Here is a 115,343-nt window from a genome sequence, read left to right as displayed (position 1 = left end):
GCCAGGGCACCTGCCCGAAGCAACAATGCCAGGTCTCTGGCCTCTTCCGTGGTATCGAGCCCAGTGGTCTGAAAACGTCTGCCGAAGGGTTCCCTGATGGTGGCGATGGAGATCACCTCCTCGACCCGTTTCTTCACCTTCACCGGTTCACCATCCACTATCCGGGTGGTTGTGCGGTTCTCGATGAAAACCACTGCCATCGGTTTGCCCACGTTCTCATTGGTCATGCGCCGCATGCGCTTGGCGCCCACACCGTCCAGGCTGACGAAGACCGCGGGTTGGCCCGTCTGTTGATCCAGACCCGATGAAGCATCGACAATCTGGTTACCGGTGACGATCACCCGTTTTTTCAACAATACCGGTTGACCATCCCGCTCGTGATAAAGGTTGGAACCCGGTGGGATACGTCCATTCACCGCATCCTCCACACTATGCTCGGTGTCAGCCAATCGATATTCAAGGGTCGCGGTAGCTCCCAGGATCTCTTTCAGCTTTGCCGGATCCTGCGCACCGGGCAGTTGGACCACAATCCGCCGGATTCCCTGTTGCTGTATCAAAGGTTCAGCGATACCCAGCGCATTGACTCGATTACGCAATGTGGTGATGTTTTGCTGCAGGGCGAACTTCTGCACCTCCTGCCTCTCCACCGGAGAGAGTGAGACAAGAACCAGAAATGCATCCCCCTCATCAACACTTTCGAGATTCAGGGATCGAAACTCATTACCGATCAGGTCCGATGCCTGATCGCGTTTCTCCGGATTATTGAATTTAACGACAACCTGTTCATTCTCACGGCTGATACGGATATATCGCAGCTTGTTCTCCCGCAGCAAGGTTCTTATATCGCTGCTGTAGCGTTCCGCCGCCTGCTCGATCGCTGCCTCCATATCCACATCGATAAGGACATGGATGCCGCCTCTGAGGTCGAGTCCGAGATACATCGGCTCAGCCCCCAAGCCGACCAACCAGTCGGGCAGATCAGGAGAGAGTGTTAAAGCCGGGGTATAGTTCTCGCCAAGTTCAGCGGCTATCTGGTCCATCGCCTTGAGTTGATCTTCAGAGCTCAAGAATCGTACCAGCAGCTTGCCGTTTTTCTGCGCCATGCCCTTGGCCGTGATACCCACTTTGTCCAGCGCCTGCTGCACCCGTGATTCGGTCGTCTGATCAATAACGGCATCACGCTGTGCGGAGATTTCCATTGAAGGGTCCTGGTCGAACAGGTTCGGCAAGGCGAACAATCCGCCCAGCAGGACCACGAGCAAAACCATTAGGTTTTTCCAAAGTGGGTATTGGTTCATCGTACTTTCAAAATGTTAAAACTAAGTGAGAAGCGGTTTGACTCAGTATCGACTAGAGTTCTTTCAGGGAACCTTTCGGTAACACCGAGTCAACGGCCTGTCGGCGGATTTTCACCGCGGTTCCATCAGATACCTCCAGCAAGAGAAAGTTCTCGCCAAGATCGGTAATCTTCCCCGCCATGCCACCGGTAGTGACGATTTCATCCCCCTTGGCCAGGGCCTCAACCATTTTCTTATGCTCCTTCTGGCGCTTCACTTGGGGACGAATCATCAGAAAGTAGAGTACCGCGCCAAAAATAACCAGGGGCAGCAGCCCGGTAATTGCACTTGCCTGTTCGGTAGCGGCCGGCGCCTCCGCCAAGGCATCAGATATAAAAAAATTCATTTCAACTAACCTCTCATTCGGGCCAAACAGTATCCGTCAGGCAGATCATGCCCGCTGATAAAATCAGCGGCCGATTATGACACAGAAGGCGAAAATAAGCAGGCTTAAGTGATGTATTGGAATAATTCCATCTTATCAACTGCGTACTGGTGCAGCAAAGCTGCTGCCAGGCATTGCAAGTCACCTGGTTAGCAAACAAAATCAGCGCTTTATGGTGGGGTAGGGTTCCAACTGTCACGGCTGGATTGCATGGCCGGTATTCAAACTTGTCTTCTCCTCACGTTCCTGTGTGGAACCCAGGCGAAATCCACGGCAATGAATGAATACTCACACAGGAGCACGGGATTCAACGGCAAATAAACGGTCAATACCAGACCGAGAGATAGGCCTTGATCACATTGGCTGTAAATGAGTAGAGGGGCTCCTCACCGGCGACACCGCCGCGGGTGATATCGCGAAAATCGTCATACTCGAACCGAATCAGGTCGAGGGAGAAATTGAGGCTGCCATTGTCTATAAACTGCCACCTCTCAGGATGAAAATCATAACTCACGGTAAAGCCGATCGTGTGGCTCTGAAACGTGCTCAACTCCTTGTCCCGTGCCAGAAAATTCTGCTCGTTCACACGTGAGAAGAGATCGCTGTAGAAATCGGCCGCGTTCTGAGTGTAGTAGCGATAACGGACATCGACCACCCAGTCTTTCTCCAGGGGGTGGGTATAGGCGAATTCCACGTTGTTGGCACTGATACCCCAGGTGTCGTTGAAGTAGCGGTATTCACCGCTCAAGGCGGCACGGTAGGGAAGATAATATTTCAGACGCAAGGCCAGGGCGTTACTGGTGCGTGTATTCGGATACCTCTCGGGTTGAAAGCCATATCCGTTCTCACTGAGTGGATCGAGAAATCGATAGGAGCGATAGGGGTTGTTCAGGTAGCCCTCGTCGGTGATCGTCTCCCAATCGATGTCGAGAATGCTCTCTTTGGTCAAAATCTGGCTGACACCGATACGGTAATTCTGCCGCTTCAGGGACTCTCCGAAATCCCTGTCTCCATTGCGGCTGATATCGTCATTGCCCACCGCATACCCGAGTGAGACGGTTGTGAGGTCGCCGAACATGTCGTGACTGATGGAGAAGCTGCCGGTCTCGGCTTGATAGTCGCTCTCATCACTGCTGGTCAGCGCCAGGCTCATCAAGGTCTTGTTGTGCAGATAATCCAGCGCCAGGCTGGTTTCCGTACGTTCCTCGGTATAGGGCGACGCCATGCTGACCACATCCACCGAGGCGCTTGAGATGGAATCGATATAGTAGTTGGCATTCAGCGACACATTGCCGGAAAAGGATTTGCGCACCAGGATCGATGGCCCATCCACTTCGACACCACCGCCATCGTAACGGTGATACATGATATCCGCCCTGTCTTCCGGAAGAACAGTAGCCTGCAATCCCGTACTGCACGTTAACAGCAGCACTATTTGCAGACAGAAAAGGCCTTGCTTGGATATCGGCCATGAAACAATCGAAATAGCGCCTCGCATGGTCGTGGGATTAGTTACAGCCACATCCCCCTCCGCCACCGCCCTCGGCGCCACGTGCCGCCTCTCGGGTCTGATAGACATGGTCTCGGTAGGCGCTCGCAACAGGGTCGCGCTCAAAGCTCATGATCGGGTCGGCCAGATGGGCACGCTCATAGGGTTGTACCCAGGGCTCGATACTGCACCCTGCACTGGCGAGAATGGATAGAGAGAGCAAAAACCGGCAGATTCTGTATAGCATCGTTTTCACTTCAATCAATGGTTACTCACGCAACAGCTGACGAATCTGTTGCTGGTACTCTTCCTCATATCCGGGTTTATATCCCTTATGGAGATAACGTATCCGTCCATCCCTGTCGACCATGAAGGTGCTTGGCATCGCTTTGACCTGATACTGTTTACTCACTTTGCTACGGTCGTCATAGAGAATGGGAAAACTCACCGGGAGGTCACTCAGCATCTTATCAGCTGCGGCCCTGTCTTCATCCACATTCACGCCCAGCAGTGAAAAACCCAGGGATTGGTAGCGATCGAACAACTGCTGCAACAGTGGCATCTCCTGGCGACAGGGACCGCACCAGGAGGCCCAGAAATTGACCATCACTACCTGTCCTCGCAGTTCACTCAGCTTTATATTCACACCCTCTCGACTCTTGAGCGTGAAATCAGGCGCCATGGATGGTTGATTGGCTGCAACGGTATATCCGCAAGCCAATAGCAATACACCGGCTACGATAAACTGATGCAATCGGAATTGAATTAGGCGTTCACTCAACATCGCTATTCCCTCAAAAGAAGTATGTCAGGCCACCGTGTAGCTCGAAGTTGTGAATTGTCTTCGTCTCCCCCAGCAGGTCTGACTCGAACATGTGATCCCTGACATCAAGATGCAGGGTCAGCCAGTCATTGATCAAAAGTCGATACCCCGCACCGACATTGACCGTAAACTCGTCGTCTCCGGCAAAGCGGGTGCTGCCGATTCCGGCGATCAGATAGAACTGGCTGTTATAGGCATACTTACCGCCCAGAAACACCTCTCCGGGAAGCAGATTGTATCCGGCGGAGAGGTTGTAATAGGTGAAGTCACGGTCATCGTCGGCGAGCAGCTGAACATCGCCGCCCAGCTGTTCGAAACTCGTCTCCTTGGCCTCGGTCGTGCCGATCGCCGCCTCAACGAAAATCGATTCCGTAAGGTGATAGGCGAAACGGGCGCCGAAGACGCCGCTGGTCCCGAAATCCTCTATGTTCATCAAACCGGCATAGATCCCAATCTCGAAATCCTCTGTATCGATCTCGGGTTCCACAATCTCCCTGCGTGCAATCTCAGGCTCAATTAGCAGATCCTCACGCAGCCCCTCTCCGATAGGCTCAGCGGCTATACACGGCGGCATTATCAGGGCCGTCAGAAGTGACGCGATGCTCAGAAAAAGAAACCGAGTCCGATTTTCCACTGGTCAAATTCCTCATTGTCTTCACGACTGGTGAATGCGGTGTAGTGGCGAAACTCTCCGCGCAGAAAAAAACGCCGCGTCAGATAGACACGCAGACCGGCGCCGACATGGGCCGTAGTGTCGGTACGATCCTCAGCCTGAACCAATGTCGACTTGGGCTCGGTGCGAATCACACCCCCTCCCAATGTGAAAAACGGACTATAGGTCCATTCGGGAAAGGGCTGAGACAGCAGGTTGACATCAAACAGGTATTCGCTTGAGAAATCACCCAAGGCTTGAGACAGACTGAGCTCAGCGGAGAGATTTTCATTGAACGAGTAACCACCATATAAACCAAGCAGTGTGGCGCCCTCCATGTCGCCGCCATAAAAACCGAATTCCCATTCCCGGTTCCTGAAATCATCCTGTGTATAGCCGACCAGCTTAAGCCGCTCACCATCCGCGGTTTGAGTCTGGCGCATCTGCTCCAGGCTGACCCATCCAGAACGACCGCGACGCGTGTAAACCTGAAACCAATCCGTACGACGCTTTCGAACCTCGACCCACTCCATCCTTTCCACGACATATACGATGGGATAGGAACGCCCCGGCCCGGTGTGCATTTCAATATAGGGGGCTGTCACCTGAACCCGTTGATACTCCTCTTCTCCCGCACTGGTTGCAGGTATCAGCCAGATCAACAGCCAGCTCGTCCACAGATACCGCTTTAACCTAAGAAGTCTCAAACTCACTCATCCAGTGGTGCCATGAAAGGGTCATTGTAATATTGTGCGCCTATATCGAGCCATTCAGCTATCAGTCTTTTCTCCGCGTCACTCAGATAACCCGCATGCACGCCACCGGGATCAAACAGCCCAAGGAAGCGGCCATTATTCGCCGAGCCCGCCTCCATCGAGGCTCCTCCCGGCACCGGCACCGGTGCATCAGGCAGTGGAACAGGATTGCCCGATCCATCCAGGACCAGCTCACCGTTGTCATCGGTTTCATACAGCGGTTGGCCGTTTTCATCCGTTTGCGGCACCAGAATATCAACCAGAATACCGTCCACGACCTGCTGCAGATTATCCGGTACAAGCAACTCCCGATAGGCTGCGAAGTGGTCCGGCTCATCTTCGGATGGACCATCACTCAGATCCAGCTGGGCATCCGGTAACACGGTCACCCCATTGTCATCCGTGTCATGGCAGAGCGTACAGGTATGATCGTCGACCTGGGTATTGGAGGCATCGAATACCGGTCGTGGCAGCGACCATAACGGATGGATATGCTGTTCGTAATGTATGATGGAACGACAGAACACATTCCAGCTGCCGCTACAGGCAGCGTCACTCAGGGGCGACTCCGTCTCCAGGTCCGCATACCGATAGCTGAATTCCGTATCAGGCTCTCTCATGGCCGGATCCGTCCAGACATCGGTGAACAGCAGGTCCAAGGTTGGATCACAAGCGCCGGCTCTGCATTGCAGACGGTTGCGTGTCTGCGCCATGGTCTCTCCGAAATCGCTCCACAGCTCCGGATTGGCATTCGGGAATGGCAGACCGCTACCTGTACTGCCGTTATAGACACTGGGTGGCGCGGCACTCAGTCTGCCATGGGGAAGCGGGTTGTCAGCAGCATGGCAGCCACCGCAACTCACGACCTCTCCCGGTCTGAACTGGAGCCAGAAGCCATGAGGTTGATCGATGCGTCGTCCATTCGCATCGAGTATGGCGAAACTGACGGGAACATTCGCCGGCACCTTCACCTGCACGGAACCATCGGGTTCGATCGGTGCATAGCCGATCACCTCACGCATACCGAACTGCGCGGTCGCGCCAAACGCGCTGTTTGAAAACTCGAGCACATCATCATCGGGGATTGTCACCTGCTTGATGAGGCGCAGAAACCTTGCCGGACGTTGATCCGACCGGGTCTGGGCGGGATCGGCCAGGGTTGGTATATCGGGATCGGCCGCATCCACGCCGTCCAGATCGTAGACACTGCGTATATGCAGCAGGCCGGCCTTGTCCGACACCAGGGTTGGGTCAAGATCGATACCCGCTGTTTTGTCATGTCGGATCGTCGGAACGGCACGCGCCACAGCGATCACCGCATCGGTGTAGATGACACCCTCTTGCGGTTTGACGATCGGTTGTTGGGTCTGCGTATCGCCATCATAGATATAAAGGCTGTAGAGCGGCGGCGCTGCTTCGGTATCGGGATTGGCAAGACGCTCCTCGGTGCAGGGTACGATAATATCATCCTCCAGCGCACGGCACTGGCTCCAGCTGATCACCATCCGATCCGTTCCGTCAAACAGCGGGTAGGCGCTGCGCAACTGTCCACCGCTCGACAGACTGCCATCGGTGGTGACCTGAAGTATGGTCGCCTGGGTCTGTGCCGGGCCTGTCAGGCCCGTGTTTTCCCATGTGGGCTGATCATTGTCCACATAGTTGACGCTGTCTATGTAGACTAGGTCGCCACCCTCATCGGTACCGTCGAAGGGTAACAGCAACGCCAGAATACGACCATCCGGCATCTCGATCGGGCGCAAGAACTGCACCGTGCCGCCCCCGGTTCCCGAATCATGGCTGTTCAATCCATACAACAGCTCCAACTCGGTGCCATCCGGATTCATGCGATAGAGATGGATGGCATCGTTGCCGTCCGCATTGTTCCAACGGCTGAACACAATCTGACCATCGGCAAGGACGCTGGGAGAGAAGTCATGGCTACGATTGAACGAGATCTGGGTAATATCGGTACCATCACTGTTCATGACGTGGAGAACCATGGCCGGCTCATCAACCGATCCCTCCATGGCAAGATACTGGGGTTTGCCCTCGTCCAGCAGCCGCGCCTTGGCAAGCCGTTGCCTGGTGGAAGAGAAAACGATACGTCCATCAGGCAGATATTGCGGGAAGCGGTCGTGACCATCTTCGGCAGTGATATCCGAGACAATGACACGTCTCAATGATTGACTTGGAATGTCGTACTCCCAGATATTCCATGTCGGCTGATCCTCAGGCTCAGCATCCTCGATAAGGGGCAGCCTGAGAGAGAACAGCAGCTTGCTACCATCGAATGAGGCGCTGACATCACGCACATCACCTTCACCCTCGGTTACCGATCCTGTCAGGTTGACCTCCTCGGCTCCCCCTGCGGCGTAATCCTTCAGATAGAGGTCTCCGCCCGCCTCGCTGACCTGACTGACACGGATGTCCGTATTGGTTGTCTCAGTAATCGGCCGCTTCACATAGGCGACAGGGTAATCAACGACAACCGGATCCTGCTCCTGGCTGCTGCCACTGCCGCATCCCTGCAAACCGAGGATGAACAAGGCAGCGCATAGGCCTGGCAACGTCTTCATGGCGGCAACCCGTTTCATCTGTAGCTAGCTTCCTCCGGGAAATCTGATCGAACCGTGCCTGATAACCCATCTGTGGTTAACCATCGATATGTCATCGAACACCATTCAAAACAAGCATTGACTCGTGCTATCGACTAATAAAATCATGGACTTGAGAGTCTACCTCATCGAAGTCACCAATCAGTGCGCAAGTTCACACACTGTAAAAACAGAAGTCACGTATTCGCCACTTTGGATTGACAAAAACAGGGAAAGATATAGAAGGAAAGAGACGGCAAACAAAGACTCGAAGGACACTTCGGGATTAGTCTAAAGGTGGATTTAGGGGCACGTTCATCATGTCATTTCAGGGCCAATGCAGAGATAGTATTTCGATTCCTAAAAAGCCACGGCCGTTTCTTATTCTGATTCTGCTATCTCTCTTCACTGTCACCGCATCGGCCGGACCGCGTGAACAGGCCAAACGCATGCACGACCGGATAGCCGGGGTACCACCAGGTACTCAAATCCTGGCACAAATGGTCACTGAAATCGAAACCAACGGTGATCCATTGGCAGCTGCCATGATCGCCACAGAGCATCCCGATTTCTACAATGTCACACTGAAGAACTGGGCCACTCCCTGGACCAACGAGGAGATGACACCCTTTGCTCCGCTGAATGACTACAGCGCCACTGTGATCGGAATGGTAAGGGATGATGTTCCTTTCAACCAGTTGCTCTCTGCAGACATCCTCTATATCGGCAGTAACGCACCGGCCTACTCCAACAGTAATAACGACCACTATGAGGCGATGGAGACCCTGGGCCTGAACCTCAAGAATGAGCTGCAGCAAACCACCCAGTCGAGTGTGACCGGACTTCCGCCGGAGGGAACCGCAGGTGTCATCACCACCCGCGCGGCCGCAAGGGCGTTCTTTATCGATGGTACGAATCGAGCCATGTTCCGTTTCACCATGCTCAATCATCTATGCAAGGATCTTGAATTGATCAAGGACCCGACACGGGCCTCCGACCGGATCCGCCAGGACGCCACTCGCAGCCCCGGAGGGGACAGCCGTGTATGGTTCAACAACTGTCTGGGATGTCATGCCGGCATGGCCCCCCTGGCACAGGCCTATGCCTATTACAACTACGAATATACCGATGATCCGGAAACCGGCCTCCTCTCCTACACACGCGATAGCGTGCAACCCAAGTACCTGATCAACAGCAGCGTCTTCAAGGACGGCTATGTCACGACGAATGACGATTGGGATAACTACTGGCGGGAAGGCCCCAATTCGGTGCTGGGCTGGGACCCGAATCTGCCAGGCTCCGGTGCAGGCGCCAAATCGATGGGCGAGGAACTTGCCAACTCCCATGCCTTTGCGGAATGCCAGGTCAGCAAGGCCTTCCAGGCAGTCTGTCTGCGTCCCCCTGTGGACAGCGCTGACCGAACCCGCATCGCGGAGATCACCAGCAGTTTCAAAACCGATTACAACATGAAACGCGTATTCGCTGAAGCCGCGGTCTATTGCGCAGGGGATTGATTCAGTGAGCAAGCAGAAAAACGCACTACATCTCACTCTCTCCATATTTACCGTCATCGGACTGCAAGGCTGTCAGGATGGAGTCAGCACCGAGACTCTGCAACCCACCACGGTCACCACCAGCACCTATACAGGGCCGGCCGCACGCACCTCCGACATCCAGGGTTTTCGGATCAGTGTGTGGGAACCCCTGCGTGGGGAAAACCGATGCGGCTCCTGTCACAACACGGGAGGTCAGGCACCTCAGTTCGTGCGCGAGGACGATGTCAATCAAGCCTATGAAGCAGCCAATCCCCATGTCAACAGAGAGGAGCCGGATCAATCATCGCTGGTCACCAAGGTTGCGAATGGACATAACTGTTGGGAGGCCAGTGACACCGCTTGCGCCACTATCATCACCAGCTATATCGAATCCTGGGTTGGCGATGGATCCGGTGGTGGACGACAAATCGAACTCGAGGCGCCGCCGGACAAGGTGGTCGGCGAAAGCAAATCCTTTCCCGATGATTCGAGCCTTTTTGCAACCTACGTGCACCCGTTGCTGACGGATTACTGCGCCGAGTGTCATGTGGAGGATGCGGCCGCCCCCCAGTCCCCCTACTTTGCCACCGCCGACAGCGGAATTGCCTATGCCGCAGTAAAGACCTCGATCGACCTGGATACGCCTGTCAATTCACGCCTGGTGCAGCGTCTCATCGAACTCCACAACTGCTGGGATGATTGCAGTGACAATGCTCAGGAGATGGAGAGCGCCATCGATCAAATGGCCGGCAACATATCGCCAACCCCCATCGATCCGGACCTGGTCATTAGCCGGGCCCTGAGCCTGCCTGAAGGAACGGTCGCCAGCGGAGGCAGCCGGCAGGAGAACGATGTCGTCGCCCTGTATGAGTTCAAGACAGGTAACGGCAACATCGCCTACGATACCAGTGGCGTCGATCCCGCGATCAACCTGAGCATCAGCGGCAATGTCACCTGGGTTGAGGGTTGGGGCTTGGACTTCAGCGACGGTAAGGCCCAAGGCAGTACCGGCGACAGCAGTAAAATAGCCCAGTTGGTTCAGGCCACAGGAGAGTACACCATCGAGGCATGGGTAGTCCCCGCGAATGTAACTCAGGAGGGGCCCGCTCGGATCATCAGCTACTCCGCCGGTACCGACGTGCGCAACTTCACCCTCGGCCAGACCCTCTACAACTACAACTATCTGCACCGCTCCAGCACTACCGACGGCAATGGCGAACCGGCCCACTCCAGTGCTGACGATGATGAAGATCTACAGGCAACGGAACAACACGTGGTGGCCACATTCGATCCCGAAAATGGGCGACGCCTCTATGTGGATGGGGTGTTTACCGATGATCTGGACGAAACCGAACCCGGCAATCTGAATGACTGGGATAACAGCTACGCCCTGGTACTGGGAAATGAGGCCTCCAGTGACCGTCCCTGGGCAGGCAAGATACGGCTATTGGCGATCCACAACCGAGCGCTGACGGCGCAGCAGATCAAACAGAATTTTGACGCTGGCGTGGGTGAGAAATACTTCCTGCTGTTCAATGTCACCGATCTGGTCAATCTGCCGCAGAGTTATGTGATGTTCGAGGTCAGTCAGTACGACAATTACAGTTATCTGTTCCGTCAGCCTAAATTCATCAGCCTCGATGAAGGCGTACTGCCAGGCTCCGTTCCCCTCGAGGGCATGCGTATCGGCATCAATGGCAAGGAGGCGGCCGTCGGTCAAGCCTATTCACGCTTGGCAATCACCATTAATGACAGCGAATACACCGCCAATGGTCAACGGCTGTCGAATATGGCGACCACCATACCCTCAGAAAAGGGCGCCGAAAACGATCAGTTTTTCCTGACATTCGAACGATTGGGGACACATACCAATGTCTATTCCGAACCGGCGGTGCTGCCACCGGCCGAGCCGGCGGATGGCGAACCCCTGCCGCTGATCGGTTTACGTACCTTTGATGAGATCAATGCCACCATGTCTTCCCTGACCGGTGTCGACCCCACCCTGGAGGCGGTGCAGACCACCTATACCACGATCAGGCAACAGCTTCCCTCGTCGGAAGAAATCAGTGGTTTTCTCTCATCCCATCAGGTGGCGGTATCGCAACTGGCGATTGAGTATTGCAGTGCCCTGGTCGACGATGCAGCTCTACGGGCCGGGCTGTTTCCCGGTTTCGATTTCAACGCGAACGCCAACGACATCCAGAGCTCCACCTGGCAGAACCAGGTAGTTGCTCCATTGATGAGCCGCTTCATGGGTGAGCAGCTGACAACCCAACCCTCACCATCGCTTGTCGAGGGTGAACTGATGAATCTATTGACAGGCAGTGTGGGTCTGGCCCGGTGCAGTGGCGGCTGTGATGCGGACCGTACCGAAAAAGCGACCAAGGCAGCCTGTGCCTCACTGCTCGGCAGCGCTGTCGTGTTGCTCCAGTAGGATAAAGATTAATGGATCAGGAATACGCCCCAAACAAACAGCCTGTGTGACTAACGGTAAAGAAATCATGCGCAGAAAAGTGAAGAACCTCTCTCCTGATGCTCCATTGCTATATCCGGATCATCCGCGCCCGGTGACACGTCGGGATTTTATCCGCCAGGGTCTGATGGCGGGATTGGGCGCCGTCACCACCCCTTCACTGTTCGGCCTGTTCGCCAATCCCGGCGAGGCCAGGGCCGCCCTCTCATCCGATCTCGAGGCCCTGAAGAATATCTGCGGCATAGATACCCTTGGCGGTGGCAAGATCCCCTTTATCTGTTTCGATCTCGCGGGCGGGGCCAATATCGCCGGCTCCAATGTGCTGGTGGGCGGCGAGGGAGGTCAGTTCGATTTTCTCACCACGGCCGGTTACAACCGTCTCGGCCTGCCCGGAGACATGGTGCCGCCCATTACCAATCCGGATACCGGCCTGAGCGACTTCATCAATACTGAACTGGGTCTTGCCTTCCATTCGGACAGTGCCTTCCTGCGCGGCATCCTGGAAAAGGTCTCGGCAGGCAATCGAGTCAATATCAATGGCGCCATGATCCCGGCCCGATCGGAAAACGATACCGGCATCAATCCGCACAATCCCATGTACGCCATCAACCGCTGTGGCGCCGACGGTGAATTGTTGACCCTGATTGGATCACGCAGCTCGGATTCCGGCGGCAATTCAGTGGCGCCCGCGGATCAAATCGACCCGACCGTCCGTCCCACCAAGGTCGATCGGCCCAGCGACACGACCGGCCTGGTTGATACCGGCAAGCTGGTAGGCCTGCTCGATCAGTCCGATGCCGTTGCCGTGATGGAGGCGATACAACGTATCTCCGACATGAAACTGAATAGTGTAAGCACCGGTATCAGCACCGACGACGTGGTCAAGGAACTGATACGCTGCGGATACGTCAAGAGTGCCGACCTGGTCGACCGTTATGGCGATCCGGCCGCCCTCGATGTCACTGCCGACCCCGATATCATCGGTCCGATTTTCACTCAGGCGGAGTTCGATAATGACGGTGAATTCCGCAAGACCGCATCGGTCATGAAACTGGTCATCAACGGCTATGCCGGTGCCGGCACAATTACCATGGGCGGCTACGACTACCACACCGGCGACCGTGCCGTAGGCGAGGTCCGCGATCTGCGCGCCGGACGCTGTATGGGGGCCTGCCTGGAGTATGCCGCGCGCCTCGGCATGCCCTTGATGCTGTATGTCTTCAGTGACGGCTCAGTCTCGAGTAACGGCACCCTCGATAACTCCGCGGATGGGCGTGGCAAGGGAGTCTGGACCGGTGACAACCAATCCACCGCCGCTTCTTTCTTCCTGGTCTACAACCCGGGGGGGCAACCCTTGCTTGCAGGAGCTTCAGCCGACGATCAGTTGCGTCATCAGCAAATCGGCCACTTCTCCGCCGATGGGGCGGTGGACAACGGTTCCAGCCCGGCCGCCAACAATGTCAATCAATTGGTGCTGACTGTGGCGCTGAACTATCTGGCGCTGCACGGCGAACAGGGGCAGTTCAACACTCTGTTCGGTACCAGTCTCGGCAATACCGCCATGCTGGACAGCTTGACCGCGTTCAATCCAATCGCATAACTGAACACGGGTCTGCTAAAAGGCCGCAGGGTTATGCCGGCTTCCTGCATGGCTGCCATTCATCGGCCGAATTGATTAGAATCGCCGATCTGTAACTTCACCACCACCCACGAGGCGTATTGAGCAGGATGGAGCGACTGGCTCATGATTACATCGTCTGGAATGCTGACCCGACACTTCTCTCATTTGCCGGGCTCGATATCCGATGGTATGGCGTACTGTTCGCCACCGCCTATCTCTTGGGATACCAGCTCATCCATTGGATCTACCAGCGTGAGGGACGCGACAGCCAATCCCTTGAGCGACTTTCACTCTATTTGGTGATCGGTACCATCGTCGGCGCTCGGTTGGGACACTGTCTGCTCTATGATCCCACTTACTATCTAACTCACCCATTGAAGATACTCGCCATCTGGGAGGGAGGCTTGGCGAGCCATGGCGGCGGACTGGGCATCATGTTGGCCCTCTATCTGCATAAGCGTCAGACAGCGGAATCCTACCTCTGGTTACTGGACAGGTTCGCTATCCCCACCGCCCTGGCCGGGGCCTTCATTCGCCTGGGCAATCTGTTCAACTCAGAGATCTATGGCACGGAAACCTCGCTGCCCTGGGCGATTGTATTCGAGCGTATCGATAAGCTACCGAGACACCCGGCCCAGCTCTATGAGGCCATCGCCTACGCACTCGTTTTCCTTCTCTTATTGACCCTTTATCGACGCAGCGATAGCACCGCAAAACCGGGATTCCTATTTGCCGCTTTTCTGCTTACGGTATTCAGTGCACGGTTCGCTATCGAGTTTGTGAAAGAGAAACAGGCATCCTATGCCATCGACCATTGGATAAATACAGGCCAATTGTTGAGCCTTCCCTTTATCCTGGCGGGATGCGTGTTGCTGATTATTGCCCTGAGACCCCCAAGGCATCAAAGCGTCGCACATAGGCCAGATTGATCATGAAATCAGGCACTGAATCGGTGGTGAGGTTCTCGCCGATTGAGATATCGATACGATGGGAATCCGCATCCAGGTGAATCGACCCCCCAACCGTCAACATCAATGCAGTACCCCCGAGCTGATCCAGCTTGCTGTCGTAATGTGAAGAGTGGGTATCGACCTGCGCTTTGAGATCCAACCAGTTCATTGGCCGCCAACCCACTCCCAGGGCGCCAAAAAACACAACATCCCGCTGCAGATCCTGCAACAGGTCAGCCTTACCTTTCAGCAGGAGACCCGCTTGGCCATAGATATGCAGAGGCCATTGCCACAACATTCGTCGCTCCGAACCGCTTGCCCACAAAGCCAGGTCAGCTGCTCCACTACCCAACAACGCATCAGCGTCTCCGCTGGGCAGTTTGAGGCTTGCGTGGAGCGCCAATCGCCTGTCACTCTCAGCAGCTACATCCAACGCATGGGAGAGCGTGAGCACTAGATCCCCTACTCCACTCTTATTCCGGTCGACCAGTATCCGCTCGCCCTCGTCATTTTCATAGCGAAAAACCAAACGATTTCTGGACCAGTCATTGCGATCGGAATTGGACAACCCAAATATGTCGTGCCAATTTTCGATCAGGCCATCCATCAAACCTTCACGATGAGTCAGGAAAGGCAGTTCGATACCGATCTGCCAATTCTCTGCAATCCCCCGCTTCCATATCAGCGCCAATCTGTATGTTTCCCCATCCAGCCTGATTCGTTCACCATCCGAGTCACTCTGTATGGAGTTGTTGGCGATATCCGCAGTCAACTGCAGATAAGATTCGTTGTGCGCCAACAGATGGGATGAGGCCATAGCCGGTAAACCGTAGATTAGGGTGAAGGGGTTCATATTGCGCACATGGAATGGATCGATATTTCCGCTGTCCGCATGTGACGGGAGAGCGAGCAACCCAAACAGGGCGAGGTTACATATATTCCGCAAAATGGCTATCAAGATCGATCCTCGACATCTAACGACAGGCATCCAACACCAAGACAGCCTGCACATTTAATTCAATAAATAAAAAACTATTTGTAATTCAGCTACATAACCACCGAAATTGATCGCTAGTCTTTAGCTGATCCGGGCACTATCATTACAGTGCCTGCTGTGTGGCGAATACAATTCACATAACCTATCATGATGTTTGGGCATAAAATACCAACTTTACATTTCAACCTGTGACTATGATCGCAAACGCAACGCATTAATTCATATAGATTTATTGTTTCATGACGCTGCTTAAAATGATCTGGGAATCAATATCTTGAAGACATTAATCCGAAATGCACTTCTGCTGCTATGCTGCCTCGGTTTTTCTCTCTCTGCCGAGCCCTTGAGTGATAAGGGTAAGGGCCTTGACACACAGGTCGAGGATCTGAAAAAGGCTGTGATCGAGCTCAATCGAGAACTCTTCATCCTGGAGGAGGAGCTGCTGTTCCCAGGCAATACCCAGGTATCGATCTTTCTCTCCCTGGATATCGGCAACTATTTTAAACTTGACTCTGTGCAATTGCATATAGACAACAAGGAACTCACCAACCACCTCTATACCGAGCGGGAGGTGAAGGCACTGCAACGGGGTGGTGTACAACGCCTCTACCTGGGGAACATCAAGTCGGGTGAACATGAACTGGTTGCCTTCTTCACAGGGGTAGGTCCGAAGGGAAGAGATTACAAACGGGGTGCGACTGTCAGCTTTAGCAAAGGGATCGGCCCGAAATACCTGGAACTGAAAATCGTCGACAGTGTCGCCCTGCAACAGCCGGACTTTGAAATCCGGGAGTGGGAGTAATACGGGTGCTATCCGGCCTGACCTCCCGCATTCTTCTCACGCTCTCACTCGCCACACCTCTCTGCACAACTGCGGATATAACTACCGGCGAGCCTGAGGAACTGCGTGATCTGCACTATGGCGACGCCCTGTTTCAGCTCTATCAGCAGAACTATTTTCCCGCTATCGTTCGCCTTCTTGCCGCCAGAAAACAGGGATTGATGCAGGCCTATGCGGATGAACCGGAGTTGCTACTCGGCGGACTCTATCTGGCCTATGGCATGCCGAATACGGCAGAAGGACTGTTCAACAGAATTCTGCAAAACAGCAAATCTCCGGAAGTGTTGAACCGCGCCTGGTTACAGCTGGGCAAATCCCGCCATCGCCGGGGTAACATGAAGGCTGCAAAAAGCGCTTTAAACCAGATCGATGAAAATCTGAAGCCTGAAGCCAATGACGAAAAGCACCATTTAAGCGGACTTATCGGCCTACTGCAGAAAAACGAATCTGATGCGCTCGCTGACCTCAACAAGATTTCACAGCAAAGCGAATGGACATTGTATGGCCGTTACAATCAGGCCATCGCTTACCTGCGCAACGATCAACCAGAGAAGGTATTGGCCTTGCTGCAGGAGATCGGTAGCGGGATTGATGAAAATGATGACAATGAAGCAAAGTCCATCAGGGACAGAGCAAATCTTGCCTTGGGTTACCTTTTCTTGGAGCTGCAGCAACCGGCAAATGCACAACAGGCGCTACAACGTGTCCGTCTCAAAAGCCCGGCCAGCAGCCAGGCGCTGTTGGGTTTGGGTTGGGCTTCACTCCAATTGGATCAGCAGGAGCAGGCGCTGCCCCCGTGGCAACTCCTCGCTGAACGCAATGCCAGTGATCCGGCTGTGCTGGAGGCAAAGCTCGCTATTCCCTATGTACTCTCTCAGCTGGCGGCCGAACAGCAGTCGTTGCAGGGTTATCGCGATGCCATCGCAACCTATGACGCCTCGCTCACTCAACTGGATCAGCTGCTCAGCCAAGTAAGAGATGATACGTTCCCTGACAATCTGCTAGTCGATAACGACACGGGAATCGATTCACCAAAGCGCTCGCTGTTGTCCTATCTTCTCTCCGGCAATGCCTTTCAGGAACGACTGCAGGACTACCGCGACTTGGGCCACATGGAGAAAAATCTTCAGCAGTGGCGGGAAAAAATCAGTTCATATCGCACAATGCTCAGTAACCAGTTGGTGGCATATAACCAGAAACTGCCTCGTGTTGACGAACACCTGAAAGGAGAGAATCTGAATCAGGTCGTTGACAGAAAAGAGCAGTTAAAGAGACTCTACGAACAGGTTGCAACAACAGAAGAACCGCCATTCGCCCTTGCCAACCAGCAGGAGAAAGCCTGGATTGAGCGAATCAATAAAATCAAACGGATCATTAAACAACACGACACTGGCGGACGACTGGCTCCTCAAAGAGAGATGGCGCGTTTGATGGAAGGTATTCTCACCTGGCGGATAGCCACTGAACATCCCGCCAGAGTCTGGTCATTGAAGAAACAGATGATTGAGTTGGAACAAAACATTGAGACGGCACATCAAAAGGAGAGCGAATTAGCCAAGGCCCGCGCCGAGGCCGAGGGGCGATTCGATGCGTTCTCCAGCCGTATCGAACAACTCGAGAAGGCTCTGCCGGGGCTTCATCGGCAGGTCAAGGCATTACGGCAAGACGAAACCGAGCTGTTGCGGGAGATGGCACTTGAAAGACTCGAACAACGGCGCAGCCTGATCAACAACTATCTTGTCCAGGCCAGATTCGGCGTCGCCAACCTGCTGGATATCAGCAGTGCAAGAGCAGGGGAGGAGAAATGAGGCTGTCACTCTCGATTTCTCTACTCGGCATCGCTCTCTATGGGTGTGCAAACCTGCCGATGGCAGGCAAATCGAAATCCGATGAACCCACCCTTGCGGATATTCAAAAGCAACCGATAAAAGTTGAAAAACAGGTGCTCACCCCCACAGACCGTAACGAAGTTATAGAAAATTATCGCGCCATCCTGGAGTTGAATCCCGATCAACGACTCAACAGCGAAGCGACCCGTCGTCTGGCGGACCTCGAACTGGAGCGCAGTGAAACCAAACTGTTGCAATCATCGGACGAGCCTGTCCCCAGCGATGCCGAGTTATCCAAGTCGATCAAATTGTATGAATCCTTGTTGCGTAAGGATCCGAACTATGCGTCACGGGACCTGGTACTGTATCAACTGGCCAGGGCATATGAGCTGAAAGGTGACATAAACACCATGATGCTGACCCTGCGTGCCCTGGTCACACAACACCCCGACAGCCCCTATTGGCAGGAAGCACAGTTCCGACGTGGTGAACATTTTTTTGTCGTACAGCAGTTCAACCGCGCCGAATCGGCATACAAAGCCATTCTTCAGCAAAGCAAAGAGACACCCTACTACGATCGGGCGCTTTTCAAACATGGCTGGTCACTGTTTAAACAGCGAAATATCGAACAGGGACTCGATTCATTCACACAGTTACTTGATCGAAACCTGAAAGAGAAGCAGCAGATTGATGTCGGCAAACTCTCTCCTGCAGATCAGAAGCTGCTGAAAGAGACCATCAGAGTCATCAGCCTGACCTTCTCTGAACTCGGTGGCGCAAAGCGTATCAGCCGATATTTCGACAGTAAGGGTCACCGCAATTATGAGTACATGATCTATCAGGGACTGGGTGACCTCTACCTTAAGCAGGAACGCATCCAGGATGCGGCAGACGCCTATCTGGCCTTTGTGGACCTCTCCCCGGACCATCCCCAGTCACCGCGCCTGTCAGTAAAAGTCGTCGACATCTATACCGAGAATGGCTTCCCGAGACGCGCCATCGAAAGTAAAAAATCATTTGTCCAACACTACGCCGTAGGGAGCGATGCCTGGAACAAACAGGATGGAAAGAATCAGGCCTGGTTGAATCAGCAATTGAGGAACTACCTGAAGGAGCTTGCTGAATACCACCATGCATTGGCCCAGGAATACAAAAAAAGCAAGGATAGGAAGATCGCTGCGCAACAGACGAAACAAGGCGCCGAAGCTGCCCGCTGGTATCGGTTGTACCTGGATACATTTTCCGATGATCCGACTGCGGGCAGCATCAGTTTCCTGCTCGGTGAATTGCTGTTCGAATTAAAAAAATATCCTGAAGCCGTCATTGCCTATGAAGACAGCGCATACCGTCTGCCGACCCATGACAAACAGGCTGAAGCGGGCTATGCCGCCCTCCTCGCCTACGCCGCTCAGAGTAAACAGCTGGCGGAAGACAAACGGGAGGCTTGGCGCCGGCAGGGTGTCGAGAGTGCCCTGAAATATTGCGATATCTTCCCCAAGGATCCGCGCAGAGCCGCGGTTTTGACTGAGGCGGCTGATCAGCTGCTGCAGCTCAAGGATGCTGGACGAGCCCGGGGTGCCGCGTTGCAGGTTGCCAATCAAACCCCACCTGCCGAGAAAAAACTGCGACGCACTGCCTGGACAATAGCCGCACATGCCGCGTTCGAGCAAAAGGACTACCCGGCTGCCGAAACCGCCTATCAACAGGCTCTGAAGCTGCTACCCGGCAAAGCCAAGGAGAAAAAACTCCTTGAGGAGAGGCTGGCTGCGAGCATCTACCAACAGGGTTCGGCATTACGCTCCCAGGGCAAGCACAAAGGGGCGGCTCAAGCCTTTATGCGTATTGGGAAACAGGCACCGAAAGCAGAGATATTGTCCACTGCAGAATATGATGCCGCCGCCAGCCTGATCGCTGCAGGAGACTGGGCTGGCTCGGTTAAAATCCTGGAATCCTATAAGGCCAAATACCCGAAAAGCGAGTTAATACCGGAGGTCAACAGTAAACTGGCTGTCGCCTACATGGAGACCAAGCAACCACTCAAGGCGGCAGCGGAACTGGCGACTCTGTCCACCCAGGCATCCTCCCCCGAAATACGCCGCGAGGCCGGCTGGCGCTCTGCGGAGCTGTATGAAAAAGCGGGCAAAGAGAAACAGGCGATTGCCGCTTACAAAAGCTATATCAAGGCCTTTCCGGCTCCGGTTGAACAAGCGATGGAGGGCGGACAAAAACTGGTTGAGCTTTACCATAAGAGAGGTGAAAAGGGTAAGCGGGACTGGTGGCTGAAAGAATTGATCAAGATCGATGCAGGTGCTGGAAAGCAACGTAGTGACCGCACACGCTACCTGGCGGCTCAAGCGTCTTTGCAACTTGCTGAGGCAAACATGAAGCGTTTCCAGGGTATTAAGCTGAAGGCGCCACTGGAGAAAAATCTGAAGCGTAAAAAACAACAGATGCAGACTGCCATCAGCGCCTATAAAAAGGCTATCAAGTATGGTGTGGCCGAGGTCACGACCAGTGCCACCTACCAAATCGGTGAAATGTACCGGCAGTTCGGGACAGCCTTGATGGAGTCCGAGAGACCGAAGGGATTGAATACGGATGAATTGGAGCAATACGAGATCCTGCTGGAAGAGCAAGCCTTTCCGTTTGAAGAGAAGGCGATCTCGCTCTACGAATCAAATATCGAAAGAGTATCCAGCGGAATCTATGACGAGTGGGTAAGAAAGAGCTTCAATGCACTGGCAAAACTGTTACCCGGGCGCTATGCAAAACAGGAGAAGCGGGAGGCGTGGATCGATGCAATCAATTAGTATCCATCCACGCAACTGGACAGGCGTCAGTCTTGTCTCAGGTATGATCTCAATTTTCCTGCTTCTTTCGGGTTGCAGCACCACGACCACTGCAACTAAAGATGAGGCCAGGCCTGCAATCAGTGAGGTTGGGGCTGACCAGTCGAGCAGCGCCGACCCGCAACTGCAAAAAAGATTCGATGCGGCTGTTGCGTTGATGCGTCAGGATAAAATCGACAAGGCGAAACTGAACCTGCAGGCATTGATCGATCAAAATCCCCGATTGCCCGGTCCCCACATCAACCTGGGAATCATACAGCTGAATGAAGGCGAACCGGCCAAGGCCGCAGAGTCATTTACCACAGCCCTTGAGTTGAAGCCGGACAGCCTGCCCGCCCATAACCAACTGGGTGTCGCACTCAGGATGCAGGGAAAGTTTCAGCAGGCGGAGCAGACCTATCGCACGGCCCTGAAAATCGAACCCGATTACCTGCTCGCTCACCGTAATCTGGGAATCCTTTACGATCTTTATCTGAGCAGACCCGAACTGGCGCTGCAGCACTATAAGCGGTGCCAGGCATTGGGCGACACGAACGATAAGGAGATTGGCGGCTGGATTCTGGATCTCGAACGACGCATCAAGTCATCAAAATAGCGGAAAGCGGATATGATGAATAAGCAACTTAAAAGCGTGTTGATGATAGCGATGACTGTGTTGTTGCTGTCGTCACATAATCTGCATGCGGAACAGCGTCTCGACCTGGAAGGCACGGCCATCTTCGGCAACAAAGAGTCGCCCAATATACTCTATGTAGTGCCCTGGCGTTCGGCCAAGCGCCTCACCAATATGATGCCCCCTGAAACAGGTCGCAGAGATGAGCTGTTTGCTCCGCTGGACCGTGATGTATTTCGCAGACAGATCGATTGGTACCAGACATTCAGTGAAAAACCGTAAAGAATCTATTGCTCGGTGCCGCATGACTGAAACAACCCGATTTCTTGCATCAGATGTGTGTTTTTATCCACCACTGGATGCATATATTTACAGCAAACCGATATTCAGGCGTTAAACAACGGAGAATCCTATGGAGCTCATCGACCCCATCATCCGATTTTTTCAGGAAGGCGGACTCTTTATGTACCCTATCCTGCTGATCTTTGCAGGGGGCGTGGCGATAGCCATCGAACGCTGGGTCTTTCTGACCATACAGACCGGCAGCAACAAGCGCACCTGGAGAAAGGTCCTGCCCCATCTCAATGACGGCGACTTCAAGTCCGCCATGGAGACCGCCAACAAATCCAAGACCGCCATCGGCACCATGTTGACTTACGGCCTGGCACGGGCACGTACCGCCAGGCGCCGGGACGATGTCGAGGTGGCCATGGAGGAGGGATTGATGGAGGCGATCCCACGGATGGAAAAACGCACCCACTATCTCAGCACGCTAGCCAACATCGCTACCCTGCTCGGCCTGTTGGGCACCATCATAGGTCTGATTCAGGCCTTTACCGCCGTCTCCAACGCCGATCCCGCGGAGAAGGCGGACCTGCTGTCAGCCAGTATCTCGGTAGCCATGAACACCACCGCCTTCGGGCTGATGGCGGCCATCCCCCTGTTGCTGGTGTATGCCGTGCTGCAGAGTAAGACCACCGCCATCGTCGACAGCCTGGAGATGGCCTCGGTGAAATTTCTCAACATCTTCAGCGAACAGGCATTCAGCACACGGAGCAAGGCATGAGAGAACGGCTGAGGCGCCATCGACAGGGGGAAGAGCTGAACATTACAGCCTTCCTCAACCTGATGGTGATCCTGATTCCCTTTTTGTTGATCACCGCCGCGTTTTCCAGGTTCTCCATTATCGAGCTCTATCTGCCCCCTGCCAGTGAAGGCACCCTGAAGGCGATCAAAGAGCTTCAGTTGGAAGTGATCATCCGCCCCGACAGCCTCGAAGTTGCGGATCGGGAAGGCGGCCTGATCAGACGCCTGAAGAACACCCCGGATGGTTACGACGTGAAAGGTTTGAACGAGCTGCTGGTGCAGATCAAGGTCCGCTTTCAGGATAAACGCAATATCTTCATCCTGTCGGAACCGAATACCAGATACGAAACCATGGTGCAGGTGATGGATGCCGTGCGCATGACAGAGAACATGGAAGCCGGCACCCTCGTTCAGTATGAATTGTTCCCCGATATTGCGTTGGGCGATGCCCCACCGGTAGCCGCACAGAAACAGGATGAAGGTAACGCATCATGAAGATGTCACGCCGGGCAAAACGCATGGATCGTCATCATCGGCGAAACAAAGGCCATGCCATACTCAACCTGGTCTCCCTGATGGATATCTTTACCATCCTGGTCTTCTTCCTGTTGGTCAATTCCGGTGAGGTTCAAGTGCTGCCCAACGCAAAGGCATTGAGCCTGCCCGAGTCGGTGGCAAGCTTGAAACCACGCGAGACCCTGGTGGTGATGGTCAATCACAATGAGATCCTGGTACAGGGACACCGGGTCATGGACCTTGCGCAACCCTTGCCCAGCGGGACCACGCTGCCCGCCTTGAAGAGTGAACTGCAGCGTCACGCGGAGAGATCCAAAACGAGCAGCCTGGAACCCTTCAGGGGCAAGATCACCATCATGGGTGAGAAGACGATCCCCTACACCCTGCTGAAGCGCGTCATGGCAACCTGTGCCGAATCTGAATACCCCAATGTCTCCCTGGCGGTATTGAGAAAGAGTGAAAAGCCCAATGGAGGACAGCCGTTGTGAGCGCCTCCTATCGACACTCCACCTATCTACCCTGGTACACGGCATCCGCCGACGAGCGGCGATTTCAGATCATTGCCCTGGTGGTACTGATCATCGCGCTGCTGTCAGGCACCCTCGTGCCGATGATCGAGCTGCCGGAAAAAGAGCGTTTCAAGAAACAGACCCTGCCGCCCCGGCTGGCGAGACTGATCCTTGAGCAGAAGAAAGAGCCGCCGAAACCGAAAAAGATCGTCAAGAAGAAGCTGCCGGAACCCGAGAAGAAAAAACCGGAGAAGAAGAAGCCGGAAGAGAAGAAGAAACCCGAACCGCAAAAGCCGCCGGAAAAACAGGTGGCGAAGAAAAAGCCGACTAAAGAGGACGCGCGCAAGAAAGCGGCAAGCGCGGGCCTGCTGGCCTTCGCCGATCAATTGGCCGATCTGCGCGAAGAACAGATCGAATCGAGTGTCAAGGGTGTACAGAAACTATCGACTACCGGTAAGAAGACATACCGCAGCCAACGTTCGATCATCTCGTCCGGTGTCGCCAGTGGCAGTGGCGGGATCAATACCGCCGCCCTGAGCAGTGAGACGGGAGGCGCCGGACTCTCAGGACGCCGAACGACCGAGGTGCAGAGTAGCGCCATCAGCGAGGAGACGAAAGCGGCGGCCCGCGGAAAGGGCAAAGGCAAGAATTTCAAAGGGAACCGTACCCGTGAAGAGATACAGGTGGTCTTCGATCAGAACAAAGGGGCTGTCTACGCACTCTACAATCGCGCCTTGCGGAAAGATCCCACACTGCGTGGCAAGGTAGTGTTGGAGTTGACGATAACACCTGCCGGAAAGGTGACCAGGTGCGTCATACTTTCATCCGAGCTGAACGATAAGAAACTGGAACGCAAATTGGTGTCACGTATCAAGTTGTTTAAGTTTCCCGCCAAGGATGTTGATACCGCGGTGGTCTCCTATCCCATCGATTTTCTGCCCTCTTGATGCATCGATTGTCCACCTGTGACAGCGTTTCGCTTTGCAGGCGGTTGATGATCTCCGGTTTACTCAACAGCCCCTAGTCGAATGGCTGATGCGCTGTGAAAGAGCAAGCCGCAAATGGACGCCAATCACCGTCAATGAGCACATATATTTCGGCGATGAAATTCGGAAGAATGATGTGGAGTATTCATAATCACCTCCTGCTGTTGATAGCGGTTACCTGCTGCGCTCTGTTTCAGCCGCTGCACGCTGCATGGATCAGTGGAGAAGAGGCGATCATGGGCACCAAAGTCAGTGTCCAGTTATGGCACCAGGACAAAAGCCAAGGCGAGGCGGCGGTTCAAGCCGTCATGGAGGAGTTTAGGCGCCTGGACAAAAAACTGAGCCCTTATATCGAGCACAGTGAGCTCGCCCTCGTCAACCGCATGGCCGCAAGCGAACCTGTGGTTATCTCGGAGGAGTTTTACCGCCTGCTCGAAACCTCCCACGTATACTCCGAGCTGACCAAAGGCGCCTTCGATATCACCTTCGCCTCCATTGGGCACCGTTACGACTATCGCAAGGGAGTAAAGCCAAGCGATTCGACGATCGACACTGCCCTGCCCCTGATCGACTATCGCAATATTCGACTGGCCGCGGCTAACCGCACGGTCTCGTTCGAAAAGCCAGGCGTGCGCATCGACCTCGGCGGCATCGCCAAAGGCTACGCCGTCGACCGGGGCATCGAACTGCTGCAACAGAGAGGCATCGGGCATGCGCTGATCAGCGCCGGTGGAGACAGCCGCCTGCTGGGCGACCATCGCGGCCGGCCCTGGCACATCGGCATCCAGGCACCGAGGGACAAGGAACGCATGGCCGCCATGCTACCCCTTGTCGACAACGCCATCTCCACCTCAGGTGATTACGAACGCTTCTTCGAACGTGACGGCGTACGCTACCACCACATCATCAGCCCCAAAACCGGGCGCTCCGCCGGCACCCTGCAGAGCGTCACCATCATCGGCCCCAACGCAACCCGCACCGATGCCCTATCCACCAGCGTCTTCGTGCTTGGCGCGGAAAAAGGTATGGCGCTGGTCAATCGTCTGGAGGATATCGATGCCGTGATCATCGACGAAGATGGGGAAATGATTACTTCGGATGGCTTTACAGATGCGGGCTCACAATAAACCTTGCACCAGATTTATTGAATGAATTTCGTGAATCATAAACATCATGGATAAAAGCATAGTTACAGATTACTTATCACGACGTATTGCCTGAATAAAATCTCAATTAACGGTAAGTGAAATTCTGGAATCGGCTAAAACTAGACCTTTAGCAATTGCTGATATAGGCTGCCAGATAGTTTTTACTCTGATCCCAAACTTGTTGTTCGTATCTATGGACCAATCGGCAGCGCCTCCACGGTTGACTTGACGGGGGAAGAGGCGATGGATAGGGTCTTAGCCAGAGTGATTACAAGCATCAAGCAAGCGTATGAAAACTGAGTTCACCGGCATTCACCATACCGCCTTTGCCACCCACGACATCGAACTGACGGTCAAGTTCTGGCGAGATCTGCTGGGGATGCGCCTTGTCTATGCCTACGGCTCACCCGGCTACCGTCAGTACTTCTTCCTCGTCTCCGGCAATAACCGCATCTCGTTTTTTGAGTGGCATGATGTGGAACCCGTTCGACCACGTCGACACGGTGATCCGGTGAAAGGATCGTTCATCTTCGACCACATTGCCATCGGCGTGGCCGACAAGAATGCCCTCGGGGAGATAATGTCCCGCCTGGATGCGGCAGGATTCCACTGCTCGGATATTATCGATCACGGCTGTTTCTTGTCGATCTACTCCTACGACCCTAACGGCATTCCCATCGAATTCAGCTGTGAAGTCCCAGGTCATGATCTCTTCTGGAACCCGGTCATGAAGGACCTGGCTGCGACCTCTGGCTTTCTGACTGAGCCGAACCCGGTACCAGGTCAATGGCCAAAACCGGAGCCCGTGAGCGAAGAGGAGCGTATCATCGTCCCCGGGGAGGGCAAGGACTTCTTTCCGGAAATCCCCGATAGGACTCCCCAATCAACTCAGACCTCGGCGGCGGAGGGCGCCATGCAGGTGCATGATGTCATGCACCGCGGTGTCTATACCACTACAGAGAATGACACCATTCGATCGGTAGCGGAAACCATCGCAAGCGAGAAGATCAGTGGACTGCCGGTGGTTGATGATAATAACCGGCTTGTGGGCGTCATCTCGGAGAAGGATATCCTCAAGGCCCTCCTGCCCGGCTATACCCAGTTTCTAGATGATCCTGCCCAGGCCCTGGACTTCCAGGCGATGGAATCCTCATATGGTGGCGTGCTGCAGAAGAGTGTTGGTGAGTTGATGTCTCCCTCAGTCATCTCCATCGAGATTGACGCCCCCGTCATGAAGGCGGCGGCACAGATGGACCTGCACGGTTTTCGTCGCATCCCCGTGGTAGACCAGGATCGCCGGCTGGCCGGGATCATTAGCCTCAGTGATATCCATCAGGCGATTTTCGTGCGTGAACTGGAAGACGCCCCTGACCGCTGAGTTACCCTAACCAGCAACGGGAAGACAGCTTCTAGAAACGATGCCCTGCCGCAACAGGGGCGGAGTCACTGCCCAGGACTTTTAGCGTCAGAGTAACAACTCGGTTTGGTCCGTTCAGGTCGCAAAATAGACATTTGCTCCCGAAAATCATTTGTCTATTAAGCAATGCGTAGATGATGCATGGTCTAAGAACACTTCCCCCACTTGATCCCCCGCTTTTCATAAAACAGCTGAGTATACTCCTGTAGTGTCCCACTCTCGATCGCACTCCGTAGGTCGCACATCAACTTCTGGTAATAATAGAGGTTGTGAATGGTATTCAACCGCGCCCCGAGGATCTCGTTGCATTTGTCCAGGTGGCGCAGATAGGCGCGGCTGTAGTTTTTGCAGGTATAGCAATCACACTCCGGATCCAGTGGGCTCTCATCGTATTGATGGGCCGCATGGCGGATACGCACTACTCCCTGATGGGTGAACAGGTGGCCGTTTCGCGCATTACGGGTCGGCATCACGCAGTCGAACATGTCGATGCCCCGATGCACCGATTCGACGATGTCTTCCGGTGTGCCTACTCCCATCAGGTAGCGTGGCTTGTCCAGCGGCAGCCGCGGGCCTAGAAAATCCAGGATGCGCCAGCGATCCGCTTCGGGTTCGCCCACCGAGAGGCCGCCGACCGCATAGCCATCGAAGCCGATCCCGATCAAACCCTGCAGGGATCGATCGCGCAACTCATCGAACATCCCGCCCTGGACGATACCGAACAGGGCCGACGAATTGTCGCCGTGTGCGTCGCGACTGCGCGCCGCCCAGCGCAGCGAGAGTTCCATCGACACCCTCGCCTCCTCTTCCGTTGCCGGGTAGGGGGTACACTCGTCGAAGATCATGACGATATCCGAGCCAAGCTCCCGTTGCACCTGCATCGACTCTTCAGGGCCCATGAAGACTTTGCTGCCGTCGATGGGCGAACGGAAGGTGACCCCTTGCTCGGAGATCTTGCGCATCTCCCCCAGGCTGTAGACCTGAAATCCCCCCGAGTCGGTGAGAATCGGTTTCTCCCAGTGGGCAAAACCATGCAGGTCGCCATGCTTACTGATCACCTCGGTTCCGGGTCTGAGCATCAGGTGGAAGGTATTGCCGAGTATGATTTCGGCACCCAAATCAACCAGCTCCTCTGGGGTCATTGCCTTGACTGTCCCGTAGGTGCCAACGGGCATGAACGCAGGGGTTTCGACGGTTCCTCTGTCGAACTGCAAGCGACCACGCCGTGATTGCCCATCTGTTTGAAATAGCTCGAATTTCATAGGATTTCTTATAAAGCTTCCAACACACCCCGGCTCATTGGAAAACCTGGCTACGGTGCATTGTAAAATTCTGTGATGACATTCGGGTTTTCCCTAATTAATCTTGACAGAACCATAATTATATTAGAAAATGTTTATGTGCTGATCATTTATCAGCACTTTTCACTCCTCCATCCTCCTTTGGTGGATATATTCAGCGCGGCACCCCTGCCGCGCTTTTTTTTATCTTTTCAATTCCCCGTCAGGCGTCAGGAACATCGCATCGCCATAGCTGAAAAAACGGTAGCGCTTTTCAATCGCATGCTGATAGGCCTTCATGATGCGATCATATCCGGCAAAAGCCGCCACTAGCATCAACAGTGTTGATTGGGGCAGATGAAAGTTTGTGATCATTGCATCGACACTGCGAAACCGGTAACCCGGTTTGATGAAGAGTCGGGTATCATCCTGATAGGGCTCAATCGTTCCGTTACCCGAGGCCGCCTCCAGACTCCGCACGCATGTCGTGCCGACAGCAACCACACGTCCACCCCTTTCGCGTGTGTCAACAACCTTATTGCAGACTGCTTCGTCAACCTCGATATACTCCCTGTGCATGACATGCTCATCCAGGTTGCTCACCCTCACCGGTTGAAAGGTTCCGGCGCCCACATGCAGGGTCACAGTCGCAAGATCGACCCCCATATCCTTGAGCCTATCCAACATTTCATGGTCGAAATGCAAGCCCGCGGTGGGTGCGGCCACCGCACCGGGCTTCTGTGCGAAAACAGTTTGGTAACGCTCTACATCGACAGGTCTGTCGCTACGATCAATGTAAGGAGGTAATGGCATATGACCATGCTTATCCATCACATGGTAGAAGTCGTCGGTCATGGTTCGAAGCAAATACAGACCGCCTTCTCGTGCCGTGACCTCTACTGTGTGATCAGTGTCGACCAGTTTTATTTGAGAACCGGTCCTGGGTGATTTGCTGGCGCGAATATGCGCCATCGCCAACCCCGGCTCCAGGATACGTTCAATCAATATTTCGACCTTGCCACCGCTCAACTTATGTCCATAGAGCCGTGCGCGCATCACCCGCGTATCATTCAGCACCAACAGATCCCCTGGTTGTAGTAGCGAAGGAAGATCAGTGAACATCAGATCCTTCGGCCCCGTCTCCCCCTGTAACAATCCAAGCATGCGACTTCCGCTACGTTGCGCATGCGGAAACTGAGCGATAAGCCCCTCGGGTAAGTGGTAATCAAAGTCGGATAGCTGCATAGCGCGCGGATAGTAGCACGTCACGTGAATGCGGTGAATCATTCACTTTTCCGCAATCTGGCATTATTATCAACCGTTGGCCTTATTCTGAGTAAGGATTAGGGAGACATTCAGAACCTCGGTCACAAACTTTGGCAATTGAAAACACCATCGAAATTGCCGAGGTACATAGTATAGGGGGATTAGGATGATCATATGCAGGTTTCAGGCTCCATGCCGTACATTTCAATGGTTGGCTGTCCTGGTCTTTCCTCTTCTATCCGGTATAGCCCATAGCGAAATTATCCACCTGCAAACGGACAGCGGACTGACGATCAATGCGGAATACCTTGATACGACAAGCAGTGCCTCCCCTATACTCATACTGCATGGTTTTCTCCAGACAAGGGATTTCTTTACGGTACGCCGAATCGGCAATGCCCTGCATGAAGCCGGTTACAAGGTACTGCTGCCGAATCTATCCTTGGGCATCAATAATCGACGACAAAGCCTTGCTTGTGAAGCCGTTCATAACCACTCCATGCAGCAGGACACGAATGAGATCGCCCTTTGGGTGGATTGGCTCTACGATCAGACAGATCGTCCTGTTACCCTCATCGGTCATAGCGCCGGCAGTTTGAACCTGGTTTCCTATCTCGATGCCTATCCCGACTCTCCCATTGAGAAGAGCCTGCTGATTAGCCTGATCGCATTCCTTCAAGGTCCTGTTGCAAAGGAGAATGCGGCAGAGCGATTGCGTGCCGAGGCCGATCTGAATCGGAATGGAGTCAGAATAGAAAGATATCGGTTGGCATATTGTGATTACTACGCCACAACAGCAAAAAATTATCTTTCCTATCTTGCCTGGGACCCGCATCGAACACTCAAGGCGATTTCCGGTATGAAGATAAAACCCACTATAATATTCGGTGGCGGTGACGACCGTCTGGGTCCGGACTGGAAACCGCAGTTGCAGACACATCAGGCTGACATTGTAGAAATTGATGGGGCTAACCATTTTTTTGATCATGCATATGAATTTGATCTGCTTGATGGCATTGAAAAATCATTATGAGGGATTATAAACAGAGCAACTGTCCATGACGTTCAGACCAAAACCGCTATCCCTCAGTCTCTTCACGATACTCTTCGTGATGCTTTTTCTAATCCTGCTATTTACTCTCGGTAACCTCACTTATAGAGAGTTTGAGCAATTGGATAATAAATTTCGTATCGCCAATGAGCATAGCGCAGCGGCTGAAATCGAATCGGCATTATCCGAAGCCATCAGCCAGACCAGAGAAAAAACCCGCCAGCTGGCGGCTTGGGAGGAAGTTGGGCAACAGCTCAACAACCCAACCTTTTACAGTTATTGGTACCAATACAGGGCAAAAAACATCGAATATGTATCGGTCTACACGCTCGATGTTGCGATCTATGACCTCCATGGCAATATGCTCGCCCCCATGGACACCTCAATACTGCCCCGGAAGATAGATACCGATGGTATCGGTCACTACATTCAGGTTAATAATTTTGAACCGCTAATCGTGGTTATCATTCCGATGAAGGAATCGAACAGCGGAAAAAAACTGGGATATCTGGCCACTTTAAGCAACCTATTCCCAGTTCTTAAAGGCTTCAGCCACTTCAACCATATCAACCGAAACAGTATCAGGGTTACCATCGATGAGATCGATATGATATCGAGCCAATCTCTGTTGGAGTACATCGATTACAGGCTTACCAGCGACCCCTATGCACAAGCCATCAAGCCGGTCGTCAAGCAATCCTTGCTGCAGCTGGCCGGTACCGCGCTGATACTGACACTGTTGATCTTTCCATTGGCTGCCTGGCTTGTGAATCGTCCGATACTACAAATATCGCAACAGATCGATCAGTTGCAAAGCTCACCTCGAACAGCCGTTAAGCAACAAACAGTAAAACCACTGTTCATTAAGGAGCTGGATAAGATACAGACATCACTGTACGCCTACCACAACAGATTGAATCAGGCGAATTCGTACCTGGATCAGAAGACTCAAGAGTTGGATGATATCGTGCAGCATGATCCATTGACTGGCGTGATGAACCGTCGCGCCTTCGATAGTTACTGGAGGGAAGTGACCGATGTGTTCAAGCACAGTGCTGACGAGATCTGTCTGATACTGTTCGATATCAACCACTTCAAGGCACTTAACGACACTTATGGTCATCATACTGGTGATGAAGTATTAATCGCCGTCGCACAAACACTGAAGCATATATTGCACAGTCGGGATCAGCTGTTCAGACTCAGTGGCGATGAGTTTGCGACCATTCTCATGGGTATCCCGTCCCGCAAGGCCATGCAGATTGCCAAACAGTGTCATCTAGCCGTCATCAACTATCCCTTTGACAAGCTCGGCATCAATGAGCCTGTGCGGATAAGTATTGGCGTGGCGGACATAAAAGCGGAGAAAGGTGAAAACATCAATGCCCTGCATTGGCAGGCGGATATTGCGATACATTTTGCCAAACGCCCTGGCTATTCGAGTATTATCCGTTTCAAACCGGAGTTAGCGGAAAACGCTCGCGGCCTCTTTTCCAATCGTACCCACACTGCGGTCTACGAGGCTGTCACCCGTGGTACCGGACTTGTCATGCACTACCAACCGATTGTAGATCTGGAAAACGGCAAGCCCCAGTATTACGAAGCCCTGGTGCGAATAGTTCATGACGGGCAACTGATCATGCCCTCTCACATATTCCCGCTAGTCGAAGCACGAAGTCTCGATCTGGACCTTGATTTCCATGTTATTGAAAAGGCGATCAGCGACCTCCGGGAGGGGAGAATCCCAGTCAATACGGGGGTTTCAATCAATATCTCCGCTCCCGCCATCGTAGAGCATGAGCTGCTGCAACAGTTAGCGGCATTCAAGCCATTCATGGCCGATTATAAATTGCTGATAGAGATCACTGAAACCGCTCTCATCACCCAGCTCCAAACAGCCAGAAAGAACTTGGAAATCCTGCGTAACATGGGCTTTAGTATCGCCCTGGATGACTTCGGCAGCGGATACTCATCGCTGCGTTATCTGGGTGCCATGCCGGTCGATGTGGTCAAGTTTGATATCACCCTCACGCGGCTGGTCGACGATAGGGCGGACAACCTTATCCTAAACCACCTGGCGAAGATGATATCCGAATCCGGGCACTTACTGGTGGCGGAGGGTATTGAATCAGCCCAGATCGCGGAACAGCTCGCCAAGCTGGGGTTCCGCTATGGTCAGGGCTACTATTTCGGTCGGCCCGCACGGGCGATAGAGAAGACCGGCTCCTCCAAAGATTCCATCAATTATTCTGCATAGCCTCAAAAAATTAGGTATACTTTGCCGCTTCACGAAGCCGGGGTGGCGGAATTGGTAGACGCAGTGGATTCAAAATCCACCGGTAGCAATACCATGCGGGTTCAAGTCCCGCCCCCGGTACCATCTAAGAAAGAACTTTAACTTTCCATGTAAATTCTTGACCCCTAGTGGTGAAATGGCGCAGTCCCGATAACTGCTCTTGCAGATTGTAAATAACTGTACACACCATTTGCTCTCAGATAGTTCAATGCCTATAAATTGTAGAGGTATTGTGTATTTATCTGAACATCGATTTAGGAAATAATTTCCTTTTGAGAGAAGACAGGATCTTATTACTGTGCGGGGATGTGTATTCCAGGGACCGGGGTAAAGCCTCTGCCGCAATATCTTGAAAACCATCATCACAGCATGAAATCTAATATAGATAAAAGAATAGGCATGGGACCGATTCCCTCCGAACCCAAGTACTATCTCAAAAAAGAGCAGGTCAATGGACTCGCTGTCCTAAGGAAATTCGGCTGGCGAATCGTCTGTATCAGACGTCCATCCGTATTTGATACCACTACAATTCTATTGAACAAACACACCAACAAGTTGGGAGTTCTCGGCAGTGACGGCATACTCCGATTGACGAACAATATTAAGATTCGAGATAACAGCAAAAAAAAGAGAACGACTGATCGTAAACAAACGCAACCCTTGCAGTTCCGCAAAACCCTTAGATAGATAAAGACAGCATACCGAATAACGTCACTGCCGCTTGGTGGTTCCAAAACCATGGAATCGACAGAACAGGCCCTGGCAGAGGCGCTTTGCCCCCTTTCGTAGACCATATCCGCTCCAACAATCATTAATGATAATCATTTTTATTTATGCAGGCAATTGTGAGCGGATGTCGTCAAACCATTATGAGATCAGATCTCGATGACACCGGATTCATGTCTGGCATTGGCACTCGAAGCAACTTTGTAGGGCAAGCCCATTTATCGGCTTTTCCACCTATCGCATATATATAGATTTTAGGTGTCTGTTCTGTTCAAATGTTAAGGCTGTAGTTCATGAGTGGTTGAATGGATGGCGACGGCATCCAGGCCAGCCTAAAATTCAGATAATAAGAGAGTATGACAAGTCCGGATTCCAAATTACCCGATGAGTATACACAGGACGCGGAGAGACTGACGCGCTCCGACAAACTGCGTGTGGCATTAGAGATAGCCATTGCCGCGCTGATACTCGCTGCTATCTACTACTTCTTTGCACCGGAAGAAGAGATCGATCTGGCGCCTCCTCTGGAGGAGAGTCAGATCGACCCCATTATTAGGGCTCAGATCGACTCAGCCAAGGAGCAGACTGCCCCGGTTGAAGATGAGGCCGATACCGCTGAAGAAACTGAAATCGCGGATCACCCTTCACCCTCGGAAAACACTGCAATTGAAGCAGAATCCGCTGCCATTGAGTTCGCCGAAGGGGGATCGGCCCGCGCATTAATATCTAGCTTACGCTCTGGTGAAACCGCCTTAAATCCAAAACAAATCCTTAGCCAGGCGACTGCATACCAGAATGAAGGGAAGTTGACAGACGCATATCTATTGCTTTTTTATGCTGCACGCGAAGGAGATGCTACAGCAGCCTTTACACTGGCTAGCATGCACGACCCGAACCATTTTGCCGAAGGCAACTCTTTACTAGAAATTCCTGATGCATATCAGGCACATAAATGGTATTCGGCAGCAGCTGACAAGGGCTTGGTCAAGGCGAATGAACGGCTCAACAGGTTGAGAAAGACCACCGAAGAGCAAGCTAAAAAAGGGGATCTTGCAGCAAAGCGACTTTTATTGAACTGGCAGTAGCTCGCATTCAAGGATAAAACGATGGCCACCCTGAAATCGATCCTCACTCTATTGATCTGTATTCTCTTCCCTTCCTTACTCCAGGGAGCTGCGCAACAACACCCCCTGCTCATGGAGGGGAAGCAGGCCCTCTACCAGCGAGTCCTGAGTAAGCCAGGCGCTCATTTTTATAAGGAAATACAACAGACTAAGGGTGATCCTGCCACACCATTCAGCGTCTTCTATGTGTATAAGCGAAAGATCGAGAATGGCTCTACTACCTGGTTACAACTCGGCCATAATCGGCACGGTGAAATAGCCGGTTGGATGCCGGAAACCAACACCATTCCCTGGAATCAAGGTTTGACTGTCGCGTTTCGCGACCCTTTGGGGAACGATCGTGTCCTTCTTTTCAATGAGAAAGCGAAACTGAAGGCGCTGATAAGCAGTGATGATAAAGAAAAATATCAGCAACTGTATCAGGCTGCCGAGTCGGGCGAACTTGATACAAACTCACCGGTGATTGCAATCCAGCCAAGGACCCATGTCGATATTTTGAAGGATTTCTACCTGGTGCCCATCCGGGACCATGAGGATATCTATATCGGAAACGAACAGGCACGTATGCTGCAAGTTTCCAGCGTACCGCTCCTGCCGCCCCCCGCTGTTCAAGAAAAGGCACCCCGCGCAGAGAAACACGAGATAGAGAGTGACAAAATCATTAAACCTTTCCGCTCCGCCGTGGTGTTCGTCATTGACTCCACTCTCTCAATGGATCCCTATATCGACCGTACGCGCGAAGCGGTGCGTAAAATCTATGACACGATAACCAAAGAGGATCTGACTGGAGATGTGAGCTTCGGCTTAATCGCGTTTCGCGACAATCCGCAGGCCGTTCCGGGGTTGGGATATTTGACACAGACCTATGTCGATCTCCGGCAGGGACAGGATGCAGACGGATTTTTCAACCAGGTCTCATCACTCAAAGCCGCTACCGTATCCAGCCGCGATTTCAATGAAGACAGCTATGCCGGTGTCAACGAGGCTATCGCAGGTATCGATTGGCAGGAACAGGATGCCCGCTATGTTGTTCTGATCACAGATGCAGGCCCCCGAGAGGCGGGTGATCCACTCTCCGGCACCGGCATGTCGAGCGCATCGCTTCGCCAGCTGGCCCAGGACAAAGGTATAGCACTCTCGGTCTTGCACCTTTTAACGCCAAGCATCATGGCGGATCACACAAAGGCAGAAGAGACCTATCGTGATCTCTCATATTATCCTGGCATCGGCAGTTTCTACTTCGGTGTCGAAACAGGTGATGTTGAACGATTCGGCAGAGTTCTGGATGCCCTGGCCAAGCAGATCACCGAGCAGGTCAAACTGGCCGCCCTGGCGGCGGCCGGGAAGAGTATGGCTATGGAACGCCAGGCCAGGGAAAACCAGACAACACAAGATGAAGAAACCGATCAGTTGGCCCAATTCCAGGCAAAGGTTGCCAAACTGGGCTATGCCCTGCGTATGCGTTATCTTCAACAAAAAGACAAGCGGCAGATCCCCAACGTGTTCAATGCCTGGTTGGTCGATCGGGATATCAACGAGCCACAGAGACAAACCCTCGATGTACGCGTACTCCTGACTCGCGACCAGCTCAGTGATCTGCACAGCATCATGCACCAGGTTCTCATTACAGCCGAAGAGGGCCTGCTATCTCCACGCACCTTCCTCAACGATCTGAAGAGTCTTGCCGCCACGATCGCCCGGGACCCGGAACAACTTGGAACGACAACGCGAGTGACCGGCGCGCGCGAAGGCAATCTGGCGGACATGGGTTTTATGCGGGAATATATAGAGGACCTACCGTACACCGGTGAAGTGATGAATCTATCCTTGGAGAATTGGCAGGACTGGCCGGCCCGGGATCAGATCAGATTCATCAATCGCTTGGAAGAGAAGATAAACTACTACCAGGTATTGCATGATCATACAGACCTTTGGGTTTCACTGGACGGAGGACCGATTTCCGGTGACTCCGTCTTCCCAATCGCCTTGGAAATGTTGCCCTAGTTCTCCTTCATCGTGGAACTGGAGGAGTACCCGATTTGACGACCACTGTTATCCACCCGGGCGCAACGCTGACCGGTGAAAAGGTACTCATCTATCATTTGCGTGATGTAGTAAAGACTCGAGAAGCCGAAGGCAGTGCATTCCGTCTACGCGTACCGAGCCTGCAGATCGCGCTGGGAGAGAAAATAGCGCTCATTGGTGAAAGTGGCTGTGGCAAGAGCACCCTGCTGGATATGCTCTCGATGACACTGAAACCGAGCAATATCGGGTCATTTCGTTTCAGACCGGAGCGGGGCGCAGAGCCGGTCGATATTTCAGCGCTATGGCAGAAGAATCAACTCAACAAACTGGGTGATCTTCGTCGTTTGCGGATCGGTTATGTCATGCAGACAGGCGGGCTGCTGCCCTATCTGACGGTTCGGGAAAATATCAATCTCTCCCGTCGCCTGCTCGATATGCAGGATGATGGATTGGTCGACGAGCTGGCGAATGACCTGGGTATACACAGACATCTGAACAAGCTGCCACATATGCTCTCTGTCGGTGAACGTCAACGGGTTGCCATTGGTCGCGCCCTGGCTCATCGGCCGGCCATCGTAATTGCCGACGAACCCACTGCATCGCTCGATCCCATTGCAGCCGAACGCATAATGTCACTGTTCATCGAACTTGTGGATGAACTTCATATCACAGTCATTCTGGCCAGTCATGCATGGCGTCACATCAACCGGTTGGGACTCCGTCACCTGGAACACCACACTCATAGAGAGGCAGATGGATCGATGACTGAAACTGTTGTGAGTGGCTGATGCGTCATCGATTTAAGGATATCATCTGGCTGGCCGGTCGTGATTACCGCAACGAATGGCAAATGTCGAGCTTCTTCATCATCGCCCTGGCGGCAGTGCTTGGGCCGATGATGATCCTCTATGGTCTAAAATTCGGCATCGTTGGCAGCATGCTCAACAACCTTATAGAGGACCCACGCAACAGGGAGGTACGACCTATCGGCAGTGGCCGCTATGACAGCGCCTGGATCGAACAACTGCAAGCAAGGGAGGAGATCGACTTTATTGTGCCGCGCACCCGCGCCATCGCCGCCACCATCGACCTGAAGAGCCAAGCAGCCAAGCGCATCGTCTCAGTTGAAATGATCCCGACAGGTCCAGGCGATCCACTTCTGAAAGCACGAACCATTCCAGAGAACCTGCGACAGATTGTGCTCTCGGAAAAAGCCGCACAAAGACTTAAGGTAAAGACGGGCGATGAGATCAATGGCAGCCTGTCACGCCGATACAAGGGGCGTAGTGAAAGGGTGCACGTCACACTCCAGGTAGTCGATGTAGCGCGACACGCCAGCTTTACCCGTGACGGCGCCTTCACCAACCTGAGTCTGCTGGAGGCTGCAGAGGACTTCCGCGATGGTCGCGCGGTCCCGGTTTTCGGTTGGAGCGGCACAAATACTGCAAACAAGGAGCGTACCTATCCCAGCTTCCGCCTCTATACACGCTCCATCTATGACGTCGCACCAATCAGTGATGCACTGCAAAAATTGGGGATTGAAGTGAATACCCGGGCTGCTGACATCGATATCGTGCGTAGTATGGATCAGAATCTGAGCCTGGTTTTTTGGTTGATCGCACTCATCGGACTTATTGGTTTCTCCTTCTCTTTGGGCGCCAGTCTGTGGGCAAATGTCGACCGAAAGCGAAAAGAGTTGAGCGTCCTTCGGCTGGTCGGTTTTCGTACTGGGGAGATAATCTGGTTTCCGGTTTTACAATCGGCATTCACCGCTTTCTTCGGGTGGCTGACAGCATCACTGATCTATCTGGCTGTCAGTTTCACTATCAACGGATTATTCATGTCACAGACCGAGGATGGTGAGACAATCTGCAGATTGCTACCTGACCACTTTCTTGTCGCCCTACTTCTGACGCTGGGGTCATCGATTATTGCCGCATCACTTGCAGGTTACCGTGCAGCAAGCGTGGAACCATCGGAAGGGTTGAGAGAGATTTAGAGGTCCACCTCAAACTTGTAGTGATCCTATACCCACTACCACGTAAAGCAACGCAATAGGGAAGGACGAACTCAGGCCCGTGAAGATCTCTCACCACGGGCCTGTTGAATAGTTTTTAGTGCATTATGGAGCGTTAGATTTTCCGCCTTGCACTGAAAGCGATGAACCCAAGCAAAGCAGAACCGAACAACCAAGCCGCAGCAGGAAGCGGTACGGCCGATATTGTAAGATCGTAGTCGGAGTAAATTTTGCTATCGAGCGCATTCAAGGCGAAACCTGAGAGTGTAAATACGTAACTGCCCTTAGCCAAGCTCAAACTTTCCGAAAACACCGGTCCAAGATGAAAATTCGCACCATCATTCGTGTTTGTCAGCAACATTTCATCTGCCGCCATCCCGGTATGAGATCCAGAAAAGATAAGTGATAGCCCGGAAGTAGCAATATCAAAGTGAATAACATCCGTAAAAATTCCAGAATATGGCGACGGATTGTAAGTGTCTCCATTCTCTGTAAAAGTACCGGCATCCATGACTGTTCCGCCAAACACACTCGTTGAAACAATGCCGGCCATCAATGCCAATGTGCAGAATAACCTTTTCATGATCCTCGTCCTTTAAGCCCGTGAAATAAACTCCCAAATCTCATCATAGATTGTAATAGCAGGTTTGCGACTGAAACAACATAAAAATCCTAACAACTGCACAAAAAGGCCACATTTAACAATTATTTTACAACTGCAATTTAGATCACACATTAATCTTCTAGTGTTTAATTAATTGTTCGAGAATTAAACTGACAATGGAACCGGATATGGCAGGTTATGCCGCAGATCTACATCCGACCGGCCTGCGCCACCATTCACATTTAAAATGTCATAGTTAGGGATGAAGAAATAAACATTGATCAATAAATAACATTTTAAGTGAAGTTAAACCAATAGTTTAAAATCAAATACTATCGAGAGAATTTCATCCTGTTGCAAGCCAAAAAATGAAGAGTATTAGCGACACAAAACTTACTACAATAAATGCATGGAATACCATTCGTTTCGTACTTTTCATGTCTTCGCCGCCTCTTCGATCATTTATCCATTGAGGCACAGGTTCATTGAACATATCCGGGCAATCCTCAATCGTTATAGAAGGCAGTTCATCGGCAGCATCTGAAGAGATTCGAATCTTACGTTTATCATTAACTGACATCCACCAGACACCACCCCACTGATGTTCACTATTGGAATCGCGCGATTCTCGCCTCTTCTGCCTTGAATTTTGTTCGAACTCAGCTGTTAATATTTCACCTGATGAATGAGTGGCTTGATTCATTGCTCCATTGGACACGGATGATGGGCCAGGACTGCCCCACTCCATCCATTCCGTATCCGGCATATCCAAATCTTCCAGTGAGAGGTCGAATTCATCGAACTCTTGCTCCGCTTCGTGAACAAAAATTGCAGCATCATGTATTGCCGTAGAATCGTCAATGGCTGATTGTTTAATGGATGACCCGACCATTTCACCGGAGCATAGCTCAACTGCCGGTGTATTACCGTGTTCGCAAGGGAGTATTGAGACATCTTGTAACGGTTTTATGGGTATATACTTTTCTTTTAAAGAATCTATTGTTTCATTTGAATGTAGTTTCAATCGACCCTCATCGATCAACAACTCTGCAACCGACAAAACATCACCAATACTTATCTGATGCCTGTTTTCTAATGCGGTGACCAACAACAACCGACTCATTAAATGATTGATGAGCCGTGGTAGTCCCTGAGTGACATCATAGATGATTGAATAAACTAATCTCTCAATGACGGGATCACGCCTCCATCCCACCCGGTGAAGCCTGTGTTTTATATAACCTTCAGTCTGCTCAGCAGTCATGTTTTTCATTTCGCACACTGCAGAGACCCTTTGCTGTATGTGTTCGATACCTGCTCCTTCAATCGACTCCCATAACTCGGGATTGCCTATCAGGACCAGCTGAAGAACCGAGTGCCACTCCTGTTGCAGATCGGACAATAGCTCCAACTCTGCCGGTGTATTCTGTGTAAGAATGTGGGCCTCATCAAGAAACAATATCAATCGCTTGTCTGTATAGTGCAGGTCTTTCAGACGCTGATGAATGGAAGACAGCAATGTCGCTCTATTGTATTCCTCTGCCGGCATACCCGATTCAAGCGCTATCTTCCTAAGTAACTCTTCCGCTGACAACTGCCCCATCATTAGATTAATGGCACTAAACTTATTTGGATCAAGCTTTGAGATGATATCTCTGCATAAGATTGTTTTACCGGTTCCGGGAGGCCCGGTTAACAAGAGAATACCTTCACCCTGCTTCAGTGCATATGTTATGCAATCAGCGGTTCGCTCATAATTGCTGTGGGCATAGCAGAATTGTTCGTCAGCACATAAACGGAAGGGTGTCTCATTAAATCCATATAATGATTCGTACATCTTTGTCACTCAACTTCATGATTGCCCGCTGTCACAACCAAGTGTTTCAATCTCAGCAAGAGAAGCGATAACGTCGGATACTGGCCGGAAAATCAATGTTGACGGACAAGGGCTAGTAGTCACGACTGTAATCAATAAGTAAATAACAGCGTTTTTTATTAGGGTTCGATGATGTCAGACCGAATGGATAGCGCTGAGTCGCCTGACGAGTTCATGACTCAGGCAACATAATGTCAGAAAAAAATCCATTTTACACTCATAAACCACCAAGTTACTGGGAGCATTTTGCAGGTCACTCGATACGGTCTCTTGCTCAACATCAATGCAGCCGGCAACTATTCCCAGACAAGCAGAATATAACACCAACAGTTAAATAAAAAAAACCTGCTGCAGGTCAATCATGCAGCAGGTTTTACTGGAAAGTAATTTGTGTCGCAGCAAATTGCGACGATCTATTTCTTGATCAATTCACAGCAGTCTTCATTACGATATTGGAATAACTACTCATGTTATTCTGCTGATCGTATACGGATACCGCCACATAGTAATCTCCAAGATCCAGGTTATCCAACACGTAGGTAGTCCTATCACCTTCATTGATGTCGGCAACCATCTGTAGATTATTTCTCGTGGTACCAACATAGACACAAAATCCTTGAATCTCTGACAGGTTGAGGGCCGAACCATCAGTACGGGTTGTCGGTGCGACCCACCTCAGCGAAATTGAACCGGTCACCGGCGCTGTGGCATCCGGGTTCACGGTAACTGCAAATGCATTCAAGCTGTCCTCATCGGTGCCATCTGAAACAGTAATGACAATATTGTTGTAGTCACCTACATCATCAGCTGTTGGTGAACCGCTTAAGGTACCTGTCTGGTTGTTGAATTGGGCCCAGGCAGGCAGATTAGTGACGGAGAAAGTCAGGTTGTCATTGTCGCTGTCCGTTGCGCTTGGCGTAAAGGAGTAGGACTCACCTGCATTCACACTGTTTGTCGGATTGCCGGTGATTACAGGTGCCTGGTTGTCGCTGTCTGACTGCTGCGCATCTGTACAACGGCTGTTGGACGTAAAAAATTGTACCGGGCTGGCCTGAGTATATCGTGCTTGAACCGTGAAGCAGTGCTGAACGCTGAGGTCCAGGCCCTGAACGGTTGCCGTAGTGCCTGTTGTACTGCTCAGGTCTTTTGAATTTACACCATTGATGAATATATTGTATCCGCCTTGCGGAACGTCATTGGCCTGACTCCAACTAAGGATGACATCGTCACCGGACACCGCAGCGGTTGTTAAAGACGCGGCACCGAACACCTCGGCAGGCTCAGGGGTATTGGTCGTCGGTGCAGGCCTTACTGGAGTTGATGTAACAGGTGTCGACGTTGCAGGTGGCTTTGTGGTAGTGGTCGGCTCTTCAATCGATGTAGCGCCGTTTTTCGGAGGCGGTATGACGATTGTTTCGCTACCATTGGAGACAGCTGTTTCCTGATCAGGTATGTTGGCTACCTGATCAGACTCAGTCACAGCACTTCCACCACCACATGCACTGAGAATGATACTCAATGTTATTGCTGAAAAAGCCGCCTGGTGTAATCTCATTTCGATGCCTCAGTATTGTAATTCCTGGAATAGATTACGGCAGACCCATGGATGACCTGAGGAACTGGATCACAGATCAACATGACCTTATTCACAATACCGGACAGCTAATTACAACCAATTGATTTAATTAAAAAAATATATTTAGTTTAATCCCAAATCCGGGTGGCTGGATTGCTCGAAAAATAGCTGAATGATTCTCTTTCCGAGTTTGATATTACCAAGCAAAATAATCAGGATAGTCCCAATAAAAAAACTGGGCTCATTTGACAAGTCAGCATCCTGCCAAAACAGCGATCAACAATCCGAATTTAGCCGCCGCAACCTGTGCAGGGATCAATTACCGCAACCTCGCCAGGGGGGTATCACTTGATGCCGAATGGATTCGACACTTATACTCAGCAGCGTTTTTTAATTCGATAACAATAGGCAACGCAGTATGACGACTCCAAGTTTCAACCCACCCGTCCGTACGCTCATGGGCCCCGGCCCTTCCGATGTACACCCCCGCATACTCGAGGCACTGTCACGCCCGACCATCGGCCATCTGGATCCGGTATTTGTCGAGATGATGGAGCAGACCAAGGGATTGCTTCAGTATGCGTTCCAGACCGAAAACCAGCTGACAATGCCGGTTTCGGCACCAGGATCGGCAGGCATGGAGACCTGTTTTGTCAACCTGGTCGAACCTGGCGACAAGGTCATCGTGTGCCAAAATGGTGTCTTCGGCGGCCGCATGAAAGAGAATGTGGAACGTTGCGGCGGGACTCCGATCATGGTCGAGGATGAGTGGGGCAAAGCTGTCGATCTGGCAAAGGTCGAAGCGGCTCTCGAACAAAACAGCGATGCTGCGATTCTTGCCTTTGTCCACGCCGAGACCTCAACCGGCGCCCGTTCAGATACTAAGGAACTGGTGGAACTTGCTCATCGCCATGACTGCCTTACGATCGTGGACAGTGTCACTTCCCTCGGTGGTTGTGAACTAAAAGTCGATGAATGGGGAATCGATTCAATCTATTCGGGAACTCAGAAATGCCTCTCCTGTACACCGGGCATTGCACCCGTCAGCTTCAACAAACGTGCTTTGGAAAAGGTACGCAACCGCAGCAGCAAGGTACAGAGCTGGTTTCTCGACCTGAATCTGGTGATGGGATACTGGGGTAGTGGTCAAAAGCGAGCCTATCACCATACCGCACCGGTAAATGCACTGTATGGCTTACATGAAGCACTCTGCATACTCCAGGATGAGGGATTGGAAAACGCCTGGATGCGACATAACAAGATGCACAATGCTTTGAAGGCTGGCCTCGAAGCCATGGGTCTTACTTTTATCGTGGACGAGGCGCATCGTCTGCCCCAGCTGAATGCGGTTTCCATTCCCGAAGGCGTCGACGATGCAATTGTGAGAAGCCGGTTACTCAGTGAGTACAACCTGGAGATCGGCGCCGGCCTGGGTGCCTTGGCTGGCAAGGTTTGGCGTATCGGTTTGATGGGGCATAGTGCCCGAGCGGAAAATATTCTGTTGTGCGTGGGTGCTTTGGAGGCCGTACTGAGCGATATGAACGCACCGATAAATACAGGTGCTGCCCTGGGCCGCGTCCAGCAAGCGCTCTAGTACTTAGTGCCTGTTAAAGCTAAGTGATAGTCGAAGAAATCCCACTGCTGCTCGAGCCCGAGCAGCTGCAAAACCTGCTCGGAATGGAGGGCTTGGTGGTCATCGATTTATGCAAAGAGACCACCTATGCCCAACTCCATATTCCAGGGGCGATACATCTGGCCTACAGCCGGATAGTGGCCAGCGATCATCCCGCGCATGGCTTGCTGCCTGATGCCGATACACTGGCACGGACACTCTCTGACCTCGGCATCGGTAATGACAGTCATGTCGTAGCTTATGATGATGAAGGTGGCGGCAATGCCTCGCGCTTGTTGTGGACGCTGGAGGCGATGGGACACGGGCACTATTCGCTGTTGAACGGAGGACTGCACGCCTGGGCCAATGAGGGTCATGCCTGCAGTCGCGAATTATCACCGCCCGCAACTGCCGATTTCACCGCAGTACCCGGTACGGATACAGTCGCCACCGTCGACTATATAATCAAACGTCTCGGTGAGCCTGACTTCGCCCTCTGGGACGCGCGCAGCTGGAACGAGTATTCCGGTATCTCACGCTTCTCCAGGCATCCGGGGCATATTCCGGGAGCGGTCAACCTCGACTGGTTGGAGGTCATGGATCGCGATCGAAACCTGCGCTTAAAGGCGGACGAAGCGCTGCGGACACGGCTCAACCAATTGGGACTGGAGCAAGATAAAGAGATCGTCGTTTACTGCCAGACTCACCATCGCTCATCTCTCGCCTGGTTCGTTCTGCGCCATCTGGGTTACCAGCACTGCAGGGGCTACCCGGGTTCATGGTCAGAATGGGGTAACAGTGACGATACACCTAAAGCCATGCCATGAGACGGCCATCCAGTAAACAGCGCCGGGCAGTCATATTGATTCTGGCGCTGATCACATTTTCAGTCGCCTATTATGCTGGCCATACACAAAAGCAACACACCAGGACATTACCCCAAATCGACGGTGTTTTGATCAATCCCCCACTCCCGGTACCGCCAGTCGATCTCAACAATCAGCAGGGTGAACCCTTTTCCCTCAGCGATCTGCAAGGTCATTGGAGCCTGTTGATGCTTGATCCCGGTCCAGGAAAAATCTCCTCGATCGCACTCACCAGACTGATTCAGGTACATAATCGCCTGGCGGCGGATCCTGATCTGCAACAGCAGATTCACTATTTCTACCTGCCCGGAAACAAGATCGAAGAAAAGGCGATATCATTCGCATCGCTGTCAGACAACTTCCAGGCCTTGCATGGAGACAAGCAAGAGGTGGACATCGTCTTTACCGCCTTCGGCGACGCCGACAACGAAACGGAATATACACTCTACCTGATTGGGCCGGACGCGAAACTGCATGCCCTGTTTACCCGGAACAACAATACCGCTACTATCGCTGAGGATCTCAATAACCTGATCGATGCAGCGCAGTAACGCTATGAATCAATCCGATACAGCTAAGGACACCGGCAAAAAGATTGCGCAATCCTTGTTCGTGGCTCTGCAATATCTGTTACCACACCATCTGCTCTCCTCCTTGATGCACAGCATTGCCCGTATCGAGCTGAAACCGGTGAAAGATCTTCTCATCCGTCAGGTGATCAAATGGTACAAGGTTGATATGCAGGAGGCGTTGGAGAGTGATCCTGCCCAATACAGGAGTTTCAACGATTTCTTCACCCGCGCATTGCATCCCGATGCACGGCCGGTCACCCAATCGGACAATCAGGTCGCCTCGCCTGCTGACGGTACACTCAGTCAGTCGGGCGATATCGAGGCGGGATTCCTATTTCAGGCAAAGGAACACGACTACTCGCTACTCGAGCTGCTGGGCGGCGATGCGGAGATGAACCGCCTGTTCGAAGACGGCAACTTCGCCACAATCTACCTTTCTCCGCGCGACTATCACCGTCTGCACATGCCTGCCAGCGGAAAATTGAAGCGTATGCTCCACGTCCCCGGACGTCTGTTCAGCGTCAATGCGACCACCTGCGAGAAGGTACCCAGACTGTTTGCCAGGAATGAACGGGTGATCTCTCTTTTCGAGACCGATTTCGGCCCCATGGCGATAATCCTTGTCGGTGCTATTTTTGTCTCCAGCATCGAGACTGTCTGGGCCGGCACCATCACCCCCCTCCAACAACGGGTAAACAGTTGGGACTACGAACCCTCCGCCACACCTGTCAGTGTCGAACTGGAGAAAGGCGATGAGATGGGGCGCTTCAACATGGGCTCCACGGTGATACTGCTGTTCGCCAAGGATGCCATCGAGTGGCATGACGATTTCATTGCGGACAGCCCCGTTAGAATGGGCGAGGCGATCGCCACTGCTACCGGTGGGGAGTCATAGCCCCATTATCACCTGTTACGGTTTCACGGCCTGGTCGCCTCGATCGTTGCCGAAACCACATACTCCTCGATCCCGCGTCCCGGTGCCCAATCACGGATAAATTCTCGGGATTCGTCCTTGGGTTCGATCTTGATATCTGTAAACCCTGCCGCGTCCATAAAATCCTCCAACTCCTCGATCAACGACGCATTACCCATGCATCCGGAGACCAGTTGAGGATCGTTTCTCATCTCTTGCGGTATTTCGACGGTGGCAACCACGTCGGAGATGGCCAGGCGCCCCCCTGGTTTGAGTATCCTGAAGGCCTCCCGGAATACCCTGCCCTTATCCGGTGAAAGATTAATGACGCAATTGGAGATGATCACATCCGCACTGCTATCTGCAATCGGCAGGGCCTCGATTTCACCCAACCTGAACTCGACATTCTTATATTTGCCGCGTAAGGCGTTATTACGTGCCTTGGACAACATATCGGGCGTCATATCCACACCGATCACATGACCCGCATCACCCACTTCGGAGGCCGCCAGGAAGCAGTCAAATCCGCCGCCGGAACCCAGATCGACCACCACTTCGCCCGTTTGCAAAGCGGCGATCGCCTTCGGATTGCCACATCCCAAGCCCATATCGGCACCACTCGGCACTTTGGCAAGATCGTCCCGGCTGTAGCCCAGACGGGTTGAGATCAGGGTGTTGATCGCCGTATCGTCCGAGACGCCGCAACAACTCGATTCGACACCGCAGCAGCCATTCGAATTGCTGGCCAACGCCACTTCCGCGTAGGCCTTGCGCACTTCCTGACGATGGCTGTCCTGGAGATCGGTCAATGATACTTCAGGTGCACTGTTGTTTGTTAAATCTGGCATCACGCTCTCCACTATTCTCTGATTCTGTTTGCGGAATGAAAAATTCCGACAGTTTGTCCAATACCCCTGGATCGATCCAGCAATTGACACGCTTACCCTGCCGCTCCATCTCAATCAAACCCGCATAGTGGAGTGCTTTCAAATGATGCGACAGGGTAGAAGGCGCAATCTGCATACCCTCGCCCAGCTGCCCGACGCTGAAGCTGATCGCCTGCTCCAGATCGCAGCGGGTGCCAGGCTGACAGCAGCGACTCAATCGCTGAAAAAGAAGCAAACGGTGGGGGTTACCCAATGCTTTAAACATCTCCGCAAGCTGCTTGTCATTAGATCTAATATTCGACATATTTCGAAATATAAAACAATATCCGCTAAATTTCAAATCACGGCTTGGAACAAACCATTATCCGTCTCAGCGCAAAACGGCAAACGGCGATCTAGTTACAGGCTTCTGAATTGATTCGAATGAATACCGGCAGACTCATGACCATGAACGGAAAGGCCCGGTGTCGAGATGGATGAAATTGGATTTTGGATAGTAACCGACACCACCCGCCTTCATGGCGACGGCACGATCCCGCAGTGTCTTAAGATCGCAGCCACAGAGCCGGATATCGATTGCCTTACCCTGCATATGCAGACTCCGCTTCGCCACTCCTCCGCTCTTGTTGCGCAGCATCTTGTTTGTTTTAGGCGAGCGGTAGGCGGAGATGATTTCGAATTCACCCTGAGTGCCGACAGCCTGCTGCAGCTGGTAGAGCATGTCCAGAAGCACCCTATCCATACGGGTTGACTCCCCAGTGCGATGATCCCTGAGCAGACGGTCGAGAATCTGCAGACGATCGACCTGGTATTCTCCATCTCGCCAATAGGTCACCGTTTCCCTCTCCCCCGTATGGGTATGACGAAACGCCAGCGTGCGGTTCTCACCCGCGGCGAGCACCAACAAGGGCGACGACATCAACAGGCCTGTCATTGATGCGCAGTTACGCAGAAAGCGACGTCTGCTGAAACTGGGATTGTCGTTGGGAGTCATCAGTGTTGGCGGCATGGATGCGGCTATCCTTGGATGGGAAAAGTAACACTATTGTCGGCAGAGACCGAACAAAATCCACGCGCAGGTTAACAAATTCAGGCGGGGTAAAGCCAACCCTGTGACTCGAATCACATGAATGCAAGGCAGAATGCCTTAACTGTCGGGTATAGGGCCAGGGCTGATCGGATCAGTGTTTGCAGGCCCTAGAGCGAGGGATTCTCCGCCCTGCTCTCATAATGAGCGGTTACATGCTCAATCCCTTCACCCATCACCAGCATTAAAGCGGTATCTCTTTGATAGATGTCGGGCCGAAAATGGATATCTCCCGCAGCGTCCACCCAACTGGTGAAGTAGGTAAGGTAGACCGGCATCGGTTTGGCGAGCGGAGCCATCTGGGTTTCACCGCTGCGCAGGGCTTGCTGCAACCAAACATTCTGTGGCTGCTCTGCGTACTCTACCAGCAGTTGAGCCAACTGATCAGCTGCCTCAACCCTGACACACCCAGAGCTGTAGGCCCGATTCGGCCGCTCGAACAGGCCGCGGGCAGGGGTGTCATGGAGATAGATCTGGTGCGCATTGGGCATATGAAATTTAATCCGCCCAAGACTGTTGCTGTTGCCTGCATCCTGTCTCAAGACAAAGGGAAAATTGTTTTCATGATAGTTTGCCCAATCGATTCCGACCGGATCGATCTCGCCCCATTCTCCCTCTGAACGCTCATAGACGCGAATCTGTTTACGCGCCAGATACTCATTGTCCTGCTGCAGCTGCGGCAGTATATCCTGCACCGCGATGCTACGGGGCACAGTCCACAATGGATTCATAACCAGATGTGTCACTTTGCTGCTGAACGAGGGCGTTTGTCGCTCCTGCCTGCCGTTCACTGTGCGCTTGTGAAACAAGACCTGGTCCCGATTCATGAGAGAAATCTCAAATCCCGCTGTATTGACCATCAGGTGCTGCGGCTCCAGTTCATGAGGCAGCCAGCGCCAGCGTTCAAGATTCGCCCGTATTTGTGCGATGCGTGTCTCCACCGGATCATTTAGGGCTCGTAGGGTGGCAGACCCCACGATGCCATCCGGCACCAACCCAAGACGCCGCTGAAATCGTTTAACCGCCTTCGCCAGAGTGGTATCGAAATAGTTTGGATCGGGTATCATTTCTCCTGTCCGGCTCGATTCCCCTTGTAACCGCTGCCTGAGGAGTGCAACTGCAGGATCCGAATCACCCAGCCTTAAACTGTCATCGAGGTGGAGGGTCAACCAGCCCCCTTTGGCTTGGATGTCGCGATACTTTGCAAGCGCATCCTTCAGCTGCAGATAGGCGCTGTTGTTTGGTCGAAGGGCGTTGAGTAACTGTTCCAGTGCACCGGCGGAGAGTGCAGACGACAAGGCATCGACCGGATCGAAACTCTCGTTTGGAAACATCCAGAAAGGATCGAGCGACTGTGCATCATATCGTCCCAATCGCAGGTCTCTGGCCAGCCTGAGATAGCCGTCGCTGAGCAGCAGCTCTCGATTGACCATGACTTCCGGTGACGGGTCGAAGACCAACCCACGCAGATGATCCAGATGGTAATCATCGGCATTCAATCCATCCAGCTCCGCGTTTGCCAGCCAACGAAAGAGTTGTCTACCCTGCTCAGTCAGTTCGCCTTCATGATGCCAAATGAATCGATGTCGCTGCTTGTCATAAAGACGCTCTATCTGTGGCCAATCGATTGCCAGCCCACCCTCCAGCGCCGTTTCAATCGGTACCACAAGCAACTCAGCCGCTGGTCTGATAGCGACAACGCCGGCCGCTTCGCCTCGGCCGATAAACAGGCAGAGAAGAATGTTAATCCAGTATCTGCTTTTACCTTTCAACATACTCCTAAACATTCGAAGCCATTGTTGGTATGGGCAGTAGCGGGGTCGATATGATAAAGATCACGCCATGCCCTGAAGTATCTGCAGCCGAAGACTCAAACCATCGACTGCCTCTATAGCTTAAGCTTAGGTCCGGTATCGGAGATAAGACAGGTTTACCCCCTACTATTCATGGTTAGAGTCTAATCAGGAGAAATCAGATAATGAGTAAAAAATAGTTAAATCTGCAGTAAAGAGAGCAATATGGGAAACAACTTCCCACGCATTGAATAGCGATCGATGCCAAGCACCCGTCCACCCAGTGAGCGGGTCGATTATCGTGATAATTTCAAGCCCGGCCGATATCGAATGTAACCACCTGGCGTATGTCGTGTGTGCCGGTCAAAACCATTAACAGGCGATCCAGACCCAAGGCAACGCCCGAACACTCCGGCATCCCTGCCACCAGCGCATCAAGCAGGGCTTCATCCATTGGCACTTCCGCTTGCCGGGAAGATCCACGTCGGCGATTGTCCTCGTTGAATCGCTTTCGCTGCAGACCGGCATTGGTCAGTTCCTGAAACCCGTTGGCAATCTCCATTCCGCCTATATAGAGTTCGAAGCGTTCCGCTACCGGATATCTATCCTCCCGCACCTGTGCCAAGGCTGCCTGACTCGCGGGATAGTCATACAGGAAAGTCATTCCGTGCTGACCCAGCTGGGGTTCGATCAAATGACTCAGCAGCAGGTCGAGCCAGCCGTCACGACCCTCGATAGCAAGCTGCTCCGCACCAGAAATACCCTGATCTACGGCACATTGCCGCAAATGATCGAGATCGGCCGCATGGGGATTCATTCCGAGCCAACGCTCGAATGCCTGGGCATAGGTCAGTTTTTCGGTCTGCAGCGGCCGCGCTGTCAATCTGTTGATCAGATTGGCCACCTCATCCATCAGCTGATGATAATCGAGACCCGGTCGATACCATTCCAGAAGTGAAAATTCCGGATTGTGGCGCCGGCCAAGCTCACCGTTACGGAACACCTTACAGATCTGATAGATCGGACCGCTGCCTGCCGCCAACAACCGCTTCATGGGGAATTCTGGGGAGGTATGCAGATAAAGATCGAGACCCTGAACCGCCTCGGGGCCGGTATAACGGGTATTGAAACTCTCTATTGCAGGGTCCGTTGCGGCGAAGCGCGAACAGACCGGTGTCTCCACCTCGATCACACCGATCTGATCAAAGAATCGACGGATATGGCTCAGCATCTCCGCCCTGGCCCGAATCATCTCAACGGAGGCGGAAGGTCGCCAATCGTCCGTTTGGGCCATTAAACCGGTCAGTCTTCCTTGGCACGTGAGACATACTCACCGCTGCGGGTATCCACCTTGATTGCCTCGCCGATCTGGACGAACAGCGGCACACGCACCACGGCCCCGGTCTCTAAGGTGGCCGGCTTGCCGCCACTCCCTGAGGTGTCCCCTTTAAGTCCCGGGTCGGTGTCGGTGATGTTCAGGATCACGAATTTAGGCGGTTCGACAATAATCGGGGCACCATTCCACAGGGTCACCAGACAGACATCCTGCTCCTTCAACCATTTGGCACTCTCCGCAACTGCAGCCTGATCGGCGCTCACCTGTTCGTAACTATCCGGATCCATGAAGTGCCAGAATTCGCCATCATTGTAGAGATACTGCATTTCAGTCTCATGCACATCGGCCCCTTCAACCGATTCACCCGATTTGAAGGTCTTTTCCAACACCCGGCCAGTCTTCAGGTTGCGTATCTTGACCCGATTGAAGGCCTGACCTTTGCCAGGCTTTACGAATTCGTTTTCAATAATGGAGCAGGGATCCCCATCCAGCATGATTTTCAGGCCACCCTTAAACTCATTGGTGCTATAACTAGCCATGACATCCTCACGAAACATATCAATTGCGGCGCACATCATACCTGAGACTGAGTCCTGTGTGCAGGCACCAGGGTGGCGAAAGGCCCTCGCCGACGGTTTCACCGACGTACCCAGTCTGCTCGAATATCTACAGATCGAACCGTCGGCAGTCTCCGATCACATCCGGGCCAGTAGGCAATTCTCACTGCGGGTGCCCAAAGTTTTCGCCACACTGATGCGTAAGGGCGATCCTGATGACCCACTACTGCTGCAAGTTCTCCCAAGTGCCGGCGAGATGGATCTGGCCGACGGATTCAGCACCGACCCGGTGGGGGATCACATGGCCGGGCAAAGCCCCGGGCTGTTACAGAAGTATCATGGCCGTATCCTGATCATCACCACCGGGGCATGCGCAGTCCATTGCCGCTACTGCTTTCGCCGGCACTACCCCTATACCGGCGCTACGGCTATCAACAGTCAATGGCGCCACATCATCGACTATCTTGAGGCCAATCCTGCGATTGAGGAGGTCATCCTGAGCGGCGGAGACCCATTGATGATCAGTGACGACAAACTCGAGCGATGGTTGGCGCAGCTTGAAGCGCTACCACAGATCAAACGCTTGCGCATTCACACCCGCTTACCGGTGGTCCTGCCCCAACGTATCACAACTGAGTTGCTTAGCGTTTTGAAGCGTTGCCCCATCAACAAGGTGATGGTAATCCATGCCAATCACCCCAATGAGCTGTCGCCCGCTGTCGCAGAGGGAATGAAAAGGGTGGCGGCGTCGGACGTCACCCTATTGAATCAGTCGGTCTTACTGAAAGGCGTGAACGATCACTGCGATACCCTGGTCAGGCTCAGCAATCGCCTTTTTGAGATTGGTGTTCTGCCCTATTACCTGCACCTGCTCGACCGGGTTGAGGGCGCCGCCCATTTTGAGCTGGAGAAGACGGCCATCCTGAGACTGCAGCAACAGTTGATGACCGAACTGCCAGGCTATCTGATGCCGAGAATGGTGCGTGAGATAGCCGGTGTGCTGTATAAGACACCCATACAGATTTGCCCGCTTTAGGGTCTCACCCCTCACCACCCAGCGACTCCATGGGCCAGCGGGAGCGGACCGAAAACCTAAGCGCCTCGGATTCCCCGGCCAATAGGCGCCGGCAGCCGGCATAAGCGATCATGGCGCCGTTATCGGTACAAAACTTGGGACGGGGATAGTAGGCAGCCCCCTCTTCACCCGCCATCATCACATCGATCCGCTGACGCAATCGTCGATTGGCGCTGACCCCACCGGCCAGCACCAGCGTCTTGATGCCACATTGCCTGACAGCCCTGCGACACTTGAGCAAAAGGGTGTCGACCACCGCCTCTTCAAAAGCGCGTGCTATATCGGCCCGGGTCTGAACCGACAGGGCGCCCCCCTCCTCACGCTCGGCCCGCTGGATGGTATTCAGGGCAAAGGTCTTCAAACCGCTGAAACTGAAGTCGAGGCCGGGTCTGTCGATCATCGGCCGGGGAAAATGAAAGCGCTCAGGATCGCCCTGCTCAGCCAGTTTCGCCAGTTCCGGTCCCCCGGGATAGGGTAATCCCAAGAGCTTTGCAGTCTTATCGAAGGCCTCGCCGGCCGCATCGTCCAGGGTATCCCCGAGCAGTCGGTATCGACCCATACCTTCCACCTCCACCAACTGGGTGTGCCCACCGGATACCAGCATCGCAATGAAGGGAAAGGCCGGCGGATCAGGCTCAAGCATGGGCGCCAGAAGATGGCCTTCCATATGGTGCACGCCAATCGCCGGGATACCCCAGGACCAGGCCATGCTCCGCCCCACCGATGCACCTACCAGCAAGGCGCCCACCAGACCCGGACCCGCGGTGTAGGCCACACCGTCCAGTGAAGCAGCCTCGATCCCGGCATCCTGAAACAGCTGCCGGACCAACGGTAAAAGCTTGCGCACATGGTCCCTGGATGCCAATTCCGGCACCACACCACCATAATCGGCATGCAGATCGACCTGGCTGTGCAGGGCATGAGCCAGCAGACCCTTTTCACTGTCGTAAACGGCCACGCCGGTCTCATCACAGGATGTTTCTATACCTAATACCCGCATATTTGTACCACTTTTTGCTGTAAAATAGCCCTATACCTTTGCAAACCGGGGTGGCTATGAGTAGAATCTCCGCCTTTCGACCGGTCGAGAAGCTTAACAGATTCGAGGAAACAACATCGATGCCGAACGTACGCGTTAAAGAGAACGAACCTTTTGAAGTCGCCATGCGCCGTTTCAAGCGCTCCTGTGAGAAGGCCGGGGTACTGGCTGAAGTCCGCCGCCGGGAATTCTATGAAAAGCCCACTTGGGAACGCAAACGTAAGGCAGCAGCCGCCGTTAAACGCAACCTGAAAAAGGTTTCCCGCGAAAGCCGTCGATTCGAACGCCAGTATTGATCATCCCCCCCTGCCCCGCAGGAGTCAGCCAGGATGCTTAAAGAACAGATCTTAGATGACGTCAAGGCCGCCATGAAGGCCAAACAGAAGTCACGTCTAGGTACCTTGCGTCTGATCACCGCCGCGATCAAGCAGCGCGAGGTCGACGAACGCACCGAACTGGATGATATTCAAGTATTGGCGATCCTGGAAAAGATGATCAAGCAGCGGCGCGACTCCATCAAACAGTATGAGAGCGCAGGCCGCCAGGAGCTGGCAGAGCAGGAAAAGAGCGAGATTGCCATTATCGAGACCTATATGCCCGCCGGTCTGAGCGATGATGAAATTTTGGTAATGGTCGACAATGCAATCGCCGAAACCAACGCCTCGGGCATGCAGCACATGGGCAAGGTCATGGGGCTGCTCAAACCCCAGATGCAAGGCCGGGCCGATATGGGCAAGGTCAGCGGCCTGGTCAAACAAAAACTGGCAGGCTGACCCACAACAGGCCATTATCAGCTATTCTTGCCCCATGGCCGATTCCCTTTAAGGCCAGTAGGAAAACATGGCCGGTAAGATCCCCACACAGTTTATCGATGACCTTTTGAACCGCATCGACGTTGTCGATGTCATCAATCGGCGCGTACCACTTAAAAAGGCAGGCCGCGACTTTCAGGCGCGTTGTCCCTTCCACGACGAAAAGACCCCTTCTTTCACCGTCAGTCAACAGAAACAGTTCTACCACTGTTTCGGCTGTGGCGCCCATGGATCAGCCATCGGTTTTCTCATGGAGTATGAAAATCTTGGTTTTGTCGAGGCCGTGGAAGAGCTGGCTCACGCTGCGGGCCTCGAGGTACCCCGGGAGGCCGGGTACGACCAAGGCCCAGACCTGCGTCCGCTGTATGACTTGATGGAGGATGCAGCCCGCTTCTACCGCCATCAACTCAAAAACCATCCCAATGCGGAACTGGCAATCGACTATCTCAAGTCACGTGGCTTGAGCGGTGAAATCGCCGCCGCCTTCGGTATCGGTTATGCGCCTCCAGGTTGGGATAATCTGCTCACCACACTTGGCAAGGATACTTCCGCCGTCTCCAAACTGCTGGAATGCGGATTGACTCAAGAGGGGGAAAGCAAGGGTTACGACCGCTTCCGAGACCGCATCATCTTTCCCATCCGGGACCGGCGGGGGCGCACCATCGGCTTCGGCGGCCGCACCATCGGAGATGAAAAACCGAAATACCTGAACTCACCGGAAACCGCATTGTTTCATAAAGGACGGGAACTCTATGGCCTGTATGAGGCACGCAAGGCAAACGCCAAGATTGCACGACTATTGGTGGTGGAGGGCTATATGGATGTGGCCGCACTGGCCCAGCATGGCATCCTCAATGCCGTTGCAACCCTCGGTACGGCCACCACTCATGACCATCTGGAATTGATTTTTCGCACCTGTCCCGAGGTTGTATTCTGCTTTGACGGTGACCGTGCCGGTCGGGATGCGGCCTGGAAAGCACTGCTGACCAGCCTGCCTCTGATGCGGGATGGACGGGAAGTCAAATTCCTCTTTTTACCCCAAGGCGAGGACCCGGACACCCAGATACGCAAAGAGGGTGCCGACGCCTTCAATGCGCGCATGGAGCAGGCCCAACCTCTCTCTAAATTTCTCTTCCAACAACTTACCGATCAGGTGCAGATGGAGAGTATCGATGGTCGCGCAAAACTTGCCCAACTGGCGTCCCCCCTCCTGGAAAAGCTCCCATCCGGGGTGTTTCGCCGCATGATGTTTCAGCATCTGGAAGAGGTGGTGGGTATCAGAGACGGCCATCTCGACAAAGGCGTTCAGCAAAAAGACCAGAATCGACAAAGGAGTGTAGTGTCTAGTGGAAAGCAGCAACGCCCTACCCCGATCCGAATGGCCATTGCATTACTGCTCGACTGCCCCCATCTATACACCATTGCAGACAGCGTTGAAAAAGATTGGCAAAAGTGGGACGCACCCGGCATAAGCATTCTCAAACAGTTACTTGAAATAATCCGTTCCCAACCTACGCTTAACAAAGCAGCTTTGTTGGAACGATGGCGAGATACGGAGCACTTCAATCACCTCAACAAATTAGCCAATTACGGGTTTGATCTGCCGGGCATGGATCAGGAGGCTGAATTACGTGATGCACTCCTCAAATTAAATGCGCAGTTTCATAAAAATTCCCGACCGCAACCGGGGAATCTACGTCCCAGCGAACTGTCTGATGATCTGCTTAATGAGCTGAAACGCCGCTATCCCGGCACCCTCAGCCAGGATGAGCAGTAAGAAACAGGGGTCTTCAGAGAAAGACCAAGGCTGGTACAAGTATATGAAAGTGTGCTAATATGGTGAGTTCAGTCTCAGTGTTGTACACCTCGTCTGACTACAAGGTAAAAGATGAACCAGGAACAGCAGCAATCTCAATTAAAGCAACTGATTGCAAAGGGTAAGGAACAGGGATTCCTCACCTACGCGGAAGTTAATGACCACCTTCCTGAGGGCATTGTAGAGCCTGAACAGATCGAGGATATCGTCCGCATGATCAACGACATGGGCATCACGGTCCATGAATCGGCACCCGATTTGGAAGACAACACCCTCAGCGACTCGGTTGTCTCCGCCGATGAAGACGCCGCCGAGGCGGCAGCTGCCGCCCTGGCCAGTGTCGACAGCGAATTCGGCCGCACCACTGACCCGGTCCGCATGTATATGCGTGAAATGGGTACTGTCGAACTGCTGACCCGTGAAGGCGAACTGCGCATCGCCAAGCGCATTGAGGAGGGCCTGCACCAGGTCTCCGCCGCATTGGCCACCTTCCCGACCACCGTCGACCTGCTGTGCACACTGCTGGAGAAGATTGAACCCGGCGAGTCACGGCTTGCCGACATCACCAGCGGCTTCATCGATCCCAACGAACCCGATGAGATCCCCACACCGGTGCAACCGCAGGATGCCGGCAGCAACAACGGCACCGGTGATGACGAAGACGACAGCAGCGACGATCCGGAAAACACCGGCCCCGATCCAGAAGAGGTCACGGCAAAGGGAAAAGAACTTCGCAAGCGATATAATTCGCTCTGCTCCGCCCTGAAGAAGCAGGGCCGTGCCAGCGCCAAGTCGCAAAAGGCCCAGGATGCGGTTTCAGAGACATTCCTTGAATTCAAGCTGGTGCCCATCACCTTCAATCAGCTCGTCTTCACTCTGAGAGACACTATTGAGCGCATCCGCAACCAGGAACGCATCATCATGAACCTTTGCGTCGAAAAGGCACGCATGCCCCGCAAAGAGTTTATCGCATCGTTTCCCGACAATGAGACCAATCTCGACTGGATCATCGACCAGATCAATAAAGGCAAGCCTCATTCGGAAGCCCTCAAAGAGCATGCCGACGAGATCATTCGTGCGCAAAAACGCCTTGTCGGCATTGAGAGCGACTGCCTGTTGACCATTGGTGAAATCAAAGAAACCAATCGCAAGATGTCGATCGGCGAGGCCAAGGCACGCCGCGCCAAGAAAGAGATGGTGGAAGCAAACCTGCGCCTGGTTATCTCCATTGCGAAGAAATACACCAACCGTGGACTGCAGTTTCTCGACCTCATTCAGGAAGGCAATATCGGCCTGATGAAGGCGGTGGACAAGTTCGAGTATCGCCGCGGTTACAAATTTTCAACCTATGCGACCTGGTGGATTCGTCAGGCCATTACCCGTTCTATCGCCGATCAGGCGCGCACCATCCGTATACCGGTGCATATGATAGAGACCATCAACAAACTGAATCGCATCTCCCGGCAGATGATTCAGGAGATGGGCCGCGAAGCCACACCGGAAGAGCTGGCAGAACGCATGGATATGCCGGAAGACAAGATTCGCAAAGTACTCAAGATCGCCAAGGAACCGATCTCCATGGAGACACCGATCGGTGACGATGAGGATTCCCACCTGGGTGATTTTATCGAGGATTCCGGCGTGGTCTCCCCCATCGAGTCAGCCACCGCGGAAGGCCTGGGCGAAGCGACGCAAAACATGCTGGCCGGATTAACCAGCCGGGAAGCGAAAGTGCTGCGCATGCGCTTCGGCATCGACATGAACACCGACCACACCCTCGAAGAGGTGGGCAAACAGTTCGATGTCACCCGGGAACGTATCCGCCAGATCGAAGCCAAGGCACTGCGCAAACTGCGTCACCCTTCGCGCTCAGATCGCCTCCGCAGCTTCCTCGACAGCGATTGATTACAGGATCCCAGTGCAACGACGGCAAAAACTGCTGTTTTTGCGCCGGGATCTGCTACAATCCCGCCGATTCCGGGCCCATAGCTCAGTTGGTTAGAGCAGGGGACTCATAATCCCTTGGTCCTAGGTTCGAGTCCTAGTGGGCCCACCAATAACATTGATTACATTGATACCGGTTTCTCTGTTGAGATAATCTTTTTCAAATCCTAATTTGTAACTCTGACTCTGAACTCGGTCGGCCGTGGCTGCCTTAATTCGGCAATTTGATTGGTATGGCACCTACCAGCGATTCATTGATCCACCAATTCCCCTTCAGGCGTGACAACGGGTAACCCGAACACCTGCCATAGTTGCATACCACCACGGTAGTAATACAGCTTTTCCGCAGGATAGCCGATGCTGAGCAAGCCGCGGATCGCCGTGGGTGACTGACCGCACCAAGGCCCGTTACACCACAACACCAAGGTTTTGGCTTCAGTGAAATCCCGGTTCTTGCCTTTCATGGTAGCGCCAAACAGTATCAGTGACTCCTCCAAGGTGATTTCATCCGCGCCCTGATCGGGATTTAGATGGGTAAAGGGGACATTGATCGACCCTGGAATGGTGCCGCGTTCATGCCAGTCAGGGGTCCTGGCATCGATCAACAGGCCACTGCCCTCATTCAGTGCTGTTTTCATGAATGCGATCAGTTCAACCTCACCGATGGTATTGACGCCGTCCGTCACTTGTATCGGTTGCGCACAAAAGGGAGGGCATGGTCGTGAAGTGCGGGCAAAATCGAATTCGAGCAGGGCGTCGGTATCCTGGTTGCGGCGTATCATCAGCTCCTTACCCGCATGCTTGACACTGAACTCCCCAATCTCGGGAGTAATCATGACCTCTAAGGCTGCTGCACTAGATATGGCCGTCAACGACACCGCAAACAGGCTTGAAATTAATACTGATATCTTTTGTTTTCCCATAGGGATCATCCTGTCGATCTGAATTTCAATGGAGATTATATCAATTCACAGATCAAAACATTTGACCTCTCGACGACAGCTCACTAGGCTCAAAGGTTAGTATCGACTGCTAACGGTAAATAAACTCGATATATCAACCAAGATGGCAACATCGCACGAAATCAAACATCTCGTTGAAAAGTTGAATGCTGCCACAGTACGCATCAAACAACGCCTTACCGAGCGATATCTTGCACAGATCCCGACTCAGCCGAAGACCAAGAGGGGATCCGACCCAAAATCAATCTGGTGGGGTTATTTTCCGGTAGTGCTGGTAGCCATACTGGGTCTTACAATAACCATCATGCTGTTCGTGCAATCAATGCGATGGGAAAAAAACCAGGTTGAAATTGCGTTCAGAGAGGCCTCCCAGGACAGAATCCTGGTGATCCAACGTGAAATCAAACACTCGCTGCGTATTGTTCTCGACATTGCCAGTTTTTTTGAAGCTTCCGAAATCGTCGGTCGGCGCGAATTTCGAAAATTCGTCGGTCCGGCATTGAAGAACCAGGCCGGAATAAAAACTCTGGAATGGGTCCCTGTCGTTACTGACGAGATGCGTCAGACATTCATCGAAGAAGCCCGGCAGAGTTTTCCTCCATTTGAGATCCTGGAAATGGATGACTCCGGTATGCTCAACAAAAGTCCGCGTCGGCTGTTCTACTACCCGATTCTCTATATACAACCCTACCAGTACAATAAACAATTGCTCGGTCTCAACATGGGGATCGACCCCACCGCCTCCAATCTGTTCAGCGAAGCGGAAATCACGCGTGAAATCCAGGTGTCTCCCGGTATTTACCTAAATGACGATGGTGAAAGGAAGACCGGAATCATGGTTGCCGCACCTGTCTTCTTCAATGCTGATAATACAAACGAAGAGTCCCCCCAGGCGAATGCAACAATCAGAGGATTCGCCATTGGTGTGTTCTATATCGGCGAGATTATAGAACGCGCATTGGAAAGTCTCCTTCCAGGCGGGATAGACATCCACTTCTACCAAAGCGACGAGGATGAGGAAGGACGCCTACTCTATAGCCATCATACCCGATTGCGAGACAGTTCAACGGTTACTGATAGTGACATTAACCAAGAAATCTCCTACGCTCAGGAGATAAATGTCGGAACTCAGCAATGGAAAATAGTATGTAACAGCGCATCGGACAAGTTCACGGCAGACACGTGGAGCAGTTGGGTCATCTTCTTTGGGAGTCTGGCTTTCACTCTGCTGTTCACGATCTATATCGCAACACTCGTCGGACGAGCGAGACAGGTCAGACTGGAAGTCGAGGAGAGAACAGCACAACTATGGGAAGTAGTGCAGGCACTGAATCAGGAGGTAATCGAGCGCAAATCGGCTGAGCAGGAGTTACAGAGGCTCAATGAAACCCTGGAACACCATATTGCCAACCGTACGGCAGAGGCTGAGCGCAGAGCTCAATACCTCGAACAGTTCGCCTACGTCACATCGCATGACCTGAAGGCGCCTTTACGAGCGGTATCGAATCTTGCCCAATGGATCGAGGAGGACCTCCATGACAAACTGGACGATGCGGCTAAAGAACAACTTGCCCTGCTCCGTGACCGCGTCAAAAGAATGCATGATCTCATAGAGGGATTGCTAGAGTACTCAAGGGTCGGCCGGAGCTCCGACCCGGAGAGCCTGGTGGACACACAGGAGCTGGTAGAGGAGATTATCGACTCCCTCTCCACTTCTGATAGATTTTCTATCAAGATCAAAGGCAAGATGCCCACTCTGAATACTGATCGCCTGCAGCTTGTACAAGTCCTTTCCAACCTGATCAGCAACAGCCTGATGCATCATGGCGGAAAGAAGGGGAAGATACGGATCAAGTGTGACGAGTTAGATCAATTTTACCAATTTTCAGTTTGTGATGATGGCCAAGGTATTGCACCACAATACCACAAAAAGATTTTCCTGATATTCCAAACACTGGAATCAAGTGATTTGGAAAGCAGTACCGGCATTGGCCTGGCGCTGGTAAAAAAGATTGTCGAAGAGCATGGAGGCACCATAAAATTAAGATCAGAACCCGGGGAAGGAGCATGCTTCTATTTTACCTGGCCAAAAGTCAGCCCGTCCGAGTAAGCTGAGATTGAGATCCTATTCCACATACTGAGAAAGAAGTATCCTGAATCATGCTGAACAAAGATGAAACAATCCTGCTGATAGAAGATGATCGAGTCGACATCATGACCGTTCAGCGCGCCTTGCAAAAAAACAATATCAGCAATCCTTTACTGATCGCCAGAACAGGACTAGAAGCCCTCGACATGCTGCGAGGTACAAATGACGTCAAGAAAATCAACCCCTTACCGGCACTCACACTGCTGGACCTCAATCTTCCCAAAATGAGTGGATTCGAGTTTTTGCAGGAACTGCGCAACGACCCCGAACTCGATTCACTGCGCATCATCGTGCTGACATCATCCAACGAACCGAAAGACCGTGCTGCTGCGTTTGAGTTTGAGGTTGACGATTACATCGTCAAACCTCATTCATTTGACGAATTTACACGCGCTATAGCCACCATCCTCGCACTCTGGGAGTAAACAACGGGCGACTGCTTTTCCCGACGGATAGAAACACATCATATTTTGGGAATCAGCAAGTATAAACGCTAAATAATGCTATTATTCGGCTATGGGGCAGGCAGGTTGGCGCACTCCACAAACAGGCATCTGACAAAAGGCTTGACGCTGTCATCGACCATTCCTCTCATAAGACTATCTCACTGAACGAGCAATGGTTTTCTTGGGAATGCGCTAACTTCCATCCGGCTTTGCATCCATTTTTTATCAGTATCAGAAAATTGCTTTTTTTAAAGAATACCTAGAGAAGACAGAACGACAATAATCAAGGATGTATCATGATCAGACTATCCACAGCTGAATGGGGTTGCCCCTTATATCCGGTCATATTTAAAGCAAAACAATGGTTATCGGAAAATCTGCTCCCAGACAAATATCCTCTCTCTAGTCATCCAGGTCTGATAAGCCCGGAAAAGGATTTTAATTCCCGCTGCATATGATCAATACCAAGCTTATCCCAATTGTTGTCGGTCTTATATTAAGCACCACTGCTCAGGCTATGCGTGATCAGCAATTAGACCATTTCCTCTCCTTAAGTTTGGAACAGCTGATGGAAATGGAGATAACAATCTCAACCGATACCAAGCAAACCGTTTCGCAAGCACCCGCTGCAGTATCCGTTATCACTGTGGAAGACATCGAGGCAACTGGCGCCACCAACCTTGTGGACATCCTGGAGAGCGTCCCTGGTATACATGTCAGAGCCAATCAGTTTGCATTCAGGCCATTGATACAATTTCGCGGCACCAACGCCAATCAGACCTTGCTGATGATCAATGGCACTTCGATGCGGGACCTGATGTGGGGATTCGGTATTTTCTGGAAAGGAATACCGAGCAGTATTATCGACAGAGTGGAAATAATACGTGGCCCCGGTTCTGCCCTTTTCGGCGCTGATGCCTCTGCAGGCGTTATTAATGTCATTACGAAAACCGCAGCAAAGATAAACCACAATGAGATGGGCCTGAGGAGTGGGAGTTTCAATTCCAACACCGGGTGGTTGCAATATGGAAACAGCTGGAACGGATTTGATATCGGTCTCACCATCAACCTGGCCACGACCGATGGACACGACCCGTTTGTTGCAGCAGATGGCCAGACACAACAGGATGCTGCACTGGGTAGTATGGTCTCCCTTGCACCGGACAATGCCCAATTCGACTGGAAGAATCAGGACATCAGACTCTCAGTGGCGAAAGACGATTGGCAACTGCGTGTTGACTACATGAAGCATAGCGACCTGAAAGTTGGTCTAACAGGGGCAGGTGTTCTGGATCCTCTGACAACAGCAGAAGATAGCCGATTCAATCTCGATCTGCTCTATAACGATCCCGATTTCAGCAACGACTGGGGAATCGATGCAGAATTGCGATACCAGGATCTGGATTACACCTCAGGTGATGGTTTTCAGGAACGTCCGCCCGGTGCATTCAACGGCGATTACCCGCAAGGGGTTATCAATCAAATGCAATCAGCTGAACGTAGGCTCAGTTTCGAGGCCAGCGGTCTTTTCACAGGGGTCGATAAACATGCGCTGCGACTTGGTCTGGGCTATACCTGGCAAGACCTCTATTTGGTCAAGCAACTGATAAATATGGGAATCGGGCCAGATGGCAATCCACTGCCGCCAGGCAGTCCGCTTGTTGATGTCTCAAACACACCGTATGCTTTCGCCCCTGAAAAGACACGCTCGATTCGGTATCTGTTTCTACAGGATGTTTGGTCATTCAGTGACAACTGGCAATTAACCGCAGGTGTCAGATATGACGATTATTCCGATTTCGGCGATACACTAAATCCTCGACTGGCTCTTGTTTGGCAGGTTTCAGATAGGTTCACTACAAAATTGCTTTATGGAAGGGCGTTTCGCCCGCCGTCCTTTCAGGAGTTGTTCGCTGAAACATCATTCTCAAGACCGAATCCCGACCTGGATCCGGAACGATCTGAAACAGTGGAGCTGATCCTATCCTACATTCCAAGTAACGATCTGAATATCGCTATTAATCTTTATAATCTGCAGCAGTCTGATTTTATCCGCGCCATAACCTCGCCCGGAGAGAGTGACCGGCGATTCCAAAACACCGGTAATCACACAATTCAAGGCATTGAACTGGAGGCTAAATGGCAAGCTGCAAAAACTCTGAGACTCTCAGCAAACTATACAATACGCAATCCCGACAATAACCAGTTTCGTGCCATTGATGAGCCGAAACAAGATGCCTATGCGCGGGTTGACTGGAATTTCCGCCCAGATTGGAACCTGAACATGCAGACAAACTGGATCGGTGAAAGGGAACGACGCAGCAATGACTCAAGATCATCACTCGATGACTATACCCTCACCGATACGACACTGCGATACACCGGGCTGAATGCTTGGGAGTTCGCATTTTCAATCCGGAACCTATTCGATGAGGATGCAAGGGAATACACGGCACCTTCAGTAACCGATGACCTGATACTGCCAGAACGAAGTTTATATGCTGAGATCAAATATAAGGTCAATAGTGAACGCTATGAGTGATACTGGATTGGTGATATGGAATTGTTTCTTGGGAATAAGATAATTATTCTGATTATTAGCACAGAGCTATTTAATCAGTAAATCAATGGTTATGTATATTTCGCGCCATGGATAATGGATTAATCTGCCATACTGGCTCATGTGAACTGGATAGACTGAAGTGACGACAAGGCTGTTGACTCTTATAACACTCCTAGCACTTGGTTGTATAAATTTTGCGGCATTCGCAGAGCAACAACAAGGTGAAGAGAATTTACTGAAGGCAGCCTTTATCTTCAACTTCGCGAAATTCGCTCGCTGGCCAGATGGAAAATGGTCGGAGGACAAGCCGTCACTAAAAATATGTTCCATTGGTTATGATGAATTGGCAAATACCCTCAGTCGACTCAATGGTAAAACGCTCAGAGAACATCCTGTACAAATCATGCAAAAACAGGAAACAGACCAATTGGATGTTTGTCATGTCCTCTATTTGGCCAATTCGCTCAAGTACGAAGCGATTGAGATTACGGATTTACTTCAGGTTAAACCAATACTGACTGTCAGTGAAATACCGGGTTTTGCCGAATCAGGTGGAATGATCGAGCTCTACCAAAGAGATGGTCGGATACGATTCAAAGTCAACCTGCATATTACCCGTGAAGCGGGATTGGATCTCAGCTCACGTCTGCTTAAACTGGCTATTGTTGTCGGCGGGCCGTAATTATGTATCTGTTACGAAATGCCTCAATAAAGCACAAGCTTGAAGCCATCATTCTGGTAACGACAGCATCTGTTCTGCTGCTCAGTTTATTATTATTCATGATTGTTGAGATAAACTCCGCCCGAGGAGAAACTGCTGCCCGCCTGCAATCTCTTGCCATATTGCTTGGTGCAAACAGCAGTGCAGCCATCACCTTCGATGATCAAAGTACCGCTAAAGATATATTGGCCACACTGTCCACACAAAAGGATGTTGTTGAAGCCACGATTTTTCTCAATAACGGCGATTCCTTTGCCAGATACCAATCAGAGAATTACAAATCCACCTTGGATTTCAGTAATGACAGATCAGGGATTGGTTCCTATTTTAAGCTGGTTGCAATCAAAGAAAAGATCTTACTCGATGGCGAGAATATCGGTTATCTGCACATTGTCGGCGATATGAGTAGGGCTCATTCCGTCCTGCTTCATCAATCACTTATGGTTCTGGGTGTATTCATTGTCTCTATGCTGTTCGCATTCTGGCTCTCCAATCGTTTTCAACGGGTGATCTCAAGGCCTGTACAACAACTGCTTCGCACCATGAAAAAGATCGCAGTCAAGAGAGATTTTTCCCACCGTGCAAAACGGCTGAGCAATGATGAATTGGGAAGTTTGGTCGATGGCTTTAATGCCATGCTTGATCGCATTCAGAGGCATGATAGTAAACTATCGGCATATCATCAGGATTTAGAACGCCAGGTGACCGAGAGAACTCACCAGTTGAATACTGCAAAAAACGAAGCTGAGGCCGCCAGCCAGGCTAAGAGTGACTTCCTGGCCACCATGAGCCACGAGATCCGCACACCGATGAGCGGTGTCATTGGTTTCGGGCATTTATTGAAAAAAACAACTTTGAATGAACAACAGCGAGAGTACATAGACATCATCATCAGTTCTGCTCAAGGCTTACTTGAAATCATTGATGACATACTCAACTTTTCCAAGATGGAGGCTGGCAAAGTCACCCTGGAGTACAGTAATTTCGTCATGGAAAACCTGGCCCATGGTGTTGAGATGCTATTTGCCCCCAAGGCCCTGGAAAAAGATATCACCCTCACATCATCCGTTGCTGATGATGTGCCACCACTGCTCTATGGCGACCCTGCCAAAATACGCCAGATACTCATCAACCTGGTCGGCAATGCAATAAAGTTCACCGACGAGGGTAGTATCAGGATCAAGATAGATAAAGAAGATCAACAGGGCGATGAGGTTACAATCCGCATCACTGTCAGTGACACGGGTATCGGTATCAGCCAGCAACAGCAGTCCCAGCTTTTCCAACCTTTTCAACAGTGTGATGGCTCAATCACACGCAATTATGGGGGAACCGGTCTCGGCCTGGTTATTGCTCAACGCCTTGTTGATCTAATGGAGGGTGAAATAACATTAACCAGCAAGCCTGACGAAGGATCGACTTTCGTTACCCGTATTCATCTGAATACGGCAAAGAAGACAGGAGGCATTGAGCAATTGCCAGACATACCCAATATTACGGCAAATCTGCTTGTACCACCGGATGGCATCGACAAAACAGACTCGCTTTTCGATAAGTTGACTATTCTTGTCGTTGACGACAGTAATGTGAACCTGACATTGGCCAAAGCACTGCTGCTCAAAAAAGGTGCGCAGGTGGTTGCGGTAACAAGCGCATTAGAGGCACTGGAAGCAATCGACAGCCGGGAATTCGATCTCATCCTCATGGATTTGGAAATGCCTAAAATGAGTGGCATTGAGGCAACCAGAAAAATTCGTGAGACACATGATTCAAGACAGCTACCGATCGTTGCCGTTACAGCTCATGTGTTGCCCCAAAAAAAAGAGGATGTATTCGATGCAGGAATGGATGACTTGCTGACAAAACCCTATCTACCTGATCAGCTTTATAGGATCGTGAGTAAATGGACAGGGCACCTGTATAATCCGGCAGATGAGCAATTGCCCCATTCAGAGATCGATGGTGATTCAGCCATCTATGACCAACAGACGGCACTGGCCAGTGTCGCAAATGATAATAAGACTGCCGAACTGATACTTGATGAATTCCTTGAAATGCTACCAGGTTGTGAAGACGCTTTGAAAGAGGCCTGTTCTGCAGGGGACCGTATGGCCTTATACCAAACAGCCCACAAGCTGGAAGGTTCGGCCAGCACGAGCGGTGCTTCTTCAATATACGAGGAAGCAGTCACCCTGAAAACAGCATTAAAACAAAAATCAGTACAATCGGATCAGATCGACCGATGTGTCATCGCATTATTAGAGCAAACAGACCAATTCAGGCAATACTTTCCTAATAAGGTAAAACATTGATTGACCTACAAGATGTACAAAGCAAGTTATTCATTCCCAATATTCTGATATCAACAAATCTTTCAGCACACCAAAATCCCGACATCAGCCGGGATTCTGGTAGGATTGGTATGGACAAGAAACTGCGCGGCTACAGAGATCAATCCCAGTGATATCTGTTGTGACGATGTGAAGAGTATTCATCATGATAGGCAATATAGCGGTCAATGCCATTATGCATATACTCTCTGATCAAGCGGCTGTTCTTGTCTAATTTGCGCGTCAAATGGTTATACTCACTGCGAGATAAGTAACCATCGTCCCGATACTCCCGTGATAAGCGGCGTATCTTACGATACCGTTTTTTTAGCTGCTTTGCTTCTTTGTGTGTCAGTCTGTCTCTGTCAATACCACGCTCTATTCTGTGATATTGCCGATCCATTCGCTTTTCGATCTTGTGCACCTTTTTATGGTCGCAATAAACTCCCCTATGAGAACCTCCGGCATATGACGGTGCTGCCATAACGAAGCTGAGCGATACAGCAATCAGTGTAGTGCGAACAAAATTCATGGTAGTTTCTCCTGTGATCATTATTCGTCAAGACTCAACTACAGAATATGCCGCCGATGCTGAACGATAACTGAATGGGACACTTGTTACCGCCAGATCAAAAAAGTGCCAATTCAACACTGGCAAGGAGCCACTCTATTCGTTATCCTCAGACCCGTTATCTCGACATGTAGCGGGAACGAGATTGAATCAATAATCTCGCACCACCCCCACATATATTTTCATTGCTCGCCGTCGCTTCGAGGGATGGATTGAATGAAGTGCATTAGAAACTGTATTTTTGGACTGTGCCTGATTGGCTGCAATCACACCGCGATGGCGGAAACCAGGTATGTTACAGATGAATTGCAACTCTCCCTGTTTGAGCTGATCAATTCAAAGGGCAAACTTCTGCAACGCCTGAATAGCGGCGCTGAACTTGAACTATTGCAACAAGAGGGCCTGTTCGCCAAGGTCCGCACAAAAGATGGTACTGAAGGCTGGACCAAGGCCGGCTTCCTTATCGAACGTAAACCGGCACGCACTCAACTGATCGAACTCCAGCAACAACATCAAACACTGACTTCGAGTCTGGAACAAAGTGAAGCCGATCTGAAAGAAATCCGAAACGAGCTGGAGAATCTTAAAAAGCAGGAACAGCAGGCCAACGCTGAACTGCAAGATCAGTTGGCGAATACGGAAGGACTCATCGCCGCGTTGGATAGGATACAGCAGGAAAATGAGGCGCTTCGCAATAGCCAAAGCCAGATGCATTCCGCCATACCATTGAACTGGGGACTGATTGCAGCCGGTATCAGTTTTGTGCTGGGAATTACTGCTGGCATCGCACTGTTCGACTATCGCAGTCGAAAACGCCACGGCGGTTATCGTATCTATTAGCTGCTTCGCTCCAGGCAGCCGACCAGCCGGTCAACACTCGATGGCGTATTTTTTCATCCGATAAAGCAGTGTATCGCGACTGAGCCCCAGCATTCTTGCCGCTTTACTGCGGTTACCGAAGGTTTTATTCAATGCCTGTTCGATCAAACTGGCCTCAAGCTCATCCATATTGAGACCCTGATCAGGCAACTGAAAGGTTCCGTCAGCCGATGCATGTTGGCGTGGGATTGTGCGAAACTCCTGGGGCAGATTTTCCGTTTCGACTTTGCGGCCGGAAAACAGGATCAGCATACGCTCAGAGAAATTCCTGAGTTCTCGTACATTGCCAGGCCAATGATAGCTGTTCAGCAATTTCATCACTGCCTTACTATAGACCGGTGGACGAAGCTTGTAATTTGCCGCCAGTTCAGCGGTCAGACCTGAGAGAAGCAGATTCACATCACCCGGACGTTGTCGCAAAGGCGGCATTTCGAGGGGCACGACATGAAGACGGTAGTATAGATCCCTGCGAAAGCCGCCGTCATCGATCAACCGGCTCAGGTCACGGTTGGTTGCAGCGATTACCCGCACATCGACGCATTGATTGTTCGCCCTACCGACGGTTTGACACTCCCCTGTTTCCAAAAAGCGTAATAATTTCGCTTGAACCGCCAGCGGCAACTCACCGATCTCGTCCAGAAAAAGGGTACCCCCATTGGCCGCCTGCACTTTTCCGATACTGTCGTTGGTAGCGCCGGTGAAAGCACCCTTGCGGTGACCAAAGAGCTCGCTTTCGGCCAGTTGCGTCGGCAGTGCCGCACAATTGACAGTTATGAAGGGTTTGTCGCACCGTCGACTGTTCCGATGCAGTGCCTGTGCCAGTAACTCTTTACCAGTCCCGCTCTCACCGGAAACCAATACAGTGGCATCCGTCACTGAAACAATGCGCATTGCCCTTAGCAAGGACTGAAATTCAGGGGCCTTTCCTAACATAACCGTCTCCATAGCAGTTCCAAGACATTGTAAAACAGTTTTCCCATTGAGGAAAACAGGTTGGGAACCCCCTTCCCCCCAACGGTGCATCCTGAAACTCCCTGACTGTTGACCGTTTGGCATCTGGGGCCTGTTAACACTAATCCAATGCACCCTGTTGTGCCTGAAAAAGCGCCAATCAAGGCGCACCCCAAGGGCACTTCCTTCGGGGCGCGAGGAGAGAGGTTTGGTGATTCCAAATGAGCGACGAGCAACGCCGAGTGGCGCTTTTTCAGGCACAACCCGAAGGGCTGGGGCTGTTTTCGCCCCCAGCGGCGTTATCATTCGCTCATGTAGAATAACTACACTACGCTCATTCTGCCTTGCTGGGCACAAAAACAGCCCCAGCAGGGCGTATTGGATTAGTGTTAACAGGCCCTAGTTAAACATCTCTTTCACAATCTCAAGGAATCGCTTCGCCTGTGGTGACAGAAACTTACCGCGGCGCAATACGATCCCGTAGCTGCGGTCAGGAAAGTACTCACCCAGCGGAATGGTCGAGATCTGCTCTTCGCCTGTAAGACAGACGTCCGTGACGATGGATATACCCAGACCGATTTCGACATATTTTTTGATCACTTCCCAACCACCGGCCTCGAGTGTGACGTTGTAGTTGGCATTATGCTGCTTGAATACCAGATCCACCATTCTCCATGTACTCAGATGGTGGGGTGGGAGAATAAGCCCATAGGGACTGATATCATGCAGCTGAATCGACTCCTTTTTTGCCAGTGGGTGGTCCAGCGGCGTAATCAAAACCGGTGCGTAATTGACCACGGGCTGGTAGGTGACATCGTCAGGAATTTCCAACATCGAGCCGATCGCCAGATCCGTCTCGTCCGCTCTCAACATGGCCATGCCATCGCGCCCGGTCACATTGTGCAGTTTCACCCTGATCCCCGGGTAGCGTTCGGCGAATCGACGAATGGGTTCAGGCAGGATATACAGAATGGTGGATTCGCCCGCAGCAATATTCAGTTCACCGCTCTCGAGTTTTCCACAGGAGGCGGCAAAGGTCTCCTGCAGTTTATCCATCCCCTCCACCAAGGGCTGGGAAAGCTTATAAAGGGTCTCCCCCTCTGGGGTCAGCTTGATTTTCGGCCCTCTACGCTCGAACAGAACCGTTTCCAATTCACGCTCAAGTGCCTGGATCTGCAATGAAACTGTCGGCTGACTCAGATAGAGTCTCTCCGCTGCCTCACTGATCGACCCTGTCTGTGCCGCATGGCAGAAGGCACGCAGTTGCTTCAACCGGTTTTGCTTATAATGAATCTGTGGTGTTCCAGCCATGTCAGCCATCCATTAGTATTAAGTATATCAATACTAGATGTAAGAGCTACCAATGGCAATAATAAATAAATAGCGCTATTTATCGGATCGACTCGCAATTCAACCCGAGATTTCGCTATTCTTAACCGCTGGACCGGAATGGAAAGATTGTTCCAACACTATCTACAGGTAAATAGACAGAGGTATCCATGCAGAAGCCCCAGCTGAAACAGGACCCCATGTATCAACTTCTTAAAGAGGGGAAAGTCCAGGAGTTCAATCAACGACGAGCCGCCGGTGAGACATGCGACCTGCGGAATGCCGATTTAAGAGGCATCGATTTAAGGGACATGGATGCGCGGGACCTGGATATGTCCGGCGCCTATCTGCGCCATGCAGACCTGCGGGGACTTAATCTCAGCGAAACCAATCTTGAAGGTGCAAGCATAAACAGCGCAAAGATCTCGGGCACCTATTTCGCATCGACACTCTCTGCCGAGGAGATCACGCTTTCACTGGTGCACGGTACGCGTCTGCGTAATCGTTGATCCGCCAATTATCAAACCGGATTCTTGGCTGATTCACGCTGAACCGAGAACCGGAAAGCGGTCGTTCAACGGGCAGTCAGTGGTCTGAGTCGATTTGGGCAAGGATGTTCCTCGCCACCAGGCGTTGATCCGCATTACCCTCCTCAAGCAGTTCATACAGCAGTTCCCTGGCCTTCTCCACTTCCCCGCTTTCTCTGTATTCCTGCACTTGCCGGAGTTTACTCTCGCCACTGTCGATCTCTGACTCGGCCTCTTCCTGTTCATCCGTCTCGATGGCGTCAAGCTCTGCCTCCATCTCCTCATCGGTAAGGGGCACGAAACGGTCCGGATCCACATAATCGCCTGCGGGATCGATATCCCTGCCGACCACATCATCCTGCTGCTTCCCGTGATACTCCTCCCCGTCTGGTGCGGCCGATGCGGCCACCGCTTCATCAGGCAGATTATCGGTGTACTCCTTGGGACGGTTGACAAATCCTTTAGAAAAGATGAGGCCCAATTCGAACAATACCCACATGGGCAGGGCCAGCAAGGTCTGTGAGATGACATCCGGCGGGGTCAGAAACATACCGACCACAAAGGCCCCAACGATCACGAATGGACGTTTGTGTCGTAGCTTTTCCGGTGTGGTGATGCCCATCCAGACAAGAATAATGGTCGCAATCGGCACCTCGAATGCGACCCCGAAGGCAAAGAAGAGGGTCATCACAAAATCGAGATAACTACCCATATCGGTTGCCACCTCGACGCCATCGGGTGCAGTGCCGGCCAAAAACGTGAATACCAAAGGAAAGACGACAAAATAGGCAAAGGCCATTCCGAGGTAGAAGAGCAAAGTGCTGGAGACCAGTAGCGGCATGACCAGCTTCTTTTCATGGCGATAGAGACCAGGGGCCACAAAGGCCCAAAACTGATAGAGGATAAAGGGTACCGCAATGAATATCGCCAGCTGCAAACTTAATTTAAAGGGTATCAGAAAGGGGTCGATGGGCTTGGTGGAGATCATCGTGCTGCCTTCCGGCAGTGCTGCGCGCATCGGACCCGCGATGGCGCTGTAGAGGTCATTGGCGAAAGGGAACAGCACCAGGAACACTGCCAGCACGACCAGCACCATGCGCAACACACGATCGCGCAATTCGATCAGGTGGGAGACCAGGGGCTGTTCCTTGGTTGTGGTATCGGGGGTGTTCTGCACCGACATCTCTATTGCTTAACTTTTATTGTCGGACTCTTGTTGGCTTTCGAGAGCATCCTGACTCTGCTTTACCTGCGCGGCTGTTTCTTGTTTGATCTCATTGAGATCCTTCCGGGTCTCCTCAACGATCTCATGTACCGGATTGGCGAGGGTTGCCTGTTTCTCGATGACCTCCCGCAGCTCTTCCGCCTTGATCTCTTTATCGATATCGGCCTTCACATTGGCAATGAACCGGCGCCCCCGGCCAAGCCACAAACCCGCCGTGCGGGCAACCTTGGGCAGACGTTCAGGACCGATCACTATCAATGCCACAAGGGCGATGATTGTCAGTTCCCAGAAACCAACGTCAAACATGGTGTTTTCTCATCAATCCAGAGTGCGAAACCGGGTTTTCAACTCTTGTCACTCTCCTTTGAGGTGACTTCACCATCGACTACTGTGCCCGACTCCGATTTCTCAATCTGCTCATTGGCCTTTTTCTCTTCCTGTTTTTCACCGTCCTTCATCGCGCCTTTGAACCCCTTGATGGCCCCGCCCAGGTCGGAACCGATATTTTTCAACCGCTTGGTGCCGAACAACAGCAGGACTATGGCAAGAACAATCAACAGCTGCCAGATACTGATACCACCAAAACCCATAATCTTCTCCACTCACCGGCATTGCCGGCATATAATTTAAACCCGAATCAAGGCTTCAGGTTGTTATGTGCTCATCATTTCCGCCCTGAGGGGCGATATATTGTCTGATCAAGACTGGGATCATACCCCAGATAACGACCTTCTGTCTCCAGAGCTATTCGACCCGCTGCGCCTTCTCCTCAAGCCCGGAAAGACCGAAACGACGCTCAAGCTCCTGCAGCACATGCGCTGGGCTCAATCCCTGGTGAGCCAGTAACACCAGGGTATGAAACCATAGATCGGCGGTCTCATAGACAATCTTCTCCGGGTCACCGTCCTTGGCCGCGATGACTGTTTCGGTCGCCTCTTCGCCGACCTTCTTCAGGATGGCATCGAGCCCTTTGGCATACAATTTCGCCACATAGGAGCTGTCGGGCTCGGCCTGCTTTCGCTGTTCCAGAATCTCAGCCAACTGTTGCAGTACGTCACTCATGAAACACTCTCATACGATTAATCATATATTTCGCGGGGATCTTTGAGTATCGGTTCCACCTCCACCCAGACATCATCCTGAAGTTCGCGATAAAAACAGTTATGCCTGCCAGTATGACAAGCAATACCGCCTTTCTGCTCCACTTCCAGCAGTATCACATCGCCATCGCAATCGATCCGAATCGCCTGCACTCTCTGCTGATGACCGGACTCTTCGCCCTTGTGCCAAAGCTTCTTCCGGGAGCGGGACCAATAGACAGCATGTCCGCTCTCCTTGGTGAGTCGCAATGCCTCGGCATTCATCCAGGCCATCATCAGCAACTTGCCGCTACCGACTTCCTGCGCGATTGCCGGCACCAGACCGTCACGATCCCATTTCACCGCGTCCAGCCAACTCATAACCTCACCTCAATGGATTGATCCCGCATATACCGTTTGGCCTCGCCGACCGAGTATTCGGCAAAGTGAAAGATGCTGGCCGCCAATACGGCATCCGCCCCGCCCTGTTTTACGCCATCCACCAGATGCTGCAGATTGCCGACACCGCCTGACGCGATCACCGGAATCGGCACGCTATCGACAATCGCCCTCGTCAGTGCATTGTCAAAACCGATCTTGGTGCCATCCCGATCCATACTGGTCAACAGAATTTCTCCGGCACCATAGTCACTCATGCGTTGCGCCCATTCAATGGCATCGAGCCCAGTCGGTTTGCGCCCGCCATGGGTGAAGATCTCCCATTTCAGGGGTTCACCCTCACCACTCACCTGCTTGGCGTCGATTGCCACTACGATACATTGCGATCCGAATCGCTCGGTGACCTCTTTGACGAACTCTGGATTGAAGACCGCTGCGGTATTGATGGCCACCTTATCGGCACCCGCATTGAGCATGCGCCGGATATCATCCGCACAGCGAATCCCACCACCGACGGTCAAAGGTATGAAGACTTCACTGGCCACCTGTTCGACAACGTGCACAATGGTCTCGCGATCGTCTGAGCTGGCGGTAATATCGAGAAAGGTGATCTCGTCGGCACCCTCCTCGTTATAACGTCGCGCCACCTCGACCGGATCACCGGCATCGCGGATATCGACAAACTTCACGCCCTTGACCACACGGCCGGCATCCACGTCGAGGCAGGGGATGATACGTTTGGCTAACATGATGTCTCTAATTTTGAATTGTGAATTTTACGATAGTTCATCCGCCAGCTTTTGCCCGGTCGCCAGATCGAGTGTGCCCTCGTAGATTGCCCGACCGGTGATTGCCCCCATGATATTTGTCGTGTCTGCGTTGCAAAGCACCTCGATATCACCAATATGAGTGATACCCCCTGAAGCAATCACCGGTATGGTAATCGCATTCGCCAGCGCAGCTGTTGCTTCGATATTGGGCCCTGACAGCATACCGTCACGGCCAATATCGGTGTAAACAATGGCGGAGACACCGGCATCCTGAAAACGCCGGGCAAGTTCAGTCACATCCTGATCGGTGACTTCGGCCCATCCATTGATGGCGACCATGCCGGAAATGGCATCGAGTCCGACGATCACGTGCCCTGGGAAGGCCTTGCAGGCGCGGGCCACAAATTCCGGCTCCTTCACGGCCTGGGTGCCGATAATACAATAGCTGACACCGGCCCCCAGATAGGCCTCGATCGTGGCTTCGTCGCGAATCCCGCCACCCACTTGAATCGGCAGCTCAGGATAGGCGTTGGCGATGGAGCGGATCGCACTCCCGTTTACCGGTTCACCGGCAAAGGCACCGTTGAGATCGACCAGATGCAGACGGCGGGCGCCCTCTTCAACCCAGCGCATCGCCATCTCCAGGGGGTTGTCCGAAAACACGGTGTCATCTTCCATGCGGCCCTGGCGCAGCCTTACACATTGGCCATCCTTCAGATCAATAGCGGGTATTAACAGCACGATTTCATTCCCATCTCTTATCGATGCGGCAAGCCGCACCCTACGAATAATTTATTGGTCGGTTGCGGCTTGCCGCACCATGAATCCCCCGTTAGCATGAGATTCAGTTACAACCTTCAAACCCATCATGTCGGATTCCAACTGATGAAGTTGCGCAGCAGTTGCAATCCTGCATCCGCACTCTTTTCCGGATGAAACTGTACCGCGAAAAGATTTCTGTCAGCGATGGCGCTGGCGAAGCGGACACCATAATCTGTGGTCGCCGCCACGAGCGCCTGTTGTTCAGGATCGACATAGTAACTGTGTACAAAATAGAAGCGGCTATCCTGCCCGATGCCCGCCCAAAGGGGATGATCATAGCCCTGATGTACCTGATTCCATCCCATATGCGGTATCTTCAATGCCTCGCCGTCAGGCGCAGTGCCCCCGGGGAAACGCCGCACCCGTCCCTCGATCAGACCCATCAGTTCGGTTCCGTTATTCTCTTCACTGAATTCCAGCAGCACCTGCTGCCCCATGCAGATTCCAAGAAAGGGTTTGCTCTGGGCGGCATCCAGTACGGCCCGGTTGAGGTGATGATCGGAGATTGCCGCCATACAATCCCTGGCAGCACCCTGTCCCGGAAATACTACCCGGTCGGATGCGAGGATCAGTTCCGGATCGTCAGTGACCAAAACTTCGTCATTGCCTGCCGCTACATGCTCAACCGCCTTGGCGACAGAACGCAGATTTCCCATACCGTAGTCGATCACGGTGATACGTTGTGTCATCGTTACACCTGTGAACCGCTATAGACTACCCTTTGTAGAGGGTATTCGTTGCGCCATCCGGCGATCTGTCTCCAACGCCATGCGCAGGGCCCTGCCAAGCGCCTTGAACACAGTTTCAGCCTGATGGTGGGCATTGCTGCCACGCAGGTTGTCGATGTGCAGGGTTACACCGGCATGATTCACCAGCCCCTGAAAAAACTCCTGAAACAGATCGACATCGAACTCACCGATGCGTGCCCTTGCGAACGCGAGATTGTAGACCAGGCCCGGCCTCCCGGAAAAATCGATTACCACCCGAGACAGGGCCTCGTCCAAAGGCACATAGGCGTGACCGTAACGATAGATACCCTTTTTATCACCAACCGCTTTGGCCAGGGCCTGCCCCAGGGAGATACCCACATCCTCCACCGTGTGATGGGCGTCGATGTGCAGATCACCCTTCGCTGTAATGCTGAGATCGATCAGCCCGTGACGGGCAACCTGATCCAGCATGTGATCGAGAAAAGGAACGCCAGTATCAAAAGAGGCTTCACCCGTTCCATCCAGATTCAGTGAAACAGTAATCTGGGTTTCCAAGGTATTGCGCTCAATCTGCGCGGTACGCTGCATATGATGACTCCGGTTAGGGCCTCGCACATATGACCCCATACTCATGGGAAACCGTTTATTTTAGAGGAAAACTACTGAAAAGACAGCGCCGGTTTATCAGCTTCCACACAAATGCCGGTGAATGGGTCTGTCAGGAGCTGACAACCGGCACTAGGGCCTGTTAACACTAATCCGATCGGCCCTAGAAGAGCTCAGCCTCGACTTCCAGGTAAGCAAGACTGATATGCCGTCCGACGTTTCGTTGGAAATCGACCCAGTCGTGGAAGTCGCGCAACCCTTCAATAATCAGAGGATTCATCTCAAAATCACTAAGCCCCTCTTCGTAGTGCTTTGCGACCTCACTTTTCAGGGTGCGTAAATAGGTGAGATAGGTCTCCGGTACCTCACGTCCACCTGTTTTGCCGTGACCGGGAACAAAGACCTCGGCCCGGGTCCCCAAGGCACGTTCGATAGCGGCGATATTACCTGTGAAGGTGGCGTGATCCATTCGACCCATACGCTTGCTCAGGACATTGTCACCGAGAAAAAGCACCTTGTGTCGCGGTAATTCAATCATGATATCCGAGTGGCTGTGTGCCTTCGCTTCATAATGGATGCGCAAGGTCACGCCGCCAATGGTCATCTCATCGCCGTGTGCCGTGGAACGGTCGGGTGGCACCTCGACCGTGCCTGCAACCGCACCTTCCGTCATGCGCATCAGGGTGGCGAGAAAGGCCTTGCCATCTCCTTTTTCCACCAGTCGGCGCATCTCTTCATGACCATAGATCGCCACATCGGGAAATGCCTCGCGTATTGCCTGATTGGCAAACCAATGATCACCATGGATATGGGTATTGAATACTGCAACCACAGGAAGATCGCTCAATTTTCTGATCTGCCGCAGTACCATCTCCCCTGTCTGGACGCTCGATCCCGGATCGATGACGACCACCCCCTTGTCACCGATCACAAACCCCGGGTTATTCATAAAACCCTGATTCTCCACCGATGGCACACCCAGCGGGCCATGTATGACATAAACTCCGTCCGCTATCCTGTCAGCGGGGTAATCAGGAACTGCGGGACCGCGTTCACCGGCGATAGCATAGGAAGAGAGCAGGATTGAGAAAAACAACAATTGGGGGAGGTACCTGATCAGCATGATTTTTTTGTTCACCTGTTTGCCACTGTTAACGACACTATAGAAATCAACAACTCAACATTCCAGCCAAAACGTCACCGGACCATTGTTAATGAGGGCCACCTGCATATCAGCGCCAAAAATACCGCAGGCCACCGGTTGGTACAGTGACTGCGCCCTCTCAGTCAAATAGGAAAACAGATGTTTTCCCACTTCAGGATCGGCGGCGCAGGAAAACCCCGGACGCATACCCTTTTTGGTATCGGCCGCCAGGGTAAACTGAGGAACCAGCAGCAAACCACCCTGAATATCCCTCAGGCTCAAGTTCATACGACCGGCCTCATCGTTGAAGACACGGTACCCCAGCAATCGTTCAAGCAGGCGATCGGCTTTGCCGGTATCATCGTTTTTCTGAATCCCTACCAGCACGGCCAGTCCCCGGTCGATCTCAGCAACCGGTTCACCGTCGATATGCACGCTTGCCTCATTCACCCGCTGCAGCAGCCCGATCATGGCAACTCCTTTGCGAATCTGTCCGTTGCCTCGATCAAGGCACTGCGGATACCGGGTTCTGCCGCGGAGTGGCCGGCATCCCCGATTACTTTCAGTTCACTGCCCGGCCAGGCGCGATGGAGTTCCCAAGCGGAGGTCATGGGGCAGATAAGATCATAGCGCCCTTGCACAATGACACCTGGTATATCCGCCAGCCTATCGCTCTCCAGCAACAATTGATTGGGGCGCAGGAAGGCATGATTGACAAAATAGTGGCACTCGATGCGGGCCAGACTCAAGGCTGTGTGAGGATCTGAAAAAAAACTGACCACCGCAGGGTTTGGATGGAGGCTGGCAGTGCGGCCTTCCCATACCGACCACGCCTTGGCAGCCGCCATTCGATCAATATCGTTCTCGCCGCTAAGGCGGCGGTGATAGGCGTGTAACAGGTCGTCCCGTTCCTGTTGTGGGATCGGGGCGATGAAATCCTCCCAATAATCCGGAAAGACACGGCTTGCCCCATGCTGATAGAACCAACTGATCTCCTCATCACGGCAGAGAAAGATGCCCCTGAGGACCATCCCTGTGACCCGATCCGGGTGGGATTGAGCATAGGCAAGTGCGAGTGTCGATCCCCAGGAACCGCCGAACAATAACCATTGCTCGATGTTCAGCTGCTGGCGAATTCTTTCGATATCACCCACCAGGTCCCAGGTGGTGTTGGCTTCCAACGAGGCATGCGGTGTGGAGTGGCCACAGCCTCGTTGATCGAAGAGCACGACCCGATAGTGATCGGGATTGAAAAAACGGCGGTGATAGGGTTCACAGCCGGCCCCCGGGCCACCATGGAGAAACAGCACCGGAATCCCATCCGGCTTGCCAACTTGCTCAACGTAGAGTCGATGGCCGTTACCCACAGGCAGCATTTGCGATGTGAACGGTTCAATGGCTGGATACAGGTCTTTCATCAATATTCATGTCGCCATGTAGGAAAAATCCTACATCGATTAGAGAAAAATCTCACAAACAATATGTGCGGAATCCCACAGTAAAAGTTACATTTTGTGTCATTATTAAGTTGTCGTCATCAGGGATGTACACCAGGGACATAGAGCTCAGGAGAGCACAGGGACGATTAGCTTAGCCAACCAAGCCGACGACTATAAGCCCAACTGCAAGGAATGCGGTTGGGCTTCTTCTTTTATGCATGACTGACATTACCTCAGACCCGCCATTCTGCCAAATCCGAAAATAATAAAATCTATCCGGGTGGCAACGATCCAGGATATGGTACCTTGCCCTACTGCTCCCGCGATGCACGTTTGCGCTCATGCTCCCTGAGGTGCTTTTTGCGCAACCTGACGGCACCCGGCGTGACTTCCACCAGTTCGTCATCCTCAATGAACTCCAATGCCTGCTCGAGGCTATATTGCAGTGGGGGCGTCAGAATAATTGAATCGTCTTTGCCGGCGGCCCGTATGTTGGTTAATTGCTTGCCTTTCAGAGGATTAACCACCAGATCGTTTTCCCGGGAGTTGATGCCCACTATCTGCCCCTCATAGACATCATCACCCGGCGAGGCGAAAAGCCTGCCTCGCTCCTGGAGGTTAAACAGGGCATATCCAAGCACCTTACCCTGGCCATTGGCGATTAAAACGCCGTTTTTCCTCGCGGCTATCCCCCCCTGCTGGGTGGGACCATAGTGATCGAAAACGTGGTAGATCAATCCGGTACCTGAAGTGGTGGTCATAAATTCGGTCTGAAAACCGATCAGTCCCCGGGAGGGTATGATGTAGTCGAGTCGGACTCTTCCTTTGCCATCCGGCACAATATCCTTGAGTTCACCCTTGCGCGTACCCAGTGCCTCCATGATGCTGCCCTGATCCTTCTCCTCCACATCCACGGTCAGCTGCTCGTAAGGCTCGCAAACTTCTCCCTCGACTTCGCGAAAGATGACCTCAGGCCGGGATACGGCCAGTTCATAACCCTCACGACGCATGTTCTCGATCAAGACCGAAAGATGCAGTTCACCCCGCCCGGAAACCTTGAACTTCTCCGGGTCTGTCCCTTCCTCGACCCGCAGTGCCACATTGTGTATCAGCTCTCGCTCGAGGCGCTCTTTAAGTTGTCTGGAGGTGAGATATTTACCTTCGAGCCCGGCGAAGGGCGAGGTATTGACCTGAAAGGTCATTGAGACGGTGGGCTCATCCACGGACAGTGGAGGCATCGCTTCTACATGCTCCGGATCGCAGAGAGTGTCGGAGACATTGGGCGCCTCCAGTCCGCTGATGGCAATGATGTCTCCGGCACTGGCTTGGTCGACCTCGAAGCGCTCCAGACCGAGGTAACCGTAGACTATCCCGATCTTGCCGCGGTGCTGTTCTCCATCATATTTCACCACGGTGATCTGTTGATTTGGTTTCACCGTACCACGGGTCACTCTCCCCACCGCGATCGCCCCGACATAGCTGTTGTAGTCCAGGTTGGATATCTGCATCTGGAAGGGGCCGTCCGGATCGACTTCAGGTACCGGGCAGTGATCGACAATCGTTTCGAACAGCGGCCGCATGTCGCCCTGATTCACCTGACTCTCCAGACCTGCGTAACCATTGACCGCCGAGGCGTAGATGATGGGAAAATCGAGCTGCTCGTCAGTCGCACCGAGACGGTCGAACAACTCAAATACCTGATCGATAACCCAGTCGGGTCTCGCCCCCGGTTTATCGATCTTGTTCACCACCACAATGGGTCGCAGGCCATGCTTGAACGCCTTCTGGGTGACGAACCGGGTCTGTGGCATGGGGCCTTCCTGGGCATCCACCAGCAATAGTACGGAATCGACCATTGACAGCACACGCTCCACCTCACCACCAAAATCGGCATGTCCAGGTGTATCGACGATATTGATACGATAATCTTTCCAGCGGATGGCCGTGTTCTTAGACAGGATAGTGATACCCCGTTCCCTCTCCTGATCGTTGGAGTCCATGACACGTTCGACATTGCCAAAACGCTCACCCAGGGTTCCGGATTGTTTCAACAGTTCATCCACAAGCGTGGTCTTGCCATGATCGACATGCGCGATAATGGCGATATTTCTTAGATTTTCGATCACTGAAACAGCCCGTTTGGTGTAAAAAAAGATGGCGGATTATACCCTTATCACGAAAATTATCTTTTTATTTTTTATAATATATTTTAATTCAATGAGTTACAGAGTATTCTGAAGAGTAATAGTTATCTTCTATCGACAACCCCTTTTCATTTCATAACTTTCAGAATTACCCACAAGTTCTGTGGATAACATTGTTGATAAATCCTGAAAACCACCCTCAAAGGCAGATAAAACGTGGCAATTCATTAAATCGTAAAAAAAATGAACAATTTGTTGTTAGCCTTTAAAAACATAGAGTTAGATTGATATATAAGGCCTGTGCCCAGCCTTGGTTCAGGTAAATGTCTGAGTCAATCCCTCAACCTTTCCCTATGTGCACAGTTTATTATTATGCTCTCAGCGAAAGCCTGTCTGCGGGCAATGTGGAAGCTCCTCCAGCATAATGCGATCACAACTCCAGCTAGCCCCGTGTAGCGATCACCTGCAATCTATTTATCTCGGTCATACTGCTTACTCCTCGTTATTCCCCAATTGGCTTTTTTTCAGACACGACAGTAAGAATCACAGGAAAAACCACAGGTGCTAGTTAAACAGTTACTAATAATCAAATAGATTGGACTTCTTCTAAAGCTTGCACTCTGGGACGAATATGGACAGGATAGAGCGAGACGCAACCTGAGCAAAAATAAAGCCGGGGTTGGAATTACACAGCCAATACCTATGAGTTGCGCGACTTAAAACAAGCAGAAAATGAAGTAGAACCATCCATGAACTCATCCGACCTTGCTCCACTTCGTGAACATTTGGCTTCGCGTGTCATCGGCCAGACCAGTTTTATCGAAAGTATGTTGATCTGTCTTCTCAGTGACGGTCATCTACTCATCGAGGGTCTGCCCGGCCTTGCTAAAACCACTGCCGTGAAGGCCCTGGCGGAGGCCATTGAAGGCGATTTTCACCGTGTCCAGTTTACCCCTGATCTTTTGCCGTCCGACCTCATCGGTACCGATATCTATCGTCACGAAAAGGGTGAATTCGAATTTCGCCAGGGGCCGCTGTTCCACAATATCCTGCTTGCGGATGAGGTCAACCGGGCACCGGCCAAGGTACAGTCGGCGTTACTGGAGGCGATGGGAGAACAACAGATCACGGTAGGACAGACAACCTACCCCCTGCCCCCATTCTTTATGGTACTGGCAACCCAGAACCCGGTTGAGCAGGAAGGCACCTATCACCTGCCGGAGGCCCAACTCGACCGTTTTCTGATGCAGGCCAATGTGGATTACCCGAATCGGGCAGAGGAGCTTGAGATTCTGGACTTGGATAGTGCCCAGCAAAAACAGAAACCGACACCACCAGACAAACCATTGACGCAAAAGAAGCTGATATCAATTCGCCAACAGGTGGCTGAACTCTACCTCGATCCGAAGCTCAACAGCTATATCGTCGACCTGGTCCAGGCAAGCCGGGATCCCAAGGCCTATGACAAGGACCTGGCCCGCTGGTGTCGCTTCGGAGCTTCGCCCCGCGCCAGTATCGCATTGGCTAGATGTGCACGCGCCAAGGCCTGGCTGGACGACGAAGAATTCGTCGCTCCCCATCACATTCAAGCCGTTGCCCCGGCCATTCTTCGACACCGTATCCTGCTGACCTTCGAAGCGGAGGCCGAAGGCATCACGACAGACGATTTTCTCTCCCGACTGTTGGATATGGTTGCCATTCCCTAGTCTGCAAAGCGGCGTATCGCTATGAGCCTCTATCCCCATATCGATGATCTGCTGGAATTACGCCATCAGGCCCATACCCTGGGACTGGCCTCACACCATCTGGTGAATACCAGCTTCAGTGGTCTCTACGCTTCCGTGTTCCGTGGCACCGGTCTCGATTTCGAAGAGGTGAGGGAGTATCGCGAAGGCGATGATATTCGCAACATGGAATGGAATGTCACCGCACGTACCAACGTACCCCATTTGAAGATTTTTCGCGAAGAGCGGGAGCGTAGCGTAGTTCTCTGTATCGACAAAGGCCCGCACATGAGCTTCGGCACACGGGGTACTTTTAAATCGATACAGGCCGCCAAAGCGGCCGCCCTGCTCGGCTGGGCAGCATCCAAGCTGCATGACAGGGTTGGGGGTATGCTGTTTGGCGATATTCGCCTGGGGATGCAATACTTCCGCCCCACCAAGGACCGCCGGGCACTATGGCGCCTGCTGCACGCCCTCACGAAAGAGGGTACCACGCAGCAACCGCATATCGATTGCCTCTCTGAAGCCTTGCAACGGGCCGACCGAGGTACGGCAACCGGCTCTCTGATCTTTGTGATCGCCGACATGAACCGTGAGATCCAGGACCTGAAGCAGACCTTGGGTCGACTCTGCCAACATCATACCCTGGTGCTGATACCGGTTGATGATCCAGCGGACAGGGAGCTACCCGATATGGGACAGGTAACCTTTGTCGGTCCTGACGGCAACGCGCTGGAGATCGATACCCGCGACCATCAGGCCAGAGAGCGCTACACGCAAACCTGGCGTATGCGTCGACACACACTGATCCAGTTGACCAACGTCCTGGGCATACCCTTGATGCCGATTGCCACCAATGAAGAGATCCACCTGGCCCTGTCTCATGGCTTGGCGAAGCATTTTGGCAGGCGCTGAATGGACCCGTTACGCGATATTCGAGGTATTGACCCAGCCCCCTGGTGGCCACCCGCCCCCGGATGGTGGTTGCTGCTGGCACTGTTCGTACTGTTGGCGCTGTTGATCTGGTTATTCATCAGGTGGCGCCGGCTCTATCCGTTGGGACGATGGCAACAGGATGCGCGGCGCCACCTGCTCACCTTGCGGCGGCGCATGAAACGAGAGCCGGCGAAACAGGTGGCAAGTGAACTCTCCGAACTGCTGAGGCGTATCGCCATCGCACGTTGTGGCCGGGAGGAGACTGCCGCCCTTACCGATGAGGCCTGGCTCGACTGGTTGCAGAGCAATGACTCAAGCGGTTTTCAATGGCATGAAAAAGGCCGGATACTGCTGGTACTCCCCTATGCCCCGCCTGATCGTGGTGCCGACAAGAGTGATCTGGCGCAATTGATCGAAGCCGCCATCCACTGGGTCAGCGAGGAAGCCTGTCATGTTTGAGTTTCATTGGCCCTGGATGGCGCTCTTACTGCTGCTCCCGCTATTGATCCGATTCTTTTGGTCGCGCCCGCCGAATAAACAGCATGAATCGGTGGAGGGGACGCAGACCACCCTACTGCATCCAACCCTGGCGCACCTGCAGGACGCCTTTCACACACGTCAACCGCGTCAGCCATTGAGCGCCCGCCTGCATAGCTGGCTGCTGCATCTCTTATGGCTGGCCCTGGTGTTGGCATTGATGCGCCCCCAATGGCTTGAACCCTATACCGAAAATCGCACCGCGGGATATGACCTGATGCTGGCTGTGGATGCCTCCCACTCCATGAATGCTCTCGATTTCACTCTGAACGATGAACAGGTCAGTCGTATGCAGGTAGTGAAGGGGGTGGTCGCCAAGTTCATCGAGGGGCGACAGGGAGATCGCATCGGTCTGGTGGTGTTTGGCAGCAAGGCCTACGTACTCTCCCCTCTCACCTATGATCGCAAGGCGGTCAACAGCCTTCTGAGTGAAGTAATCCCCCGTATCGCCGGTGACGGGACCGCCATCGGCGATGCCTTGGGTCTGGGCGTAAAGAAACTCAGAGAGCGACCGCAGGGATCCAGGGTCTTGTTGCTGATTGCCGACGGCGAGAATACGGCGGGTACCATACCGCCCCTGAAAGCCGCCCAACTGGCCGCAGAGGAAGGTATTCGAATCTACAGCATAGGTGTTGGCAGCGATAAGAAGCGTGTACCGATCATGGAGAATGGCCGTATCATTACCCGTACCGACCTGGGATTCAATGAAGCGGTCATGCGTGAGATAGCGGAGGCCGCAGACGGCGCCTATTTTCGCGCCACCGACACAGCGGCACTGGAAAAGATCTATCAGCACATCGATGAGCTGGAAAAGACCGAGGCCGAATCCCGCACCGTATTCATCCCCCAACCTCTCTACTATTGGCCACTCAGCGCTGCACTGCTGCTGTTGTTGGTTCTGGGGATCTATCCCGAAGGCAGGCAGAGACGGCTGAGAGGGGGCGGATATGCCTGAATCGCTGTTTCACTTTGCCCGTCCGGAATGGCTGTTCGCCCTGCTCGGCCTGATTCCGGTACTTGGGTGGCTGATCTACAGTGTGGTACGACCCGCTAAAGGCCCTCTTCACCGCTATGCCGACGAACACCTGCTGCCACACCTGACGGGGGTGCGGGAACTGAGTGTGGACGAGCGCTGGAGTCGATTCACACGCTGGGGTCTGTTGTGGATTCTGCTGGTATTGGCATTGGCCGGCCCACGCTGGGATTACACCGATATCGAAGCCTTCTCGCCAGCCAGTGATCTGGTCATTTTGATGGACATCTCCCGTTCAATGAACGTGGCTGATGTACCGCCATCCCGCCTGGCTCGGGCGCGCCAGGAGGTGCAGGACCTGGTTGCGCTGAACAGGGAAGTGCGTATCGGCATGATCGCCTTTGCAACAGTGCCCCATGTGGTGGCTCCGATTACCGAAGACACTCAAAGCATCCTCAACGCATTGCCGGCAGTCTCCTCCGACCTGGCCAATCTCCAGGGCAGCCGCCTGATCGCCGCACTGGAACGTACTCAGCAACTGCTCGGTAGTGAAGGCACCAAGAGTTCAAGCAGCATCCTACTGATCAGTGATGGAGATTTTGACGAGCCCGGACTCTTGGAGCGAATCGAGGATCTCGCGGAACAGGGCATCGTCTTGCACACTATGGGTATAGGTACAACGGGGGGTGGTCCCGTGCCTGCCCGCGTTGGCCAGAGTGAGTTGATGAGAGAGCGGAGCGGCAAGATCATTGAATCTCGACTCAACGAACCCCTATTGCAACAACTCGCACAGGCAGGGGGCGGTTACTATCAGCATGCGGACTTTAGAGACCAGGATAGCCGCAATATTCTGAAACTTGCCATCGGCGATGTCGGCAGACCGACCCCCACAGAGGAGAAAACCCGGGTCTGGAATGAGCGCTTCTACTGGTTGATTTTCCCCTTACTGCTATTCCTGCTATCCCGTTTCAGGGTGAGACGACCGGGAGAGACCCGGGTATGAAGACCCTCTCTCTCTCCGCAATACTCCTCCTGTCTGCCGTACTGGCAGAAGCCAACTGGTTTCTGAATCAGGAGCAACAGGCAGCAGAGAACTACAACCAAGGTCACTATGAGGAGGCGGCAAAGGGATTCGAGGACCTCTATCGCCGAGGGGTCGCTTACTACCGCACAGGCGACTACCAGGCTGCCAGCAAGGATTTCAGCCAGGTAGAGAGGGAGGAGGTCAAACTGGAAGCCCGTTACAACCTGGGTAACAGCCGCTACAAACTGGAGGATTACCAGGGCGCCATCGAAGCCTACGAACAGGTCCTGGAAAGCGATCCGGGGCATACCGATGCACGCCACAATCTGGCCTTGGCGAGAGAAAAACTGGCACAGCGACTCAAAGACGAGGAAGAGGAAAAAGAGGAGGAACAGGAATCCGAGACGGAGGAAAAAGAGTCTGAGTCGAATGAGGAACAACAGGAACAGGAGCAACAACAATCCGGCGAGCAGCAGCAGGAACAGGAGCAACAACAATCCGGCGAACAGCAGCAGGAACAGGAGCAGCAGCAATCCGGCGAGCAGCAGCAGGAACAGGAGCAGCAACAATCCGGCGAACAGCAGCAGGAACAGGAGCAGCAACAATCCGGCGGGCAGCAGCAGGAACAGGAGCAACAACAATCCGGCGAGCAGCAGGAACAGGAGCAGCAACAATCCGGCGAGCAGCAAGGAGAAGCGCAACAAACCGGCCAACAACAAGAGGATAAACCCTCGGAGGACGGCAAAAAACAGCAGGATGAAGAGCAGGAATCCGGTGCTCGGAAGGAGAGTGAAGAGCAACAGGACGGCAGCGAGACACCGGCAGAGCAGCAAGAGATGAGTGGGGAGCAGGAACGGCAGCAGGATATGAGTGACGGTGAGGCGTTCAGGGAAGAGAAACAGGCCGAATCGGGCGAGGAAGAGCCGCAGGATCAACCACGCGAGGGCAAACAAGTTGATGAAAAGTCTGCTAATCTCGATGCAAAGGGAGATGAGGAGGAGGAACAGACGCCCGGATCACAACGCCGCGATGAACTGGGTCGGGATACCGGTGAACGCCATGTCCGCCCGGAAGATGAAGCCCGTTCCGAAGCAGTGGACCAGGTAGATCAAAGCGATCAGCCCCAATCCCGGGAAAGTGAGCAAGAAGCCGATGGGGAGGGTCGTGAAGAGACCCGTCTAAGCGGTGCAAACGCATTGATGGAACAATGGCTGGATCAAGTTGAGGGAGACCCGGCCCAACTGATGCAACAACAGTTCAGATTGGAAGAGTATAAATACCTTCGTAGCCGAGGCGGCCGCGATACGGAGACTAGACCCTGGTGACATATCTACCTTCCAGACGATGGGAAAGCATGGGTTCGACAGGACTTGTGATGATTACGCTGATCCTGTTGTCCGTTCATTGCCCTGCCACGGCCAATCCGTTTCCGGGCAACTCTCCTTGGCAGGGGATGCCACCAGGGCAGTGGAACTTCGCCCCGCCCGAACGACGCCAATCCAGCACGCCAACAAAGAGTCAGCCAACCGCTACGACCCAATCACCCTACGCGGGTTGGCCCGGCCGCCAATACCCCGGATATTCACCACAGAACTACTATTCAACACCAACCCCGGCACCTCAGATTGAAACCAAGCTTTCGATACAGAGCCCTTATGTGCAACAGAACGTAATTCTCAAAATCAGTGTCGTCAGCCAAAACAACCTGCGTACTGCAACGCCGCACATTTCATCGAGTGACCACTTCATCCTGCAGCAGCTTGAGGATCCTGTCACCTACTCCCGCACCCGTAATGGTAAAAGGCAGATCGTAAATGATTTCTATTTCACCCTGACCCCGCTTAAAGCGGGCCTGTATCAGCTACCCAATCTGATCATCACGGGAGAGGAGGAGCAGCTAACCACATATAGCCGGGGCAACAGGTCATTCGATGTATCGATGAACAGCCCGCCACACCTTGAGATTAGAGAGACCGACCCAGACAGTACGCCCTGGCTACCCGTGGAACAGCTCGACCTGAAGATCCAATTGCCCAGCAAGCTTAAAGCTGCCGCCGGTAAACCCTTCACCCTGGTAACCGAAATCAATGCCGTGGGTATTGCTGGTGAACAACTCCCCAGCCTTGAACAGCAGCTTAAATCAGATGCATTCCGTATCTACCGGGAACAGAGTCGGGTGGAGACCAACCTGAACAAGAGTACCGATAAGCTCGTCAGCCGTCGCCTGGAGACTTTTACCCTGGTACCTCAATATGGTGGCGATCTGAAATTACCCCAGTTGAGCGTAAACTGGTGGAATACACGGATACACGTTCCACAACGCGCCTCTATCCCCCTGCAGCCGATCGCTGTCAGCGGCACCCGTAAAGCAAGCGGTTTTTTCAACGTCGACGAAGAGAGTACCCTGTTTCCCGCAGGCGCCTCCTCCGCATTCTGGATTCCTCTCTCTGTGGTGTTCGGTGTTATTTTCGGGTACTGGTTGGCGATCTGGATCTCCCACCGCAGAAAGGGAGACACACAACATTCCCCCTTGGCGCCATTGGTCGCATTTCTACAACGCCCGATGCAACAGATGGCGCCGGCCTTTTCACCACTCAAGGCGAAGCTTCGCACCACGACCACCATCCTCAATCCCGCCGCCCATTGGCAACGCTGGCGTCGCAATTTGGTAGGCATGTTGCCTCTATCGGTGCGTTTCTACTTTTGTGTCCGCTTCGTGGATGAAGAGACGGATCCGGAAGTGTGGGGCTACACCCTGAGGTTTCTCGCCAACAAACATCTCAGTCTGCCGTCTAATGTACCCTTCAGTGTCATTGGCAAGCATATCATCGACTTCCACCCCAAGGCACAGGAAGAGAAGATCCGTGCCCTCATACACGAGCTGGAACAGGCGATCTACGGTCACAACAACCTTGATTTCGATCGCTGGAAAGAGGCCTTCAAACATGAAATCCGGCCCAGCATAAGACTATGGCCCCGCCGATCCAGATTAAAGAGCACACCCTCCGGATCCCTCTTGCCAAACCTCAATCCGGACAAGGCCACCAGTGGCTGATGATTCTTGACAGCGCCGTGACTATTATTCACGGGCCAACAGGGACACCAATTGAGTATGCCCCTGTTGTGCCGCCAGATCAGTGCTTGTTTCTCCATCGTGGCTGATCAGCGAAATATCAGCACCGTGGCGGATCAGAAGTCTCGCTATATCGATGTGACCCTCAAGGGCGGCAAACATGAGAGGCGACCAGCCGTCATGGTTATGCCAATTAGGATCCACCCCTTGATTCAGTAACAATTCTGCAACTTGTGTGTGTCCATTCCAGGCAGCCGCCATTAAGGGAGTATTTCCATCCAGATCGGCCAAATTCACTTCAGCCCCGTTTTTCAGCAGAGCGCTGACAATTTGATAATGACCTCTCACAGCAGCATAAAACAGGGCTGTCCACCCCTCCTGGCTCTGCTGGTTGATTTGTGGCGCCTTGCTGATCAATAGATCAACGAGATCCAGGCGCCCCGCCCAGGCTGCCTTCATGAGGGCGGTTTCGCCACTACTGCTGACACTATCGACAGGGGCGCCTGTAAGCAGAAGCTGCAGGACTTCCTGTCGATCACCATTGTTGATTGCGGCTATCAATTCATCGCTCGTGGGCCGATTGACAGCCTGTGATCCAATTCCGTGTATTGGTTTTGTTTCTGACATCTTTGTGGTTGTTTCTTCAAACGCTGCGATTGTTGAGGTCTTTTCGATAGCTGCAACCGGCGTCTGAATCTGGGGAGCGACAAGGTGTACTTTGTCTTTCAATTGGCTGTTCAGGGCCGTTTCAGCCGGTGTCTCGTTAATCTGGAGGTCGATTGCGGAGGATGCGGCTTCGGCCTGCTCTGACTGAAGCGGTTTCAGATGCGCCGGATCTGTGTGCAATTGTTCGTCTTCCGGGAGAGACACACGGGTCAGCGTTGATGGCAATTGACTTTCAATCCTGCTGTCAGTTTCACTCATGACCGGCTTTTCCAGTGCCAGATCGAGTTGTGGCTCGGTGACGACCTTCTCAGCCCTTCCCTGTCGTACCGTTTCACCCTGGTTCGTCAAAGGGTGCCGATCCGCTTTGTTCGGACTCGCTTTTCCGCTTACCCCAGATTGCTTATTGCTGTCGGACAGCATTGGACCGGGATGATCGGCAGCAAGGGTCTGTTTGCCAATCTGCTCGATATCCGCTGTCATGTGTGAAGTGTCATCCACCTGATCGTTGATTGATTCAGTCTCTTCCGGGGATTCAGCTTGAACAATATCCGTGAAGCCTGCCTCCTGTATCGATTCGGAAGACAGCGATGTCATATCATCTTCCCCATCGACATCCTGTGATCCAGACAGTGCAACCTGTGACGGAAGCCTGTTGGATTCCACTGGACTCTCTTCCAGCCAAATCACCCATACACACACTAGAATAATAACTGCCAGCAGACCGTCCCTCAGCCATTGGATGACGGGATGGTGTTTCATCGAATGCCGGGGTATTACCGGCATGTCGGAATCCGTTGACTGAGATAACGGCTCAGTGTCGGTACCGAACTGGATACTCGTATCTTCATCCAGCAATATGAACCTGGAAACCTCTTCCACGACTTCCCTGGTTACCTGCCGTTTGCTCAGATTTGCGGCGCAAAACAGGCATAGATCACAAATATGATTAATGACCCGTGGAACACCTTCGGATAACGCGAAGATTGATTTCAACGCCTGGCTGTCGAAGAGGCCCGGGGCTTCGTGTCCGGCAATTTTCAGACAATGGGCAATCACGGCGCACATATCCTGATGATCGAATGGCTCCAGGGTGAAGTGTTCACCCCAGGGAGGAGTAAAGAGCACGTGCCCCATATCGTCGATCTTTTGCACCAGTTGTGGAAGTCCTGCCAAAATCAAGGTGCAGGAGACGCCCTGAATTCGGTTTGAGGCGTGCCAATCGAGTAGCTCCTCCAGGGTATCGTCAGCGAGATGATCAGCCTCATCGAGAATTATGACAGGATGCACACCCTGACCTTCAAGTGCTGTCATTCGGTTCCTGATTTGCAAGGAATACTCATCGGAAAGCGTACTCTTTAGCGGGACGCCAAATGCCTCTCCAATCAACATCAGCAAATCGTCCGCGCGCAATTGTGGCTTATCGACGAACACCCATTGAATGCTAGCCGCTTCATGAACCAACAGGTGCTTCAGGAACGCCGTCTTGCCCGTACCTGGCGCACCGCTAAGCAATATCACAGGTGCCTGTTGCCGAATCGCAGCGTAAATACGGTCGCGGTACTGTCGCACCGGCAATGTCAGGTAGTAAAATGCCGGATCGGGCGTGATATTGAACGGCCGCCGCCTCAATTTGAAGTATTCCTGGTACATTTGAAGCAGATGTACGGCCTAGGAAGTTGACGAGTGATAATTCATGTCCATGACACTCCGTATATGCGCTAGTTTTCGATGATGACTTCCACTCGCCTGTTTCGCTTGCGTCCTTGAGGATTATCGGAGCCGTCTGGATTGGTATTGGGGACAATGGGCCTGCTTTTGCCAAACCAGGCAATCACAATGCGTTCTTTGAGTACGCCGCTGAACACCAGCGCACGGGCCACACTTTGTGCACGACGTTTTGAAAGCGCAAGATTGAAATCCTCTCCACCGATGGCGTCGGCATGGCCTTCTACAGCAATATTTCTCGAAGCATATTTGGTATGGTTTATCACCTCAGCAATCTTATGCAACTTGGTCTTGGCTTCCGGTTTCAATCGATCACTGTTGTACTCGAAAAGCAATACTTCAGGGAAGATGATTTCCACACCCCGGTCGATTTGCTTAACCTCTACTTCGAATTCCTCAATTTCCTTTACCAACATTTGGTTTTCCAGATTTGCACAACCGGACAGCAGAAATAGGCCGCAGAACAGAAAAACTGTTTTATTGCTCTTCTTCATAGATAACCCTCTGGGGTCCACAGACACGACGGTAGCATAGACTGACGACCCGACGACTCACTCCATGCCCCAATAATAGACTGAATAAAACTACATTATTAGCCGTTCCTCCTTAATTGGCCACAGAAGTTATCGCACAACAATTAAATCTTGAATTTTTGTAAATTAATAAGCTTGGGTGCTTGTCGTTCAGGCAGATATTTGTTGATGCATAACTCGTGTACATCTGATAGACAAACACACAAAACGAGGCTTAAGTCCGAGTTCCATTGCAATAAATGCCTTCCTCATATCCATATACTCACAAACTCTCCATTCACCGAAAACAACATAGACAAAGTTTATGGCAAGTCCCCTTGATATTGGCGGTCGATTAATGGATCTTTAAAAAAATGTAATTTTTCGTAAACACCGACAGCCATCAATAACCACAAGACAATTGACACCTCGAAACAATTGCAGAGTGGGGTACCGCTCAGGACAGTAGCCACAATCTGTTGGCGACATAACACCGATAGACACTAAATCACTCCAAGGGCTGTATAATCAACCTGCTATGCCGCAGCCAAAAAACATCTTCTCTTATCGCCCCTACTGGGCCGCCCGTTTCGGCATCTCTCCGGTGCTGCCCATGAGCAGGGCGGAAATGGATGAGCTCGGCTGGGACAGCTGCGACATCATCATCGTCACCGGCGACGCCTATGTGGATCATCCCAGCTTCGGTATGGCCCTGGTGGGGCGCCTGCTTGAGGCACAGGGTTTTCGCGTCGGCATCATTGCCCAGCCCGATTGGCAGAATGGCGAAGCCTTCCGCAGACTAGGAAAGCCAAACCTCTTTTTCGGTATCACCGCCGGCAATATGGACTCCATGGTCAATCGCTACACTGCCGATCGCCGCATCCGTAGCGATGATGCCTATACGCCCAATGGGGAAGCAGGCAAACGACCGGATCGTTCGGTAATCGTCTACGCGCAACGTGTCCGGGAGGCATACAAAGGCGTACCTGTCATTATCGGCGGTATCGAGGCCAGTCTACGCCGGATAGCCCACTACGATTACTGGTCTGACAAGGTACGACGATCGATTCTGCCCGACTCAAAGGCCGATCTGCTGTTGTATGGTAATGCCGAGCGGGCTCTGGTCGAACTCGCACACCGTCTGGCGGCTGGTGAGGGGGTCGATCAGATTCGGGATATTCGGGGCACCGCCTTCATGCACCAGGGTGCGGTGGATGGATGGATCGAGGTCGACTCCACTCAGCTTGACGAACCCGGCATGAAAGCCGACCATCCCGACCCTTATCTGGCAGAACCCGAATGCGGCAAGGCTGTCAGGATCACACCCCATACCAGACCACGGCGACACCCGCGCGAGCGTACCGTGATACGTCTCCCTTCCTACGATCAGGTTGTACAGGATGAAGTCATCTACGCCCATGCCTCGCGGGTTTTCCATCTGGAGACCAATCCGGGCAATGCACGCGCCCTGACCCAACAGCATGGAAAACGGGATGTCTGGCTCAATCCACCGCCGATCCCGCTCACCACAGAAGAGCTGGACAGGATTTATGAACTCCCCTATACCCGCAAGCCCCATCCCAGCTACGGAGAAGCGCGCAACCCGGCCTGGGAGATGATCCGGCATTCCGTCAACATCATGCGTGGCTGTTTCGGGGGCTGTACATTTTGCTCCATTACCGAACATGAGGGCCGGATTATTCAGAGCCGTTCAGAGGATTCGGTGGTGCGTGAAGTGGAGACCATCCGCGACCAGGTCCCCGGATTTACCGGCAACATCTCGGATCTCGGTGGACCGACCGCCAATATGTACCGTTTGGCCTGTCGGGACAAATCCATCGAGTCTGCCTGTCGGCGCCTCTCCTGTGTCTATCCCGACATCTGTGGCAATCTCGACACCAGCCATCAACCACTGATCGACCTCTACCGGCGAACCCGCAAACTCCCGGGGATCAAGCGTATTTTCATCGCCTCAGGACTCCGCTACGATCTGGCGATACGCTCTCCCGAATATATCCGCGAGCTGGTCACCCATCACGTGGGGGGATATTTGAAAATAGCCCCGGAACATACCGAATCCTCTCCCTTGAGCATGATGATGAAACCGGGTATCGGGAGCTATGAGCGTTTCAAAAAACTGTTTGAAAAATACTCAGCCCAGGCCGACAAGGAGCAATACCTGATCCCCTACTTCATCGCTGCCCACCCCGGCAGCAGTGATCGAGACATGCTGAATCTTGCCCTATGGTTAAAGGCCAATAACTTCAGACCGGATCAGGTTCAAGCCTTTCTGCCCACTCCCCTGGCAATCGCCTCAGCCATGTACCACACCGGTAAGAATCCACTACGGAAGCTTTCGCGACGCAATGCAAACGTGAATGTGGTAAGGGGAATGAAACAGCGCCGGCTGCAGAAGGCGTTTCTGCGTTATCACGACCCAAAAAACTGGCCTTTGATACGTGATGCCCTGACCCGCATGGGACGCTACGACCTGATCGGTAATGGTAAGCGGCATCTCGTCCCCAAATGGCAGCCAAAACCGGAACATGGCGCATCAAAACCTAAGCGACAAAACCGGCCGGGGCACGCAAACCGGTCAAGCGGCATGAAGATCAAAAACAGAATTACCGGCCAAAGAAAGGCTCGACAAAGGCGCAATTAATAACACGATGGCGTCAGACCCATGTAGAGATATGCGGTAACAGGCAAGTAGCGTTCAACAACTGCCTCACCACCATGACCCAGCTCCGTCCCGAAGGGTTTCAATGTTATTTTTTTATTTATTTTACAATATGTTAAATACCCGCTAACAGAGCAACAATTTACTCCATAACCGGCTTGAAAAACGCGGCTGACAGGACCATATTCATAGTAGGGACGGGTAGTTTTTTAAGGAGGTAAATCATGAACATCACACGTTATGACCCATGGCGCACAATGGAAGATTGGCGTCAGGAATTAGACCGTGCGTTCCACCCGCTCCTGCAACGAGATGACGATACCTCTCGCGTAGTAGGAGGCGATTGGGCACCTGCGGTTGATATCAAGGAAGAGGATAACAGGTATGTCATTCGAGCCGATATCCCGGGCGTTAAACCGGAAGATATCGAGGTCACCATGGAGAATGGTGTATTGACGATCCGCGGCGAGCGTAAGTTTGAAGAGACCGAAGAGCGAGAGAACTTCAGACGTATCGAACGCTCCCATGGTATCTTCTATCGTCGTTTCTCACTGCCGGATAACACCGATGCAGAGGCTGTTGAGGCAATCGGCAAGGATGGTGTGATCGAGGTCATCATCCCGAAAACCCAGGAAAAACAGCCAAAACGTATCGAAGTGACCCATTAAGGCATTGAGTCTTTGTAAACGGCGCAGTTAATCTAATACCCTCTCTCAACAGAGAGGGTTTTTTTATAGCCTGGACAAAGTGCTAACCACGGATACGGTGGTTATTAGGATGGTCAGGACGGCAAGGGTCAGAAGCTGAAGATCAAACCCAGATTGGTTTCGAACTGCGGAAAGGCATCACCCTCGATCTGCAGATTACAGCCGGGATCGCAGAACAGGCTTTCGTTGGAGTCGATCAGAGTACTGTAGCCGCGCATCTCGAAACGGATGCCAAGCCGCTCAGTGGGATACCATTTCAGGCCACCGCCAACACTGAGAGAGAAACGGGTTTCGTCATCATATCCCCTCTGGGAGGGATTCATGAAGGTCATCCCGAGGCCACCGGTGATATAGGGGGTGATCTTCTCCTGGTAATAGTCAAGGGAATAGACATCCACCGTACCACCCAGGTGTACATAATGGATATCCAGACCGAAGGCGTTATCCGGATCGGTCGTGTCGGCCAGCGACGAATCCTGGTGGCTGTAGAGAAATTCGTAGCGGGTTGAATCGGAGGCAGCCCGACTGATGGTAAAACCCCAATCTGTGGTGTTATCGATATCCAGCCGGTTGTTGTGATTGTCGAGTTCAAAGGATCCGCCAAAACGGTGCCCGGTGAAAGGTGTGAACTCAAGACCACCGGCGGCCAGCAGACTCGAGGGACTGGCGACCAACAGCAACCAAACTGTTAAAAATGAGACTCTGTACATGGTGACAAGATTAAATTTAGACGTTTCACACAGGTAATTATTGTTAAGAAAGGTGAAAATTACCTGGTATCACATCACAAGTTAGCCGCCTGAAATCTTAAGTGCTTGTTTATATAGTATATTCTTTTTGATGCCCGATACCCTGGATGCTAATGAGACGGCCTGTTTGAGAGGTAGTTCCGCCATCAGTGTGATCAGCATTTGCTCAATATCGACCTCAATACGTTCCCCGGCATCGCCTGTGGCGCCCCTGATCAGGATGACAAATTCCCCTTTTTGCTGATCCCTATCCTGCCGCAGCCGCTCCGAAAGACTCTCCAGACTGCCCCTGAGAATGGTTTCATGCAGTTTGGTCAATTCCCGGGCAATGACCCCTTCCCTGCCGCTTCCGAACACCTCGCACATCGCGGCGACCGAATCGGCCACACGGTGACTCGATTCGTAAAACACCAGGGTGGAAACCTCGTCTGCAAAGGTTTGCAGCCAAGCGAGCCTTTGGCCGGTCTGTCGTGGTGGAAAACCGAGAAACATAAACCGGTCGGTGGGAAGACCGGAGGCCGAGAGTGCACAGATCAGCGCACTGGCGCCCGGCACTGGAACAACACGACCACCTCGCTGTATCAGTTCCCTCACCAATGGGAAGCCGGGATCACTGATCAACGGTGTACCCGCATCGGAGACCAGTGCAATCGACTGACCGGCATCGAGAATCTGTAACATCATCTCCAGCTTGGCGTGTTCGTTGTATTGATGAAAGGCGCGTAGCGGCGTATTGATGCCGTAGTGCTTCAGCAACGGCCGCGTATGTCGTGTATCCTCTGCGGCAATGAAATCGACTTGCTTGAGCGTTTCCAGCGCACGCTGTGAAATATCCTCAATATTGCCGATTGGTGTGGCAACAACGTAAAGTACGCCCTTTGACACAAATGTTCCTGATGTAGAATGGACACACCATCCTGCCACAGATATCAAACCATGCAAATTGATCGACTCATTCAACTGCTGCCTGTCGTCTTGCTCCTCGTGCTTCAGGGGTGCACCACCGCACCCAAAATCACGCCCTCCGAGCCCCTGGAGCTACCGGCACATGTCAGGCTTCAGATCGACCTGATGTTGGAGAGCGGTGATTTTGCCGGTGCCGCGCTACAACTGGAATCCTTGGCCGATGAAAACGTCTCGCCCCAGCGTGAATGGCTGTTGCTGGAAGCGGCTGACTACTGGCTCAAGGCTGACGACAAGGCCAGGAGCCATTTATTGGTTGAGCAGCTCGAATCCTTTGCCGGGGACCCGGACTTCGTCCTCAAATGGCGCATGCTGCGCACCGAGATCGCCGTATCCGAGGGGGATATCGAAACCGCACTCGACCTGATGGAGCCGGCGCCGGAGGAGGATGCGCCCCTTATTCTGCGTCAGCACTATCATAGAAATATGGCCGAGATTTTCCGTCTGTCGGGAAATCTGCTTGAAAGCGCGAGCGAACTCGATGTGCTCGACCTGCTGTTGGAGCAGGACGAAGAGGCCCGCCTGGCATCTCAGCAGCTGTTGGTGCAAACCCTGTCGAGCATGACCGACACTGCGCTCAGCATGCTGCAGCCTCAGCCTCCTGCCACGTTGATCGGGTGGATGGAACTGGCCAAGATCATCAAACTGCAGACAACCGATCCAACAGAACTGAGCGCTCATTTAGCGGCATGGCGGGATCGCTTTCCTCAACATCCAGCATTGCAGTCCCTGCTCGCCGGATATCTGGAGCAACAGGGTTTGAGCAGTGAGGACCATATCGCCATCATGCTGCCCCGCAGCGGACCCTATGCCAAGGTGGCGGCGGCCATTCGAGATGGTTTTATGGCGGCCTGGTATCAGCAGCCTGCACTGCAAAGACCCAGTTTGCAGTTCTATGACAGCAGTGAGTTGAAAGATACCCTACACATCTATCAGCAGGCCATTTTACAAGGTGCGAAAATGATCGTCGGCCCCCTCAACAAGGATGCTGTCAAGATGTTGCTGAGTCTGGAGTATCTGGATCACCCCATATTGGCACTCAATCAAGTCGATGATCCGGAACTCAACCACACCAACCTGTTTCAGTTCGGTCTTGCGCCCGAAGATGAGGCCCAACAGGCTGCTGAGCGTGCCTGGCTGGAAGGTCACAGGACAGCCCTCGTACTGACTCCGGGCGGACAATGGGGTGATCGCATCGCCCGGAGTTTCCGTGAGCGCTGGTCGGCCCTGGGCGGACAGGTGATGGAACAACAACAATACAATGCTAAAGAGAACGACTTTTCCGTTCCTATTCGAATGCTACTCAATATCAATGAGAGTGAAGCTCGAACCCATGCCCTGAAAAAACTGCTGGGGCGTCAACTGGAATCCGAATCCCGCGCACGCAAGGACGCTGACTTTATCTTTCTCGCCGCTCGCCCGCAGAAAGCCAGACAGATACGCCCTCAACTCAGATTCTTTCATGCAGGCAACCTGCCGATCCTGTCCACATCCCATATCTACACCGGTGTGACTCAAACGGAACTCGATATGGATCTGGGGAAAATCAGTTTTGTCGATACGCCATGGTTATTTGAAAAGGACCAGGGTGGGCCGCTATCCCGAAACAATCTGGAAAAACTCATGCCTGGCGTCAGGGGACGCTATGCCAGACTTTTTGCCATGGGCATAGACAGCTACAACCTATTGACTCAACTACAACATCTACAGACTCAGCCTGGGCGGATGTTCAGCGGTAAAAGCGGGACACTCTATCTGGATCAGGGAAACCGGCTTCACAGACTTCTCGCATGGGCGGACATGGAAGGGGGCTTGGCGAAGATCAGCGGCTACGCACCTCGCATGGACCGATACAACAGGGGTGGCCAAGCCACCCTTGATCCTCCACCGACTGATAATACACTGCCGCCGGTCACCGATTACAGCCTGTCCCCGCCAGGCAGTCAGCAATGATTGCCAAACATTTGGAATATGGACAGCAGGCGGAACAGCAGGCGCTTGATTTCCTGCAAAGTCGGGGACTTAGGCTTCAAGAGCGTAACTTTCGCTGTAAAACAGGCGAGATCGACCTGGTAATGCGTGATGCCGGGACATTGGTCTTCGTGGAAGTCCGCTTTCGCCAATCAAACGATTTTGGTCGTGCATTGGAGACAGTGACAGCCAGCAAACAGCGTAAATTACTCGCCACCGCGAACCGTTATATTCAGATGAAGCGCATAGACAGTGCCTGCCGGTTTGACATTGTCGCGCTCAACGGTTCCGGATCCACACCTATGGAATGGATCAAAAATGCAATTCAGATAGCCTGGTAGCCATATAAGGTGCAGCCGAATAGATGACCAACACCAAGCGAATACAAATGCTCTTTAATCAGAGCATTCAAACCAAGATCGATGCACTGCCGATGCTGACACAACCCATTGCCGATGCTGCGGAGCTGATCTTCAACCGCCTGCTTGAAGGTAACAAGGTGCTCAGCTGCGGCAATGGTGGATCGGCCGGCGACGCCCAGCACTTCTCTTCAGAGATGCTCAACCGCTATGAACGGGATCGTCCCGGCCTGCCAGCTATTGCACTCACCACTGACAGTTCGACAGTGACCTCGATCGCCAATGACTCCGATTTCTCCAATGTCTTCTCACGCCAGATCGAGGCCCTCGGTCAGCCGAGCGATCTTCTGTTGGCGATTTCCACCAGTGGAAATTCCACTAATGTCAATCGTGCCATAGCGTCAGCTCACGAACGGGATATGAACATTGTCGCCCTGACCGGACGTGATGGGGGCGGACTTGTGAAACTCCTGGCCCCGGGGGATGTCGAAATTCGCGTTCCATCGGATGTCACAGCACGAATTCAGGAGACCCACCTTTTGATTATTCACTGCCTCTGCGACCTCGTGGACCATCAGTTACTTGGCAGCTAATGTACAACAAACCAGATGTTTAGCTTTTCACACACAGAGGAAGGTCATGTATAAAAATTTCGTTTCACTGCTCTCTATCTGCATCGCCGTACTGATTCTGCAGGGCTGTGCAGCAGCCGTTGTGGGAGGGGCCGCCGCCACTGCAGCGGTCGCCCATGACAGACGCACCACGGGAACCATTGTCGAGGACCAAAGTATCGAGCTTAAGATCTACGACCTGATGTCCAAGGATTCGAGATTCAAACAGCAGAGCAGCATCCATGTCACCAGCTACAACCTGGTTGTACTCCTGACAGGCCAGGCAGCAGATCAAGCACTTCGAAGCAAAGCCGAACAGATGGCATCGAGTGTCGACCGGGTTCGCCGGGTAGTCAACGAAATAGAGATCGGCAGCACGTCGACGCTGGTCGAGAACAGCCGAGACGCCGCCTTGACCACCGAGGTTAAAGTCAGGCTCGCAAAGGTCCAGATTCCAGGTTTCGATCCACTTAGAGTCAAAGTGGTCACGGAACGGGGAGCGGTGTTTCTGCTGGGCCTGATTACCAAAAAAGAGGCGGATGCGGTTACGGACGTGGTTCGCCATATCAGCGGCGTTCGTCGCGTGGTGCGTGTTTTCGAGTATATCTGACCCTTGAAATCACATCTCGACAACAGCCTGATCAGGCAATTAAAGGCGATTGTCGGTGAGAACGGAATTTTCACCGATCCCGGCGACTGCCTGCCTTATGGCTATGACAACAGCCGTCTTCAGGCGACTCCGGAAGCGGTGCTGTTTGCCGTGGAACATGATCAGATTGCCGCCATCACAAAACTATGCCATCAACAGCGGATTCCGCTGATCCCAAGGGGTAAGGGAACCGGTACAACCGGAGCCACTGTGCCCCAGCAGGGTGGCGTTGTCCTCTCTCTCGAGCGCATGAACCGCATCCTTGAGTTGGACGTGGACAACAGGCTGGTAAGGGTTGAGTCCGGCGTAACCAACAGGCAGTTGCAGGAGCACGTCGGTGCAGAGGGCTTCTTCTGGCCACCGGACCCGACCAGTGCGGCCGTCTGTACCATCGGCGGCAACCTGGCGTATAACTCTGCCGGGCCTCGGGCAGTAAAGTATGGCACGCCGAGGGAAAATACCCTTGGCCTGAAGGCTGTGACCGGCAGTGGAGACACAATCACTACCGGAGTCAGAACCACCAAAGGGGTGGTCGGCTATGACCTTACCCGCCTGTTGATCGGTTCAGAAGGCACACTGGCAATCATTACCGAGGCGATCCTCAAACTGACACCAAAACCACAGACCAAATCCACCCTGCAGGCCAGTTACAGGGATATTCACAGTGCAGCGAATGCGGTCTCTGCTATCATGCGTCAACCGGTGACGCCCTGCGCATTGGAATTTATGGATGGAGCCGCCCTGGCGATGGTCAGGGAGTTCTCGGATCTGCATCTCGACAGCCGGGTCGGCGCACTATTGATGATTGAGATCGACGGCGCGGAACACAATATCAAACAGGAAGCCGCCAAACTGGCCAAAGCGGCAAGTGTGGAGGGCCTGCTGGAAATTCATACCGCAGAAACCCAACAGGAGATTGCACGTCTATGGAAGACCCGCAAGGCCCTATCACCCGCACTACGTAATATCGCCCCCAAAAAAATCAATGAAGATGTGGTAGTACCCGTCTCTCGTATTCCGGAGCTTATCGAGTCGCTGCAGAATCTCTCAGAGGAGAGTGGAATCACCATTGTCAACTTCGGTCATGCGGGGAATGGGAATATCCACGTCAATCTGCTGCTGGATCCGGATGATCCACAACAACTCACGGCGGGCGAACACTGCCTCAAATCCCTCTTCGATCTAGTCCTGAACTTGGGCGGAACCCTGTCCGGTGAGCATGGCATCGGGATTGTGAAACGGCAGTTTGTGGATCGGGAGATCGATTCTGTCTCGCTGGATCTGATGCGTGCCATCAAACGTCAATTCGATCCACATCAGATACTCAGCCCCGGTGTAGGTTTCCCTGTTTCTGAAACATAGCGGGTTTACCAAAACCAACTAAATTCGCCCAATCCCCTGTAGGGTGCGGCAAGCTAGCGCCCTCCTCTAAAAGGCTTTCTGATTACCCACAATACTCAGCCACCGATCGGGTGATTGTGAATTTTAGAAGCAAGCCGCAAATGCTCGCAAATAGTTATAAGTCCGCAAATGAAAGCGAATAAACGCAAATCTGTTTATTAGCTCACCACTAGGGTAGATTGGATGGACACTATCCTACAGCTTGTGCAATACGACACTAGTGGGGATTGTCTCACCGTAACTTTTGGTTTAAACCGCTAAAATGGCACTTATTCGCATCCATTTGCGGACTATTCATAATATGCGTCTATTTGCGACTTGCATTCATAACGCCTTCTGTGAGGGTGAAACAAGCTAAAGCAGACGGCTGAGAATGGCGGGTAATCAGGGAAGGTTTACGGATAGCGTTAGATGCTTCGGCATTACATCCGGACTCTAACCACGCTTTATCGTTAAAGAGTAAAAAAAACACTCTCCGCTTGTCACGGAGAGCGCTACCCAAAGTGGAGGCCGAGTTATTTTTTTGGTCTATTTAACAACCTGTACTCTATCGAAAACAGCGTTGCCATATTCATCTTCGACTGAGTAGAAGAGCTCTCCCTCAGTCAACGCGCTGTAAGGAAGCGACACATATCCGTTGTGGTCGGTATAGCCGTTTACCCATGTCTCACCCGGCTGGTTCGGCCGATCTTTTGATCCGGGTTTCCATAGTCCGACCAAGGCGTTACTGACCGGATTGCCCTTTATGTCGAAGACTTGTATCGGCAGTTCGCAGAACTTGCAAATCTCGATCATTTCAGGGATCTTCAATTCAAACCTATAGGGGTTCTTGGTACGAATCTTCATGTCGGGATCACCCAGCAGAAGATACATCCAAGCGTTATCCGATCCGCTTAAAGCCGCCATTTGCGCCTCTCCCCGTTCGATGGCATGGGATTGGGTCAACAACCCCTCATCAAAGACGGCCTTGAACATCCACTCATCCAGAACATGGTTTTGAGAAGTGTACGAGGTTCGAGTGGCGCCGTAATAGGAGGAGGCACCGGCATTGGCCAATTCCATCCACTCCTCAGCGACGGCATCACTGGTATCCAGCTTGGAATTGGTACAGGCGAATGACCACACCACAGGTGAGCGAGACAAGGGATTCGACAAAGTGTTGACATCACCGCCATTAAAATACTGACTGGTCTGATTCCAGCTGGTAGCGGTGGCATCTTTACTGCCATGGCCACGATAAGCCATCAGACCCACTCCATTGTCGACACGGTTCGCCACATCCGAATCGGTCACACCCGCCTGGGAACCGTAGAATGTTTCAAAGATGGGCGCATCCGAATAGGCGAATGTCCTTACCGCTTCATGGGCACCCTCGTATTTTCCGGGTGCATTCTCTTTGTGCGCCCACAGGCCGACACGGTCATAACAACAGAACAGACTGGGAGAGTCTTCATAGGTGAGGATTTTATTCACCTGATTGGCCAGATCCGTTTCACTGTCTATCGACAACCTGCCCAAATAGATCTCTTCATTCAGATCATCGCCATCAGTGGAGGCATACAGATCATCGGTCTGATCGCCCCCGGGCGATGTGCAGTGGGGTATCGTATCGGTATCACCCACCAGCAAGGTATAGGCATCACGCCAACCCGGTATGGCCACCTCCCAGGCATTGATGGCGTTACGGATATCATTGCAGGTTGAGGCACCGATATCATCCGCGACATTCATTTCGGTCACTTTAAAGCCTCGGGCCTTTTTCTGATCCACCAGCGGTTTCAACTCGTCGGCATAGGAGCTGTCCGGATAAATGAAGAGAAAATCAGCGGTATAAAACCGGAAATTCGGAACGAAAATCTCTTCAAGATATTGCCAATTGAGAAAGGTTTTCGATGCCATCAGGTCCCTCTCCTGGGTGATGGGTTCGAACTCTTCCACACGGCCATCGTGTTCCACTCTATAAGTGATACGACTTGCCACCTGTAACTCCCGGGTGGCCGGGTTCCACTGCACCGGCCAGGCCTCACCCTGAATCGCGGGGATGCCTCTCAATGCCCTGCCGATCCGATAGCTTTCCTGGGCAAAACTCGCAGGCCATGCGCTGTTGAGTGCATAGACCTTTTCATCCATGATGAACTGTTCAGGAGTTCCTGTCTCCTTTTCCCCATCAAGTTCAGGAACCGGTTGTGGCCATACCAGGATATCATCGAATCGATGCACATCCCGTGGTTTACCGACCATTCGAACCTCCCCTTCGCGATAGGGTACAGCCAGGCTGAAACGGTAGGAAGGCAGATCAGGGGAACCCAACTGATTATGGCTGCCCATACCCGGAATCTCGATCTTCTGATACATCTTGCCATCAGATCCCTGTTTGGTGATCATCCAGAATCCGGGAATGGTGAGATCAAAAACCGTTTGTCCGGTATTCGACTGTCGTTCATCGGTACGTATCTGTGCTGAGGCGCCAGGCTTCTGACTATCATCCAAAGCAATCCAGCGGCGTTCCTCCGTCTGACGTTTCTGCTCAACCGGTGCCAATTGTGCAATCGGTTTAATCAGTGAAACATCCGCCACCCTTGCAAGCTCGGCAGAAACCTGATTGGAAAAAATGCCTACCGCTAATCCTATAGCGATATTCAAACTCATCTGTTGCATCTCCTTACTCCTTATCATTTATTGTTGAGAACAAGCACTCAACACCGATAGGTTAAGGATCGCCCATCACATTGGCTGTGAAATATTCACACCCATGCTGTGACCTATTTATCCAAACAGGGAAGACCGTTGTTAGCGTCAGTGATTCGGGTCAAAGAGTAAAGACAGGAGTATGCCTCAGTAGCGTGCGGGCAGTTGCTTATTGATGGTGAACTGATTGGAACCGGTAGTGATATATCCACCTTTCACCAGATCCTTGAAGATGCGGCAGACCATTTCCCGTGAAGCGCCAATCCGGTTTGCCAGTTCCTGTTGGGTGACATGGCCCTCGATAACCATTATACCATCCCGTTCTATTGCCATGCTCAAAAGGGTTTTGCTTAGCCGTCCATAGACATCCGATAGCACCAGGCTCTTGACCTCATTGGTCAATGTTCTAACCCTGTGCACCATATCCTTCAACAGATGAATGGCGATATCCGGATTGCTCTTCATGACTTGGTGGAATGCTTGTTTGGACATAATCGCCATGGTTGACTTGACCATAGTCATGATTGAAGCTGATCGTTTGTAATCATCTATCAGGGAGAGTTCTCCGAAATACTCGCCGGCTTCCTGATAGTTGATGATCGCCTCTTTGCCGTTTTCGTCATTGAGATAAACTTTCACTCTACCACTCAGAATGACGTAGAGTGAATCACTATTATCCCCTTCAGAAAGAATAATGGTATTTCTTGGGTAGGTCCGGCGAACCATGCGCTGTTCTATCAATGCCAGATCGCTAGGAGCCATCCCTTCAAAAATGGAGACGTTCTCAATCATAATCGTATTATATACTCTCTATTCGGAAACGGTTGCATGGCACAAACGCTCAATAAACACCCTACTACAATATATTGTGCAATCGCTCTTTATCCTTACATGACAATCGCAAAGCACATCGAGAAACACCTTATAAGACTTTAACAGAAAAAATGCCACATACCAGTTCGAAATCGACGCAAAGCTCCCCCAAACTGGTGATGACTGTCTCATCAAACCAGGGAAAACCAAATGCATAGGGAAGCGCTCCTACGCTCAACTGCCTTCGGCATGATTATCGGCATGCTTGGCGTTGCTATCAGTTTTTTACCGGGCAGTGCCACTTGGGAGGAGAATTTTGGCTTAAGCCTGTTGTTTGAGATGCGTGGACAACGCCCAGCCCCGGAACAGGTCGTGATTATCTCAATCAATGGCCAGACCGCAGAGCAGCTCGGACTGGGAGAGGAGATTCCGGACTGGCCCCGCTCTCTGCATGCCCAGTTGATCGAACGCTTGACGGAAGCCGGTGTCGCGGTGATCGCTTACGACATCTTCTTTAAGAAATCACGTGAAACAGGTCACGATGAGGCGATGGTCAAGGCTATAAAGCGTGCCGGAAATGTCCTATTGGTAGCCTACCTGGAGCAGCAGCGAGTCTTAGACGATCAAGTGAATGTGCATATTGAAAGGCTGATACCGCCAACCGAAAGATTTGCCGGGTCTGCTGTCGGTATCGCCCCTTTTGTCCTGCCTAAGATACCGGTCAGAGTCAGTCGGTTTTGGACATTCACCGGAGAAAACAGACTGATCTCACTGCCAGCTGCGGCACTGCAGCTGTTCGTTGACCCGGACGGCAGCCAGTTGAATAGATTACTGCAATCCATAGGTGAAGCGTCGGATCCGCCAGGCAGCTGGCTGTCGCACACTTACCTTGTTAGCCGGATTCGCGACGATACCAGCCTGCAAGCCAACCTGCTTGATGCCTTCTCATACGGGCGGCTGTCCCAGTTGTCAAACCTTCAGCGACAGCGACTCGAGGCGTTACTGAATCTCTATACAGGCGATGCTCATCCCTATCTCAATTTCTACGGTCCTCCGGGGAGTATTCAAACCATTCCGATTCACGATGCGCTTTCCGCCACACAGAAGGAACTTGCAAAACTCCGGGATAAGGTTGTTTTCATCGGCTATGCGGGCACCTATCAGCCAAGACAAAAGGATGGTTTCTATACCGTCTTCTCGCAACCGAACGGCCTCGACCTGAGTGGCGTGGAGATCGCCGCCACTGCCTACGCCAACCTGCTTTCATCCGAGACACTCGCACCATTGAACAATGGTGGCCTGGTGCTGTTGTTACTCGGCTATGGATTGGGTATTACACTGTTATTCCGCTGGTTGCCAGGGATACGCGGCATTCTCGCAGGAATATTCATTTCAATTCTCTATCTCACCCTGACCTACAATCTCTTCAGCCAACAACATATCTGGCTTCCCTGGTTTGTTCCGCTAGTAATTCAAACCCCAGTATCGCTCATCCTGAGCCAGACATGGCACTATCGCCAGATGAGAAGCAGCCGGGAGCGCTTGCGTGAGCTGTTTGGATACTATCTGCCCGGGGATGTAATTGATAACCTTGCACAGCAAAAAAAGGAACCGATAACAGCAGCCAGTTCTGCATTTGGCATCTGCCTGGCAACCGATGCGCAGAGCTACACTCAATTTGCGGAAAAAATGGAACCCGTTGATCTACAGACTTATCTCAATCGCTATTACGAAATCCTGTTCAAGCCGGTGAGAGCCAGAAATGGCGTTGTTTCAGATGTGGTGGGTGATGCGATGTTGGCGATCTGGCCCTCGACCGAACCTGATCCGTCACAGCATCAAATGGCTTGCGAAGCAGCATTGGAGATCAATCGCTCCCTGCAACAGTCAGACCTGGAACCAAAGCTCTTCACCCGCATAGGTCTGCACGCCGGTGAACTGGTCATGAGTCATGTAGGCGCTATCGACCATTTCGAATACAGGGCTGTAGGTGATATGGTGAACACGACATCACGTATCGAAAATCTCAACAAGTTGTTGGGTACAGCAATCCTCGCTTCAAGCGAGGTAGTGAATGGACTCAAGGATATTGAAACCCGTGAAGTGGGGCAATTCTCGGTCGCCGGCAAACAGCATTCCATCACTATCCATGAGATTTCCACTATGAGTGCGGAAGCCACACCCAGGTTACGTCAGTTGCATGGAGATTTCGCTGAAGCATTGGCTGAATGGATGCATGGTGAACGGGAGAAGGCCTATGAAAAATTCAAGCTGATCCTGAACGACCACCCCGATGACGGGCCCACTATGTACTACGTACAGCAGTACCGGGAACGCAGGAAATCACGAAAAAACCTTGTTTAGCTACACGCCTGGCGGCTTGACAGAATAGAATGTGCGGGTGGATACCGTTAATGCACCCAGCCACCTACCTGCCTGTTCATGGAGTTGGTCCATTCATATCTGGCGTGATACCCATCTTTGGATTCCTGGTTTTTTCCACTTGCAGCGGAACAGATTGCGGAATGGTTTTTCCTGCCAACTTCGACCGCTACATTCTCATACCCGGCAACCGACAGCACATTCGCAGCCATGATTCCCTGGTGATACGATGAGGCCATGAGACTGACAATGGTGCTCCTGTTCAATCCACGCTCTATCACCAGTTCATCGACACGCAGCAGAAATGCGCTGTTTGACTGGCTTCTGTAGGACTTCATGAATTCACTCCACTCATCCACATCTATAGCTATGTAGGGGATATGTGCGTCTACCGTATCCAGGGAGCCCAATAAGAGAACCTCTACACTCCTGCGCACATCGATACACAATGACCTGTTACTCGATTTCCACATCACTAATGACCTCTATTTAGTCATCAAAGCCATCTACCCGGAATTGTCGGGAAAACTCCGAACAAATCAGAGCTTCCTCAGCAGTCAGTTACCATCAGTCACTACCTTGCACCATGCCCGGTCAATACCACGGGTATGGTTTGAAAAAGAATCAGGATGTCCATCCACAGACTGTTACGACGAATATAACTGAGGTCGTAGTAGAGCTTGTTCGCGGCGTCTTCGACTGTCTCACCATAGGGATATCGCACTTGGGCCCAGCCGGTGATACCCGGTTTTACCTGATGCCTGAGTGCATAACCGTTGATCTTTTTTTGAAAACGCGAAACAAACTCGGGTCTCTCCGGCCGAGGTCCAACCAGACTCATCTCACCTTTCAACACATTCAACAGTTGCGGCAGCTCATCAATGCGCGTGCTGCGCAAAACCCGGCCGATACGTGTTACGCGGGCGTCGTTCACGCTCGCCATCTGTGGTCCTGACTTCTCCGCATCGACCCGCATGCTCCTGAATTTCAGAATATAAAATTCGCGACCCCTGTGACCGACACGAAGTTGACGATAGAAGACAGGGTCACGCCCTAATGTGCTCAGCCAGATCAGCGTCATGGTGGTGAGCATAACCGGACTCACGAGCACAAGAATCAGTACACTCATGACGATATCGAACTGTCTTTTTCCGGGTATCTCGTGCGTCGCGGCCCTGGAAACGACCAGTTGATTGAAAACCAGATAATCCCTGATCGAAGCCAGTGGGTTGATAACACCAGCGAATCGGTTGTACTGATATGATCCAGTTGATAGTCATTATTGAAATCACTGGAAACAGAGTCATATTCTCCGCTCATAGTCGCTCTCCTCACTCCTAATTATTCTGTTATTGATCTCCTACGCAGCCCGGCCACTATCTCCATTAATCAGTAATTTGAAGGCCTATGGATAATGGGCTGACAGGAAGATCCTGTATGGGAATATGATTTCAGATACTGACTGCTTGTAAGTATCGAAAGGAGCACGTGGGATATGTGACTTTTTCACTTGTCACATCGATGCATTCTTTGTATTAGTCTGGAGATATGATGGAATTAGGCAGGGAGTAGTCATCAGGTGTTGCCAGTGTGCCTAATCGGTTAAGCTCACTGGATACCCGCCGCCTGAGCGTACGGTTGCCTGGATCCTAAATGCAACATGGCTTTTTCCGACAGATCCTCGGCAATACTGAACAACGAGGTCAACTCTTGATCGGAGTCGATGCTGATTTGTGAATCGACCTGGTTACCGAATACAGGTATAAATTCAGCATCCAGGCCTGGTACTTGGTTCCATGACAGCACAGCCCTCACTTTAGGCTGGGCACCATGCCTGATGGCACGCCTGTAGCGAGCGATCTCGAATCCACAGGAGACAAGATGATAGACCGGAAGCTGCCGCTTGATCCCCGCATCAATCGCATCGCACACTTTGAAGTGGCTCAGCCCTGCTGTCTGCAGCCCCTCACCATCGCCCCAATCGATAAAAAACCTGACATATTCGATTGAGCCGTGTCGCCGCAGTATCCCGCTGTAACCATCCGACTGACGAATACTGACCACTGCCATCAGCCGTGAATCAGTCGGATTGAACGCCACACACAGCAACTCCTCCCAGTGGGTGACGGTTGAATATCTCCTAGCAACCCGCAATACCTCTCTGGGTGCCAGTTTGCCGGCAAAAAGGTTTGCCAAAAGGACATTTCTTGTCAATATCGGCTCATTTAAGCTGTTTTCTCCGCAGGCATCATTTGGCTCCATGTGATCCATCAGCAGGCCCTCAATCCGACGCTTCACCCTCTGCGGAACACTATTTCACTTCTTAAACGGCATCTCATATGACATGACGCCACTACAGGATGTGACTTATTCACTTGACAATTGTCCGGTCCATTTCAGTTCCTTCCTGGAAAAACACGACGGACCCTATCAAACAGCCATATTTCCTTAGGATTTGACATATTTATGCCCATCTGCGATGGAAACAGTTGACCCGCCAGCTACCATCACAGAGAATTCGAGGTTTGTGAAAAATAGCGGCCGACAATAATTTAATTTTTGGGGTGCATCAGTGAGACTTATCGCAACCGTATTTATCTCCCTTCTCCTACCATCCGTTGCATTTGCTGCGGCATCATCCGGAGGGGATCGTTTCGACCTGACCAACCACTGGGTCGGTTTCACCGCTATCGGTATTTTTACAGTTGCTTACCTGCTGGTGATGGCGGAGGAGTTCACTCATCTAAGGAAATCCAAACCGGTAATCCTGGCCGCCGGCTTGATCTGGGGATTGATTGCCTGGTACTACAACACACACGGCCTTCCCCACACGGCGGAAGAGATGGTACGCCATAATCTTCTTGAATATGCAGAATTGATGCTTTTCCTATTGGTGGCAATGACCTACATAAACGCTATGGACGAGCGGAACGTATTCGAAAAACTACGTTCCTGGCTGGTCAGCAAAGGCTTCGGTTTCCGTAAACTCTTTTGGATAACCGGTGTGCTCGCCTTTTTTATATCCCCTGTTGCCGACAACCTCACCACCGCACTGCTGATGTGCGCGGTAGTTCTTGCGGTGGGCGGTAGCAACACGAAATTCGTGCTCCTGGCCTGCATCAACATCGTGGTCGCGGCGAATGCCGGTGGCGCCTTCAGCCCATTTGGCGACATCACCACTCTGATGGTATGGCAGAAATCGGTCACCACCCCCCAGGGTCCCGTCGATTTCTGGGCATTCTTCGCCCTGTTTGTCCCGTCACTGGTAAACTGGCTGATACCGGCCGCAATCATGCATTTTGCGGTACCTGATGAGAAACCCCAAGGCGGTGGTGAAGATGTCGAGTTGAAACGTGGCGCCAAGCGTATCATGGTCTTTTTCCTGGCAACCATCGTTACCGCGGTCAGCTTTCACAACTTCCTCGGCATGCCGCCCGTGATCGGTATGTTGACCGGCTTGGCCTACCTCCAGTTCTTCGGCTTCTACCTGAAAAAGACCTTTCACCTGGATCATCCGCAATTGAGCACAGAGGACCGGATCGAGATGGAGCATGATGGACAGATGGGCGACATGGTCTCGTTCGATGTCTTCAATAAGGTGGCCCGCGCCGAATGGGATACCCTGCTCTTTTTCTATGGCGTGGTACTTTGTGTGGGCGGTCTTGGCTTTATCGGCTATCTCGCGGTAGTTTCCGAAATGATGTATACCCAGTGGGGTGCGGCAATGGATCTGACCCCGGCGATGAATGCAACACCAGCAAACATTATGGTCGGCATACTCTCAGCAATTGTCGACAATATCCCGGTAATGTTCGCGGTTCTGACCATGATGCCCGATATGTCCATGGGTCAGTGGCTGCTGGTAACACTCACCGCGGGCGTAGGCGGATCGATGCTCTCGATCGGCTCTGCTGCCGGTGTCGCCCTGATGGGGCAGGCACGTGGAAAGTACACCTTTTTCGGCCATCTTAAATGGGCACCGGTAATTTCGCTCGGATATGCCGCCAGCATTGTGGTCCATCTGTGGATCAACTCGGGTAGCTTCTGAATCAGACACGACGGCTGTCAGTCCCAACATAACAATCAGCTTGGATAACGTAAAAACGGCTAGAAACAGGTAGTACCGCTTAATCAATAGATCGTAGTCCAAAAGCATACATGAAGAGACTGACAGTTTCGGTAGCCCTTTTCTGCGCTCTCCCCAGTCTGGCTCTGGCGGATCCCATGTCGGCCAGTGGCGACAGTATGAGCACCCACTGGGTGGGCTATCTCAGTCTGACGGTCTTTGTCCTTGCCCTGATAGCGGTCACCCTTGAAGAGTTCATAGAGCTGCGCAAGTCTAAACCCATGCTGTTTGCAGCAGGGATTATCTGGGGCATGATCGGCTGGCATTCCCATCAATATACCGGCGGGCATGAAGCCGAACATGCGCTCAGGCATAGTCTTCTGCAGTATTTCGAGTTAATGCTGTTCATTCTGGTGGTGATGACCTATATCAACGCCCTAGCTGAACGACGCGTATTTCTGTCACTTCGCACCTGGGTCGCCAACCGCAAATACAGCTATAAACATCTCTTCTGGACGATCGGTATCACAACCTTTTTCCTGTCCCCCTTTCTGGACAACCTGTCAACTGCATTGCTGATGGGCGCTGTGGTTCTGAATTTGGAGCGGGACAACCAACGATTTGTGACACTCTCCTGCGTCAATGTCGTGATCGCCTCCAATTCGGGTGGCGCCTTCAGCCCATTTGGCGACATCACCACCCTGATGGTATGGCAGCAGGATATTATCAGCACTAGCAGGCTGTTGATTTTTGGGTCCGAATTTACTGGATTAGATACAATAGAGAAATCAGTATTTTGCTGGGGATATAGAG

Annotated in this window: 102 protein-coding genes and 2 tRNA genes (1 of these 104 running past the window's edge); 57 read left to right on the top strand and 47 right to left on the bottom strand. The window is 52.4% G+C overall.

From position 1 onward, the window contains the following. The 8 genes from secD to CODIS_RS00490 all read right to left on the bottom strand — a co-directional run. Positions 1 to 1,298, bottom strand: partial view of a protein translocase subunit SecD gene (secD, locus tag CODIS_RS00525; protein ID WP_069120243.1) — the 5' portion only. 556 nt of this gene lie to the left of the window's left edge; 1,298 of the gene's 1,854 nt are visible here — the first part of the coding sequence; the start codon lies at positions 1,296 to 1,298; the stop codon falls past the left edge of the window. Between the two features lie 52 nt (positions 1,299 to 1,350). Next, positions 1,351 to 1,683 carry a preprotein translocase subunit YajC gene (yajC, locus tag CODIS_RS00520; protein WP_069120238.1) on the bottom strand — a complete coding sequence of 111 codons (333 nt, stop codon included), beginning with the start codon at positions 1,681 to 1,683 and terminating at the stop codon, positions 1,351 to 1,353. 364 nt (positions 1,684 to 2,047) lie between these two features. Then, entirely contained in the window at positions 2,048 to 3,244 is a 1,197-nt protein-coding gene (locus CODIS_RS00515; protein ID WP_235615088.1) for a DUF3570 domain-containing protein, read from the bottom strand. Beyond that, positions 3,231 to 3,458: a DUF4266 domain-containing protein gene (locus CODIS_RS00510; protein WP_069120224.1), complete on the bottom strand. Its 228-nt coding sequence runs from the start codon at positions 3,456 to 3,458 to the stop codon at positions 3,231 to 3,233. The genes CODIS_RS00515 and CODIS_RS00510 overlap by 14 nt, the downstream gene beginning before the upstream one ends. 21 nt (positions 3,459 to 3,479) lie before the next feature. After that, complete coding sequence (locus CODIS_RS00505) at positions 3,480 to 3,995, bottom strand: TlpA family protein disulfide reductase (protein WP_069120220.1); 516 nt, start codon at positions 3,993 to 3,995, stop codon at positions 3,480 to 3,482. 10 nt (positions 3,996 to 4,005) lie between these two features. Further along, positions 4,006 to 4,668, bottom strand: coding sequence for an outer membrane beta-barrel domain-containing protein (locus CODIS_RS00500; RefSeq protein WP_069120216.1), 663 nt, complete (start codon positions 4,666 to 4,668; stop codon positions 4,006 to 4,008). Beyond that, a complete protein-coding gene (locus tag CODIS_RS00495) occupies positions 4,638 to 5,393 on the bottom strand; it encodes an outer membrane beta-barrel protein (RefSeq protein WP_069120211.1) in 756 nt (251 codons plus the stop codon). The genes CODIS_RS00500 and CODIS_RS00495 overlap by 31 nt, the downstream gene beginning before the upstream one ends. A 2-nt stretch (positions 5,394 to 5,395) precedes the next feature. Continuing rightward, complete coding sequence (locus tag CODIS_RS00490) at positions 5,396 to 8,035, bottom strand: HzsA-related protein (RefSeq protein WP_069120208.1); 2,640 nt, start codon at positions 8,033 to 8,035, stop codon at positions 5,396 to 5,398. 320 nt (positions 8,036 to 8,355) lie between these two features. On the opposite strand from CODIS_RS00490, the gene CODIS_RS00485 reads away from it, so the two are divergent. The 4 genes from CODIS_RS00485 (at position 8,356) to lgt (ending at position 14,593) form a co-directional block, all read left to right on the top strand. Further along, complete coding sequence (locus CODIS_RS00485) at positions 8,356 to 9,549, top strand: hypothetical protein (protein ID WP_235615087.1); 1,194 nt, start codon at positions 8,356 to 8,358, stop codon at positions 9,547 to 9,549. A 4-nt stretch (positions 9,550 to 9,553) separates the two neighbouring features. After that, positions 9,554 to 12,004, top strand: coding sequence for a LamG domain-containing protein (locus CODIS_RS00480; protein ID WP_235615086.1), 2,451 nt, complete (start codon positions 9,554 to 9,556; stop codon positions 12,002 to 12,004). Positions 12,005 to 12,071: 67 nt separating this feature from the next. Further along, positions 12,072 to 13,643, top strand: a complete 1,572-nt coding sequence (locus CODIS_RS00475) for a general secretion pathway protein GspF (RefSeq protein ID WP_201258993.1) — start codon at positions 12,072 to 12,074, stop codon at positions 13,641 to 13,643. 128 nt (positions 13,644 to 13,771) lie between these two features. Then, positions 13,772 to 14,593 carry a prolipoprotein diacylglyceryl transferase gene (lgt, locus tag CODIS_RS00470; RefSeq protein WP_069120192.1) on the top strand — a complete coding sequence of 274 codons (822 nt, stop codon included), beginning with the start codon at positions 13,772 to 13,774 and terminating at the stop codon, positions 14,591 to 14,593. Here the strand turns inward: lgt and CODIS_RS00465 are convergent. Next, positions 14,541 to 15,572 carry a DUF3187 family protein gene (locus CODIS_RS00465; protein WP_162420062.1) on the bottom strand — a complete coding sequence of 344 codons (1,032 nt, stop codon included), beginning with the start codon at positions 15,570 to 15,572 and terminating at the stop codon, positions 14,541 to 14,543. The two genes, lgt and CODIS_RS00465, sit on opposite strands and share 53 nt — an antisense overlap. A gap of 313 nt (positions 15,573 to 15,885) precedes the next feature. On the opposite strand from CODIS_RS00465, the gene CODIS_RS00460 reads away from it, so the two are divergent. The 11 genes from CODIS_RS00460 (at position 15,886) to CODIS_RS00410 (ending at position 27,366) form a co-directional block, all read left to right on the top strand. Then, the gene (locus CODIS_RS00460) at positions 15,886 to 16,413 is read left to right on the top strand and encodes an AraC family transcriptional regulator (protein ID WP_069120186.1); all 528 of its coding nucleotides are present in this window, start codon (positions 15,886 to 15,888) and stop codon (positions 16,411 to 16,413) included. Beyond that, positions 16,404 to 18,260: a tetratricopeptide repeat protein gene (locus CODIS_RS00455; RefSeq protein WP_154722953.1), complete on the top strand. Its 1,857-nt coding sequence runs from the start codon at positions 16,404 to 16,406 to the stop codon at positions 18,258 to 18,260. The genes CODIS_RS00460 and CODIS_RS00455 overlap by 10 nt, the downstream gene beginning before the upstream one ends. Continuing rightward, the gene (locus tag CODIS_RS00450; protein WP_083220450.1) at positions 18,257 to 21,091 is read left to right on the top strand and encodes a tetratricopeptide repeat protein; all 2,835 of its coding nucleotides are present in this window, start codon (positions 18,257 to 18,259) and stop codon (positions 21,089 to 21,091) included. Before CODIS_RS00455 ends, CODIS_RS00450 begins: the two co-directional genes overlap by 4 nt. Beyond that, positions 21,078 to 21,725 carry a tetratricopeptide repeat protein gene (locus CODIS_RS20315; RefSeq protein ID WP_162420060.1) on the top strand — a complete coding sequence of 216 codons (648 nt, stop codon included), beginning with the start codon at positions 21,078 to 21,080 and terminating at the stop codon, positions 21,723 to 21,725. Before CODIS_RS00450 ends, CODIS_RS20315 begins: the two co-directional genes overlap by 14 nt. 12 nt (positions 21,726 to 21,737) lie before the next feature. After that, a complete protein-coding gene (locus tag CODIS_RS00440; RefSeq protein ID WP_083220448.1) occupies positions 21,738 to 22,025 on the top strand; it encodes a hypothetical protein in 288 nt (95 codons plus the stop codon). A gap of 130 nt (positions 22,026 to 22,155) precedes the next feature. Further along, positions 22,156 to 22,809, top strand: coding sequence for a MotA/TolQ/ExbB proton channel family protein (locus tag CODIS_RS00435; RefSeq protein WP_069120179.1), 654 nt, complete (start codon positions 22,156 to 22,158; stop codon positions 22,807 to 22,809). Beyond that, the gene (locus tag CODIS_RS00430) at positions 22,806 to 23,324 is read left to right on the top strand and encodes an ExbD/TolR family protein (RefSeq protein ID WP_069120170.1); all 519 of its coding nucleotides are present in this window, start codon (positions 22,806 to 22,808) and stop codon (positions 23,322 to 23,324) included. The genes CODIS_RS00435 and CODIS_RS00430 overlap by 4 nt, the downstream gene beginning before the upstream one ends. Continuing rightward, a complete protein-coding gene (locus CODIS_RS00425; RefSeq protein ID WP_069120167.1) occupies positions 23,321 to 23,833 on the top strand; it encodes an ExbD/TolR family protein in 513 nt (170 codons plus the stop codon). Before CODIS_RS00430 ends, CODIS_RS00425 begins: the two co-directional genes overlap by 4 nt. Then, positions 23,830 to 24,801, top strand: a complete 972-nt coding sequence (locus CODIS_RS00420; RefSeq protein ID WP_069120157.1) for an AgmX/PglI C-terminal domain-containing protein — start codon at positions 23,830 to 23,832, stop codon at positions 24,799 to 24,801. The genes CODIS_RS00425 and CODIS_RS00420 overlap by 4 nt, the downstream gene beginning before the upstream one ends. A 170-nt stretch (positions 24,802 to 24,971) precedes the next feature. Next, positions 24,972 to 25,967 (top strand): FAD:protein FMN transferase, encoded by a 996-nt coding sequence (locus tag CODIS_RS00415; protein ID WP_069120862.1) that lies wholly within the window; start codon positions 24,972 to 24,974, stop codon positions 25,965 to 25,967. 310 nt (positions 25,968 to 26,277) lie between these two features. Next, entirely contained in the window at positions 26,278 to 27,366 is a 1,089-nt protein-coding gene (locus CODIS_RS00410) for a CBS domain-containing protein (RefSeq protein ID WP_069120152.1), read from the top strand. A gap of 185 nt (positions 27,367 to 27,551) precedes the next feature. On the opposite strand, the gene tgt is transcribed toward CODIS_RS00410, so the two are convergent. Next, positions 27,552 to 28,667, bottom strand: coding sequence for a tRNA guanosine(34) transglycosylase Tgt (gene tgt, locus CODIS_RS00405; RefSeq protein WP_069120147.1), 1,116 nt, complete (start codon positions 28,665 to 28,667; stop codon positions 27,552 to 27,554). A gap of 222 nt (positions 28,668 to 28,889) precedes the next feature. Beyond that, entirely contained in the window at positions 28,890 to 29,930 is a 1,041-nt protein-coding gene (gene queA, locus CODIS_RS00400; RefSeq protein ID WP_069120142.1) for a tRNA preQ1(34) S-adenosylmethionine ribosyltransferase-isomerase QueA, read from the bottom strand. Positions 29,931 to 30,117: 187 nt separating this feature from the next. On the opposite strand from queA, the gene CODIS_RS00395 reads away from it, so the two are divergent. The 8 genes from CODIS_RS00395 to CODIS_RS00360 all read left to right on the top strand — a co-directional run bounded on the left by CODIS_RS00395 (position 30,118) and on the right by CODIS_RS00360 (position 39,172). Further along, on the top strand, positions 30,118 to 30,984 hold the full coding sequence (locus CODIS_RS00395) for an alpha/beta hydrolase (protein ID WP_069120138.1): 867 nt from the start codon (positions 30,118 to 30,120) through the stop codon (positions 30,982 to 30,984). Positions 30,985 to 31,009: 25 nt separating this feature from the next. Then, a complete protein-coding gene (locus CODIS_RS00390; RefSeq protein ID WP_069120134.1) occupies positions 31,010 to 33,259 on the top strand; it encodes a bifunctional diguanylate cyclase/phosphodiesterase in 2,250 nt (749 codons plus the stop codon). Between the two features lie 36 nt (positions 33,260 to 33,295). After that, a tRNA-Leu gene (locus CODIS_RS00385) sits at positions 33,296 to 33,382 on the top strand. Positions 33,383 to 33,667: 285 nt separating this feature from the next. Further along, on the top strand, positions 33,668 to 33,985 hold the full coding sequence (locus tag CODIS_RS00380; protein WP_154722952.1) for a hypothetical protein: 318 nt from the start codon (positions 33,668 to 33,670) through the stop codon (positions 33,983 to 33,985). A gap of 395 nt (positions 33,986 to 34,380) precedes the next feature. Further along, entirely contained in the window at positions 34,381 to 35,109 is a 729-nt protein-coding gene (locus CODIS_RS00375) for a hypothetical protein (RefSeq protein WP_069120127.1), read from the top strand. A gap of 21 nt (positions 35,110 to 35,130) precedes the next feature. Continuing rightward, positions 35,131 to 37,152, top strand: a complete 2,022-nt coding sequence (locus CODIS_RS00370; protein ID WP_069120117.1) for a vWA domain-containing protein — start codon at positions 35,131 to 35,133, stop codon at positions 37,150 to 37,152. 35 nt (positions 37,153 to 37,187) lie between these two features. Beyond that, complete coding sequence (locus CODIS_RS00365) at positions 37,188 to 37,961, top strand: ABC transporter ATP-binding protein (protein ID WP_083220447.1); 774 nt, start codon at positions 37,188 to 37,190, stop codon at positions 37,959 to 37,961. After that, a complete protein-coding gene (locus tag CODIS_RS00360) occupies positions 37,961 to 39,172 on the top strand; it encodes an ABC transporter permease (protein WP_069120099.1) in 1,212 nt (403 codons plus the stop codon). Before CODIS_RS00365 ends, CODIS_RS00360 begins: the two co-directional genes overlap by 1 nt. A 133-nt stretch (positions 39,173 to 39,305) precedes the next feature. Here the strand turns inward: CODIS_RS00360 and CODIS_RS00355 are convergent, their stop codons facing one another. The 3 genes from CODIS_RS00355 to CODIS_RS00345 form a co-directional block, all read right to left on the bottom strand. Then, positions 39,306 to 39,773, bottom strand: a complete 468-nt coding sequence (locus CODIS_RS00355) for a VPLPA-CTERM sorting domain-containing protein (RefSeq protein ID WP_154722951.1) — start codon at positions 39,771 to 39,773, stop codon at positions 39,306 to 39,308. A gap of 367 nt (positions 39,774 to 40,140) precedes the next feature. Further along, positions 40,141 to 41,631, bottom strand: coding sequence for an ExeA family protein (locus CODIS_RS00350; RefSeq protein ID WP_069120091.1), 1,491 nt, complete (start codon positions 41,629 to 41,631; stop codon positions 40,141 to 40,143). 463 nt (positions 41,632 to 42,094) lie between these two features. Next, entirely contained in the window at positions 42,095 to 43,150 is a 1,056-nt protein-coding gene (locus tag CODIS_RS00345; protein ID WP_162420058.1) for a putative Ig domain-containing protein, read from the bottom strand. 514 nt (positions 43,151 to 43,664) lie between these two features. On the opposite strand from CODIS_RS00345, the gene CODIS_RS00340 reads away from it, so the two are divergent. Genes CODIS_RS00340 through asd form a run of 4 tightly spaced genes read left to right on the top strand, consistent with a single transcriptional unit; the run spans position 43,665 to position 47,191 of the window. Then, entirely contained in the window at positions 43,665 to 44,840 is a 1,176-nt protein-coding gene (locus CODIS_RS00340) for a pyridoxal-phosphate-dependent aminotransferase family protein (protein WP_083220446.1), read from the top strand. A 23-nt stretch (positions 44,841 to 44,863) separates the two neighbouring features. Further along, positions 44,864 to 45,685: a sulfurtransferase gene (locus tag CODIS_RS00335; protein ID WP_154722950.1), complete on the top strand. Its 822-nt coding sequence runs from the start codon at positions 44,864 to 44,866 to the stop codon at positions 45,683 to 45,685. Continuing rightward, a complete protein-coding gene (locus CODIS_RS00330; protein WP_069120076.1) occupies positions 45,682 to 46,275 on the top strand; it encodes an SCO family protein in 594 nt (197 codons plus the stop codon). The genes CODIS_RS00335 and CODIS_RS00330 overlap by 4 nt, the downstream gene beginning before the upstream one ends. Positions 46,276 to 46,279: 4 nt before the next feature. Continuing rightward, positions 46,280 to 47,191, top strand: coding sequence for an archaetidylserine decarboxylase (gene asd / locus CODIS_RS00325; RefSeq protein WP_201258992.1), 912 nt, complete (start codon positions 46,280 to 46,282; stop codon positions 47,189 to 47,191). Positions 47,192 to 47,214: 23 nt separating this feature from the next. Here the strand turns inward: asd and CODIS_RS00320 are convergent, their stop codons facing one another. The 6 genes from CODIS_RS00320 to efp form a co-directional block, all read right to left on the bottom strand. Further along, positions 47,215 to 48,057: an arsenite methyltransferase gene (locus tag CODIS_RS00320; protein WP_201258991.1), complete on the bottom strand. Its 843-nt coding sequence runs from the start codon at positions 48,055 to 48,057 to the stop codon at positions 47,215 to 47,217. Next, positions 48,026 to 48,361 (bottom strand): ArsR/SmtB family transcription factor, encoded by a 336-nt coding sequence (locus CODIS_RS00315; protein WP_162420056.1) that lies wholly within the window; start codon positions 48,359 to 48,361, stop codon positions 48,026 to 48,028. The genes CODIS_RS00320 and CODIS_RS00315 overlap by 32 nt, the downstream gene beginning before the upstream one ends. A gap of 174 nt (positions 48,362 to 48,535) precedes the next feature. Then, positions 48,536 to 49,105 carry a peptidoglycan L,D-endopeptidase MepK gene (gene mepK, locus CODIS_RS00310; protein ID WP_069120072.1) on the bottom strand — a complete coding sequence of 190 codons (570 nt, stop codon included), beginning with the start codon at positions 49,103 to 49,105 and terminating at the stop codon, positions 48,536 to 48,538. 188 nt (positions 49,106 to 49,293) lie between these two features. Then, complete coding sequence (locus CODIS_RS00305) at positions 49,294 to 50,958, bottom strand: L,D-transpeptidase family protein (protein WP_069120066.1); 1,665 nt, start codon at positions 50,956 to 50,958, stop codon at positions 49,294 to 49,296. A 328-nt stretch (positions 50,959 to 51,286) separates the two neighbouring features. Next, on the bottom strand, positions 51,287 to 52,270 hold the full coding sequence (epmA, locus tag CODIS_RS00300; RefSeq protein WP_069120062.1) for an EF-P lysine aminoacylase EpmA: 984 nt from the start codon (positions 52,268 to 52,270) through the stop codon (positions 51,287 to 51,289). A gap of 8 nt (positions 52,271 to 52,278) precedes the next feature. Further along, on the bottom strand, positions 52,279 to 52,851 hold the full coding sequence (gene efp, locus CODIS_RS00295) for an elongation factor P (protein WP_069120840.1): 573 nt from the start codon (positions 52,849 to 52,851) through the stop codon (positions 52,279 to 52,281). Between efp and epmB the strand changes: the two genes are divergently transcribed. Next, entirely contained in the window at positions 52,850 to 53,905 is a 1,056-nt protein-coding gene (epmB, locus tag CODIS_RS00290) for an EF-P beta-lysylation protein EpmB (protein ID WP_083220443.1), read from the top strand. The genes efp and epmB overlap by 2 nt on opposite strands. Before the next feature lie 4 nt (positions 53,906 to 53,909). On the opposite strand, the gene tsaD is transcribed toward epmB, so the two are convergent. Further along, positions 53,910 to 54,944 (bottom strand): tRNA (adenosine(37)-N6)-threonylcarbamoyltransferase complex transferase subunit TsaD, encoded by a 1,035-nt coding sequence (gene tsaD / locus CODIS_RS00285; RefSeq protein WP_069120055.1) that lies wholly within the window; start codon positions 54,942 to 54,944, stop codon positions 53,910 to 53,912. A gap of 119 nt (positions 54,945 to 55,063) precedes the next feature. Between tsaD and rpsU the strand changes: the two genes are divergently transcribed. The 5 genes from rpsU (at position 55,064) to CODIS_RS00260 (ending at position 59,667) form a co-directional block, all read left to right on the top strand. Continuing rightward, positions 55,064 to 55,279, top strand: a complete 216-nt coding sequence (gene rpsU, locus CODIS_RS00280; protein WP_069120837.1) for a 30S ribosomal protein S21 — start codon at positions 55,064 to 55,066, stop codon at positions 55,277 to 55,279. Between the two features lie 33 nt (positions 55,280 to 55,312). Further along, a complete protein-coding gene (locus tag CODIS_RS00275; protein WP_069120054.1) occupies positions 55,313 to 55,756 on the top strand; it encodes a GatB/YqeY domain-containing protein in 444 nt (147 codons plus the stop codon). A gap of 67 nt (positions 55,757 to 55,823) precedes the next feature. Beyond that, positions 55,824 to 57,572, top strand: coding sequence for a DNA primase (gene dnaG, locus CODIS_RS00270; RefSeq protein ID WP_069120044.1), 1,749 nt, complete (start codon positions 55,824 to 55,826; stop codon positions 57,570 to 57,572). Between the two features lie 111 nt (positions 57,573 to 57,683). Then, the gene (gene rpoD / locus CODIS_RS00265) at positions 57,684 to 59,516 is read left to right on the top strand and encodes an RNA polymerase sigma factor RpoD (protein WP_069120040.1); all 1,833 of its coding nucleotides are present in this window, start codon (positions 57,684 to 57,686) and stop codon (positions 59,514 to 59,516) included. A gap of 74 nt (positions 59,517 to 59,590) precedes the next feature. Further along, positions 59,591 to 59,667, top strand: a tRNA-Ile gene (locus CODIS_RS00260). Between the two features lie 139 nt (positions 59,668 to 59,806). Here the strand turns inward: CODIS_RS00260 and CODIS_RS00255 are convergent. Then, positions 59,807 to 60,391: a rhodanese-like domain-containing protein gene (locus CODIS_RS00255; protein WP_235615085.1), complete on the bottom strand. Its 585-nt coding sequence runs from the start codon at positions 60,389 to 60,391 to the stop codon at positions 59,807 to 59,809. A 229-nt stretch (positions 60,392 to 60,620) separates the two neighbouring features. Between CODIS_RS00255 and CODIS_RS00250 the strand changes: the two genes are divergently transcribed. From CODIS_RS00250 to CODIS_RS00230, 5 genes are all read left to right on the top strand, one after another. Then, the gene (locus tag CODIS_RS00250; RefSeq protein WP_069120033.1) at positions 60,621 to 62,627 is read left to right on the top strand and encodes a CHASE domain-containing protein; all 2,007 of its coding nucleotides are present in this window, start codon (positions 60,621 to 60,623) and stop codon (positions 62,625 to 62,627) included. Positions 62,628 to 62,677: 50 nt separating this feature from the next. Continuing rightward, a complete protein-coding gene (locus CODIS_RS00245; RefSeq protein WP_069120030.1) occupies positions 62,678 to 63,091 on the top strand; it encodes a response regulator in 414 nt (137 codons plus the stop codon). A 589-nt stretch (positions 63,092 to 63,680) separates the two neighbouring features. Further along, positions 63,681 to 65,654 (top strand): TonB-dependent receptor plug domain-containing protein, encoded by a 1,974-nt coding sequence (locus tag CODIS_RS00240; protein WP_162420054.1) that lies wholly within the window; start codon positions 63,681 to 63,683, stop codon positions 65,652 to 65,654. A gap of 160 nt (positions 65,655 to 65,814) precedes the next feature. After that, positions 65,815 to 66,357 carry a YfiR family protein gene (locus CODIS_RS00235; protein ID WP_069120020.1) on the top strand — a complete coding sequence of 181 codons (543 nt, stop codon included), beginning with the start codon at positions 65,815 to 65,817 and terminating at the stop codon, positions 66,355 to 66,357. A gap of 2 nt (positions 66,358 to 66,359) precedes the next feature. After that, entirely contained in the window at positions 66,360 to 68,708 is a 2,349-nt protein-coding gene (locus CODIS_RS00230; protein WP_069120015.1) for an ATP-binding protein, read from the top strand. Between the two features lie 139 nt (positions 68,709 to 68,847). Here the strand turns inward: CODIS_RS00230 and CODIS_RS00225 are convergent, their stop codons facing one another. After that, positions 68,848 to 69,258: an eL19 family ribosomal protein gene (locus tag CODIS_RS00225; protein WP_069120010.1), complete on the bottom strand. Its 411-nt coding sequence runs from the start codon at positions 69,256 to 69,258 to the stop codon at positions 68,848 to 68,850. A gap of 255 nt (positions 69,259 to 69,513) precedes the next feature. Here CODIS_RS00225 and CODIS_RS00220 point away from each other — a divergent pair, with 255 nt between their 5' ends. Then, a complete protein-coding gene (locus CODIS_RS00220; RefSeq protein ID WP_083220441.1) occupies positions 69,514 to 70,137 on the top strand; it encodes a TIGR04211 family SH3 domain-containing protein in 624 nt (207 codons plus the stop codon). 30 nt (positions 70,138 to 70,167) lie between these two features. On the opposite strand, the gene CODIS_RS00215 is transcribed toward CODIS_RS00220, so the two are convergent. Next, the gene (locus CODIS_RS00215) at positions 70,168 to 71,109 is read right to left on the bottom strand and encodes a sigma-54 interaction domain-containing protein (protein WP_235615084.1); all 942 of its coding nucleotides are present in this window, start codon (positions 71,107 to 71,109) and stop codon (positions 70,168 to 70,170) included. A gap of 417 nt (positions 71,110 to 71,526) precedes the next feature. After that, entirely contained in the window at positions 71,527 to 72,438 is a 912-nt protein-coding gene (locus CODIS_RS00210; protein WP_201258989.1) for a LysR family transcriptional regulator, read from the bottom strand. Between the two features lie 188 nt (positions 72,439 to 72,626). Between CODIS_RS00210 and CODIS_RS00205 the strand changes: the two genes are divergently transcribed. Beyond that, complete coding sequence (locus CODIS_RS00205; RefSeq protein ID WP_069119989.1) at positions 72,627 to 72,965, top strand: pentapeptide repeat-containing protein; 339 nt, start codon at positions 72,627 to 72,629, stop codon at positions 72,963 to 72,965. Positions 72,966 to 73,041: 76 nt separating this feature from the next. Here CODIS_RS00205 and tatC read toward each other — a convergent pair whose 3' ends face one another. The 13 genes from tatC to typA form a co-directional block, all read right to left on the bottom strand. Then, the gene (tatC, locus tag CODIS_RS00200; RefSeq protein WP_069119983.1) at positions 73,042 to 74,166 is read right to left on the bottom strand and encodes a twin-arginine translocase subunit TatC; all 1,125 of its coding nucleotides are present in this window, start codon (positions 74,164 to 74,166) and stop codon (positions 73,042 to 73,044) included. A 9-nt stretch (positions 74,167 to 74,175) separates the two neighbouring features. Continuing rightward, positions 74,176 to 74,514 (bottom strand): Sec-independent protein translocase protein TatB, encoded by a 339-nt coding sequence (gene tatB, locus CODIS_RS00195; protein WP_069119977.1) that lies wholly within the window; start codon positions 74,512 to 74,514, stop codon positions 74,176 to 74,178. A gap of 38 nt (positions 74,515 to 74,552) precedes the next feature. Then, positions 74,553 to 74,798 carry a Sec-independent protein translocase subunit TatA gene (tatA, locus tag CODIS_RS00190; protein WP_069119970.1) on the bottom strand — a complete coding sequence of 82 codons (246 nt, stop codon included), beginning with the start codon at positions 74,796 to 74,798 and terminating at the stop codon, positions 74,553 to 74,555. A 154-nt stretch (positions 74,799 to 74,952) separates the two neighbouring features. Continuing rightward, positions 74,953 to 75,270 (bottom strand): phosphoribosyl-ATP diphosphatase, encoded by a 318-nt coding sequence (locus CODIS_RS00185; RefSeq protein ID WP_069119961.1) that lies wholly within the window; start codon positions 75,268 to 75,270, stop codon positions 74,953 to 74,955. Between the two features lie 17 nt (positions 75,271 to 75,287). Next, a complete protein-coding gene (gene hisI, locus CODIS_RS00180) occupies positions 75,288 to 75,668 on the bottom strand; it encodes a phosphoribosyl-AMP cyclohydrolase (RefSeq protein ID WP_069119956.1) in 381 nt (126 codons plus the stop codon). After that, on the bottom strand, positions 75,665 to 76,435 hold the full coding sequence (gene hisF, locus CODIS_RS00175) for an imidazole glycerol phosphate synthase subunit HisF (protein WP_305782067.1): 771 nt from the start codon (positions 76,433 to 76,435) through the stop codon (positions 75,665 to 75,667). The genes hisI and hisF overlap by 4 nt, the downstream gene beginning before the upstream one ends. Positions 76,436 to 76,462: 27 nt before the next feature. Continuing rightward, the gene (gene hisA, locus CODIS_RS00170; RefSeq protein ID WP_069119939.1) at positions 76,463 to 77,197 is read right to left on the bottom strand and encodes a 1-(5-phosphoribosyl)-5-[(5-phosphoribosylamino)methylideneamino]imidazole-4-carboxamide isomerase; all 735 of its coding nucleotides are present in this window, start codon (positions 77,195 to 77,197) and stop codon (positions 76,463 to 76,465) included. 125 nt (positions 77,198 to 77,322) lie between these two features. Beyond that, positions 77,323 to 77,967: an imidazole glycerol phosphate synthase subunit HisH gene (gene hisH / locus CODIS_RS00165; protein WP_069119935.1), complete on the bottom strand. Its 645-nt coding sequence runs from the start codon at positions 77,965 to 77,967 to the stop codon at positions 77,323 to 77,325. Positions 77,968 to 77,985: 18 nt separating this feature from the next. After that, positions 77,986 to 78,576 (bottom strand): imidazoleglycerol-phosphate dehydratase HisB, encoded by a 591-nt coding sequence (gene hisB, locus CODIS_RS00160; protein WP_069119930.1) that lies wholly within the window; start codon positions 78,574 to 78,576, stop codon positions 77,986 to 77,988. 181 nt (positions 78,577 to 78,757) lie between these two features. Continuing rightward, the gene (locus CODIS_RS00155) at positions 78,758 to 79,717 is read right to left on the bottom strand and encodes an MBL fold metallo-hydrolase (RefSeq protein ID WP_154722949.1); all 960 of its coding nucleotides are present in this window, start codon (positions 79,715 to 79,717) and stop codon (positions 78,758 to 78,760) included. A gap of 54 nt (positions 79,718 to 79,771) precedes the next feature. Further along, positions 79,772 to 80,209, bottom strand: coding sequence for a D-aminoacyl-tRNA deacylase (gene dtd / locus CODIS_RS00150; protein WP_069119927.1), 438 nt, complete (start codon positions 80,207 to 80,209; stop codon positions 79,772 to 79,774). Further along, positions 80,206 to 81,156: a prolyl aminopeptidase gene (gene pip, locus CODIS_RS00145; RefSeq protein ID WP_069119924.1), complete on the bottom strand. Its 951-nt coding sequence runs from the start codon at positions 81,154 to 81,156 to the stop codon at positions 80,206 to 80,208. The genes dtd and pip overlap by 4 nt, the downstream gene beginning before the upstream one ends. A 332-nt stretch (positions 81,157 to 81,488) precedes the next feature. After that, positions 81,489 to 83,303: a translational GTPase TypA gene (gene typA, locus CODIS_RS00140; protein ID WP_069119918.1), complete on the bottom strand. Its 1,815-nt coding sequence runs from the start codon at positions 83,301 to 83,303 to the stop codon at positions 81,489 to 81,491. Positions 83,304 to 84,070: 767 nt separating this feature from the next. On the opposite strand from typA, the gene CODIS_RS00135 reads away from it, so the two are divergent. From CODIS_RS00135 to CODIS_RS00105, 7 genes are read left to right on the top strand one after another with little or no spacing between them, the layout of a single operon-like run. Further along, positions 84,071 to 85,027: an AAA family ATPase gene (locus CODIS_RS00135; protein ID WP_069119915.1), complete on the top strand. Its 957-nt coding sequence runs from the start codon at positions 84,071 to 84,073 to the stop codon at positions 85,025 to 85,027. Positions 85,028 to 85,048: 21 nt separating this feature from the next. Further along, the gene (locus tag CODIS_RS00130) at positions 85,049 to 85,960 is read left to right on the top strand and encodes a DUF58 domain-containing protein (RefSeq protein ID WP_069119912.1); all 912 of its coding nucleotides are present in this window, start codon (positions 85,049 to 85,051) and stop codon (positions 85,958 to 85,960) included. Then, positions 85,961 to 86,440, top strand: a complete 480-nt coding sequence (locus CODIS_RS00125) for a DUF4381 domain-containing protein (protein ID WP_069119898.1) — start codon at positions 85,961 to 85,963, stop codon at positions 86,438 to 86,440. It abuts the gene before it with no gap. Next, a complete protein-coding gene (locus CODIS_RS00120; protein ID WP_069119893.1) occupies positions 86,433 to 87,473 on the top strand; it encodes a VWA domain-containing protein in 1,041 nt (346 codons plus the stop codon). Before CODIS_RS00125 ends, CODIS_RS00120 begins: the two co-directional genes overlap by 8 nt. Continuing rightward, positions 87,466 to 88,494 (top strand): VWA domain-containing protein, encoded by a 1,029-nt coding sequence (locus CODIS_RS00115; protein WP_069119890.1) that lies wholly within the window; start codon positions 87,466 to 87,468, stop codon positions 88,492 to 88,494. The genes CODIS_RS00120 and CODIS_RS00115 overlap by 8 nt, the downstream gene beginning before the upstream one ends. Next, on the top strand, positions 88,491 to 89,840 hold the full coding sequence (locus CODIS_RS00110) for a tetratricopeptide repeat protein (protein ID WP_069119885.1): 1,350 nt from the start codon (positions 88,491 to 88,493) through the stop codon (positions 89,838 to 89,840). Before CODIS_RS00115 ends, CODIS_RS00110 begins: the two co-directional genes overlap by 4 nt. Positions 89,841 to 89,890: 50 nt before the next feature. Then, positions 89,891 to 91,570, top strand: a complete 1,680-nt coding sequence (locus CODIS_RS00105; RefSeq protein WP_162420052.1) for a BatD family protein — start codon at positions 89,891 to 89,893, stop codon at positions 91,568 to 91,570. 24 nt (positions 91,571 to 91,594) lie between these two features. Here CODIS_RS00105 and CODIS_RS00100 read toward each other — a convergent pair whose 3' ends face one another. Both CODIS_RS00100 and CODIS_RS00095 read right to left on the bottom strand, forming a co-directional pair. Further along, on the bottom strand, positions 91,595 to 93,883 hold the full coding sequence (locus CODIS_RS00100) for an ankyrin repeat domain-containing protein (RefSeq protein WP_162420049.1): 2,289 nt from the start codon (positions 93,881 to 93,883) through the stop codon (positions 91,595 to 91,597). 89 nt (positions 93,884 to 93,972) lie between these two features. Then, positions 93,973 to 94,395 carry an OmpA family protein gene (locus tag CODIS_RS00095; protein ID WP_162420047.1) on the bottom strand — a complete coding sequence of 141 codons (423 nt, stop codon included), beginning with the start codon at positions 94,393 to 94,395 and terminating at the stop codon, positions 93,973 to 93,975. A gap of 634 nt (positions 94,396 to 95,029) precedes the next feature. On the opposite strand from CODIS_RS00095, the gene CODIS_RS00090 reads away from it, so the two are divergent. Together CODIS_RS00090 and CODIS_RS00085 are read left to right on the top strand one after the other, a co-directional pair. After that, positions 95,030 to 97,153 carry a YgiQ family radical SAM protein gene (locus tag CODIS_RS00090; protein ID WP_069119869.1) on the top strand — a complete coding sequence of 708 codons (2,124 nt, stop codon included), beginning with the start codon at positions 95,030 to 95,032 and terminating at the stop codon, positions 97,151 to 97,153. Between the two features lie 242 nt (positions 97,154 to 97,395). Then, positions 97,396 to 97,839, top strand: a complete 444-nt coding sequence (locus CODIS_RS00085) for an Hsp20/alpha crystallin family protein (protein WP_069119861.1) — start codon at positions 97,396 to 97,398, stop codon at positions 97,837 to 97,839. A gap of 128 nt (positions 97,840 to 97,967) precedes the next feature. Here the strand turns inward: CODIS_RS00085 and CODIS_RS00080 are convergent, their stop codons facing one another. Both CODIS_RS00080 and rsmI read right to left on the bottom strand, forming a co-directional pair. Further along, positions 97,968 to 98,588: a porin family protein gene (locus tag CODIS_RS00080; RefSeq protein ID WP_083220438.1), complete on the bottom strand. Its 621-nt coding sequence runs from the start codon at positions 98,586 to 98,588 to the stop codon at positions 97,968 to 97,970. Between the two features lie 81 nt (positions 98,589 to 98,669). Continuing rightward, positions 98,670 to 99,512: a 16S rRNA (cytidine(1402)-2'-O)-methyltransferase gene (gene rsmI / locus CODIS_RS00075; protein WP_069119851.1), complete on the bottom strand. Its 843-nt coding sequence runs from the start codon at positions 99,510 to 99,512 to the stop codon at positions 98,670 to 98,672. 51 nt (positions 99,513 to 99,563) lie between these two features. Between rsmI and CODIS_RS00070 the strand changes: the two genes are divergently transcribed. From CODIS_RS00070 to CODIS_RS00050, 5 genes are read left to right on the top strand one after another with little or no spacing between them, the layout of a single operon-like run. Beyond that, positions 99,564 to 101,543, top strand: coding sequence for a penicillin-binding protein activator (locus tag CODIS_RS00070; protein ID WP_069119846.1), 1,980 nt, complete (start codon positions 99,564 to 99,566; stop codon positions 101,541 to 101,543). Further along, complete coding sequence (locus CODIS_RS00065) at positions 101,540 to 101,902, top strand: YraN family protein (protein ID WP_069119841.1); 363 nt, start codon at positions 101,540 to 101,542, stop codon at positions 101,900 to 101,902. The genes CODIS_RS00070 and CODIS_RS00065 overlap by 4 nt, the downstream gene beginning before the upstream one ends. 23 nt (positions 101,903 to 101,925) lie before the next feature. Next, positions 101,926 to 102,513, top strand: a complete 588-nt coding sequence (locus CODIS_RS00060) for a phosphoheptose isomerase (protein ID WP_069119836.1) — start codon at positions 101,926 to 101,928, stop codon at positions 102,511 to 102,513. A gap of 46 nt (positions 102,514 to 102,559) precedes the next feature. Further along, on the top strand, positions 102,560 to 103,141 hold the full coding sequence (locus CODIS_RS00055) for a BON domain-containing protein (protein WP_069119832.1): 582 nt from the start codon (positions 102,560 to 102,562) through the stop codon (positions 103,139 to 103,141). A 3-nt stretch (positions 103,142 to 103,144) separates the two neighbouring features. Continuing rightward, complete coding sequence (locus CODIS_RS00050; protein WP_201258988.1) at positions 103,145 to 104,542, top strand: FAD-binding oxidoreductase; 1,398 nt, start codon at positions 103,145 to 103,147, stop codon at positions 104,540 to 104,542. A 567-nt stretch (positions 104,543 to 105,109) separates the two neighbouring features. On the opposite strand, the gene CODIS_RS00045 is transcribed toward CODIS_RS00050, so the two are convergent. Both CODIS_RS00045 and CODIS_RS00040 read right to left on the bottom strand, forming a co-directional pair. Continuing rightward, positions 105,110 to 107,239 (bottom strand): C25 family cysteine peptidase, encoded by a 2,130-nt coding sequence (locus CODIS_RS00045; RefSeq protein ID WP_069119829.1) that lies wholly within the window; start codon positions 107,237 to 107,239, stop codon positions 105,110 to 105,112. A 177-nt stretch (positions 107,240 to 107,416) separates the two neighbouring features. Continuing rightward, positions 107,417 to 108,061, bottom strand: a complete 645-nt coding sequence (locus CODIS_RS00040) for a Crp/Fnr family transcriptional regulator (RefSeq protein ID WP_069119826.1) — start codon at positions 108,059 to 108,061, stop codon at positions 107,417 to 107,419. A gap of 231 nt (positions 108,062 to 108,292) precedes the next feature. Here CODIS_RS00040 and CODIS_RS00035 point away from each other — a divergent pair, with 231 nt between their 5' ends. Continuing rightward, positions 108,293 to 110,446: a CHASE2 domain-containing protein gene (locus CODIS_RS00035; RefSeq protein ID WP_069119823.1), complete on the top strand. Its 2,154-nt coding sequence runs from the start codon at positions 108,293 to 108,295 to the stop codon at positions 110,444 to 110,446. A gap of 47 nt (positions 110,447 to 110,493) precedes the next feature. Here the strand turns inward: CODIS_RS00035 and CODIS_RS00030 are convergent, their stop codons facing one another. The 3 genes from CODIS_RS00030 to CODIS_RS00015 form a co-directional block, all read right to left on the bottom strand. After that, positions 110,494 to 110,940, bottom strand: coding sequence for a hypothetical protein (locus CODIS_RS00030; protein WP_162420045.1), 447 nt, complete (start codon positions 110,938 to 110,940; stop codon positions 110,494 to 110,496). Positions 110,941 to 111,038: 98 nt separating this feature from the next. Beyond that, positions 111,039 to 111,653, bottom strand: a complete 615-nt coding sequence (locus CODIS_RS00025; RefSeq protein WP_268805686.1) for an exopolysaccharide biosynthesis polyprenyl glycosylphosphotransferase — start codon at positions 111,651 to 111,653, stop codon at positions 111,039 to 111,041. A gap of 419 nt (positions 111,654 to 112,072) precedes the next feature. After that, a complete protein-coding gene (locus tag CODIS_RS00015) occupies positions 112,073 to 112,678 on the bottom strand; it encodes a hypothetical protein (protein ID WP_154722947.1) in 606 nt (201 codons plus the stop codon). 358 nt (positions 112,679 to 113,036) lie between these two features. Here CODIS_RS00015 and nhaD (CODIS_RS00010) point away from each other — a divergent pair, with 358 nt between their 5' ends. Both nhaD (CODIS_RS00010) and nhaD (CODIS_RS00005) read left to right on the top strand, forming a co-directional pair. Next, a complete protein-coding gene (gene nhaD / locus CODIS_RS00010; RefSeq protein ID WP_069119796.1) occupies positions 113,037 to 114,512 on the top strand; it encodes a sodium:proton antiporter NhaD in 1,476 nt (491 codons plus the stop codon). 110 nt (positions 114,513 to 114,622) lie between these two features. Then, on the top strand, positions 114,623 to 115,343 hold a 721-nt coding region (gene nhaD / locus CODIS_RS00005; protein ID WP_201258987.1), incomplete at its 3' end, for a sodium:proton antiporter NhaD.

Origin of the sequence: Candidatus Thiodiazotropha endolucinida (assembly GCF_001715975.1) — a bacterium.
GTDB classification, from domain to species: domain Bacteria; phylum Pseudomonadota; class Gammaproteobacteria; order Chromatiales; family Chromatiaceae; genus Thiodiazotropha; species Thiodiazotropha endolucinida.
The sequence above is the reverse complement of the archived record's forward strand: the minus strand, read 5'-3'. Positions and strand labels throughout refer to the sequence as shown.

Bases quoted from the DNA above. Each gene is read 5' to 3' on its own strand.
- yajC (WP_069120238.1), bottom strand. From the start codon at position 1,683: ATGAATTTTTTTATATCTGATGCCTTGGCGGAGGCGCCGGCCGCTACC.
- CODIS_RS00510 (WP_069120224.1), bottom strand. From the start codon at position 3,458: ATGCTATACAGAATCTGCCGGTTTTTGCTCTCTCTATCCATTCTCGCC.
- CODIS_RS00505 (WP_069120220.1), bottom strand. From the start codon at position 3,995: ATGTTGAGTGAACGCCTAATTCAATTCCGATTGCATCAGTTTATCGTA.
- CODIS_RS00490 (WP_069120208.1), bottom strand. From the start codon at position 8,035: ATGAAACGGGTTGCCGCCATGAAGACGTTGCCAGGCCTATGCGCTGCC.
- CODIS_RS00485 (WP_235615087.1), top strand. From the start codon at position 8,356: ATGTCATTTCAGGGCCAATGCAGAGATAGTATTTCGATTCCTAAAAAG.
- CODIS_RS00475 (WP_201258993.1), top strand. From the start codon at position 12,072: ATGCGCAGAAAAGTGAAGAACCTCTCTCCTGATGCTCCATTGCTATAT.
- lgt (WP_069120192.1), top strand. From the start codon at position 13,772: ATGGAGCGACTGGCTCATGATTACATCGTCTGGAATGCTGACCCGACA.
- CODIS_RS00450 (WP_083220450.1), top strand. From the start codon at position 18,257: ATGAGGCTGTCACTCTCGATTTCTCTACTCGGCATCGCTCTCTATGGG.
- CODIS_RS20315 (WP_162420060.1), top strand. From the start codon at position 21,078: ATGCAATCAATTAGTATCCATCCACGCAACTGGACAGGCGTCAGTCTT.
- CODIS_RS00440 (WP_083220448.1), top strand. From the start codon at position 21,738: ATGATGAATAAGCAACTTAAAAGCGTGTTGATGATAGCGATGACTGTG.
- CODIS_RS00435 (WP_069120179.1), top strand. From the start codon at position 22,156: ATGGAGCTCATCGACCCCATCATCCGATTTTTTCAGGAAGGCGGACTC.
- CODIS_RS00430 (WP_069120170.1), top strand. From the start codon at position 22,806: ATGAGAGAACGGCTGAGGCGCCATCGACAGGGGGAAGAGCTGAACATT.
- CODIS_RS00425 (WP_069120167.1), top strand. From the start codon at position 23,321: ATGAAGATGTCACGCCGGGCAAAACGCATGGATCGTCATCATCGGCGA.
- CODIS_RS00415 (WP_069120862.1), top strand. From the start codon at position 24,972: ATGATGTGGAGTATTCATAATCACCTCCTGCTGTTGATAGCGGTTACC.
- CODIS_RS00410 (WP_069120152.1), top strand. From the start codon at position 26,278: ATGAAAACTGAGTTCACCGGCATTCACCATACCGCCTTTGCCACCCAC.
- tgt (WP_069120147.1), bottom strand. From the start codon at position 28,667: ATGAAATTCGAGCTATTTCAAACAGATGGGCAATCACGGCGTGGTCGC.
- queA (WP_069120142.1), bottom strand. From the start codon at position 29,930: ATGCAGCTATCCGACTTTGATTACCACTTACCCGAGGGGCTTATCGCT.
- CODIS_RS00395 (WP_069120138.1), top strand. From the start codon at position 30,118: ATGATCATATGCAGGTTTCAGGCTCCATGCCGTACATTTCAATGGTTG.
- CODIS_RS00390 (WP_069120134.1), top strand. From the start codon at position 31,010: ATGACGTTCAGACCAAAACCGCTATCCCTCAGTCTCTTCACGATACTC.
- CODIS_RS00380 (WP_154722952.1), top strand. From the start codon at position 33,668: ATGAAATCTAATATAGATAAAAGAATAGGCATGGGACCGATTCCCTCC.
- CODIS_RS00375 (WP_069120127.1), top strand. From the start codon at position 34,381: ATGACAAGTCCGGATTCCAAATTACCCGATGAGTATACACAGGACGCG.
- CODIS_RS00370 (WP_069120117.1), top strand. From the start codon at position 35,131: ATGGCCACCCTGAAATCGATCCTCACTCTATTGATCTGTATTCTCTTC.
- CODIS_RS00360 (WP_069120099.1), top strand. From the start codon at position 37,961: ATGCGTCATCGATTTAAGGATATCATCTGGCTGGCCGGTCGTGATTAC.
- CODIS_RS00355 (WP_154722951.1), bottom strand. From the start codon at position 39,773: ATGAAAAGGTTATTCTGCACATTGGCATTGATGGCCGGCATTGTTTCA.
- CODIS_RS00350 (WP_069120091.1), bottom strand. From the start codon at position 41,631: ATGTACGAATCATTATATGGATTTAATGAGACACCCTTCCGTTTATGT.
- CODIS_RS00340 (WP_083220446.1), top strand. From the start codon at position 43,665: ATGACGACTCCAAGTTTCAACCCACCCGTCCGTACGCTCATGGGCCCC.
- CODIS_RS00330 (WP_069120076.1), top strand. From the start codon at position 45,682: ATGAGACGGCCATCCAGTAAACAGCGCCGGGCAGTCATATTGATTCTG.
- asd (WP_201258992.1), top strand. From the start codon at position 46,280: ATGAATCAATCCGATACAGCTAAGGACACCGGCAAAAAGATTGCGCAA.
- CODIS_RS00320 (WP_201258991.1), bottom strand. From the start codon at position 48,057: ATGCCAGATTTAACAAACAACAGTGCACCTGAAGTATCATTGACCGAT.
- CODIS_RS00315 (WP_162420056.1), bottom strand. From the start codon at position 48,361: ATGTTTAAAGCATTGGGTAACCCCCACCGTTTGCTTCTTTTTCAGCGA.
- mepK (WP_069120072.1), bottom strand. From the start codon at position 49,105: ATGCCGCCAACACTGATGACTCCCAACGACAATCCCAGTTTCAGCAGA.
- CODIS_RS00305 (WP_069120066.1), bottom strand. From the start codon at position 50,958: ATGTTGAAAGGTAAAAGCAGATACTGGATTAACATTCTTCTCTGCCTG.
- epmA (WP_069120062.1), bottom strand. From the start codon at position 52,270: ATGGCCCAAACGGACGATTGGCGACCTTCCGCCTCCGTTGAGATGATT.
- epmB (WP_083220443.1), top strand. From the start codon at position 52,850: ATGACATCCTCACGAAACATATCAATTGCGGCGCACATCATACCTGAG.
- efp (WP_069120840.1), bottom strand. From the start codon at position 52,851: ATGGCTAGTTATAGCACCAATGAGTTTAAGGGTGGCCTGAAAATCATG.
- tsaD (WP_069120055.1), bottom strand. From the start codon at position 54,944: ATGCGGGTATTAGGTATAGAAACATCCTGTGATGAGACCGGCGTGGCC.
- rpsU (WP_069120837.1), top strand. From the start codon at position 55,064: ATGCCGAACGTACGCGTTAAAGAGAACGAACCTTTTGAAGTCGCCATG.
- CODIS_RS00275 (WP_069120054.1), top strand. From the start codon at position 55,313: ATGCTTAAAGAACAGATCTTAGATGACGTCAAGGCCGCCATGAAGGCC.
- dnaG (WP_069120044.1), top strand. From the start codon at position 55,824: ATGGCCGGTAAGATCCCCACACAGTTTATCGATGACCTTTTGAACCGC.
- rpoD (WP_069120040.1), top strand. From the start codon at position 57,684: ATGAACCAGGAACAGCAGCAATCTCAATTAAAGCAACTGATTGCAAAG.
- CODIS_RS00255 (WP_235615085.1), bottom strand. From the start codon at position 60,391: ATGATTACTCCCGAGATTGGGGAGTTCAGTGTCAAGCATGCGGGTAAG.
- CODIS_RS00250 (WP_069120033.1), top strand. From the start codon at position 60,621: ATGGCAACATCGCACGAAATCAAACATCTCGTTGAAAAGTTGAATGCT.
- CODIS_RS00245 (WP_069120030.1), top strand. From the start codon at position 62,678: ATGCTGAACAAAGATGAAACAATCCTGCTGATAGAAGATGATCGAGTC.
- CODIS_RS00240 (WP_162420054.1), top strand. From the start codon at position 63,681: ATGGAAATGGAGATAACAATCTCAACCGATACCAAGCAAACCGTTTCG.
- CODIS_RS00230 (WP_069120015.1), top strand. From the start codon at position 66,360: ATGTATCTGTTACGAAATGCCTCAATAAAGCACAAGCTTGAAGCCATC.
- CODIS_RS00225 (WP_069120010.1), bottom strand. From the start codon at position 69,258: ATGAATTTTGTTCGCACTACACTGATTGCTGTATCGCTCAGCTTCGTT.
- CODIS_RS00220 (WP_083220441.1), top strand. From the start codon at position 69,514: ATGAAGTGCATTAGAAACTGTATTTTTGGACTGTGCCTGATTGGCTGC.
- CODIS_RS00215 (WP_235615084.1), bottom strand. From the start codon at position 71,109: ATGTTAGGAAAGGCCCCTGAATTTCAGTCCTTGCTAAGGGCAATGCGC.
- CODIS_RS00210 (WP_201258989.1), bottom strand. From the start codon at position 72,438: ATGGCTGGAACACCACAGATTCATTATAAGCAAAACCGGTTGAAGCAA.
- CODIS_RS00205 (WP_069119989.1), top strand. From the start codon at position 72,627: ATGCAGAAGCCCCAGCTGAAACAGGACCCCATGTATCAACTTCTTAAA.
- tatC (WP_069119983.1), bottom strand. From the start codon at position 74,166: ATGTCGGTGCAGAACACCCCCGATACCACAACCAAGGAACAGCCCCTG.
- tatB (WP_069119977.1), bottom strand. From the start codon at position 74,514: ATGTTTGACGTTGGTTTCTGGGAACTGACAATCATCGCCCTTGTGGCA.
- tatA (WP_069119970.1), bottom strand. From the start codon at position 74,798: ATGGGTTTTGGTGGTATCAGTATCTGGCAGCTGTTGATTGTTCTTGCC.
- CODIS_RS00185 (WP_069119961.1), bottom strand. From the start codon at position 75,270: ATGAGTGACGTACTGCAACAGTTGGCTGAGATTCTGGAACAGCGAAAG.
- hisI (WP_069119956.1), bottom strand. From the start codon at position 75,668: ATGAGTTGGCTGGACGCGGTGAAATGGGATCGTGACGGTCTGGTGCCG.
- hisF (WP_305782067.1), bottom strand. From the start codon at position 76,435: ATGTTAGCCAAACGTATCATCCCCTGCCTCGACGTGGATGCCGGCCGT.
- hisH (WP_069119935.1), bottom strand. From the start codon at position 77,967: ATGACACAACGTATCACCGTGATCGACTACGGTATGGGAAATCTGCGT.
- hisB (WP_069119930.1), bottom strand. From the start codon at position 78,576: ATGCAGCGTACCGCGCAGATTGAGCGCAATACCTTGGAAACCCAGATT.
- CODIS_RS00155 (WP_154722949.1), bottom strand. From the start codon at position 79,717: ATGCTGATCAGGTACCTCCCCCAATTGTTGTTTTTCTCAATCCTGCTC.
- dtd (WP_069119927.1), bottom strand. From the start codon at position 80,209: ATGATCGGGCTGCTGCAGCGGGTGAATGAGGCAAGCGTGCATATCGAC.
- pip (WP_069119924.1), bottom strand. From the start codon at position 81,156: ATGAAAGACCTGTATCCAGCCATTGAACCGTTCACATCGCAAATGCTG.
- CODIS_RS00135 (WP_069119915.1), top strand. From the start codon at position 84,071: ATGAACTCATCCGACCTTGCTCCACTTCGTGAACATTTGGCTTCGCGT.
- CODIS_RS00130 (WP_069119912.1), top strand. From the start codon at position 85,049: ATGAGCCTCTATCCCCATATCGATGATCTGCTGGAATTACGCCATCAG.
- CODIS_RS00125 (WP_069119898.1), top strand. From the start codon at position 85,961: ATGGACCCGTTACGCGATATTCGAGGTATTGACCCAGCCCCCTGGTGG.
- CODIS_RS00120 (WP_069119893.1), top strand. From the start codon at position 86,433: ATGTTTGAGTTTCATTGGCCCTGGATGGCGCTCTTACTGCTGCTCCCG.
- CODIS_RS00115 (WP_069119890.1), top strand. From the start codon at position 87,466: ATGCCTGAATCGCTGTTTCACTTTGCCCGTCCGGAATGGCTGTTCGCC.
- CODIS_RS00110 (WP_069119885.1), top strand. From the start codon at position 88,491: ATGAAGACCCTCTCTCTCTCCGCAATACTCCTCCTGTCTGCCGTACTG.
- CODIS_RS00105 (WP_162420052.1), top strand. From the start codon at position 89,891: ATGATTACGCTGATCCTGTTGTCCGTTCATTGCCCTGCCACGGCCAAT.
- CODIS_RS00095 (WP_162420047.1), bottom strand. From the start codon at position 94,395: ATGTTGGTAAAGGAAATTGAGGAATTCGAAGTAGAGGTTAAGCAAATC.
- CODIS_RS00090 (WP_069119869.1), top strand. From the start codon at position 95,030: ATGCCGCAGCCAAAAAACATCTTCTCTTATCGCCCCTACTGGGCCGCC.
- CODIS_RS00085 (WP_069119861.1), top strand. From the start codon at position 97,396: ATGAACATCACACGTTATGACCCATGGCGCACAATGGAAGATTGGCGT.
- CODIS_RS00080 (WP_083220438.1), bottom strand. From the start codon at position 98,588: ATGTACAGAGTCTCATTTTTAACAGTTTGGTTGCTGTTGGTCGCCAGT.
- CODIS_RS00070 (WP_069119846.1), top strand. From the start codon at position 99,564: ATGCAAATTGATCGACTCATTCAACTGCTGCCTGTCGTCTTGCTCCTC.
- CODIS_RS00065 (WP_069119841.1), top strand. From the start codon at position 101,540: ATGATTGCCAAACATTTGGAATATGGACAGCAGGCGGAACAGCAGGCG.
- CODIS_RS00060 (WP_069119836.1), top strand. From the start codon at position 101,926: ATGACCAACACCAAGCGAATACAAATGCTCTTTAATCAGAGCATTCAA.
- CODIS_RS00055 (WP_069119832.1), top strand. From the start codon at position 102,560: ATGTATAAAAATTTCGTTTCACTGCTCTCTATCTGCATCGCCGTACTG.
- CODIS_RS00045 (WP_069119829.1), bottom strand. From the start codon at position 107,239: ATGCAACAGATGAGTTTGAATATCGCTATAGGATTAGCGGTAGGCATT.
- CODIS_RS00040 (WP_069119826.1), bottom strand. From the start codon at position 108,061: ATGATTGAGAACGTCTCCATTTTTGAAGGGATGGCTCCTAGCGATCTG.
- CODIS_RS00035 (WP_069119823.1), top strand. From the start codon at position 108,293: ATGCATAGGGAAGCGCTCCTACGCTCAACTGCCTTCGGCATGATTATC.